The organism is Staphylococcus xylosus (assembly GCF_002732165.1).
Classification (GTDB): Bacteria; Bacillota; Bacilli; order Staphylococcales; family Staphylococcaceae; genus Staphylococcus; species Staphylococcus xylosus.
This window is the reverse complement of sequence record NZ_MRZO01000002.1, coordinates 230,687-346,029: the sequence shown is the minus strand read 5'-3', so window position 1 is coordinate 346,029 and position 115,343 is coordinate 230,687. Positions and strand designations below refer to the sequence as shown.

Here is a 115,343-nt window from a genome sequence, read left to right as displayed (position 1 = left end):
TTGTTTACATTTGCTGCATATATTGGAACCGTTATGTCTGGTGTTACAGGTGGTATCATTGCAACAATTGCTATTTTCTTACCGGCCTTTTTATTATTAGTTGGTGTTTTACCTTTTTGGGAGCACATACAATCAAATCGCTACGCAAAATCAATGCTAAAAGCTGTCAGTGCTGGCGTAGTAGGTATTTTAATCGCAGCTTTTTATGATCCTATATTCACATCATCAGTAAATAGCAATATGGATTTTGCCTTTGCTGCTACATTATTTGTATTATTGGCTTATTGCAAGGCACCATCTTGGTTAATTGTTATTTTAGGATTATTGATTGGTCTCATCTTTTATTAGTTATGAAGTGTGTTGTTTCAATATTTGAAAATGTATATCTCATGATTAACAGATTTCGATAATATATTTATTTGCTAATTCAATGAACATTCGTTACAATAATTTGAAATAGAATAGTTCTCTTATTAAGAGTGAGTGGAGGGACTTGGCCCTGTAAAACTCCAGCAACAGCTCAGACGAGCGATGTGCTAAATCCAACAGTTCTAATTTACGAGCTGACAGATGAGAAGATGTGCGGAAGCTCTTCTTATCTAAGAAGAGCTATTTTATTTGTAAAAAAATAAAAGGTGGTAATTTTATGAAATCATTGCACGAATTATTCTCAGAACTTGAATATTGGGAGAATCATGTACCTAATAACATGATGAGTAACATAGCTAAACTAGAGCATATCAAAAGTGTAAAACGTGAAATCTACGCTCGCATAGATATTCATGACTATAAAGCAATTATATTAGAAAAAGAATTATAGGTACGACTATTTTATCTCAAGCTATATTTCTTATCAAACTTACATCTTGATAACTGAACGTTATACAAATATAAAAAGGAGTGCCACAATGAAATCATTTTAACAAAGTATGATTTCTGTGTACTCCTTTTTTATATTTACTTTTACTAGCTATAAATTCTTCATACAATCATTCTATTTATGTTTAGTACCAAAGGGCACATATTTTATTTTTGTATCTTTAGGTATACCTTCATATTGGTTAAATAATGACTGATACCTTGTACTTGTTGGGGTCGGGTGATGCAAATAATGTTCAAAAGGTAATTTTTCCATCGTATAATATTCTTTTTTAGGATGTGCTTTTATCTCTTCTTTTAACTGTGTAATTCGTGTTTCATTTTTTTGATTAATATAGAAAAATGTTCCTAAATATAACGTCGCGCAACCAATTGCTAAAACACCCACAATCTGTTTCCATAGTTGACCAGTAATGTTCAACTGAGAAAATAATATCAATAGGATAATGACAAACAAAGCATAAACTGTATAAAAATTTCTTGGTCCTAACGGTGACACAATCACTAAAGGTGCACACACTAATAAAATAGTAGCCAGCAATAAATATAACGTATATTTAATTTCTTTCGGCTCAACTACTATATGAACTGCTAAAATGAATGCACTTAAAAACCATATACAAACTAATGTATTTACTAAATTAGTAATAAGAAGTATATGAAAATTTTGTAACGCAAATTGTTCATAAATAAAGAAGTAGTATATTGGCAAAATCAATAAACCCGTTATAACAAATACTTGCAACAGTTTAGAGCGTGTATATAACATAGCGTTTCTGAATAATAGCGCAATAACAACACCAATAATCATTAAGATTATCGTCATTTGATTAAAAACCACCCAATCTGGTAATACTGTTGTTAATGTTGTTGTCACTTTATCAATGATGCCGGTATCACTAGACACTTTTTGATAACTACTACCCTCAAAAAATATTTTGCGATAATTAGGATTCATAAACATCAAAATCGTCCCTAGCGATGAAATAACTAAACCTAATATAAATTTAGGATTTAATTTTCTATAAATTAATACATGTAATACGATCGCTAAAACTAAAATCATCGTATTGAATAACGTTGTATTTTCCATAAAAAATTGTCCTACAAAACAGATACAATAAAACAAAATATTAGTTATAGGACCTAAACTTTTCTGTTCAAACAAAATTTCCGAGATATACCATACTATAAACAGCACGCAGAAAGTTGCTGGAACATAATTATAAAACCCAGCAAACCAACCATAAGTTTGCTTATATATATCACTAGGTATCGTCAGCATCAAAATAAATGCACACAAATAATAATATAAAATCTTAGCTTCATTAACAAAACGTCCAATTATCCATATAATCGAAATACTAAAAATCGCATAAGATAACCATCTAAACCAATCAAGTCGAACGGCAATAATTTCTAACATATTACCCAAATAACGCCCATTCAAATTTGCAAAGCGTTCTTGTAGCATCTGAATACCATAGTTACTATACCAATCCCAATCGTCATGTGTTAATGGCGTAAGCATAGCCATAAAAATATAAAAAATCAGCAGTGCGGTTACTGTAAGATAGGTCTTATTCACCCTTAATAATTTCATCTTATTCCACCTCTTGTTCATTCAAATTGGATTGACGAACAATATAGAGTGGACGTTGTTTCACTTCATAATAAATTCTTCCAATATATTCTCCTATAACACCTAATGACGTAAGCTGTATCCCACCTAAAAACAAAACGGAGAAGATTGTTGTGAAATATCCTGGTGTAGACACACCGTAATTTAGCGTATAAATAAAATTAAATAAAATATAGAGAAAACTTAATCCGCAAATGAAAAGCCCTAAATAAATAATGGCACGCAATGGCTTATTATTAAATGAAATCAAACCATCGATACCATAGTTTAGCAATGAGCTAAATGACCATTTAGACTCCCCTTCTACTCGAGTCACATTCTGATATTCAATGACTTTCGGTTCAAAACCAATCCACGCAAATAAGCCTTTAGAAAATCTATTGTACTCTCCCATATTCACGATTTCTTTCACTGCCCGCTGGCTTAATAATCTGAAATCACCAACACCATCTTCTAGTGTGACATCAACCATTTTATTAATAATTGCATAATACAATTGTGACACTCGTTTACGTGCTATGTTTTCACCTGTTCTATCCCTTTTAGCGACAATTTGATCTTCGCCTTCTTTAAAGTATTTAATCATTTGTGGTATTAGTGTTGGTGGATGTTGTAAATCACCATCTAAAATAATTAAAGCTTCCGCGTCTACACTTGCCTTTAATCCTGCGTACATCGCAGACTCTTTACCGAAGTTTCTTGAAAATGATATGTATTTAACTGCATCGTCTTGTTGTGCTAATTGTTGAATAATAGCTAAAGTGTTATCCTTGCTTCCATCGTCTACAAAAAGCAATTCGTATTTATAATTATTGTAGCGGCTATCTTGTTGCATGATTTCTGTTAATTCAGCATATGTTTTTTCAATAACACTTGCCTCATTAAAACACGGAACTAAAATTCTAATCATAAAATAACGTACCCCTCATTGATTTTTATTAATATAAAAAATAACATATTGTATATTATACAACACATTAAAGAGATAATGTGGTTTTGTTAATATTATATTGTGTTTAATTTTTGGATATTCAAAAATTACATTCATTAGATGTAAATTAGAGTTATGTAATAGTTCTCTAATTTAATCATATATTGTATTGTTATTTAAATTTGAAGAGTGTATCATTTAATTATTAAATTTTTATTAAAAGGACAACTAAACTATGGAAGCTGTATATTTGAAACCTATTAGATTAAAAAATTATTTGAGACATGAAAAACCCCTACTGTCGGGAGTAGTCTATCATTTTTTAATTCAATACGTGCAAAGACAGTGACCAATTTTTATTAGTGAAATCTTTATCAGTACTTACTTGTATTGATATACATTTTAACAAGATAATAAAAAGACACTTTGGTTACCAAAGTGTCTTTTTTGTGCGAATTTTGATAAATTTTAAATTTACTTTTTAGAAAAGAGGCTTTTACTATGCAATCCAATAAACTTTGGACTAAACAGTTTATCAGTGTATCATTGATTAACTTTCTACTAACTTTAGTCTTTTACTTACTTATGGTTACTATTGCAACTTTTTCAATCAATCATTACCAAGCTTCAATGAGTCAATCAGGACTTGTCAGCGGTATTTTTATTATCGGCGGTGTTATCGGCCGACTTTTTGCTGGATATTTTATAAATAAGTTCGGACTTAAGCGCTTATTACTTGTCACCATTATTATTTGTTTAGCTATTATCAGTAGTTATTTTATTAATATTAACGTTCAGTTTCTTATATTAATACGTTTATTACATGGGATTCCTCATGGGATGGCATTAACAATCATCAGTTCAATTGCTACACAAATTATCCCAGAATCGCGAAAGTCTGAAGGTATTAGCTATTATAGTATGAGTACGACATTAGCGACTGCATTCGGTCCATTTCTTGGTATATTAATGATTCATTACATCTCATTTTCTATATTATTTAGTTTTTGTTTCGCCATAATGTTTATCGCTTTAATCATGAGTATTTTTGTTAAAGCCCCTAAAGTTACGGAAATCAAAACAGCTTCCGTTAATTTAGAAAAAGGTACATCGTTTCTTAAAAATATCATTGAGCCGAGAGTCATCCCTGTTGGTTTAATCATTTTACTATTAAGTTTTGCATATTCTGGAGTACTAACTTATCTAAATTTATATGCGAGTCAATTAAAATTAACAAGTGTAGCCAGTTTATTCTTTGTGGTTTACGCCATTGTGGTTTTACTAACGCGTCCAGTTGCAGGTAAACTCATGGATAATAAAGGAAACCACGTCGTTGTATATCCAGCAATCATTTTTTATGCAATTAGTATGTTTATGTTAAGCCAAGTTACAAGTGGATTTATATTACTATTAATCAGCGCAATTATGGGATTAGGTTTCGGAAATTTACAATCAGCAACACAAGTCTTAGCAGTGAAATCTGCACCAACTTCTCGTATAAGCATTGCCACATCAACTTATTTCATATTTTTTGATGCAGGCTTAGGTCTCTCTCCATACTTATTAGGTTATGTTACGCCTTTAACTGGTTATGGAAATATGTACGCTATTATGGGTGTTATCATAATAATTACTGGCTTCCTGTACTTCTGTTTAATTGGAAACAAAAAATTAAGTAGCTAGAAAGTAGAGTAGCACGTTGAAATCAAAATGTTCAATTTGATTTCAACGTGCTGCTTCTTTTTATTAATACATATTTAATTTAAAGTGACATGATTGTATAAGTAATATTTTCACTTTGCTAGTTCACTTGTTATCTTTATCTTTGTCACTTTTTCCGTCTTTGTTATCTTTCTTTAACTCTGCTTTATTTTGGTCTAGTTTTTCTTTATTTGCTTCAGGAGTATAGTCTACGCCTTTAGAATAATCGTTGCCCGCGTTCCACAATAGATACTCATTTATGCCATGATCTTTAAGCGCTTGTACTTGGGCCTCTACAGCTTTACTATCGTATTCCATATATTTACCTTCACCTAAATATCGTGCTGTAAAGTCTTGTAGCCATGGACGAGACTTCGGTTTCTTATCACCTAATTTATTTAACACAGCTGTTTCTTTATCTAAATAATGATCAATTGCTTCATAAGGTTCCTTATCTGGCGCTTCTAATCCAAAGTCACCTGGACTCCAATGTGACGGATAAATCATAGATGAGATAGCATCTGTATTTTCTGCTATTTTAGGGAAACTTTGACCAATACCGGGTGCTTCTTCAACCATAGCAGCATAACCAAATACATCAGCTGATACCTCGGCACCGTATGGTTTTAATTCTTTACGAGCAGTTTTTAAAAATTGTGAAATTGTGTCTACTCGTTGATCAACATCACTTAATTTACTGTTTTTATATTTCCCTTTATCATACGTTAAACTACTTTCTACATTTTCAAATGCTTCCGGGAATCTTACATAGTCATATTGAATATCTCTAAAACCTGCTTTTGCAGCTTCTTTAGACACATTAATATTATAATCCCATACCTCTTTAACGAAAGGATTGACAAATTTATCGCCACCATCACTTTCCCAAACTGAACCATCTGCTTGTTTGAACGACCATTCAGGATGACTTTCTGCTAAATTTTTATCTTTAAAAGTAACGATTCTTGCAATAGGGTAAATATCTTTCTCTTTCATTTTATTAAGTAACGGCTTGGCATCCACAATATCTAATGTATGTTTATCGATTTCTTTATTACCAGTGTTAAAGTTTATAGTAACGTTCCCTGAATCATCTTTAACATCAATAACCATTGCATTTAAATCACTTTCATCGATAAACTTTGTGAGTTCTTCAAATTTTTCCCCGTTTGTCGCATCGGCACTTACATAAATACCTCTTACTCCATCTTTTGGATATTTCACATCATCACTACTTTTAGTAGCATGATTACCTTTACTTTCTTTATTTGCTTGATTGTCTCCATTTTTCGTATCATTGTTTGAACACCCAGTGATTAACAATGCACTAGTTAAAACAGTCGGTATAATCCATTTCCCCTTCATTTAGCATAAGCTCCTTAACTATTATGTATATTGCACTATTTAATTCATTTACATTCCAAGTTTAACTAATGCTCTTTGTATTGTAAACGTCTTTTTAAAAACATTATTCATTAATCGATATTTATGATGGTACAAAACACTTATCTATATGTTTGATATAGCGTTGTTTTATAGGTGTCAGAACAGTGCCTTCACACAACCCGATGACTGACCCCTTGTCTAATTAGCGCATATGCTTTTCTCAAGTAAGTAATAGACATTTTAAATGATGTTAAATTTTTTACTTATGAAGATGAGTATAGTTGAGGGGAAACTTTTTTAAGGAGGATGAAGAAGGCAAAATTTAAAAATCGTTCCAGCTTATCCACAATTATAAAAAGGAGCGTACTTCCACTTACTAGCTATAAATGATATGGCAAAAGTTTTATTCTATACAGCAAACAAGCAAGTATTAATTCGTAATATGCAGAAATTATGGAGACAACCTAGCAAGCGTTTTAATTATCAAAATACAATGATTGCTATGATTAATGGGAATCCAGCAGGCGCTATATCTTGCTTGCCTTACAGTGAGCTTCAGCAACAAACATTTACTACTGTGTGGCAAATTGCAAAAATTCAAAAACTTGCAGTTGAAAATACTACAGCGCAACGTTTATATACTCAACAAGGATACGAAGTTATCGGGCAATCTGGGGTTAATCATGCGAAAGTTTATAAGATGCGTAAAATGATTAAGTGATTCTCTTATTTTCAACTATTATTACTTTTTAATCATTAAATAATATATATAAATAATACTAAGTACTATAAAACTCATAAAAACCAAGCACATCGATAATATTAAATTTTGCTCAATTACAAGTATTGAGCATATAATAATAAATGTGGCACAAGTCAGGCAACAAATAAAAAGTTTAACTAAACGATTAACTTTATGTTTTGGGACCTTATCTGCTTCAATTGAGGCAATAATGTTAATATTCTTTGTCCTAAAAATATATATTGAATACGAAAAGTTAATAATTAAGCATAACAAAATAAGAAGAATATTTATTTTCATAATTGCAACCTTCCAAAATCAATTTGTTGATTCAGAGATATAAGAATATTCACGTTTTACATCCCTAGAAATCAAATACATTTTCAAGTCTTGTTTGGTGTTTGCTGTAAAGTATAACTGCCGTTCAATTTTTAACTGATTACTGTTCACTATCGATTCCCTAAACTTCACAAAAATATTTGTCATTTATAATATCACCTCTATGTAAAACTATTAATATAACTCACCTTAAATCTATCATAATTATTTATGTTAATTATAATATTTTCGAATCTTTAATTTTTGAACCTTTTAATTTAAATAAAAATACATAGTTAGCGTTATATTTATTGATGTGATGCGCGTATTATTACCTTAGTTATTATAATTTTAAAGGGTTGCCATCGTGATAGTTAACAATGACAACCCTTTTTATAATTAATCATTTTTCACTTTTAGTCCACGGTAACGATTAAGTGCTGCACAAAACTCTTGTTTTCTTGGCAGTGCTAAGTTACCTGGATGCCCATTAAATGATGATATTACATCTAACCCTTGTTCTTGAATAATTGCGTATAATTTATCTGCTGCTTGAGATAACGTATCTTGTTCATTTAACAAATGACTTTGATAATAATTTATCATTGCTGCTAAACATTGGGTTTGACTTGTATCCACTAATTGTTCCAAACCGGAAATATCGATAAGCTCTTTGCCATACAAAATGGAATAGCGTCCCTTAACTTTAAAACGGTTGTCTTTCCCTTTTTTAGTAAAACTCGATTTTAGCGGTACTCTAGCAGGTAGATTGCCAAAATCACTATTATTTGTAGCATTTGTCGTATTAACCGGTGTTTCAGCAATCGCTTTTGCATTTTCAGTAACATCTTTCAAGACATATTCATCCATCATTAATACTTGATCAGCAACCTCAAAATAATCACCTGAGCCACCTACAATTAAAATAGTCGAAACATTATAATCTTTATACAGTGGTTCTACCTTACTCGCAAATGGTGTGATAGGTTCTTTTTCCGGGGCAATCAATCGTTGCATACGGCTATCCCTAATCATAAAATTTGTAGCTGAAGTATCTTCATCAATCAATAATAATGATGTACCTGCTTCCAATGCTTCCATAACATTCGTTGCTTGGGATGTACTACCACTGGCGTTTTCAGTAGAAAATTGTTGCGTACCTTTATTTCCCGGTAAATTATTTATAAATGGGCTAATATTTACCTTCTCAATATGGCGACCATCTTCAGCTCTAATCTTCATGGCATCATGACATGTAATAACGTATTCTCTACCATCTCCGTCAATATGATTATAGATACCATGCTCAAGCGCTTCAAGCACAGTCGATTTACCGTGAAAGCCTCCACCAACAATTAAGGTAATACCTTTAGATAGCCCCATGCCAGTGACTGTCTTTCCACTTGGCACAGCCATTTGTACTTCTACATTTTCAGGACTTGTAAAGGCAACTGCATTAGGTAAATGCTTATCTGACACACCACTTTTGCGTGGTAATATCGAACCATTTGCAATAAATGCAACAAGATCTCTACGTTCAAGTTCCTCACGAATGTAAGCTTGATCTAGCATTAACGTAACCTGTGTATCTAATTTTGTATGATCTATATTTTTATAGAGCAATGATTCATTTACGATGTCGGGCAGTATTTCTATTAATGTACTTGCCGCAGCTTTCCCTAAAATTTTTCTTCCTGCCGCAGGTAAACTAATTTCAAGTCTTACTTCGATGTCCTGTTTATTGATTACTACCGCTGTACGTTCTAAAATTTCTTGACCACATTGATCTATAGCAATGTTTGATGCAGCTTTACCATTTTGGTTATTTTGCTTCAATGAACTTATACTTTCATTAAAAGTTCGCGCTAAAAAGTCTGCTACAGCGATGACTTTATCTTTAGTATCTAATAAATTGTTAGGGATATTTGCTATATCTCTGTTCATAACTACCCTCATTTTGGATGGAGGGGCATACGGGTCTACTTGTATATGGTCTATCGCAAGTTGAAACTGTTTGAACTGATATGTTCCTTTTAGTCGTTTATAAGCACCATATTTCTGTCCATCTAAGGATTTTAATATTTGTGCTAACTCCGTTGCATTTTTCAATAAAAAACCTCCTAAAGTGGTTTGACGAATTTTGTATATCCAAAATATTTTCAAGATAAGTATAAGATAATGAAATTTATGTGTACAATAAAATTAATATCATACGACCTTACATACCCAAAAGTTTTTCATCATATCACAATACTAATTTGTTTCATTACTTATAAATTAGAGCCATAGGTTTAGCCCTTCTATATCCACTATAAAAAACACTTCCGCTTATTTCACCTTTTAAAATGAAATCATGCGAAAGTGCTATTATTTTAATTTACTAGCATATATTTACTCGCTTCTTGTGTTTCTAAAAGCGTTAAATCTTTTGTTGCATCCATAAGCGAATCGAGTGATTTTTCAAAATAAATTATTGTGGCTTGATATAAACCATTGCCACAATCCTGAAGTGTCGTTCTCACATTGTCTTCACCAATCAATGCGATTGCTTTTTTAGACTTCTGTATATGTGCTTCTAAAGCTTCTATTGATACAACATCACTTTTCTCAATACAAAAGTAAACCTCTTCTAGATTTGTTTTTTCTATTCTTTTCAAGTAATGTGTGTTCATTGGTTGTAATTTATATTTTTCATTTTCTACATTTTCAATCGTAGATTTAAGCATAATCAAGCTCCTTGTCTGTTGTTCGTTATTATTTATATTTTCACTATTTAAATCATATATGCCATAGTTACTTTTCTATTATTAAGTCATTTGTTTTAACATTTCGCAGTACATCAATTAAGAAGTCAATGTTCTTATTACTTTTCCTCCTCTAATTTTAAAAAGTACTCGTCTACTCGTCAGTCTTCTTTAAAATTTTACGTTACATTCAATTGTGTATTTATACACCTCAAAATACACACAATATTCAATATAGTATAAATTTATACATAAATAAAGCGAAAATGTATTATAACTAATAAATTAATTTTTGTTAAATGAAATCTATACGAATTAAAATTTTCTATTATCTTCATCAAATACATATTAATCTTCTTTTAATAATCATTTTTTCAATAAATCAATTACTCCCACAATATTCTCTCCACAAAAAAACTCCCACTATTGCAATTAGTGAGAGGATCTCGCTTATATATGAAATTTTATAATAATCCGTTCTTTATTAATCAATTGTTCTATATACTTTAGAATTCATTAGAATAAACAACCAAACAACGATACTGGCTATGGCTGAAATTGCTAAAACATTAAAAATTGAAATATCCATTGTATTTAATCCAGAAATAACAACATATGAAATTGGATCGAAACCAGTCATTGCAAGGAATATTAAGCTCATCACTCTGCCTGTCACCTTTTCGTCTGAAAATTCTTGAGCCATTGTAATAAATGGAATATAAACTATTGTATACGTAAATCCTATTAAGAATAATAATACTATTTGCCAAATTAAACCTGTCACTTGTGTAAATGCCAAGAATATTAAAAGCATAGCTAATAATGTAAATAATGTTATTTTCCCTCTAACTTTAGTTAAAGTGACGATACTAAGTAATACTGTTCCAGATAGCATACCTACACCTAAGCTCGATTGTAAGTAAGTTAAATTGATAGGTGTACCTCCAGAAGCTTCTACTAATATAGGAATACCTACACTTAAAGCTCCCAAACCAAAAAAGTTAGCAGTAACAAGAATAATAATTCCTGTAATTAAAAAACGGGATGATTTTACGTAACGGAACCCTTCAATAATATCTTTAATCGGCGTTTCATTAGAACGTTCTGGTACTTCCGTTTCTTTAATAAAGGAAGGAAAAACGAATATTGCTGATAAAAATACAAAGATTAGAGCAACGTAGAAACTTGTTGCGATTGAAAAACTTTCCATAATCATACCTGCAACAATTGGTCCAAGTATAAATGATATTTGAGTACCACCTTGGAAAAGAGAATTGGCTCTTTGAAGTTGTGCTTGTTTAACTACTTTAGGGATCAACGATGTACATGCAGGACCAAAAAATGCATCCAACATACCAAATAAAGCAGCTAAAATCATTAAAGGAATTAATGAAAGTTGATTATTAATAATAAGAAAATAGAGGATCACCATAACGGCAGCTTCTGCAATATTTGAATAATACATAATCGTTGTTTTCTTAAATTTGTCAGCCACCATACCACTAAATGTCATCATCAGTAGTCTAGGCACCGTAGCCGATACTAATATGTAACCTAATGCCATCGACGATTGTAATTCTTTAACAGCATACCATGTAATCGTTGTTAAAATTGTACTAAATCCAATCATGGCAAAAATACCAGCTGCTAACATGAGCATGTATGTACGATTGAATATAAGTTTGTTAGATGTTGTCAATTTTATTCCTCCTATATTGCAATTAGATGTTGTCCATTTCTTGATATGTAATTTAATAGATCTTGATGCTCATTTAAATTGCTCATGTATGCCTTATCTATTCTATTTTAAAAGACAAATACTATAATTACACGTTTTTTATTATTAAATTTATTTAGCATGTTATAATTATAACAAAAATTATCTATATTTTATAATTTGTATTAGAGTCTTTTATTCTTCGGAGAAAAGTTTAAAATAATAAAACAATTTAGTTATAAATATATCAACTTAAAATTTATATACACATTAATACTTCTTCTAAAGCTATATAATATAAGTTGTTAATTATTATTTTTATCCTTCTTTTAGTCTCAGCATTTTCATCAAAATAACTGTCTGTTTTTGGCATTTTTAACGAAGTATTTCATTAAATTTCAGGCTATTATAATGGTGAATTTATGTATTTGGAAGGAGTAATGAGAAATGCAACAAGAATCAATACAACTTAGTAAAAATTGAATAATAGAAAACTGCCCTAGTTGACTATCATTAGTTAATTAGGGCAGTTATTATTTATATAATTTAAAAGTTACTTAGACAAATTTCAGATTAAAGCTAAACTCGATGTGTCGATTGTTTAATCGATATGCCTCATTTAATTCTGGACCACAACTATTTGAACCTATTCCACTTTGTGCATAATCGATATATAAATAGGTTTGATCTTCAGGTTCTAGTGCATCTTTATGAGTTGTCTCTGTCAGCTGTTTTAATGAATAATGCGTTGTATTAAAACTAAATGTATTGTCACTTGTCACGATGACCTTGTTACATCCATCACTAATTTCAACAAATGTAGTTTCATTATGACTTCCTGTCTCTTGGGGTCTAATATGGACTTCACCATTGTCTGTAACAGTCGTTCCAAAATCATCTAAATAATTGGCTACGCCTTTGTCTTGATAACTACTGAAAGGACCTTTGCCATAATATTTCACTTGTTCAAATGCTTTAGGTAAGGTCAAACCTAAACCAAATCGTGGTAAATAAGGTCCCTTCATATCTCTTTCTAAATCATAAGTTACATTAAGTGTGCCATTACGTTGAACATGCCAAGTTACTGTCCCAAATAGTACGGGAGGCACTGCGTCATTGACCATCGCTATATTAAAAATAAGACTGACCTCTGTCTCATTTTCTACAATTTGATAATCGTGCACGCGTGTAGTGATATCTTTATAACCAGAATAAGCCCAATCATCTTTTATATTCGTATCATTATCAGTCGGAGCTCTCCAAATGTTATTTGTTGTGTTTTGGTTAATTACTATATGATTATGCTTGAGAACTGACTCAAGGCTTGCATTATCTTTATTAAAAACGTACGTTTCACTTTTACCTACTGAAACTTTGATTAATTTATCAGTTTCAGTTACTAGAATTTCAGTTTCATCAGATTGCTCATTCTGTTCTTTCAATGTTCGACGTTGATATACGATTTGATCATGTCCTAATTCAAAATTTTCATGACGAAATATATCGTCATATTTTAATTTATATCGTAATATAACATCACTGATATGTTGTATATTAATATAATCGCTCAAATCAATTGTTTGGGCAGTGTGTGGCAAGAAGTTTGACAGAGGTATTTCACTTATCGTTTTTTCCCCATTCAAATTTGTCACTGTAGCCTCTACAAACATATATTTCTCTGCAGGTATAAAATCCAATTGGTTACGTAGCACGATTTTAAATTCTTCTTGTGACACAAGCTTTAATGGTCTATGCTCTTGTTTGAATTCATAATAACCTTCATGGGGCACCCTATTTGGAAATACAATTCCATCGACACAAAAATTTCCGTCATGTAGTTTTTCTCCAAAATCTCCTCCATACATGAAAATAGGATTACCGTCTTTCATGCCAGTTTGAATGGCGTGATCGCACCATTCCCAAACAAATCCTCCGATAAAGCTATCGTATTGCTCAACTAGCGTTTGGTAAGCGTGTAAATCTCCAGGAGAATTACCCATTGCATGAGCATATTCACATAAGATGAACGGTTTATCCAAATCTGGGTTACTCAAATAAGTCTCCTCAATTTCTTCAGGAGAAGGATACATTCTACTAATCATATCTATATTAGATAAATCATAGTGTTGTTGCTTGTCTCGATACAATGTACCTTCGTAATGAATTGGTCTTGTATTGTCTAGTGATTTTGCACGTGCTGCACCTTTGACCATATTTTTACCAAATCCTGATTCATTCCCTAATGACCAAGATACGATAGAGCTATAATTTTTCAGTGGCATAATAGAAGCTTCAATGCGCTCTATAATAGCCGTTTCAAATTTACTGTCGTCAGCTAAAATATTAAAATCTTTATTATTGTCTTCCCCATATAATCTAACAACACCATGCGTCTCAATATCAGCCTCGCTCATTACGTAAAAGCCATATTGGTCTGTCATTTCGTAAAATAATGGAGATTTTGGGTAATGTGCCGTACGAATGGCGTTAAAGTTCCCTTGTTTCATTAATTCTAAGTCTTTTTTAAAATGGGATTCCGTCATAACGTAACCAGTTTCTGGATGGCTATCATGGTAATTTGTACCACGTAGTTTGATGGATTGACCATTAATATAAAATTGATTATTTTGAATAGCCACTTCACGTATTCCAACTTTTTGTGTAATCACTTCTTGATCCGTCAAAATGTATAGTGTGTATAAAATAGGGTTTTCTGTAGACCATAAATGAGGATTATGGACATCAAATTGATATTCATTCACTCCAGATATGCTTGCTACCTCTTCACCCTTAGGATTATATAATTGAAATTCTACTGATTTCAGATTGTGTGCTCGTTCAATTTTTACATCTATCTGTGCTGCATTTAAATCGTCACTTAGATTTGTTTCTACTTTAAAATCATCAACACGTTCAGTTGCACGTTTCAAGATATAAACGTCTCTAAAAATGCCAGAGTGTCGAAACATGTCCTGATCTTCAAGATAGGTACCATCAGAATATTTAAGTACAAGTACTTCGATATTATTCTCACCTTGTTGTACAAAATTGGAAATATCAAATTCAGAAATAGCATGTGAAATTTGACTATAACCTATAAATTCATTATTAATCCATACATAAAACGCACTATCTACACCTTCAAAGTTCAAATGATAATCGTATTGTTGATCATACTCATCGATAGTGAATTTTCGCGTGTAGTATCCACATGGATTATCTTTAGGTACATATGGTGGATTAAAAGGTATTGGATACTGGGTATTTAAATATTGTATTTGATCATAGCCATATAAATTCCAAACTGATGGGACCGTTAGTGTTTTGCTTTCTTGTTTATTTGAATGATTTAGATATGCTTCGAGTGACTCAAAGTATTGAAAATACCATTCTCCATTTAACAATGTCGCATTACGAGTATTATACCTTGTTTCAAAATGGTAATCCGCTTCCCCTTGTTGATATGGTATATAAAATGCACGTCTTGGCAATAAATTAACATGTTGAACCTCTAAATTTTCGTGAAACTGTTGCTTTAACATAGATAACAACCCCTTTATTTAATTCTTTCTCTAAATTCTCTTTGGCGTTTATACTGTAATGTCTTTTCAATATCCGTTAAAAAGTCACCTTTTAAATTAAAGGCTTTGTGATATAAAAATGCGGCTAAACAAATGAATACAAGTGGTGAAACTAAGATCATTATTCTTAACCCGTTAATTGTTATAGCTGATTGTGCTTCATTTGGCGTATAACCTAAAATAGATAAACCTAAGCCGACGATTAATGCTGCTACTGCTTGAGAAGTCTTTGTTAAGAAGGTATTTGTTGATGTAATAATACTTTCATTACGCTGACCGAATTTAACTTCTCCGTAATCAATAACATCTGCTAATGAAACAGTTGTGATGCCGACCATAAAGCCTGAACCAATTCGTAATATCCCCGCTCCTATAATAATTAAAGTCATACTATGTGGCGCAATATAGCCAGATATCAAAATAATTAACAATCCAGAGATAATGCATATTATAGAAGTATTAAATGCAGCGGTTCTACCTACCCATTTAATAAAGCGTGGTAATAATAGTAAACCAACCATTTCGCATAAAATCATAGAATTAAAAATTGCAAATAAATGTTCTGCGTTAACTACATATTTAAAGTAATAAATAATAGAGCCATTTAATGTTTGTAAACATAAGTTAAAAGTTAGAAGTACTCCCATAATTGCTAATAATTCTTTGTTTTTAAATAAAATACGACCGATATCTTTAAATTTAACTTTAATACCTATTAGTTTTTCCATTTCTTGGTCCTCCGGTACTTTAAAGACCGTTACACCAATAGTAAATATAAAAATCAAACTACAAATTATTGCGAATATAAAAATACCAGTAGAATCACTACCTCCGCCGAAAATATCACCAAGTTTATGTATAAAGAATAAACCAAATGTGCCGACAGTAAATGCAGCTAAACTAGCGAAAAATCTTGGAATAACTGATAATTCTTCACGTTCTCTTGGATCATGAGTTAAGTTAGGAAGCCATGACCAATATGGTATATCCATCATCGTATATGTCATTCCCCAGGAAATATAAATAATCGATATATAAATGTACATTGCTGTTTGTGGTAAATCAAAATTAGTAAACAATAATACTGTTACTACAGCATTAATTAATGTACCTATAACAAGCCATGTCTTAAATTTACCAAAGTTATTTCTTGTATTATCAACAATCATTCCCATAATTGGATCGTTAATTGCATCCCATATACGTGCAACAAATAACATAACTCCAACAAATGCAGGAGATAGCCCTACTATGTCTGTTATATAAAACATTAGAAATACACTAACGATATTAAATATGGCATCCTTACCGATGGCACCGAATCCAAATGCAAATTTTTGTTTTCCTGTTAAATGTCTATTCATTACATTCACCTCTAAGTTAGTTCTTATTAAAACGCTTACATATATTGATTTTATTCTATCAGTAGTAAGTTCTAGTTATGAATAGCATAATGATGACGATATATGGCAAAATGTTTCATTTTCAATTAATATAAATATAAGTTCAAATATGTTTTTTAATTAAGAGGGATAACATGCAGGTATTATGGAAGAAATTTCAAAAAAAATTGATCGATGCAAATTTAGCCGAATGCGGTATTGAAATAGGCGTACCGAATGTAGGTTATAATTATACTGTTTTTCAAAAATCCGTATTACATATCGTAACTCAAGGAGAAGGTACTTTTAGTTATGCTGGTGAAACTTATCATCTAACTGCTGGAGATATTTTTTTGCTTGAACGTGGGATGGAAGTAGAATATAAGCCTTCATTTTCAAATCCTTGGACTTATTATTGGGTAGGCATGAATGGCAAACAAATATTAAATTATTTGTCTCGATGTAGTATTGTTGATAGTCATGTCATATTAGGCCAAGATACGACAGATATTAAAAATATAATTCAACTCATTTGTAAACTCTCTCAGAGTATTGAGTCAAACAATTCCAATGACATTCTAATTATGCAATATTTGTATCAATTAGTTTATACATTACAAGACAAGTTCCCTAAAAATTTTTCTGTTCAAGTTGATATTGTGAATGAAGATATACAGCATGCCGTTGATTTTATCAATACAAATTATCAAAAGCATATAACTGTTGAAGATGTTGCTAAAAGCGTAAATATTACACGTAGTCATTTATATAAATTATTCAAAAAGAATTTAGGTTGTTCCCCTAAGGAATATTTAACCTATATAAGGATGTATCACGCTTCACAATTATTAATACAAACGAGTACACTTATAAGTGATATATCAAGACAAGTTGGTTATAAAGACCCACTGCTATTTTCTAAAAATTTTACAAAGCATTTTGAAATTAGTGCTTCTGAATATCGGCACCATTTTTCAATTAATAACAAGCAATGAGCACTCACTCAATAGTATAGGTCCACGAAATCAATGACTTCCATTGGGTTTCTGACCTATGCTAATTGCTATTTTATAATTAGTGACAATAACTTCTACTCCACTTCTTTACTCCTAGTTTAAAAATACACCGTATGTCTTATTCCATATTTTGTTTTAATACGGATATAACTCGTTTCATTTTTTCATCAATATACTTATCTTTATGTAAAATTAAATAGAAGAACCTTTCAATATCTAAATTAATAACTTCAAGTTGTTCCAAATCTTCAGATGTTAATGTGGATTTCGATACAATGGAAAAACCATTTCCTGCATGAACCATACTCTTTATTAAACTTGTATTATTAATGACTACTAAATAAGGATTTAATGATAACTGATTCAAACCATTTTCTTGATATACACGAGTTCCAGAACCTTGTTCTCGAATAAAGCATGTCTCTAAATTAGACGAGCTAGATTTCTTTTTAATTAATACAATTTCATCTTGGGCGATTGGTGTACTTATAATCGCATTGTTCTGTATCTTTTTTTCTACGATACCAACATCAACGATATTATTTTTAATTTGCTCAACAATCGTTTCTGAATTATCCAAATGTACATGAATATGTAATTCTGGATACATTTGGGCTAATTTAGTAAGTTGTCGTGACAAACGATATTCACCAAATGTAAAACTGCTTCCTAGTTTTAAATCTCCAGCGACTGCATTGTTTTGCATTTTTAAATCTTGTCGTAGTGCTTGTTCTAAATAATTTCTTTGCAACGCATATTGGTATAGTTTCTCTCCATCACTTGTTAATGTCATTTTTGAGTGTTTAAACTCAAATACTTTTACGTTATAGTCATTTTCAAGTCTCTTAATATCTCTACTTATGGATGGTTGCGATGTATACAAATTTTCTGCAGCTTTTGTAAAACTTTGCGCTTTTACAACTTCAGTTAACACTTTTAGTGGGTCCATGTCTTATCACCTTTCATTATTTTACCTTTATTATAACGAATTTGTTATGAACTATATACCAAATATTTATTTAACGTTATAAATTTGTGGTGCTACACTTTTGGTACAAGGAGGAGACGGTACATGACTACATTTAACAATAAACCCTTTATTTTTGGTATATTATTTACGTTTATCATTGCTGCAATAAGCTTAATTAGTTCAAAACTGCCACTATTAGACAAGGTCGGTGCTTTGACAATTGCAATTGTCATCGCAATACTATTTAGACATTTTAAAGGTTATCCTGAAAGCTATCGTCCAGGCATTACTTTCGCATCTAAACGACTATTAAAATTCGCTATTATATTGTATGGTTTAAAGCTTAATATTTTTGATGTTATAGGAGAAGGTAGTACATTACTACTTATCGATGGTGGTGTCATCATTGTAAGTATTGGATTAATGTTATTACTCAATCATTATATTAAAGGAGATAAAGCTATCACATTATTGCTAGGTATTGGTACTGGCGTCTGTGGAGCAGCTGCGATTGCTGCTGTATCTCCAATTTTAAAATCACGAGAAAAAGACACAGCCATCAGTATAGGTATCATCGCATTAATTGGTACTCTTTTTTCGCTAGCTTATACAGTAATATATACCCTATTCACAATATCACCAGAGGTTTATGGCGTTTGGTCTGGTGTGAGCCTACATGAAATTGCCCATGTTATTCTTGCAGCAGATTTCTCGGGTGACACAGCTTTACGAATTGGCTTATTAGGCAAATTAGGCCGCGTATTCTTGCTCATACCTTTAAGTATTGTACTTATATTGGTAATGAACATGAAATCACAGGCTAGAAATACTAACCAACGTATCGAAATGCCTTATTTTTTAATTGGATTTGTATTAATGGCGATATTTCATACTTATGTACCTATACCTCAATTTATAATGCAGATAATTGAGCCATTGACAACAATTTGCTTATTGATGGCAATGGTGGCATTGGGGTTAAATGTATCATTTAAAGATTTACAAGATCGAGCGTTTAAGCCTTTAATCGGTGTCATCATTGTATCTACGATATTATCAACTATCACTTTTATCATTGCTAACTCTATTTATGGCTAAGTGCTTATTGCAAAAGATGAAGGGAAAATTAAATATTACTAAGCAAATATCTATACGACAACTCTAATTATATTTAAAATAATATTTTAGTAAGATGCTTGCTAATTGAAATTAGTATGTACAAATCAACTTATAAAGAGGGTATAGATATGAAAACATTAGATGCATATTTTATCTTGTTCGATGAAGCTAGATATAGTGACGAAAGCTTTGATAAGTTAAATGATTTATTTAACGATGATATTGAATTTGTGTTAAACCAAAAATCTTTCAAAGGCAAAGACGCATGGAAACAATTTGTTAAAGCTGTGTACCAAACAAATAAAGATTTAAAACACATGCATAATGGTTGGGTAGAACAAGAAGATGGCACTTTCAAAACACATTGGGCTATATGTGGAAATAGATTTGAGACAGGTGTTTATACGCAAGAAGGTATAGATATTGCAAGATTAGATGATGAAGGAAAAATAATATATTTAGAGAATCAACCTGAAGATAAAGCACTATTCTCAAATTAACTCTCTGACTGACAAGTTGTAAGTATGCTATATAGCAAAGTGACGTGAAACCGTCGTTCCACTATACGCACATAAAACTAACAAGATGCTATTCTGAAGGATCTCACTCAAGACAACCCTCACGGTAACCTCACACAACCCTAAGTCTAACCTCTACTGTAAATACTATAATAATAAAACCATTCACTCTTGTAATTAACAAACAGAGAGAATGGTTTTAATTTTATATAATCAAACATTTAAGAAACAAAAATCGCTTTATTTTTCACATTATCTATCTCTAACTTTTACGCTAAAGAACTAAACATTAATTAAGCAGACTAAGCCCAATGATAAGTGATATCTAGTAGAGTAGTGGGATTCAAATATATCTTAATAGAAGTTTATTGATAGAGGTATGCTTGTGTTATTCATATGTTTCACGAGAAACTTTATAGATAGCAGTAAATAGACTCCAAATTTAATTTGTTTTTATTCAAACAAAAAGTGAAGAAATCTATTGAATATAACTTCTTCACTTTGTAATGATTTTAAATTTTACTTACTTATTTTTCATAAATTTCACTTCAGCAGTGGCTTGTTCTCTTATAACTTGTTGATTTTTATGTTTCCAACTTGGTATAAGAAACGCATCTATAATAACCCAGATAAAAGTTGGAATCCCAAAAGTCCACCAAGAAACTAATAACGTTAACGCGATTAAACCTATAGCAGATCCTGTTTTTCCAAAATAAAACCTGTGAGCTCCAAAACTACCTAGGAAAAACCATAGAAGATAAGCTATTCCAGCTGATTTCGAACGATTAGTAACTTGTTGTTCAATATAAGATTTTTCGTCTAAATTCATTACATAGTCCCCTATTCATTTAATTTTATTTCATATAAACATACTAACATAATAAGAATTATATTAGACTGCTATTTTCAATAAATAATCAAAAATTTATGTTACTTCAATAATCATTTTCCAACAATTTTACTAATATAATTGTTTCATATATTCACTATTAATTTTTGTTTTATAAATATCTGGCGTCTTTATAAAATCTGTTAACTTAATCATCTTGTTTCTCCCACAAAAATTCGATAAATTCTTTAGCAAGTTCTTTATTTTCGTGTAACTGGCTGTGTTGAGCTGATTTACCCTCGTACTTAGACTCTTTATAGCTTTCTGGACTATCACCAAGTAAATATTTTAATGATTTTGATGAACTATTAGATACACGCCCATCAGAATGAGTACCATCTTTCAAATCACCAAATATATTTAAAACGTCGATATTTTTACCATTATATACATCTTCAAGTTGTTGTAGTTCTTGATAAGGGGGATTCATACGGCTTGGTTTACCATTAGCATCCACACTAATTTCGTTCACCTTTTCATTCATATTTAATACACCATTATATGTCCCAGCAATATTCACTTGCTTATTCAATTGAGGTAACGATGAATCATTCCCATACGTCAGCATGTATTGAGCAAATGATAAATTACCCATAGAATGACCTACAAAATTAAACTTTTTAATGTCGTATTCACTTTGCAATTTCGTTAATACATTTTTAAACCATTTTGCATTTTCATCAAGATCACCTTGCTTATTATTTGCTAGCTCAATTTGTATGATAGGATTTGTTGTATCTGTTTTAAGTTTGCCTTGTAATTCAACATCTCCATTTTTAGATACAATCGCTGTAATCACATCTTTCGTAACACCATTTTGTTTAGCTTGCTTAACCATAAATTTTTCTGAATCCGCACTTCCACCGTAGCCATGTAGAAACAGTGTTGGTATTTGACTATTAACAAAATTTGAGTGTCCAGACTTTTCCATCGCAGATTGATTTTGAGTAAACATCTTTATAGTAATAACTGCCGCTATAATAACAATAACTATAATACATATGACCCAAATCCATAACTTCCTCACTACAATAACCTCTATTCTGTCATTTTGTTTTAAGTATAAAGTATGTTAATAAAGATTTCCTTATTATTTATTTGAATTTCCAAATTTAAAACGCTATAAAATGCCTTTTCCAAGCAATTTATAGCGTTTATTATATATAATACCTCTATAATTTTAAACTTAATCAATGAACCTTTTTTAGAATCCACGTTAGCTCGACTTATAGGATATAGGATGTTTCATCGCACTTAAAAACATGACGCCAATCACAAGTAGAGCACAAATAATATACATCCATTTAAATCCTAATAAATCAGATAGTGGTCCCATTATGACACTTCCCAAAGAAATGCCTAAATCTGCACATGCAATAAACAAACCCAATAACATGTTACGCCCTACTTTAGGTAAGACAAAGCTTAGATAAGACGTTAATGTTGGGTATACCAAAGCTTGTGTGATACCGATTAAGATTGCGCTCGCATAGAAAATTACGACGCCTACTTGCGGGCCAAACGCCACAACAAAAGATGCAATCATCAGTAGCGATAACACAGTTACCATAAATTTTGGATGCCATAATCCATCCGATGGTATATATTTCCTTAAATAAAATCTTGCTACAACCACTGCTATAGCTTGAATAGTTAGGAATATACCCGCACTCGCAAAGCCATAATTCACAGTGTACAACGGAATAAAAGTACTTACCGCACCGAATACAATCGATGCTACAATCATGATTAAACCACTATTAAACAACTCTTTATTTTTGAAAAACTGGGCAAATACCGTAATAGCATTAAATGATATTTTTTCAATTTTATGAGAGGTATCCGGTTCTTGTTCGGTAATTGTGACACGATAGCCAAAGAACGTAGTGGATAGCGCAATAAAAATAATAATAATCGCAAAAATAGATATATTGTCAGCGTGCCAAATACCAATAGCTATAAGAGGACCAATCAAATTGGGAATTGTCGAAAATAGTGAATACAACGAAACCCCTTCTGAACGGTGCTCTTCTGGTAAAGCATCAATAATTCCTAGTTGTAATGACATCGAGAAGAACGCTGTACAAACACCTTGCATCACACGTGCTAAGAAATATCCTTCTAATCCAGTAAAACCGTATAAAATTAATGCAATTGCATTAATAATTAAAATGATGCGTAATACTTTAATCGGGCCAACACGTGCAATAATTTGCCCTGCCCAAGGTCTAAATACCATAGCAGTTAACATATAAGCACCCATTACAATACCGATAACCGTATTTGTAGCTCCAATATCATGTCCTCGTAATGGTATAAAGACATTCAAAATAGCGTTAGCACTAAAAAACATTAATGTTAGTATATATAGTCTCAAAAAAGGCCATGCCATAGCACCTTTCATCGTCTCACTCCTTAGAATGATAGTTGTTTTTCAATTAGAGCTTTTGTATAAGCATTATCACTTAGATGTAAATCTTTGGTTGCAATTTGTTCTTTAATTTTACCGTTTTTAAAAATAATTAACTGCTCACATAAGTAAGTAGCAGCTTGAATATCATGTGTAATAAAGATATAACTTAACTGCCTTTTCGAGCGTAAATTTACTAACAAATCTAAAATTTGCGTTTGAATCGACATATCTAGAGAACTGATTGCTTCATCAAACAATATGTATTGGGGATTCATGCTTATCGCGCGGGCAATCGCTACACGTTGTGCTTCACCACCGGATAACATATTGGGATATTTGTCCATGTATACTTTCGATAATCCAACTTCTTCTAATAATGCTATCGCTCGTTTCTCCATAACTGCCTTAGGTTGATTGTCACACTGGCACATCACTTCTAATAATATTTCTTTCACAGATTGGAAAGGATGTAATGAAGATGTGTAATCTTGAAAAACCGCACTTATTTGATAATTTCTGACCTTTTTCTTATACACTGGCTGATCATTCAACGTTACTGAACCTTTGTTAGGCTTCTCAATACCTAATACCATCCTACTCAATGTTGATTTTCCACTACCACTCTCGCCGATAATTGCAATTGCTTTACCAACTGGACATTCAAAGGATACATCTTTAACAATAGGGGTCATACTACACCTAAATATTTGCGAACGCGAATATGACTTTTCAACATTCATAATCTTAAGCATCTGTTTTCCCCCTTAATACAGATTTAAAATAATCATTAACTTTTTTTCGTGTGGATAATAAATATTGAGTATAGGGTTGTTGTGGTTGGTATAGTACCGCTTCTCTAGCGCCTTCTTCAATAAGTTGTCCATTTCTCATCACGACTACTCGGTCTGCGATATGATTAATCACTGTTAAGTCATGTGAAATAAAGATCATGGCACAATCGAAATGCTGCTTAATATCTTTAAACGCCTGTAACACATCATACTGTGTAATAGTATCTAAAGCTGTCGTCGGTTCATCTGCAATAATTAGTTTGGGTTTTAATGCCAAAGCTAAAGCAATCATCATACGCTGTAACATTCCCCCAGATAACATATAGGGGTATGACTTTAATATCTGTTTGGGATTGCTTAATCCCATATAATCCATATATTCTATCAATGTTGCTTCGATTTCTTGAATCGATAGTTGCGTATGAACCTTCATAGTTTCAATCAGTTGCTTGCCCACTGTAGATGATGGATCGAATGCACGGCTGCCTTGTTGCATAACCATCGCAATATCTTTACCTCTATGCTTCTTTAACTGCATTTCTGACAAAGTAAGCATTTGTACATTATTAAATGTCACTTTTCCTTCAACACTTAAGCGCTTAGGATTCAAGCCTACTAAAGCTTTACACGTAACTGACTTGCCACTTCCACTTTCACCAATAATACCTAACACTTCACCTTTATCCACTGTAAAACTCACCCCGTTAACAATGGTCTGATTTGTCCAGCTATCTTTGATAAACAAATGTTTTACTGTTAATAACGTCATGATTGCACCAATCCTTTCTTCACAGAACGTAGTTTTTCCTTTGAAGATATCCTTGGATCAATCGCAATTTGTAATGCATCTGATAAAAAGTTAAATGCCATAACTATAATAACGATAGCAATACCCGGAGCAAACATCATTTCTGGATGAGTAAACATTACTTTTCTAGCTTCGTTGAGCATCATCCCCCACTCAGCAGTCGGCGCTTTAACACCTAACCCTAAAAATGAAAATCCAGATATTTGTAAAATCATAGAACACATAGAACTACTAGATATTATTGCAATATCACCTAGCGTCAACGGCATTATGTGTCTGCGAATAATTTTCAAATCACTTATGCCTATTGTCTTCGCAAATTTAACGTGATCTGATGCTGTATATTGCATCACACTTGTGCGAATCACACGGCAAAACCATGCCCAACGCGTTAAAATAAATGCCATAATAATATTTTCAGCACCCATACCAAATAATGCAATCAGTGCGAGTGTAACAACATAGCTAGGGAACGCTAACATCACATCACACATACGCATGATAATAGCATCAATATAACCCCGGAAATAACCAGAAACAAAACCTAATATGGCACCAATCAAAACAGAAATAAATAGCGCTACAAAAACATATAATAAGCTCGGTCTAATCGCATAAATTAGCCTCGTTAAAATATCCCGTCCTAAATGATCAGTTCCTAAGAAATGTTGTAAACTTATTCCACTATATTTGTTAGCTGTATCTATGTAATTAGGATCATAGATTGTTACAAAAGGAGCTACAAAACCTAACACAACATATAAGACAATAATGGTTAAAGCAATAACGGCACCTCTGTCTTGTAACAAACGTCTTAAAATAATCATCACGCTGCCTCCCTTAATCTTGGATTCAAGAGTGCATTGATTATATCTGCCAATGTATTAAATACTACAAATAGTATGGCGACAATTAATACATAAGCTTGTATGACAGGGAAGTCATGTTCTAATATGGCTTTCAAACTTAATTGCCCTAAACCTGGCCAAGCAAATATATACTCGATTACTACTAAACCACCCATAATCATTGGTATAGACATGCAGAATATTGATACGGCAACTTGTAATGCATTACGTAATACGTGCAACATTAGCGTTGTCGATTTCACCCCACTTGCTTTCAAATACAGTACATAGTCTTCATTCAACTGCTCAACAATTGAACGCCTAATATTTCTAAAGTAAATACCAGCATATGCAATAGTAATAACAATAACTGGCAATATGTAACTTTCAGGACCCGTCAGTCCAGAGGTTGGCAATAAATTTAAATTTACAGAAACATAAATGATTAACATCGAAGCAATCCAATAAGATGGTAAGCCCGTTAGAAAGAAAGCCACAGAACGTATTGCACGATCTGCAAACTTCCCTCTTGTTAAGGCAGTAACAACACCTAAAATAATTGATGTAATCATTACCATAATGCTGGAAATGACAGTCAGTTTTAAGGTGTTTAAAAATGCTGGTCCAATACGTTCTGCAACAGGATCGCCTGTAATATAACTCGTACCAAAATCTAACTGTAATGCTTGCAATAACCAATTCATATATTGAATTAATAACGGATCATTTAATCCGTACTTCTCATTTGTTTCTTCAATTAATTGGGGCGATACGTCCGGTGTGCCTTGCGCATGTAAAATTGTAACCGCCGGATTTTCATCTGTTATATAAGTTAGTAAGAATGTCATGAAACTCACTACAATCATCAATGGAACCATAATTATCATGCGCTTTAAAATAAATTTGAACACTATGAATGCACTCCTTTATTTAAATTGCATTTCATTAAACGGCAATTCATATTGCGACTGTGTAAATGATAATTTCTCTAAATCATTAGGTGCAACCACAGTCATTCTGCCATGTGATATAGGAATGAAAATACCTTCATCATCTATTTGTTGTAAAATTTCTTTATATGCAGCAGAACGTTGTTTACTATCTTGAATTTTAAATGATTCATCAATATTGTTGTACAGCTCATTTTTGTTAGCGATACCTGAAGTTGCACTTTCATATCCATTACTTGCTTTAAATGCGCTCATTGTACTTTGTGGGTCATACAATAATCCCCAAGTTTGATTAAACATTAAGTCATAGTCACCAGATGTACGACGTTCTGCAACTTTATCTGATGTATCACCATTAATTTGTAATTGAACACCCATTTTCTTGAATTCTGCTTGTAAAAACTCTGCTTGTTCTTTTTGACTCGAAGAGCCCTTGTCATAATACATAGTCATTGTTAATGCTTTGCCATCTTTTTTGCGGACTTTACTATCTCCTATTTGTTTCCATCCCGCTTCATCTAACAGTGCTTTCGCCTTTTTCATATCATATTTACGCGCAGGCATGTCAAAATTAATGTCTGTAACATTCTTAGAGAATAGTTGTGTTGCTGGCTTTTCTTCGCCATCCAATATCTCTTTAGATATTTTATCTCTATTTACCATATAACCAATCGCTTGCCTTACAGTTTTATCGCTCACTGGACTGTCTTTTTTACCAGAATTTGCCACTAACATTTTTGTATTCATAGGTTGGCTACGTTTAACTTGGTAATCACCAGAATCTTTCAACTGTTTTAAGGCGTCTTTGTCTAAGCTATCTGTACCTCTATCATCTGTGAAAGCAAAGTTTGTCTCACCTTTTTTCATTGATAAAAAGGCAGTCTCACCTGCAGGCATTACTTTTGCTTGTATTTTGTTTAACTTAGATTTTTCGCCCCAATAATCATTGTTTTTATTAAAATCTGCTGACTCGTCTTTTTTATGTTCACCCAGTTTAAATGGACCTGTGCCATCAAATGATTTCACGCCATTCTTGGTTCCATCATCCTTAAAATCCTTTGGTGATACAAATACATATGGTCGTGGCATTGCTAATTCTGCTAAAGTCGGTTGATACGGTTCTGTTAACTGAATTTCGACAGTATATTTGTCTTTAACACTGACATTATCAATTAATGTTGAAATCTTTAACCATGAATGCAATTTTTTATTTTGTTGAACTGCATCAATATTTTTCTTAACTGCCTCAGCGTCAAACTCAGTACCATCGTGGAATTTAACATCATCCCGCAAATGGAAAGTATACGTTTTACCATCATCAGATACATCCCAACTTTTAGCTAACAATGGCTTGATACCATCTTTAGTGTTACGTACAAGCGGCTCATAAATCATGCTTTCTGCAGACATAGATCCACCGTAGACATGTGGATTCATGTCTCCAATATCTTTCACTGTTGTATACGTTAACTGCTTATTCTCTTTCTTTTCCTCTATGCCTTTACCGTTTCCACATCCCGCTAAAATAATACCTGATGCAATTAATACTGCGCTCATCTTAGTAAGTTTATTCATCATTTTTCCTCTTTCTCATTTATAAATTGTAATATCATTTATATTCGTGTGAATCATACTTATGTAAAACAAAAAACTATTTAATATTCTTATATTACAAATCTTTATTACTAAATCTTACCTTTGGTATCTAAGAAAGCCCCTACCAAAGATTTATCATCTTTAAATAAGTTCATGTTGAATTGTGATGATAGTTGTTTGTGATGGTTATGCTTTTTATAGTCCTGACAATATTGCTCATAACGCTTCATAAATGAATCAATCATTGGTGTCTTAATACCTAATAGTTTCCCAATATGTTGAATAATTGAAGTACGATAATAATCCTCACTTGGCATACGTGGTATATGAATGACGCCTTGTTCATTTTCATAAAGTTGCTTAATCGGTACCGCCGAAAAATCAAAATAGCGGCCGTGCTGATCAGGCTCTGAAAACGGATCTATTAATATTGCTGTATATCTGACATATAATAAATATTCTTGATGGATTGCTGGTAATTTTTCAAAACTGCAGACGTCATCATCCGCTAATGTCTCAGGACGCACAGGATAGTTTTCTTTCACCATAAATTCCAAAAGATTGACTGACGGCACACTAAATTTCGCTAAAATGGTCATCATTTCTGTCCACATTAAGCGCATTTCATAAATGAGCGTCATCGTAATTGGACCTTCTGGAAATAACTTATATACATAAACAGGTACCTCTGTCCCTTCAAAAATGACTTTTAATGAAAAATCATTCATAAATAATGGGGGATGTACATACAAAGAACTATTGCGTGTTTCAGCATGTAGAGGTGTTGGCATATCAGTCAAAGCTATGTGAAATTGTTCGAAGACACCTTTTAAAAAAACAATTGTTTCCGAATAACCAAGATTAGAACCTATGTATAATTTGGACTTCACCCCAGTTGTGACAACATGATTAGGTTGCGCAACATCGTACAAACGTGTGTCGCCCAAATACGTAGAAAACGATATAACTTCAATATCTTTATTAAAATCCGCCATGTACTGTTCTACAATCATTTGCGAACCAAATGTAGGTGAAACTAACAAGATACGCTTTACTTTTTCTAATGTTGTTGTCGATAGTTGTGCCAATGTACTATGATATGCATCTGCAGTACACGCCATAATAATCGTGTCATAAATACCTTCAACATCTTGTATGTCGGCATATAAGTGATTAATTTGAAAGCGACCTGCCATTTGTTTATGGGCATCATTTTGTGTCGTTACTTCAAAGTAGTTATCGCGTTGATACGCTTGAAATAACTTTTTTGATTTCAACGAGGTTGAGGCACGGCCTACCATATTTATTTGCTTGTCTGTTGTTAGATGGCACAGATTGGCCAATTGAATTGCAACTGGCCCCGTACCTATAATTAATGTTTTAGACATCCGCTACACCAACCTTTATTGCTGTCTTTCGATATAAAGCAATATCAAAAATTTGATTAGGTTGTATACGTTTATCTACACATTGCCATTTATCTACGCTAGTTTCCTTAGAAGGATAATTAAACAATGATTTGATTCCATCACCAAATCGCATTGCAACAACAACATTTTCATTCGTTAAATCATAAAGTTGCTCTAATATGTCATATTTAATTGGAATTGTTGAACTAAATATAATATGTGTCACTTTTTTGATATCTGCTAATTGATTTACTGTCTGCTCTGTAATCTCAATATCTTCATTTGGCGCTAATACTTTAACAATTCTTTGCCCTAAATCAACTGCCGTTGGATCAATATCAATACCAATAACAGCAGCGCCAGTCTCCTTTGCCACTTGAATGAGCGTCATAGGATATGCACCAGAGCCAACTAACAATAATTTGTCATTTTCAGTTATATGACATTGCCCAAATTCTTCATTAATACAGTGCTCTATGTTATCAAAGTAGCCAGAAGTAGAAGTCTTACCGCCTAACAAACGTTGCGCTCGAATCACTTCTACTTGTTTAACACATTGGGCTGATATAAATTGGAGCCTCGTCGTGAGATGTTCTTTTACCACTTCATCTTCCCAATCTTCGTATAATCGTTTAAACACGGGATTTAATATAAACTGACTGTACTCATCCACTAATGTTTCTAATGCATCAACGGAGTCACTATTTTCTAAGACATTTTCATATAGTGTTTCAAAATTCAATAAATATTTATGTAATATAGCGCTAATCTCTTTCTCTAAATTTTTCATTTCAGTCTCCTATTCTATAAATGCTTTTCCTGTTGCGACAGTTGAGACTTGTCCTTTAATGGAAGTTTGGAACCCAGACTTTGGACATTTCCTAGATGTTACTAAAATGTTGCCGCCCGGCTGATGAACTATAAAATCCTCGCATGTACTGTTAGATTTATAATTTTTAAAAATACCTATCGATGCAGTACCAGAACCACAACTATTCTCCCAAACCAAATTTTGAATTTCTGGTATAAAAATAAGTGGTTTAAGAAACTGACGTTGTTCATCAAATAACATGATACCTATTGTTTTATACTTATTACTCCTTGTTTGCTGTCGGACAAATTGTTCAACCTGATGTTGCAATTCTGTAGTCACTTCAGTGACTGGAACAACAAAATGCACATATGACTCATAAACAATTTCTATTGCATGCCATTGTTGCTGATTAATATTAAGCTTTACCGGGGACACGTGCTGTGCTTGGGGCATACTGACTTCATAATGTTGATTGCTATGTACTTCACACTGAACCAACTCAGTACATCCCGAAACTTTTATTGCACATTGATGTTTTTGCAGTATGTTACTTTCTTGCAAATAATGTATGTATGACATTGTGGCATTACCACAAAATTCATTTCCGCTCATAACTAAATGACAATTTCTATTAAAATCCGTATTGGTGGATTCTATAAATCCAACTTGCTCACAACAAACATGACTCGTTGTCATCAATTGGTTAGCTATGTTTGCGTAATCTCTTGAATCATGTTGCGAATGCACTAGTATCGTCATATTCCCCGATGGATTATACTTTGAAAATTCTATAACCTTTCGACTCATACGACTCTCCTTCTATTTAAAAATATTTTATATAAATCTATTAATATTGATTAAAAAACTTTAGCTCATTGCAGCAGTCTAATCAAATCGTAATAGTTACGATTTGATTTATATCATATATTGGTCCTTTATAGTTGTCAATACAAATGATAATATTTTTCAATTAATAGTTATTAAAAAAACTTGAATTGTACTTTTATTTTAGAAAATATATATGGTTTTTTAAAATTTCATATAAAAAAATAAAGCCCCAATCATTCACTAATACATAAGAAGCACTGTGAATGACGAGGCTTTATCGAGTTTGTTTAGATTCAATCTATAATATTCTTAGTACATTAGATGCCTTACAATAGTCATAGATTTATTTGCTCTTAATTATACTTTTCCATATTTGCTAAAATAGTAGCTAATATTTAAAATTATCTTAAGTATAATAAAATATTCGCAACAAGAGAGTATATTTTTTAATGGAGTGATAAGTGTGGATCGTAATATTGAACAATTGAAAGATATCATTAATAATTCTCGTAGAATAACATTTTTTACAGGTGCTGGTGTCTCTGTAGCAAGCGGTGTGCCTGATTTCCGTTCTATGGGTGGCTTGTTCGATGAAATTTCAAAAGATGGTTACTCACCTGAGTACTTGTTAAGTACTAATTATCTACAAGATGATCCGGAGGGATTTGTCGATTTTTATCATAAACGTTTACTCCTTGCTGATAAACAACCCAATACCATTCATCAATGGATTGCGCAACTAGAAAAAGACCATCAATCTTTAGGTGTTATCACCCAAAATATCGATGGCCTTCATTCAGATGCGGGTAGCTTAAATGTAGATGAACTTCATGGGACTTTAAATCAATTCTATTGTGTTGATTGTTTCAATGAATATGACAAAACTTACGTCATGGAGCATCACTTGCGCCATTGTGAGTCATGTGGAAGCATCATTAGACCTGATATTGTACTTTATGGAGAAATGTTAAATCAAAATACTATTTTTAATGCTATTAATAAAATTGAAACAGCTGATACATTAATCGTTTTAGGTTCCTCACTCGTAGTTCAACCAGCGGCCGGTCTAATTTCAAACTTCAAAGGAGAAAATCTTATTATTATTAATAAAGATGTGACGCCTTATGATTATAGAGCAGATTTAGTCATCAATTACGATATGGTTTCAGTAATTTCAACGCTTCATAATTTAAACTAGCTCGCGCGGAGTCTAACTTAGCACTCTCAATAGACGTTTCTTAATAGTGTACAATTAACCAAAATCAATGGATGTCATACTTCATTGATCTTGGTTTTTATTTTATCTATCTTCACATAAGTTACATACCTGCTAATTAGAAAAAAGACTATAAACATTACTCTGAAAGTAAATATGTTTACAGTCTTAAAATTAATATAGCTATATAAATCGTATTTTTTATCGAATTAACGGTTCTCCAGATAACTCACTTTGGTTCAAATCTCTAAATTATTCTTCATTAACTAGTAATAAAAATAAATGTTGTTTCACTACCAGTTTTATTATTATTCAACTTTTCCAGTTGAAGGATTAAACTGCTTAATTGATTGTTTTCTTAGTTCATCTTTTTGCGCATCACTCATATCATAGTTATTGTTATATAGTGTTGCTTCCCAACTACCATACATTGGATTAGGGAAAATAATGTATTTCTTACCAAAGTCTTCTTTATGTTGTTGAACAAACTTTTCACGCTCTGCAGCATTAGGTTTTTTAGGGTCCCCGAAGTCTAATAAATTATCACCAAATAACATTACTAACTTATGATTTTTTTTTACTAATTGTCTTCTAGGTTCCTTACTCTTATCATTTTTATCTTTAAGCAAGATGTGATTATCTGTGGCTTGTGGAATACCTTGCTTTTTCAAGTTTTTTTGAGTTGCTTTAAAGTCTTTTTCTTTGTCTCTATCAGAAATGTAATAAATGTCTACACCTTTTTTATCGGCATATTTCAAAAAAGATTTAGCGCCATATACAGGTTTTGCTTTAGCGGCCTGTATCCATTCATGCCAACCTTCCGGATACGATGCATTATTTATAGACGCGTAACCTTGATAAGGTGAATTATCTAGAACTGTTTCATCTAAATCAAGTGCGATTGCAAGTTTATGTTTGCCTTTATTTTTTTCAAGCTCTTTGTCTAATTGTACTTTTGCACTATTATAACCTTGTAAGTAAAGTGCCTTAGCTTCTGCTGAATTTTGATACCATGAAACTGCCATAATATTTTCAGAGCCAAGATTTGTTTGATCTTGTTGTTCCATTACCGGTGCAGTTGATTCATTGGCATGCACAACAGTAGTATATGTAGTTAGTGGTGTTGCAATTGTAAATACAGTTGCAAGCGAAATCGATATGACAGATTTTGAAAATTTATTCAAATGCTCACCTCATTTAGTTAATATATTTCAAAGCATATAATAAATTTCAAAAAAAGTGAATACCTATTTCTATTCATATATTATAAAGTTTTATAGCATTGCTTTTGTCTTTCTTATTTATGTAGCTTATTTTCAGTTAATATTATACAAAAAACCCAAAAGTTAGATTTTTAGTCCAACTTTTGGGGTGTATTTTTATTTATTCTGTACTTTTCTCACTGGATAAATATTTTAGTGTCTCTATCTTTACTATTATTATTTCCACTATAAGCTTCAATATAACAACTTACTTTTTACTATCACTAGTGATATAAGCTAATGCGATAAAGTTATAATAGTTTACTAATATTTCTCCAATAACTTGCTATAAAAATCGTTAAGTGCTTTATTATCGCTTATTTTGAACATTTGGTTTGGACTTAAGTTTGGGTCTTTTCCATTATGATCTTTAGGTGCAAAACCAGATGACAGTGTAATGTCTTTTGAATCGTTAAATGCATATTCATACACTTGACCGTTATCTGCAAATAAATATTTAGTTACGGGTTTATTAATATCAGCGACTGCATTATACCCTTCAATATTTGATAAGTTTTTTGAATCTTTATCTATACCAGTTACCCCTTCATTTGATGTGTAAGTTACTGCGCCTGTCACAGTATGTAAATCAAAAGCTTTCGCCCCTGGTTTCCCCTTGTTGCTTACTTGAATTTCCCCATCTTCAGTACCTGCATACCAATCCCCATCGGACATACTACCGCTACCGAAATAACGATTTGATACTGCCTTATCATTGTTTTTTTCATGTTTTGAAAGCCACGACAAGACTTCTTTTTTAATTTCCTTTTTATCTTTGTCTGAGATAGACGCTTTAGATGAATTTTCTTGGTTAGCACTTTTAGTAGCTTTAGCTTTTTCACCTGACTGTTGAGGTTCTTCTGTTTCATTATTACAAGCAGCTAACGCCATACAAGATAAAACTATTATTGTTAAATATCTTATTGCTCGTTTCATTATCTATCAATCCTCAATTTCCTGGGAAATCAAGAGGCCTAAGCTAGACTATTATCCTCTAACTTAGGCATTGATTTAATTATTTATTGTCTTTTTGAATACCAAATTCATCAACTAATTCAACATTACGCTGTTCACCCTTACTAATGTCACCATTTAATTGATAAATTTTAACCTTCAATGTATTACCTTCAACTTCATAGACTGAGAAGTTTTGTGAAGAAGAGTCACGGTTATTTGAGTGACTATCTTTAAAGGCATCTGTTTCTTGAGGTTGCTTACCTAATTTAAATAGGCTGTTATAGTGTTCTAAATCTTTTTCAGTTAACCCACTTAATTCTGGTCTTACTTTTTTAATATGTTCTAAAGAACGGTCATAGATACTGTCATATTCTTTTGTTCCACCTGTATTGGGCAGCACATACACAGAACCTTTTGGATTATCATAATATGTGACGTTGTCTTGACCAACAAATTGTTTAGTGTCTTCTTTTTTAGCATTCACGAAACTGTTTTTTGTCGATGTATGTTCTAGTGGATGTGTACGTGATAATACATGATCATGACCTTGTAATACTAAATCTACATCTAACTCATCTATTTCTTTTGTTAACTCTTCTCTAATTTTCTTCACATCTTCGTCTGATAAAGCATGATAAGACTTAGAATACATTGGTTTGTGTAGATTTAAAACCACCCAGTTGGAGCCGTTATCACGTGCTTTTTTGATGTCTTTCTTAATCCATTCCATTTGTTTTTTGCCAATTGCTTTTTCATCTGGATTGTCTTTAGATTTTTTGTTGTCATTGGTATTTGCAACAACCATATGTGCACCGTTGTAATCAAATGAGTAGTAAGAGCCACCATTCACAGCGTCATTTTCTTTTGGTACGTTCACATGTTCATTAAATTTAGTTAATAGTTTTTCATCTTCTTCATTTAATGGGTATTCATCATGATTTCCTGCTGTAGCCACAACTGGTAATGACATGAATGACGGACGCGATTGTTTATATAAATCTTTCCATTCATCTTCAACTTCTGCTGTTTCAATAAAGTCACCTGTGTGTAAAGCAAAGCTAGGATCTCCAGCTGTTTGAATAGCATTTTTCAATGTATCTGCACCAAATGCAGCTTCATTTCTTACATTTTCATTCCAAAATGCATTTTGCGTATCTGTGTATTGTACGAAATTAAATGGATCGCCTTTTTTGCCTGCTGTTTTAAACTGTCCAACTTGGCTCTTTTTACCTTTATCACTTCCTACTTTATAGTAGTACTTCGTATTCGGTTTTAAACCTTTTGCTTGTGCTTTGTATGTATGCTCTGCTTCAGTTATTAAGTTTGTTTTTCCATGCTTGTCGCCACTCATCCATTCTGGTCCACCAGCATGTTTGTCTGTATAATAACCATTCACTTTTTCTTTACCGTCTTTACCTTTTACTGGTTCACCTTCATCATCTTTAGCAATATCTTTAAAAATGATGTTTCCTTGCTTATCTCTTTCAAGGTATTTTGAATCTACTTTTTGAGCGTCTGCATCAAATGTTTTGGCATTTTTAAAGTTTTTAGACTCTGAGACCCATACTTTGGAGTCATCAAATTTATCTGATGTATACCAACTAAAACCCATTTCTGACTGTGGATTACCGTTTATATTTGTAATAATTCGGTTAGGCTTGTTTTGCTTTTTGATCTCTTCAACTTTAGGCTTTTTGTCTAAAATTTTTATTTTATTATTGCTTTCTTGCTGTGCTGTTGGATTGGCATTATCGGCCGCTTTCTCTGAACTACTTGCTTGTGGTGTAGCAATAAGACTAAATAATAGGACAAAACTCGTTGCAGCGCGGAAAGTAATCGATTGATGCTTCTTCTGATTCATATAACTCCTCCTCTGATGATACATATCACTCTTTCCTCACAACTCTAACATTACTATTTTAAGCCTATATTAATTAAATATATTATTTGTAAATATTCAATTATAATTTGATTATTGTTATATTTCATATGATTCCTAGATTGAAAAAACATATTGTCTTTTAATAAAAACAATTGTTGTGTTACGGAGGTACAAAATAAAAAAGAGAACCAAATATAAATACTTGGTTCTCTAACTCTTTAGATTTCTATACCATTTTGTTGTATGACTTTTTTATACCAATCAAATGATTTCTTCTTTTTACGTTTTAAGGTGCCATTACCAGCATCGTCTTTGTCAACAAATATCATACCATAACGTTTACTCATTTCACCTGTGGATGCTGAGACTAAATCTATAATTCCCCAACTAATGTAGCCAAGCAATGGTACACCGTCTTGAATGCCATCATGCATCGCTTGAATATGTTGTTGCATATAATCAATACGATAGTCATCTTGGATACTGCCGTCTGCTTCTATGACATCTTTTGCTCCTAATCCATTTTCAACCACAAATAGTGGTTTCTCAAAGCGTTCATATATTTGATTCATCGTAATCCTTAAACCAAGCGGATCGACAACCCATCCCCAATCACTCATCTTTAAGTATGGGTTTTTAGCCGATACTATTATATTACCTTCATTTTGTTCTACTCTTGTAATATCAGCAATAGAGGTTCTAGATGCATAGTAGCTGAACGCTACAAAATCTACGGTTTGTTTCAAAACTTCTTTATCGTGTTCAGTGATATCAATTTGGATTCCTTTAGACTTAAATAGTGATTCCATATAGTAAGGATATTTCCCTTTAGACTGAACATCTACAAAGAACGTATTCGTTCTTTCGTCAATCATAGACTGCCAGACGTCTTCGGGATTACAGCTATACGGATAAAAACTACCGCCTGCAATCATACAACCTATCTGAGCATCGGGCGTGATACGGTGACAACTTTCCACAGCTTTAGCACTTGCAACTAACATATAATGTGCTGCTTGATATAACAATGCTTCCCTATTCTCATTTTCATCAAAATATAATCCACCACCTGAAAATGGGCTGTGTAACACAACATTAATTTCATTAAATGGAATCCAATAATCAACATATGCACCAAAATTTTCAAAACATGTTTCTGCAAATTTAATATATAAATCAATTGTTTCTCTATTCTTCCAACCATCATATTGCTCAACAATCCCCATAGGAATATCAAAATGTGCCAATGTTACGAGTAACGAGATATTATGCTCTTTACATGTTTTAAATAAGTCTGTGTAATAATCAATACCGGCTTGATTAGGTGTTGCTTCATCACCATTCGGATAAATTCTACTCCATGAAATAGAGGCTCTAAAGACTTTCAATCCCATTTCAGCAAGCATAGCAATATCTTCTTTATAATGATGATAAAAATCTATACCTGTATGGCTTGGATAGTATTCTTTATCACTTAATTGCGATGTTTTATATCCTAATTTAATATCTTGTCTGTTTGGTCCATGTGGTATTAAATCTATATTACTTAGACCTCTTCCACCAATATTCCACGCACCTTCTGTTTGATTTGCTGCAATAGCACCACCCCAAAGAAAATTTTCTGGAAAAGTTTTTATCGTCATTTTTTAACCACTCCTAATATTGATGTATGAGCACTAACGTCAACAGTATCGAAAGACGTAATAGAGTCATAATCATATGTATTTGTAATAACTACAATTGTTGTTGGGTCATAACCTGCTTCAATAATTTCAGTTAAGTCGAAGGATCCAATAACCTCACCACTATTCACATGATCGCCTTGTTCAACTTCAGATGTGAATGGTTTCCCCTCTAGCTTAACAGTATCAATACCTACATGAATTAATACTTCTACACCATCGTCACCTGTTATTCCAACAGCATGCTTCGTAGGGAAGACTGAGGTCACTGTTCCTGTTACTGGCGCATATATTTTATTACCTGTTGGTTCAATCGCTACACTCTTACCAATCACTTCTCTACTAAACACATCATCTTCAACACTTTCAATCGGCTTCACCTTACCTTCAACAGGCGCCTCTACAATCATGTCACCTTTCGACTCTGCATCTAATAAATCATCTTCTGCTTCTAGTATATCTTCAAATCCAAGCACTAAAGTTAAAATAAATGACAATACAATAGATAAAAACATTACAACAATTATCCATAGAATACTCATAGGGTTGTCTTGATCTATGAATTGCACACTTGTGAACAGACCAGGTGAAGCCATAGAATGACTCGCAAGACCTGCTAGTCCTGCAACTGCTCCTGCAACAAATCCTGTAATCATCGATGCAATCATAGGGCGTTTTAATCGAATGGCTACACCATATAATGCGGGCTCAGTAATGCCTGCAATAATCGCTGAAGAGGCTGCCGCTAATGATGTTTGTCGTAATTCTCTATTTTTAGTTTTAAATGCTACTGCAAGTGAAACACCACCAAGTGATAAATTGGCACCAATTTCAGATGGCATAACCATACCTTCTTTACCAGTCTCCGCAATAGTTTGAACAATCGTAGGTGTGAATACACGATGCATACCTGTCATAACTAATAACGGCCATAATGCACCTACAATAGCTACTGCTAAGAAACCTAATTGATCATGCACGAAGAAGACAAATTGCGATAATCCTGTACCTATTAAAATTCCAGCAGGTCCAACAATAATAATTGCAATTGGCGCTGCAACTAACAAAATCAACATAGGTTTTAAAAAGTTTTTCATAACGATAGGCGTAATGTGATCAATGATATCTTCAATATATTTCAATAGCCAAGTCATAACGATAGCAGGAATAATCGTATACGTATATTTCACAGACATGACTGGTACGTATGCAAATGTTGCTGCTTTACCTTCAGCGGCTTTCTCCATAATCTCCATAAATACTGGATGAACCATGACCCCAGCTACTGCTAATGCCAAGAACACATTACTGTTAAATTTCCTAGCTGCCGATACTGCAACAAGCATAGGTAAGAAGAAGAACGGTGCGTCACCAATCGTATTTAGTATATTAAACGTTGAACTTTCAGATGATAATACCCCAGTCATATTTAAAATCATTACTAACAATTTAATCATTGAACCACCGATAATAGCAGGTATTAAAGGTGACATCGTACCAATAATGGCATCTAAAATATTAATACCTATTTGCTTAGGTGTTAATTTTTTCTTCTCAACGGGTTCGTTACTCTTAGCACCACCGCTTACTCCCAATTTCATTAGATCAGCATACGTTCGTGAAACATTATTGCCGACAATAATTTGATATTGTCCTCCTTGTTTTCGCAAACCCATTACCCCATCTAGATTTTTTATAGCCTCATCATTGGCTTTACTTTCATCCTTTAATACAAATCTTAAACGTGTCATGCAATGTGTTAAATTTTTTACATTATCACTGCCGCCGATATTTTTTAAAATTTCATCAGCCATCCTTTGCTCATTTCCCATTTGAGTCACTCCCATCTTATTTAGGACAATAAAAAAAGAGACCTAAACCATAAATAGACACACTTATCCCCAGATAAAATCGTCTATTAATGGCTTAGGTCTCGCCTGCCGAACAGTTACAATCCTAAACAATTAATTGTTTATTTTGTTTTCTTAACATTAATCTACCACATAATTATTAATTGTCAACGCTTTCATTTCTAGATATTAATCTTTGTATATGAATCGTTAAGTATAAAGCTTCGTCTTGAGTCATTTCATACTGATACTTTTTATTTAAAAATGATTCAATCTTCTTCACACACTTAAACGCGTCTTTATACTTTTCCTTCACGATTTCATAGAGTTCCATTTCACTTGTATTAAGTGGACTATTAGCATTAATACGTTGCGCTAAAAACTTTAAATGTGTTACAAATCTAAAGTAAGTTAGACTTTCTTCATCGAATTCTAATCTAAAATGATATTTTACTAAACTTAAGATATTTCTCACCATTTCAGTCACTTGGTTGTAATCCGCCAAATTATTATGTTCTGCGTTGAGTAAGTGAATCGCTATGAACGCCGCTTCATCAACGGGTAATTTAACAGCTACACTTTCATCAATCCAGTCCAAAGCACGTATCCCAATCTCGTACTCAGTAGGATAGAATTTTTTTATTTCCCACAATAAGCCATTCTTTATCGTCATACCTTGTTGTTGACGCTCAATTGCAAAATTTATATGATCTGTGAGTGCGACATAAATGGTATCACTCAAGTCTTTATGATATTCAACTTTAGCAACCTCAATAATCTTCTCAACTGCTTGAACAACTTCGATTGGCACTTCAATTAATAACGTTTTGAAACGTTCTGATATCTCTTGACTGCTTAAATCAAAAATCTTATCAATCCTCGATTCTTCTACGATATCTCCTTCGTGTTTTTGAAATCCAATGCCTTTCCCCATAACGACACGCTCTTGATTATTTTGCGTGACACTAATCACATTGTTATTTATGATTTTATTTATTTTCATATAACACCCCTTATGGTAGTAAATACATTTTGCCATATGCGTACTGGAAATATCAATATAATACAATTTATGTGCTAAAAGTTTGTTGATTCAATCTGTCACTTCTATTTATATTGTACAAATCATTAAAATATTAAACTATGATACCAATATTATATAATGTTATAATTATACAAAAAGGAGTGAGCCTTATGTCTAATGGTGCAGAAGCGATTGTTTGGAAACAAAATAGAGTTGCTAAGCAAATGATTAAATTAGAAGCTACTTCACCCCTAAATGCTAAAACTTACGATGATTTAAATATTAAGCACACAAGAACCTTCAATAATTTAATCAAAAAAGAAGTCATCATTAAAACAGGAGATAAATATTACCTTGATACAGATGCATGGGTAAAATTCCGCAAGTCTTTTCAAAGATTATTTTTAATATAAGGATGCCTTTTAGACGGTTATCTATAAGGTATGTCTTAAGCATGAGTATTATGGTGCCGACTATTAAACATTGATATTGCTGTTGAAATTAAGTGACAATATTATTCTAGAACACCTTATTCATTTCTAATACACTTATAACAAAGAAAAGAGTTGTCACATAATCAAGTTTGATTATGCATCAACTCTTATTAAAAAAAAACTAAATTTCAAAAGCTATAAAAATAACTTATTAAATTACTAAATAGCTACTATTACAACACGTCCTACTCTAATTCTAAACTAATATTAAAGGATAGATTTCTATTTACAATAGATTTATCAGCACCTTGTTTGGTTCCTCTATTTTTATGAGATGCTTTATATTCCTGAGACTCTTGCCAATGTTTGTAAGCTGCTTCGTCTTGCCAAAACGTAATGATAACATAATGTTCATGTGTACTATGTGGCTTTAAAAACAATAGATTTTCAAATCCTTCAGTATGCCTTAGATGTTTATCTCTATTTAAGAACACATGCTCGAAGTCTGCCTCTAAACCAGGATTAGCATATAAATGGTTTAAAACTGCATAACCATATTGTGGCAAATCATTAATTTGTTCTAATATAGTATAGCGATATGTCACATTAAATCTATTAATAGTTACCTCATTATTATTTTTGTCTAAATAAATACGATGTATTTCATTTTTCAACAAATGAATCACTCCTTTTTATTGGATGATATGTCATAATTGCTTAAATTTATCCATAACATAATCTCTACTATTTTTATGATTCACGATAGTCTGTGGATAATCTTTTCCAATTTCAATATGATAAATTTCTTGTAACTTGTCTTTATATTTAGTTGGATCATGAATGTATTTACTGCTCACATCATTAAATATTTCTAGCTGTGTTTTAATAAAATACCCTTGCGCATCAAAGCGCTCACTTTGACGTATAGGATTAAACATTCTGAAATAAGGCACTGCATCTGTTCCGGTAGATGCCGACCACTGCCATCCATGTACATTAGATGCATTATCATAATCTATCAAATACTGTCTAAAGTACTCCTCACCCCAAGTCCAATCAATAAATAAATTTTTCGTTAAAAATTGTGATACGACCATTCGTAAGCGATTATGCATATAGCCTGTACGATTCAGCTTCTTCATTGCGGCATCAACGATTGGGTAGCCAGTTTGACCTTTTTTCCATACTTCAAAATGTGTTTTATTATACGACCATTGCATGTTTCGATACTTTTCAGAAAAAGATTTAGTTGCCGTTTCTGGATACTGTGTCATTAACACATAATAAAATTCACGGAATATAACCTCTCTTATAAAAGCTTCATAATTTTTTTCATCGCTCTCATAATCTTCAAGTAAATCATTTATAATTTCACGAATATCGAGTAGTCCATATGCTAAATATTTACCTAATCCACTTACAAAATCCTGCGACACATCGTCAGTCAATTTATCATAATCAGCTATGTCACCATTTAAAAAATCAGCCCAAGCTTTACGCGCTAACTTTTCTATATCTTTATCATTTTCAAATTTTAAGTCACTTTGATTTGAACCCTTTTCCGCAATTTGAGACAACTGCTTAAATTGATAACTTTTTTTAGGGGTGTATACTAAATCCTGACGATTTGCTTTATAAAAACTAGTAAATACTTTATAAGGCTGTTGCTGTTTATTAAAAGTCTTTGTTGGCTCAAAATAATGATTCACGCGCTGTCCAATTACTGTAATTTGGTGATTTTCAAAAGCCTTTTTTACATGAGGATAGTCATATATTTCTTTGTGATAACTCATAATATCTTTTGCTACTAATACGTGAGATAACGCCAATGTTTCGGCTAATTCACCTAGCTTTTCATATGTGACAATATGAGGTTGTATATCATGCTTATCTAAAGCATTTGCAAATCCTTTTACAACTTTATGGTAATAGTCACGTTTTACTTCTGATGCGTCAGTTAAATCTTCTAAAGGTAAGATCAAATACAATTTATTTATCTCATTTTGATGCTTCACTATATATTGAAAAAGTGGATTATCTTTCGTTCTAAAAACTCTGTTAAGTATGACTCCTAAATGCATTTTATTGCCTCCCAGCTTGTTTCATACAAATTCACTTTATAATTGTCCTTTAACTTAAGATTGTGTTTTCAATCATATACCCGTTTTAACTTTTGTATAATTCACTAAAAAATAAAATAAATTTTAAGACCTTACATATTATAGGCAACTTCAGGGTATATTATTATCAGAGGTGATTAAATTATGAATAACGAACAATTACAAAATGAAATTGAAAATATATTAAATACATCAAAAATAGGTGTCCTATCTACTGCACATAACAATACACCTAATAGTAGATACATGGTATTTTATAATGATGGACACACACTTTATACTAAGACAAGCATTGAGTCTAAAAAAATTGCTGAATTTAAAGATAATCCCAAAGCTCATGTACTTATAGGTTACGATGAAACGAATAATCGTAGTTTTCTAGAAATTGATGCTAATGTTGAAATACTGAAAGATCAAGAGACTATTGATTGGATTTGGAACAAACAAGATAAGTCCTTTTTTGACTCTAAGGATGATCCAAACTTGTGTGTAATTAAAGTAATACCAAAATCCATAAAAATTATGAACGATAAAAAATTAGATACACCACAAACCATTACGTTCGATTAGTTAAAAAGGCGCTTAAAATCACATTATTAAAAAGTGATTTTAAGCGTTTTTTATATACCATTATTAATATCTTCTAACATAGCATCAACTGTAATTTTAGCACTCGTCAGTACAATTGGCACTCCTGCTCCTGGATGAACACTAGCTCCAGCAAAATATAAATTTTTGTAATCTCTGCTCACATTAGGCGGTCTGTAATAGTTACTTTGCGCTAAAGTAGGCATTAAACCAAAGGCTGCTCCAAATTTAGCATTATAATCTCCTTCAAAATCCTTAGGCGTATAAATAATTTCTGTCACAACTTGCTTTTTCAAATCTTCTAACGCTTTAATCGTAGAAAGCTTATTGTAAATAATATCTTTCACTTGTGTGATTGTTGACTCATCAGACCAATCCGTATCACCTGTTTTCAATTCTGAAACGGGCATCAGCACATAAATACCTGTTTGACCTTCTGGCGCTAACGACTGATCTTCTACACTAGGAGCGTAGACATATATTGATGGATCTTGGGATATTTCCCCGGAAAATATTTCATTGATATTATTATCAAAATCCTTTGAAAATATAACATTATGTAACAAGATATCTTCAGATAAATCTTTATCAACCCCTATGTACATTAAAAAGGCTGAGCAAGAATAGTCCATATTATCAATTTTCTGTGTCGTATACTTCTTAGGATGATGTTCATTTTTAATTAAGGATGAAGTAGCATATGGAAAATCAGCAGTACAAATTATTTTGTCATACTTTTCTATATGTCCGTTTACTTTTAGTCCCTCCGCACGCTTATACCTACTATCAATGATAATTTCTTCAACGTTTGCATTGGTATAAATTTGAGTACCTAATTCTTCATTTAGCGTTTGAAGCGCTCTGACAAAGCTATACATACCACCTTTTATAAAGTGAACACCAAACATTAACTCTATCATGGGTATAATTGAATACAATGACGGGCTTCGTTTAGGGTCGATACCTATATATAATGTTTGAAACGCTAAAATCTTTTGGATTTTTTCATTATCAACATATTTTTCAATTAAATTATCTGCTTTATCAAATGTTTTGAGTTTCATACCTTGATATATAGTAAAAGGATTATAAAAATCCGTAGGTTTCCTAAACGTACGTTCTAGAAAATATTTTCGTGCTATTTCATATCTTTCGTATATATCTGTTAAAAAGGACATAAAACCATGTGTAGAGTTAGGTTCAATACCTTCAAGCATATCTCTTAATTGAGCAAGATCTGTAGGAACGCGAATTTGATCTGTTTCACTAAAATAAACATCATATATATGTGATAATTGTTTAATTTCCAAGTAATCATTCATATTTTTTTGAGCGTAATTAAAAACATCTCGATAAATCTCAGGCATCATTACGATGGTTGGTCCCATATCAAATGTAAAGCCATCTTGCTTGATCTGATTCATCCTGCCACCTATTTGTTGGTTCTTTTCATATAAATCAACTTGGTGACCGTTTGCTGCTAATCTTGAAGCTGCAGCTAAACCTGAAACACCGCCGCCTATAACTGCAATCTTCATAATGTTTCACTCCTATTATATTTCGCACTAAGTTCACGATAAATTTTCATTTTTTTCAATTTGCTGACATATACTTTCTTATGCAACGTATAGTTTGCCTTCCTTACTTCCACAAGTATTTCATGATAAGCTATCGCAGCTAATTCGATAATGTAACGTACCTCTTCGTCAAAATAATTAATACCGTTTAATGCAATGTCATATAACCTAACTGCCTCTGTAGCGTAACTTTCCCATAGTTCTATATAATTTGGCGTAACTCCTTCATAATATATAGAATGTAGATTAACTCGATATTGAGCTAATTTTTCTACACTTAGATAAATTCTCCCATTTTGAAAATCTTCGCCGACATCTCTTAAAATATTAGTTATTTGCATTGCCTTGCCTAAAGCAATCGCAGCTTCTTCAGCTTGCTCGAAATTATTTTCATTTGATGAAGTTAATATAGGAGTTAACAATTCACCGACAGTACCTGCCACACCATAGCAATACTCATATAAATCTGAATCAGTTTGCATTTCTTTTAAAACTAAATCTTCCTTCACATATTGAATTAAAGATTCAAAAGGTTTTTTAGGTATTGAATATGTATTCAATGTATTACTTAAAGCATTCATAATAGCTGCATCACTTTGATACGCTTGAATATAATCACAATCGCTATAAATCACATCTAAATCTCTAGCTATGCCGTCTAATTGCTCAAGGTCTTTGTATTTATCAATACTGTCATCTATAATTCTGCAAACTGCATAAATAGCCCAAATTGCTTTTTTTCTTTTTAGATCCAAAAAATCAAAGGCATATGAGAACGTTTTTGAATGTTCTTTCATTATATTGTGACAATGGTTATAATCTCTCTCTAATTGATTCATTTATTGGCCTCCTCAGTAAGCCCTAGAACTTCTTGACATTTGTATAAAAAACTAAGCTATAAATCTATTCTACGGCCTTTCCAATATATACGTTTGAATACATTGATATCTAACCATGATTTAAAAAATATCACGACAAAGCATATGAAGAGCAGTGGATGACATAAACTCGCAACGATATTAAAATTTCCTGTTCTTCGAATAAATATATGAAATTGTATCGCATATATAAAATATAGAGTAATAGCTAATAATATATATAATGAGCCTAAATTAATTGAAAAAATTATCGCTAAAACTGTTGTAAGTGAACCAAATAGCCACAAAAATACAAACGTAAGCGTAGACTTTTTAGTTACTTGAGAGCCAAGTGCAAAGTGTTTACTCCAACCCTCTAATAGCGCTTTATATCCTTGAGAATACATTCTAAAATTCACTACACCTTGGCCTTCATGCAAACTAACTGGCAAACCTTGCTTATTATATGCTTTACTTATTGCAAAGCCTTCAATGATTTGATTTTTAGCTTTCAAATGTCCTTGTGTCAATTTATAATCTTGCTTATTTGTCACAAGGACTGGTCCAAACGCGCCTTGCTCATTATTTGCTGATTTCGTGATTGAAAATTGATTCATACCTACGATTGTCATTAAATTAAAAATCGCCGATATATTTTCATATAGCTTTTTTATCTTGTGATAAGGTTGTATTGATAACAAACCTTTACCACCTTGTAAATCATATTGATTGGCTATATTTTGGATACTATCATCACAAGCAAACTGAACATCAGCATCAACAAACATCAATAAATCATGCGTTGCATATTTGCTACCTTGCCAACAAGCATGTGACTTACCTTGCCATGTAGTATCATTTTCAACAGTATATACGCTCGCACCATAATATCTAGCGACAACTTGTGTCTTATCAGTTGAACCATCATCCATAACAATTACTTCTATTTCTTGTTCTTTACTTATACTGTTAAGTAATTTAGGTAAGTTCTCCGCTTCATTTCTAGCAGGTACAATAACACTGACGGCTGTCTGACCTCTTCCTTTTCCGGAGTTATTTATAATCGCTCGACGCGCATACATACACATTCCACTTATTAGTGATAGTATCGTAAATACTATTGCTATTATATAAAGTATCATTCAGCCTCAACTACTTTCTCCATTAATAATAGCTTCTGCTACTTGCATACCACTCAAAGTGACCATAGGCATACCAGCGCCAGGATTTACAGAACCACCTACAAAGTACAAATTTTTGAAGTACTGACTTTTTTTAGGAAATTTAAAACCTTTATTTTTCTTCTTATTGGATACTACGCCATATATAGCTCCTTTATTAGAATTGTATGTATTTTCAATGTCATGTGGTGTCCATACGTCTTCATATACAATGTGCTTTCTCAAATCTTTCAAACCCATGGACTCTAATTTATCCAATATACGTTCTCGGAATTGCAGATATTCTGCTTCACTAAATGACTTGCTCTGAATGTATGGTATGTGTGGCAATATTTTTATATTCTCGTGTCCCTCTGGCGCCTGTGTCTTATCTGTTTTATTTGTATTCACTACATAAATAGTCGGATCTTCAGGCAAAACATACTGGTGAAAAACTTGATCATAATTAACTTTAGAATTACTTGAGAAGAAAAAGTTATGATGTTGAAGCTCTGGATAACTTTTGTCCACACCAAGATGCATGACATAACCTGAACTAGCTGGCTCAAATTTACGTTCCAATTTGTTTATTTGATTTGCATCAAAATTCAATAAATATTTATAAACAGGGATTACTTCCATATTAGATATAATGTAATCTGCATATATTTCCTCATTACTTTGTATTGTTATCCCTGTCACCTTATTTTGACTATTATAATTGATACGTTTTACAGGGGTGTTAAAATGTATGCTCACACCTAATTTTCTCGCTAATTGTTCCATCGCTTCCGCTAACTTATGAATGCCACCATCTACGTACCACAAACCTTCCTCATGTTGCATTTGAGGTAATAAACTCAATACAGCCGGAGCATCATAAGATGAGGAGCCGACATATTTTATGAAATAACCTAGCATTTCTCTTAAATATGGGTTATCCACCCTTTTATTAATGGCTTGTTGCATTGTATGAAAATAATCGAATTGCTTTAAAGCTGAAAACGGACCATGATAACGAATAATTGCAAACATCGTATCTAATCCCTTATCAAAGTAGCTTTTTTCAGCAACTTGATGTATCTTTTGTGCGTAACTAAAAAACGAAGAAAGTTGCTCTATATCTTTATTTGTTAACGATTCATTATTTGTTAACATATCTTCCATGGATTCATATAAATCTAAAATTTGGCCATCTGGATAAACGTTTCTAATCTGTAAACTTAACTTACGAATGCTAACATAATCTTCTAGCCTTTCATCACATCGTTGAAATAAGCGTTGAAATACTTTAGGCATGGTTAAAATTGATGGACCGAGATCAAATCCATAGTCATCTATGTCTAACCTATTTACCTTTCCACCGATATGCTTATTTTGTTCATATAAATCCACTTGATAGCCTGCATGAGCCATACAAATTGCGCTAGCAATCCCTCCCAAGCCACCTCCTATGACAACCACTTTCTTATTTCCCATTTAATCACCTTTTCTTTTTTGTAATTTATTATAAATACGTATTAACTTAGGGCGATTATAGCGCTGAACAATCATACAAGGCACATTAGCTATAATGACATATATATAATTAATTATTTTAACACTTTTTGACGCTTTAAAAAACGCAATAACAGGAAATATGGATAGCAGATGAACCACCTCTGCACGTCTAGTTTCTAATATAAATCGCTGTATATCATTCATATTTTTAGATAAATCGAAAGTCGCTTTACTACTGATATTAGGGTTAAGATTTTGACCGTCTGGCAAATGATCTTTCCAATATTGCACTTTAACTAATTGTTGCCATAATTGACCCTCTTGTTCAAAATTCCAACTTCGAAAATACTTATTATCTTTTTCTAAGAACTTATAACTAATACGAGTACCAAGTTGAGCAATAATCATTTGAACTATAAACCAATATAGCGCAATATATATAATCTTTTTCATCAATTTAATTCTCAGATTTCTCTGTATAGCTTGGGTTATCTTTATTTAAATACCAATTACCAGCTGTTAAATAAGTAGCAAAAGCGCTCCAAAGCATATATGGAACTAGTAAAATGCCAGCAACTTTTTTTACATTGAAAAATTTTACAGTTGTTGTAACTACTGCGCCCAGTAATACAACACTCTCTATCAACGCACTAAAGCGTAATTTATATTTGAAGTATAATATCGACCATAGATAATTCAGGCTTAATTGCGTGTAATAAGCACCTTTCAAAGCCTTACTAGTAGATTTATTAGTCACTAATGCATAAGCTACGCCCATCGTTGTATAAAGTATTGGCCACACAATTGGAAAGACATAGCCGGGTGGTGAAAAAGGTGGTTTAACATTATTTTTATAATCTTTTCTCGCGTTTTTCACTGCAAATTTCCCTATAAATTTACCGCCTGTAATTGGTGTTATAACTTTTATAATTGTTTTAATTATCTCGTTTGCTTTCATAGTTGATCCCCTCTTTTTTTGTAAAAGTAACTAGCTATTATATCTAATAGCTATAGTTCGGCATTAGACATGTTATTTTTTCTAGCTAAATACTTCTTCAATCCATATAATTTTAAGACAATAGCACCTGAAATAACAATTGGTAAAATAAATTTCTTCATATTTAATTGTTTTCCTTTGTTTGTTCTTTGAGTACTTATTTTAAATTTAAAAAGATTCATTACACTTTTATGAACTTTTGCTTGGGTATACTTATATACCCACCAAGGTAACGTCGGTTCATATTCTTGTAACGCTATGATACATGCGTCACTATTAGGTAATCTTCTAAACTCTAATCTCGCATTACCACCATCTGAATCTAAAGCGAAATCTCCACCAACAATTCGATATAAAATTCTCTCGTTATTAGAAGCTTTAAAATCTTTACTTAATAATAATAAGTCCTTATTTAAACACGGCACACTAATCGTAAAGTTATCTTCGTTAAAATCACTATTAACGACATTTAATGTAATTCTATTTAAAAAATTTGCATATGATTCTGCCAATTGAATCATATTTACATCTTTAGGTAAGACTACCCTTGATATTGCTCTAACATCTTTAATATCGCCCTTACGTGATGACTTCCCTTTCTTTTGTGTCTTAGTTTCTTCTTCCAAGGCATTACGCACACTTTCCTTATAATCAATCTTGCCTATAGAAATGTCTTTCACAATATTTTCATCATTTCTAATCATATCATGAATTAAGCTATCCATTAGTGGATAAACCATTTCTTTTGGGACACCTGAAATAAGTTTCACCCAATATTTACTTAGCCAAATGGGAATAATAGGCAAATCTATCGTAGGTAATCGTTTATCTAGTACCTCTGCAGTTTGCTTGAATAGATCTTTATAAGTCATATGACTAGGTCCACCAATATCTATCGATTCGTTCTCATTTGGATTACGCTCTACAATTTTATATAAACCGTCAATCACGTCGTCTATTGCAACTGGCAATGTTGTATTATAAGCCCATTTTGGCAGTAACAGGCCAGGTAATCTATCCACTAATTTTTTTAATATAGGGTAAGAACTTCCTTTAGAGCCTATAATCAAACCCGCTCTTAAAGTACTTACTGGTACACCATATGATCCTAAAATCTGTTCGCACTCTAAACGGCTTCTTAAATGTGGTGATAATTCACTTGTATTAGGTATCAAACCACTCATAAATACAATATGCTGAACTTTGTTATAACTAGCGGCTTTAGCAAAATTATCAGCTAATAATGCATCCATATCTTCAAAGCTCGCCTGCGTCAACTTAGCTGAAGGCATCATAGAATGGACAAGATATATAGCGATATCAATGTCCTCCATTACTTCTGTTATTTCATTTAAATCAAACAAGTCAGCTGCTTTCCAAGTAACATTGTGTTCATTTGATTTATTTTCTATATTTCTAGAAATAGCTATAATTTCATAGTTATCTTTTAATTTATTCATTAAGTGACTACCGATATATCCCGAAGCGCCTGTTAATAATATTTTTTTCATATATTTAGCCTCCAAATAGAAAAAGATGAGCAGGCAAACTTTACCTCAGCTCATCTTTTACGTAACGAGCTCACTTGCTCATTATCTTAATTGACAAGAGCTCCAAGTCTCTTACTAAGTATTATACCCTTCTTAAAATTTTTTAACCCTTTATTAGCAAAAATTATGAAATAATTCTACGAATCATCACAATTGTCTAAAAAAAGGGGATAGTCTTACTTGCTTTAATGATGTCACTAGTATAAAAAAACTCTTTCCCCTTTCCTGTATAAGCTGGAATTAGTATCATATTTGCTTTAGCGCTATATAACCATTCTGGATTTAAACCAGAATTCAATATATCTTGATATTCTTGAAAAGTATTTTCCCAATTTAAGTTTATTTTCATTAATTTACCTCCTGAAAAAGCTCCCATTCGATTGTCATCAATTTCTACACTCACTTACCTATTTCCACTTCATAAAAAATTCAAAACTGAAATGAACAATTTTTCAGAAAAGGTTTTTCAAAACCTAAATAAATGTAATAATGGAAACAATTCATTTTCAAGGAGTAATACGTATGGAAGCGTCAAAAAATTATAATATAATAACATTTGTTTTGTTTATTTCTGGTATCTTAATTATGTTTAATCTATATACCGCAATACCTATAACAGAGCATTTAGCTAATGATTTTGGTATATCTCAGTCAGTTGCAGCAATGAATGGTGTGGTTTTTTCAGTCACTTATTCCATTAGCTGTTTATTTTATGGTACTATTTCAGAAAAATTTGGAAGAATACGTGTCATTTTACTTTCACTGATTGGTCTAATTATAGTTTGCTTTTTGATTGGATTTGTAACTTCTTTTAATACGTTATTGATTTTACGAGGCCTCCAAGGAATATTTGCAGCTGCATTTTCTCCCATAGCTATTACTTACACTACCGAAACTTATCCACTTAAAAAGAGGTTAACAGCAGTAAGTTTTATTAGTACAAGTTTTATGTTATCTGGTATTTTAGGTCAAAATTTTTCGGAAATATTAATCAGCCAATTCGATTGGCACATTATTTTCTTTATACTTTCTTCACTATACATCTGCTTAGCTATTATCATCTTTAGAAATGTCCCAGAAAGCCCTGTAAAAAATTCAGACGTTCAAATCCTTAAATACTTTAGCAATTTTAAAGACTTTGCTAAAAATCGAAAAGTATTAATCTGCTACTTTATTTCTCTAACATTACTTACAACATTCATTTCTATGTATGCAGTAATAAATAAATTCATACTATCGGATTCTATACACGGAGATAATCACACAGCATTTCTAGTAAAATTATTCGGTGTTTTTGGTATGCTAAGTTCATTAATGTCGGGACGTATTAGTAGTAGGTATGGTGTCAAATTTGTTTTAAATATTGCTTTAGGCGTTTGTGGTGTGACATTAATATTAATGCCTTTTGCACATAATATTCTACTAATAACATTTTTAAGTATATGTTTTGTTGCTGGAATTGCGTTTGCAGTCCCTTTAGTTATCGCAAAAGTAAATATGGTAGTGTATGGAAATAGAGGTTTCTTCTTGTCTGTTAACACATTTATTCTATTTTTAGGTACAGCAGTTGCTCCAATCCTATCAATTTACCTTACTTCTCTAAATAATTTTACAAGTATGTTTGTAATCATATCATCTATTGCATTCTTAGCATTCCTTGCTTCATTATTCTTGCCAAGCGATGAACAAACAACTTATTGATGCACTTTTCATTGTTCTATAGTTTGAACTAATAAATCAATTCAAATTTAGTATTAGACGTTTACATTAATTACAATTATTCTTGCAGTAGTTTCAAAATTTTTGAGGAGTGATCATGTTATGAATTATTCACCAAAACAAGGCACACGTAGCCATGGTTTACCACACGATCCTTTTAAAAGCAGTACCGTTCCTAGACCAATTGGATGGATTTCAACAATATCAAAGGATGGTAAAGATAATTTAGCACCTTATAGCCAGTACCAAAATTTAACATGGGATCCGCCTATGGTAATGTTTGCAGCTAATCAATCTGTTTTAGGAGAACACGAGCGTAAAGATACAGTTAAAAATGCAGAAGAAACAGGATGGTTTGTTTGGAACATGGCAACTTATGATTTAAGAGAAGCAGTAAACTTATCTGCTAAGGCATTGCCACCAGAAGAAGATGAATTTGAATTTGCAGGTGTAGAAAAAGAGAAATGCATTGAAGCGCCTGGTCACAGAGTCAAAGCATCTCCTGTACATTTTGAGTGTGAATATGTCCAAACAGTGCGTATCCCTACTGGCGATCCAGTATCAACTGTAGATATGGTAATAGGACGTGTAACACAAGTTCATATTGATGACAAAGTTATTCTAGATAATGGGAAACTTGATATACAATCTATTAGACCTATTGCACGCTTAGGTTATTATGACTATACAGTTGTCGATCAAATTTTTGAAATGAAAGCACCATCTGCATCAAAAGAAGAGTTAGCTGGTTTAGAAGGAAGAAGTTTTGATAACAAATCATAATTATTTCTTTATAAATTCCATTAATTACCCATAAAAATGCCTACTTAATTTTATAAGTTAAGTAGGCTAAATTTATATTAATTTCGAATCTAATATTTATTAATTAGTAGTACCTTGAATTAATTATTAGCGTTAAAACATTAGACTTGAGCTTGCTCTAATACGCCATCTTCCATATGATAAACCTTATCACAATATGACGTAAGTCTTTCATCATGTGTAACTACTATACAGGTTTTGTTTTTTCTTAATGTCTGTTCCTTTAAAATCTTCATAACTTCCATAGCATTCTGGGTGTCTAAAGAGGCCGTCGGTTCATCTGCTAAAATGATTGAAGGTTGCGTATATAAAGCTTTGGCAATTGCCACACGCTGCTTTTGTCCTCCAGATATCTCACTTGGAAGCTTATTTTCAATTGATTCCAGATTAAGCTGTGACATGAGTTGATTATACTCATCTTCACTTAGCACATTTTTCTTTTGTTTCTTTAGTAATTTAAATTGTTGTTTTACAGTTAAAAAAGGCACGAGATTAGTGGCTTGCAGTATGAATCCAATTTCTTGCATTCTTGTGTGTGCTAGTGCTTTCTGAGACATACCCGACACTTCGCTCCCATTAATTATAATATCACCCGAACTTGGCGTTTGGAGCGCCCCCGCCATAGTTAAAAACGTGCTTTTTCCAGAACCAGAAGGGCCAATAATAGCAATGAGTTCTTTTTGATTAAATTTGAGTGAGGTAGGTTTTACGGCTTCTATTTTTTGATTTCCGTCTTGGAAATATTTAGTAACATTTTTAAATTCTAACATTTAATTACACTCCTTATTTACCCTATCGCTTTAAGTGGATCCACTTTTCTTATCGTTAATATAGAGAACAGACTACCTAATAGTGAAACAACAATCAGTACAATACCGTATATCGTTAGAGTTGCTATGCTAAATTTAATAGGCACTGCACTTGGTAAAAATAACCCTGTTATTAATGTCAGTATTAATCCAACAATTGTACCTATTAAAGCAATAATAAACGTTTGTGATATTACTACCTTTGCTAAATAACCATTTGTAAACCCTTGAGCTTTTAATACACCAAATAAATTTGTCTTTTGCAGTGTAATCACGTATAAAAATATACCTATAACTGTTGCTGAAATAACAAATAGAAATGAAATCATAAAATTGAGGGTTAAGTTTTGTGCTTTATAGCCAGGTAAATTCTCAACAAAATTTTCAATTTCAATAGCTTCTAAATTGCTATCTAAATTCTTTTTATTCCATTCTTTATCTTTAACAACTACAGCGTTCGTCATGCCTTCTTTTAAGGATGGATTAATTTTTTCTATTGTACTATTACTCGAGAAAATCACAGGAGAAGCGTTATATTTTGCACTCTCACTAAATCCTACTATTTTCAGTTTTTCATCAGACTGTGATAATGACAATTTATCACCAACTTTGAAGCCTTTTTCTTTAAGCGTTTCATCAGCAATAACTTCATTATCAGAATTAAATTTCTTTCCTTCAATCATGTTGGGTACTAAAAAAGAATCATCTTTAACGCCAAATAGCAATGCATTCTCTTCGCTATCACCGTTAGAAACAATAACACCCGTCTGCTTTAAACTTGTTTGTTGCTTATAAGTGTTTTCTACTTTATCTAAATTAAAAGCTGATTGCTCAACCGTTTGATTTGCATCTTTATTTAACACAATTGCATCAGCGCCCCATTTATCAATACCCTCTCTGTTCATATTCATCAATCCACTGGCTAAACCAGATAATAAGAACAGCAAATAACTTATCATTATCAGAACGCCAACGATTAAACTAAATTTCAATTTATTACGTTTAATTTCATTCCATGCTAAAAACATAAATACCCTCCTTATATTTAGTGCAATAATATGATTAATTGATTTTCTGTTTATGTATATAAAATTTCTTAACATCTAGTTTAACAATTACTTCCTATATTTCATAGTAATTGTGAGAAAAGGAAGAATCTAAAATACTAAGCCATAAATTATATTATTTATTAATATATTAAAATGACATTTTACACCGTTGTAGCTCTTACTTATTGTGATTGAAACAGTATTTATAAGGTGATTAAAAAATCAACTAAACTAATACTTTTTGATAATTACATATAATCTTTCTGACTCCTACTCCTTTTTATGCCCTAAGTGTCAATATCAATCAAAAAATTGTATTTGTATTTACACATAGGAATTAAATATTGTGTTTCAAGAAATTTAGAACAATTCTTTTTATTTTATATTAAAATTAGTATGTAATTAAATATAAATGAGGAGGATTTTATGAAATTGAAAAACAAAATTATTTTACCACTAACATCACTTACAACCACTTCTATTTTATTTGTAGCACTAAGTACCGTTTCCCAAGCTTCAGCAGACGAAAGAGAAGTTAATCAATCGACTAATGAGCAAGGTCTAGATAGTTTTCAAAAAGTTAACATAAAGACACAAAATCAAAATAATAAGCCTGAAAACCTGAGCAATCCATCTAATTCTGAACAACAATCTCCTGACTCCGACTCTAAAAATGTGAACTTATCATCTAATTCAAATACACAGAATCCAAGCAATGACTCAAAGAACGAAGATAATCCATCTAATTCTGAACAACAATCTCCTAATACCGACTCAAAAAATGTAAAACAATCATCTAATTTAAATATACAAGACTCTGCGGATGAAGATAATGCTTCTAATTTAGAACAAAGAGCTACTAACAAAGACGCTGAAATGACGAATGAATTATCTAATACGGATGTATCTCAAAACAACAATGCTTCTAAAAATGAAAATCAATCTTCTAATTTAAAAGAACAAGATTCAAATGTTGAGTCTCAAAAACTAAATAATGCTTCTGAGGAGGAACAATCAAACTCAAACGAGGCTAATGATAAGCAAATTGACGTTTCTGAGGATGCACAACAAGACGCTAACAATACGTCTGAAAAACAAACCGATGCTTCTAAGGATGCTCAATCTGATTCGAACGAGGCGGACGATAAACAAAATGACGCTTCTAAGGATGCTCAATCTGATTCGAACGAGGCGGACGATAAACAAAACGATGCTTCTAAGGATGCTCAATCTGATTCGAACGAGGCGGATGATAAACAAAGCGATGCTTCTAAAGATGCTCAATCTGATTCGAACGAGGCGGACGATAAACAAAACGATGCTTCTAAGGATGAGCAACAAGATGCTAACAATACGTCTGAAAATAAAAATGAAGTTGCTAAAGAAGATAATTATACACCTACAATTCCAAAAGGTAATCAAGGCGTAGTTAAGAAAAATAAATATCCTATAATTCTAGCTCACGGTTTTTCTGGATATCCAGATGAATCTAAACCCGCAGTCTTACCTCCGTATTGGGGTGGAAATAAAGTTGATTTAGACAAAGAATTAAATAAACAAGGATACGATGTTAGAGAAGGCGGAATGAGTCCGTTTGGAAGTAATTATGATCGCGCACTTGAGTTGTATTATTATATTAAAGGCGGAACTGTAGACTATGGCGCTTATCATTCTAAAAAATATGGCCATGCTAGATACGGTAAAACTTATAAAGGCATTTATCCTGAGTGGGCTCCTGGTAAGAAAGTTCATTTAGTTGGTCATAGTTTTGGCGGCCAAACGATCCAAGTATTAGAGGATATGCTAAGAAATGGCGTTCCTGAAGAAATTGAATACCAGAAAAAACATGGTGGAGATATACCTGAAATATTTGCAGGGGGCAATGATAATATGGTTTCCTCTGTTACAACCATCGCCACACCTCATAACGGTACATTTATATCGGACAAGTTAGGTAATAAACCAATTGCTAGAAAATTATTCTACAAAATTCTAAAATACACTAGCAATAAATACACTAAAGCCGACTATGGTCTCGAACCTTGGGGAATAAAACAAAGAGATGATGAATCATTTATTCAATATTTAAAACGAGTTAAAGACAACAAAGTTTGGAAAACTGAAGATACAAGTTTTACAGACGGCTCAATTGAAGGATCGAAAAAAATTAATGATCGATTAACTTTAAGTAAAGACGTTGCTTATACATCTATTACTGCTGAAGATACCCATAAAACTTTTAATAATCGCCAACGTGGTAACTTCAAGATGTTTGCTCCATTTAAGTTATTAGCTAACTTAGTTGGCAGACAAAATCCTGAAAGTTGGAGAGAAGGAGATGGCCCTGTGCCATTAAAATCAGGTCTGTATCCTTTTAATAAACCTCACAAAGATACAACGTTTGATAGTAAACCAGAATTAGGATTATGGGGGGTTATGCCTACACTAAAAAATTGGGACCATATGGATCTAGTAGGTTGGGATTTAACTGATACTAGAATTAAGCCTAAAATGGTGTTAGGTCTCTACGAACAGTTAGCAAACTATTTAGCTGAAGTTGAAAAAGTACAAGAATCTTCAAAATAACTTTTACTTATATTGATTAAAACAGAATTAAAGCTCACTAGTTAAATAAGCTTTAATTGTATAGGTACTAAAACCAATGCATTGTAAGTAAAATTAAAACACTTTCGTTGAATTCATAATATTAAATGAATTTATACGAAAGTGTTTTTTATAAATAGAATTGCTTATTCAATAAATATTAAGAAAGATTATATACATCATAAACATTCAAAGAAAAAGCACAACTATAAGTACGTCCTGTAATAAAGCCAATATTGAATAATTTATTAAATGCGAAATGGACTGTTAATAACTAACAGCCCACTTTTACAAGCGCAATATTAAACAAAAATTCGAATCTGCTAAATTGTATTTTTCAAAGTATTATACATTTCTGCTGTGTATTCATCTAATGCTTCTTTGGACATTTTCAAGCGTTCTTTAGCAGAACCATAACCAATTTCAATTTTTTCTTGAACGAGTCCTTCAAATATTTCATTGATAAAATCAACCGGATTTGCACCAGAAGTATGGATTCCTTTTCCACCTAAATCAGTATTAACTGCAGGAGGTATTACTTCAAAAACACTTGTATTTGTCTCAGATAATTGGTGTCTCAAACTAACGGTAAATGAATGTACTGCAGCTTTTGTTGCTGAGTAAATCGGTGCTATTGCCATGGGTGCAAAAGCTAAACCTGAAGAAACGTTAATTATATTTGAATTAGTTGTTTTATCAGCAAAATACTGACTAAACAAAATTGACAGTTGTACGGTCGCTTCAAAATTAGATTTTATTTCAATATTTAAGTTCTCCCAATCTACTGCAGCATCTTTTTTCAAAATATTGAATCGGTTTTGGATCCCGGCATTATTTACCAGTACATTTATATCTGGATGATTTTCAGTTACCCAATTATATAAATTCAAACGTTCTTCTGAACTAGATATATCACATACCTTTGTGATAACATCTGGAAATTCCGCTTCAATACTTTGCAGTTTTTCAGTATTACGCCCACAAATAATAATTTTATTATTGTTTGCGTAAAACTTTTTGGTGAACTGAAGTCCTATTCCAGAGGCGCCCCCAGTTATTAATATTGTATTATTTGTTATATCCATTTTTGACCCCCTATAAGTCTACTCAGTGTAATTGCTTTTATCACCTCCGTCTAGTAATAAAACTTATTTTAAATTTCGCAAAAAGTATATTGATTAAATAATACAGACTAATTTATATGTTGAAACATAGCATTTTTGATATGATTAATGAATAGTTTTAAGGAGGGTTGATTGTATGTTCATCGCACAAGCTGATTTCACAACAAATATAGAAAATAGAGCCATTTTAGACAACAAGGCATTACATGCTAAAGATGATTTTCGAGGATATGACGGTTTAATAGATGTTGAAATTTGGAAAAACGAAAAGAACTCTACCATTTCATATGCTATAGTATCTAAATGGTTAGAGAAAAAATATTTTCAAGCATGGCTGTCTCGTCCATCACATATTGAAGAGCATAAGCAAATGCGTAAAGCAGAAAAGGAAAATACTTCTTCAATACATATTGAAAAACAAATTAAACAATTCGAACTATTAGATATATAAAATATAATAAAAGACGCTTCGATTAGAAAGAAGCGTCTTTACTATTTTAAAATTTATCCATAATGATAAGAAGCCTTTTGCACATATTACAAAGTATTACCGTACATACTAAAGTTTTGAATTATGTCTTTCTCAAAGCCTTCCATTTAGGAATTGAGCTTCTCCGTTAAAGAAACTCCAATCTTCATCTGTGTTCTCAATCAAACTAAACATGATGTCTTCTTTACGTATCCCCATGTTTTCATGAAGTTTATTTGTAACTTCACTATAGAACCTTTGTTTTTGTTGCTGAGTCCTTGGCCTTGTAATAATTGTGAACACAATGACATCCTTTGTGCGTTCTACGCCTAAACCAGTATCCAAAATTTGCATCTCATAATCTTCATGTTGGTTAACTATTTGGTATCTGTCGCCTTTGGGTGCCTTAAATGTATCTAGCATAACTTCATAAGAGATATTTAATATTTGCTTTATTTCTTCTTTTTCTCGTCCTTTTATTAAATCAATTTTCATTAATGGCATGTCGACTCATCCTCCTATTTATATATGTTCTGTTATACCCGATTATAAGACGTACATTTATAAATAATAGATTTAATCGTTTCTACCATCGCTGCTTTACTAGGTTTTAGAATTTGTTGTGGATTAAACAATGACTTATTAAAGTGTATGATATAGTTTTTTGAATATATCTGGATTCTTTTTTATTTAAGTATTGCTAAATAATCTTCTCTTATCGCTTTTTCTAGTATAAGTCGAGCTAGTTTACGTCCCCTATTAATATTACAGTTACAAAATTTATGTTAAAAGATCATTCAAAAGTCGGTTAATTTAAAATTTATTATCTCTTATAAGTATAGGGTGAAACTATTAATTAATAGTTTATATGTATTAGCTTTTATAGCACCTGAGTGTTAACTTATCTCAAAAGAAACTTTATACACCAACAGGAGGGATTCAAATGAATTATTCACCAAAACAGGGAACACGTAGCCATGGTTTACCACACGATCCATTTAAGAGTAGCACAGTACCACGTCCTATAGGTTGGATATCAACAACATCAAAAAATGGAGATGATAATTTAGCACCCTATAGCCAATATCAAAATTTAACTTGGGATCCACCTATGGTTATGTTTGCTGCGAATCAATCGGTTTTGGATAATCATGATCGCAAAGACACAGTGAAGAATGCAGAAGAAACAGGGTGGTTTGTTTGGAATATGGCGACTTATGATTTAAGAGAGGCAGTAAACTTATCTGCTAAGGCTTTACCACCAGATGAAGATGAATTTGAATTTGCGGGAGTTACCAAAGAGCAGTGCATTGAAGCTCCAGGACCACGAGTTAAAGAGTCACCTGTTCAGTTCGAATGTGAATATGTCCAAACCATAAGAATACCTACAGGAGACCCAGTATCAACTGTTGATTTAGTTATTGGAAGAGTTACCCAAGTCCACATCAAAGATGAGGTTATTTTAGAAAATGGAAAATTAGATATTAAATCAATTAGACCTATTGCTCGGTTAGGTTACTACGATTACACAGTAGTAGATGAAATATTTGAAATGAAAGCTCCCGCAGCTACAACAGAAGAATTAGCAGGTCTTGAGGGAAGAAATTTCGATAATAAATCTTAATAGTAATGAGCTTTACCATCATAGTTAAGGGGCTGGTGGGAGTGACCAAAACAGTTAGCGAAAATAAAGTAACAACGAGTAACCGATTAAATGCAGTGAAATTTTTTGTATATAGTTTCATAGGGATTGTCATATTTTTTGTACCGATAACTATTAATAATAACTCTTCTATTTTATTAGATCATTTTGTCACATGGTTAAGTGGAACATCTCCAATTTTAATAAAAACATTTATAATGGTTATAATTATTGTGGGAGCTATTAGCCCATTTATTAAGGGAACATGGAAGCATAGTACAGTTGAAATTATTTTTACTTTATTCAAAATACTAGGAGTTTTCATTGGTTTTTTATTAATTTTCAATATAGGACCAAGTTGGTTACTTAGTGAGCAAACTGGAGCATATGTTTTCAACTATCTTGTTATTCCTGTAGGGGTAACAGTACCTGTTGGGGGTGCTGTTTTAGCGTTATTAGTAGGCTATGGTTTGTTAGAATTTGTAGGTGTTTATGCGCAAAAAGTAATGTATCCTATATGGAAAACTCCTGGACGCTCAGCAGTCAATGCTTTAGCATCTTTCGTAGCTAGTTTTGCTGTAGGATTACTTATAACGAATAAAGAATATAAAGAAGGAAAGTTTACTAAGAAGCAATCTGTCATTATAGCGACTGGTTTTTCTACAGTTACTGTGGCATTTATGATAGTTATTGCTAAAACTTTAGGATTAATGAATATATGGAACTTGTATTTTTGGTCTACTTTATTTGTTACTGCAGCAGTAACAGCTTGTACAGTGAGAATTTGGCCTATTAATAAAATTAATAACACATATTACGATGAGCCTTTTATAGAAGAAGATACAAGTAAATTAAAAGGGAAAGAAAAACTACTTTTTGCATGGAAAAAAGCAATGGAAACTGTTGACTCATCACCTAATGTAATTAAAAATATTTGGTTGAACTTTAAAGAAAGTTTAATAATGACTGCGAATATATTACCTACAATATTATCGATAGGATTACTCTGCTTGCTACTCGCAGAATATACAATAATATTTGATTATTTAGCATATGTTTTTTATCCATTAACTTGGGCGCTTCAAATACCCGATTCCTTTTTAGCTGCAAAAGGTGCAGCCATTGGAATAACGGAAATGTTTTTACCTTCATTAGTTGTAGTCGAGACGCCATTGATCACTAAATTTATAATTGCTGTTACCTCAGTATCTACAATTATATTTTTTTCAGCTAGTGTACCTAGTATTCTTTCTACAGATATACCAATACGTATAAGAGATTTAGTTGTTATATGGCTTGAGAGAACCATTTTGAGCTTACTTATAGCAACCCCTATTGCGTATATTTTCTTATAAGTAAAATGGGTTCAGATAAATATTTATAAATATATGACTAATTTTTGGCTTTACTAACTACCGTTATTAAATCGCGCCATCTATTTATTAGATGACGCTTTTTGTTTTGGAACTATATATTTGAAATTTTTAGAGATTAAAGAATGGCCTTTTCGCAAGCCTTTATTTAATCAACAAGCACTTTTTAATTTTCCCATGATCATGTCGTCCATTCCATAAAGTATTCATATTCTTGAGTTTCTTCATCAATATTTTTAGATTTAATTTCAAAGTGATGCTTTAGATAAAAACGGGTTGCTCTCACATTCTTCTCAAATACATATAACTTCAATCTGTTATAGTCATTTTTTAGTTTTTCCAGAAATAACTTTCCTATACCTTTATTTCGGTAACTATCTTTAATAAAAATCCCCGCAATATCATTCTCATATAACCCAACAAACCCTATAATTTCTTTTTCAACGTAATATACGTAAATAGTTGAATCTGGTAACATCACTTTTACGTTATCAAGATTATTAATCCAATAACCACGATTTATAAAATGATGTGCTTCTAAATTAGAGTCCAACCAAATATTTGAAATAGTATCTATTTCTTCAGAACTTGGCGACTTCAACTGCTTTATCATTATAACAATCCCCCCTTATATTATTTATGTGACTACTAAACCTTATAACTAAATTACAATACGAAGTTAGACGCAGGACATGAGTGATAACCATGCATATTTTATTTTTTCTTAGTTCTGTTCTTGTAAATTCCCATAACTTTCATATCACTCTTCGTATCGAGTGAAGCAGTGTGTTCAATCTAAGGTTGTCACAATAAGATAATCTCAATTAAATCATTATTTTGTCTTACTTATACCTTCAGCAACACGAATACCACTAAATATACAGCCACCTAAAAATGTACCTTCTAATGCACGATAGCCATGCACGCCACCACCACCAAAGCCTGACGCTTCTCCAGCAGCATAAAGACCTTCAATTAACTGGTTCTGTTGATTAAATGCTTGACCATTCAAATTGGTTTGAATGCCACCTAAAGTTTTTCGACTAATCAAATGCAATTTAACAGCAATTAATTTATTTTTATCTAATATCTTATGTGGTTTCGCAGTTCGAATAAATCTGTCTCCTAAAAACTTACGTGCATTATGAATTGAAGCAACTTGAGCATCCTTCATAAATTTATTATTTATCTGTAAGTCCCTACTTTCTATTGCTGCTTTAATCTGATGATAATCTAACAAATCTTCTGTAGTTAATTGATTCATTTTTTCTACTAATGTCTCCAAATTGTCTGCTGTAACAAAATCTTCACCTTTTTCTAAAAAGGCATTCACAGGACCCGTGACATTGCTTTTCAAACGCTCTTTTATTAAAAGTTTAATATCCTTATTTGTTATATCTGGGTTTTGCTCAGACCCTGATAAAGCGAATTCTTTTTTAATAATTTCTTCAGTTAATACAAACCAAGAGTAATCATAGCCAGTCTTAGTTATAGTTTCTAATGAGTGTAAAGTGTCAAACCCTGGGAAATCAGGTGCAGGCATGCGATTACCTTTCGCATCTAGCCAAATTGAAGACGGGCCAGGGATAATACGAATACCGTGTTTAGTCCAGATTGGAGAATGGTTATGAATGCCTTCAGTATAATGCCACATACGGTCTTTATTAACAATATTCACACCTAAAGCTTCAGATAGTTCTATCATTTTACCATCTGTAGAATCTGGTACACCTTGAATCATATATTTAGGTGGCGTACCTAAATACTTCGGCCAATTTTTTTTGATCATATCATGATTAGCCCCTATACCGCCTGTAGAAATAACTAAATCATTAACATCATAAACAAATGTATCTATAATTTCACGAGAAGAAGGCTCACCTCGATTAACATCACTTGGTTCAAGAATATTACCAGAAATCCCTCTAATTTGGTTATTTTGAATATCAATATGTGTTACTTGGTGACGTGATAAAAATTTAAATTGACCTTCTTTTTCCTTTTTTAATACATAGTCAATAAATGGATTGATTAATCCAGGACCTGTGCCCCACGTAATGTGAAAGCGAGGAACAGAATTACCATGACCACTAGACATTGAACCACCACGTTCAGCCCAACCTAACATCGGTGTTAATTTTATACCCATTGATTTTAAATAGGCTTCCTTCTCAAAAGTAGCAAAATGCACATAAGCCTCTGCCCATTTTTTTGACCAATAGTCTTCGGTCTCAAGCCGGTCAAATTGAGCAGTCCCTAACCAATCATTAAGTGCAAGTTCATATGAATCTTTCACACCTAAACGACGTTGAATTTTAGAATTTACTAAAAATAACCCTCCAAAAGACCAATATGCCTGACCACCTATAGCTTGACGTAGCTCTTGATCTAGCATAGTAACCTTGTACCCTTTTTTTAATAATTCAGTCGCTGCTACTAAGCCGCTCAACCCAGAACCTATAATAAAAATATTTTTCTTCATTTGCATCGCCTCCAGGAATTTTCTTCATTCTATATCAATAATTATTCAACAGTTTTCGCACACATTATGTGCCTAAATTAGGCATTGTGCAAGTCCAAATATGTAAAAATTTTGTTTTAAAAAAATCATTGTTACAGCATATTCAAGTCATATTGCAAAACACATTTATTCCCTGGGAAATGCTTTAGGCCTCCCAGTCCTTACAATTTGTATTTATCTAAGTATATTAAACTTTGATTGGTTACCGCCGTTTATTTTATTAATTATACTGATGCTTTTAATGAAGGTAATATAAAGAAACCGCTCATATCTTTGTAAAACGAGCGGTTTCTTTATGTTATTTTTTTATTTTCATTCTTTTAAATCCTTTTATAATCAACGGATAGAACAGTGCTAAAATAGTCATTAATGATAAAACGATACTTATGGGTGAGCCCAAAAATATATCTGCTACATTATTATTACTCACTATCAAACTTTTACGGAAATTCTGCTCCATATCTGAACCTATGATTGCTGCCAAAATCAAAGGTGCAAGTGGAAAATCTAATAATTTCATAATTAATCCAAGAATACCGAAAATAATTAAAATATAGAAATCAGTTATACTATAACCTAATGTATATGTACCGATAAACGCTAGTACTAAAATAAGTGGATATAAGACTTTGGGTGGTGTACGTAGTATTTTTAGTAACAAGCCTATTAAAGCAATATTTAAAATAACCAAGAATATATTACCGATAAACATACTATTTACGAGTGTCCATATTGTTTCAGGCTCATTTGCAAATAATAAAGGTCCTGGTTGTAAACCTAACATAACGACCGCACCTAAAATCACAGCCGTTGTCCCTGACCCTGGCACACCCATCGTTAATAACGGGATTAAAGAGCCTACTGAAGCAGCGTTATTAGAAGATTCCGGTGCAGCTACACCCTCTATTTGGCCTTTCCCAAAATTCTTACCATTTTTAGATATTTGTTTTTCGGTTGAATAGCTTAACATTGCCGCAATAGAACCCCCAGCGCCTGGTAAAACACCGATTAGAAATCCAATAGGACTTTGTCGCAACATAGCACCTCTCGTTCGTTTCCAATCTTCTTTTGTTAATTTCATCGATCCTACATCAGCTTTAGGTGGTTTCAACGCGTGTAAATACAAATAATTATATAATACTTCTGCTACTGCATATACCCCTATGATAACGACTAAGAAATTGATACCTTCACTTAAATGAGGAATATCAAAAGTAAAACGATAAATACTTGTTTGTAAATCAACACCTACCGTACTAATAATTAAACCTATACTTGTGGCAATAAATCCTTTGACCATCTTTCCAGATGATAACGTTACAATAGCTGAAAGTGTAAATAAGAATAATAAAAAATATTCTTGTGGACCGAATTTTAAAGCAAAATCAGAGAGCGGCTTTGCTAAAATGATAAAACCAATAACTGCGATAATGCCACCAATTAATGAAGCGATAGCTGAAATCGTTAGTGCTTTACCCGCCTCCCCATTTTTGGTCATTGGGTAACCATCAAATGTAGCTGCAATAGCTGAGCCATCACCTGGCGTATTTAATAAAATCGAACTTCTTGAGCCACCATACATGGCGCCATAATAAATTGAGACCATTAAAATCAATGCGCTCACTGGTTCCATACCAAATGTCACAGGTATGAGTACGGCAACCGCAGTCGCAGGCCCTAATCCAGGTAACATACCTACCACTGTACCTAAAAACCCACCGATAAGTACCCATAAAAGGTTCATCGGATGAAACGCAGTTGATAAGCCTTCTAAAAAACTACCTGCATCAATCCCCATTTAAATCACCCTCCTTAAGGTAAACTGACATTCAATAATTGTGCGAATGTGTACCATGCAATGCCAGAAAAAATAACCGTGACTAAAATATTTTGCAGCCATCTTTTATAACCGTTAATTAAGAACATAATGGCACCTAAGAATATTATTGTTGAAATTAAAAAACCGAGGCGTTCAAATATTAAAGCATATATTATTGTAAGCGTAATGGTTAACACAATACGTATAAACGTTTTTCTCTCTAATAATTGAGAAAATGCCGTAAATGTTTCGTGACGTTTTTTAAATTCTTGAAAGAAATACACAATGCTCATTATTAGAAGTAATAAACCAACTAAAATTGGAAAATACATCGGGCTATTTGGATTGCCAATATTTGATTTAGGTATATTTAAAGTCAACACTAAATAAATAAGACCAAATAATATTAATAATACTGGAAAGACAAGTCGCGACATTCATATCCCCCCTTATTTCATTCCTGAATCTTTGACTAATTCTTTATATTTCTTACGTTGATCTTTTAAAAATTTCTCGCTTTCTTGACTATCTTTGTAGTAGTTTTCCCAATCATTATTTTTCCTTATTTCTTGCCATCTATCAGATTTCACTACATCCTTCATCGTTTCATCCCAATAGGCAATTTGTTCTGGCGTCATATCTTTCGGCCCCATCACACCACGCCAATGTGGAAAGACGACATCAATGCCCTGTTCTTTCCATGTAGGCACATCTTCAATACCTTCAACTGGTTTATCAGAAGTTACTGCCAACATTTTTAACTTTCCAGTCTGGTGTTGTTCTTTTACTTCAGAGACAGAAGTAGAGGCAACATCTACATGTCCACCTAATAAAGCTGTTTGTAAATCTCCTCCGCTTTTATATACAAGGAAATCTATTTTATCTACATCAACACCATACGCCTTAGCTGCCTGTACAAAAGCTAAGTGATCATTGTTTCCTAAGCCTGGTGCAACACCGATAGTTAAGGATTCTGGATTTTCTTTTAATTTTTCCATTACTTTTTTACCAGAATCTAAGTTCGATTGATTAGATGCAGTTAAACTAATCCACTCAGTCGCTAAAATTGCAATAGGTGTAAAGTCATCCGTACCTAAATCACTTAATCCTAATTCATTGTTAGATAATAATAAACTTGAGTTGATAGAAATCGTATTAGGTGAACGTGATTTTAAATATTGCCACCCTATTTCTCCACCGCCTCCAGGTTTATTAATCACATTGACGTTTTGTTTGGTCAGTTCTTCATCAATCATGATCTTTTGTATCGCACGCGCTGTAGTATCCCAGCCACCTCCCGGAGAAGCTGGTGCAACAATTTCTACCATTTCATCAGGAAATTGCTTGTTTGATGCACTTGATTTATTGTCATTATCACAACTTGCTAATACAATTGAAAAAATGATGATTAACACACCCCATCTTTTCATCGGAACCCCCCTTTATTGAAAACGCTTACAAAATTTAGCGTCATACCCTACTTAAAGATGTTAAACGGAACATAATAAAGCATTCAATACAGTGATTTTTGACTGAAAATTCTGATATTTATAGCGATCAAATATCCGCTATATATGGCTACTGTAATGAGATTATACTGTAACATTCTTACATCCACATTATTCCATACTGCGTTGAAACATCTAGAGCAACCAAGGGCAACTGGTTCCTAAAGAATTCAATGTGCATGCTTGTTGCTAATAGATATTTATTTTCAACACCTAGCCAACCAAACTACTATCAAGCGTAACAAAATTTGTATTTTTATACAATAAACAGAATGATGATCAATTATCTACTTTGTTCATTTGTACATACTCCGCAGCTGATTTTCCAGCTCTTTTACCAAAAACTGAGCCAGACATTAAACCAGATCCTCCAGGGTAATTATGATAAAACAATCCCCCTACCATTTCTCCTGCTACAAATAATCCAGCTATTGCATTGTTTTGTTCATCTAAAGCTTCAGCTTTAGTATTTGTAGAGATACCGCCGAATGCAAAAGTAATACCACATGTGATAGGAAACGCATAATAAGGGGCTTGATCAAATTTTAAAGCCCAATTCGTCTTTTCTGGAGTAATCCCTTTTGTAGATTTACCATCTTTCACACTTGGGTTATAGTCTCCATCCTGAACGCTAGCGTTATACTCATTAATCATTTCAACAAAATCATTAGGATTGATGTCCATTTTTTCAGCCAGTTCTTCTAATGTGTCCGCAACAATCTTAGTCGCTTCTTTCAAATGATATTCTTTTCTCAACATAGGGCTGACTTGAGAATCAAAAATTTGAAAAGCTTTTTGACCAGGCTGTTTCAAAGTCTCTTTTCCATATTTGGCATAAGTATAATTTCTAAAATCAGCACCTTCATCTACAAATCTTTCTCCATTTTTATTAATGATTAGGCCCAACGGATAAGATGATTTTTTATAAATATCACCAGGTTTTGAAAAATCGCCCACCTTAGGCGCATTATAATCTGTAGTATGTGCATGACAACCATCATATTGGCCTGTTTTATTAGCTCCAATTTCTGTCGCTATTTCTATTCCGTCACCTGTGTTATATTCAGTACCTCTAACGATTGCTTTTTCCCATTGTTCACCTAAGTTTTTAACCCTTTTATCTTTACTCGCTTCAAAACTACCACATGCTAATATGATAGCCTCAGTATCTACACTCACCCTTTGCTTATTATTATCCAAGTAAGTTACAGCTGATACTTTATTATGATTCATTTCAATTTTATTAACTTCAGCACTATATATAATATCAATACCTAGTTCTTGGGCTCTATTAAATAAAGATTTCATTAATCCAATCCCTTTATCCACTGTCTTAATAGGTAAGCCACCCCAAAAATTTTTATTTCCATTAATTTCAAAGTACTGATTTTCATTTAATTGAAACTCTACGCCTTGTTTTTTCATCCATAAAATAGTTTCAAATGACTCATTTGATAAAAATTGGGCTAATTCTGGATTACTCTCACCATTAGTTACTTTTAAAATATCTTCATAAAAATCTTCAGTATTATAATCAGGCATTTGTATTTCTGATAAATCACTTTCGGATAGTGCTGTGACAACTTCTTTGATCCCTTGTAAATCATTGTAAGCAAACCTTATTGCTCCATCAGTAAATATTGAATTTCCTCCTCTTTTTTCTTTGGGAGCTTTTTCTAATACAAGCACTTCACTACCATTCTCTTTTGCTGATATTGCTGAACTTAATGCAGCATTTCCTGTTCCAACTACAATCACATCATATTTCTTCAAAAATATCCCTCCATAAAAAAGTAATTTCAAAGTATTTCTCTTAAGATTACTTAATGAGATATAAGAAGTAAAATATATAAATTCTATTTATCATCATAGAATTTTTCTATGATATTACGTTTTTCTTAATTATTATCATTATAATACGCTTTAATATGTTTAATAAACTTTTGCATTAGGGGGTAATCCTCTTCTTCTCTATATAATAACCAAGTATCTCTATAAATTATTTCATTCTCTTTATTTTTAATAGGTACAACATTTAAGTTTTTATATTCTCTAACACCAATATTTGGAGCAATTGCGTAACCCATACCTTTTTCTACTAACTTTAAACAAGACTCCAAGTTATCAATTAACATCGCTTCATTCGGAGGCTCATTGTAGGATTCTTTCCACCAGCTATCAATAGTATTTTGTAATCTTGTATCAGTCTCAAAAGCTATTCTAGACTTTGAAGGTAAATTGTCTAAATCAATCTCATCTTTGCTAATTATACATATTGGTTCTTTATTTAATAGCGTTTTATAGCCCTTCCAAGATACATCCCCTCTCACTATTGCAAGCGAAACTTCGTTAGATTCTATTAATTTATAGATAGACTGACTCCAAGATGTAACAATTTTAAATTGAACTTTTTGAAAATCGTCCGTAAAACTACTAAGTAGTTCAGGCAGATCATATCTGGCTAAATTCTGAGAGACACCGAGTCTAATGACTCCCTCATCCTCATTATCTATACTGTGGAGATAATCTTTCATCTTATTAAATCCATTTAATGTTTTCTTAGCATAATCAACTAGATGACTACCCTGAGCAGTAAATCGAATACCTTTCTTGCTACGAATGAGTAATGGCACGCCAAGTTCCTGTTCAAGTGTATTAATTTTGTAACTTAACGAAGGCTGAGATATATATAACTTTGTCGCAGCACTCGTAATATTTCTTTCATCATCTAGTATTTTTATTACCTCTAAATCTCTAAAATTCATAGCTATTTCCCCTTTAACCGATTTAAACACAAAATATTTTTATCATATTTTATAAAGTATCTATATTAGAATCTATTATGACACTGTACTAAACTTATTACATAAATCTTTAGCATTATCATTTTTATACATGCTATAGCATGAAGCATTGAGACTTTTATAACTATAACTGTGGCTAAATAAACACCTAGTTCAAGAGAAGTGCCTATTAACAACAAACCTGTATCTAAAATGACTCAAGATGAAATTAAAAAAGCTCAATCGACAATTAGGATTAAATGACTTAAAACGTAAATTGCCAAAAGAAATATCTGATGGATAAAAAAGGTTTGCTATCGCAAAAACGCTTTGCACCATCCCTTCTATAATGATATCAGATTAACCTATGGCTTCACTTGGTATTGCTATGGAAATACAATAAGAATAATCTAAGAATAAAACTTGTATCATAGTCACTAGTGATGAAAGACTAACTACTTATTATAATGAAATTCATCATATAAACGATGACATACTTAATTTGAAATGACTTAATAGAATATTTTTAAACTGTAATTAGCGTGCATCATTCAATATAACTAATGATTATCAGAAAATATATCAACGAGACAATCAAGCTCATAATAATTAAATAAGATACACCAATTCATTGAATGAATTGATGTGTCTTATATTTTTATTTCAACTACATATTCCAAAAATCGTTTGATGGTAATGGAAAATATTGCTTTTTACTATTAAATATATTTGGGTTTAGAAATAATTTTATACATTGAATTTCGAAAATGGTAATTTATCAATCTTAATATAAGTATAGGTTTAAACATAAGTCGCATATCAGAAATACAATATAGCACCTGAATAAATAAAGTATTTTGAATCTTTGTTTTAAAAAATATATTAATAGTTCACAACGTTTTATCAATTTCATTTATGATACGCTTCTGCTTATTGGTTGCTGATGTGAGCATCGATTCCATTAAAAGATTTATTATTTGCATCTTGATAATCCTTTAGCTTTTCTAATTCTGCTTTGATCTCACGTTGTCACGTTTCGCTAAAACCCAATCATAGAATGACCTTTACCGTTTTTGATAACCATTTCATTGCTTGCTGATACATACTGTATATTTTTACGGTACCATTTAATTCATTTTTGCAATCGTATTTATTGATAAAACTATTTTTATAAAACACTTTAAAATAGTTGAGTTATTTTATTTTTTTATATAATAAAGATATTCGTAGATATAATCTAAAGTTATATAATACCTATTCCTTTGAATTACTAGTACATTAAATAATGGATTAATAACATTAAAAAGCATTATATATAAGATGAAGATTTGTATAAAGATAACAAATAATCCGTTTCCTATTCCTAATAACTCATTAAAATGCAGCTTTTCATTTGAGTTATTGAAATAATATGCCAATAAGAAACCACTAGGAATCCAAAATATATATATAAATAACTTGCCAAATCTTTTTTTGTGCAATTCTGTATTTTGATTGATTTCATTTAATTCTTTTTCAATTTCTTCTTTCAATATGCGTAAATCTCTCTCAGTAGTTATATTATGTACTTTAAAAACTTCAAATATTATTTCATTAAATTTATGATTATCTATATGATTTTTTTTATTAATTTTGGCTTTCCTATAAATACAAATACTACTTAGTATAGTCATAAGTAAACATATAATATAGATTACTATTGAATGATGACCTGTATAAAAATTTATAATATTCAATATAACGGATATTAATAACATAGCAATCAGAAAAATTTCTAAGGCATCTAAATTATATCTGTATTTGTATTTTTGATATATATCTTTGGATACATAAAACAACTTATCACTCAAAACATTACCCCCCTGTGGTATTATAGATTACTATTTGTTTCTAAGTACTTCCGTAAATCATCAACACTTCCAAAATATTTTATATTTATTTCTGATTTATTTTCATAATATAAATCTTCTATATTTAACAATAATGCTTTAAACTGGGTAAATTCGTTGATAGCCCATTTTAACCCTTCCTATTTTAATATCTTATGTAATATTGTGTTCTGCATAAATTCATAATAGCATCGACATTATTAAACGAAGTGTCCTCTTTTCTATCAATAAATTCACTATCTTTAATTTTCGGAAAAAACCCTTCAACTTCTGTCCCTTATATAACAACTGAATTTGTCCATAAGTTCATAATATGACTAGCTAAATCTGGATCATATTTTATTCTTTCAGTCGTAATTTGCCACTCGTTTTCTTCTATATAATTATACCAATGAGGACAATAATGAAATTCATATGAATATAGATGTTTTTCATTTTGTAACCTAAAATTATTTAGAAAAGATATCTCAACACATTTTTTAGGACATACCTGAGCTTTTTACAAAAAGATCTAATAATTGTTCTTTTCTAGGACTGATATTTTGTTATTTATCAATACAATTATGTCTATATCGAATGTTTCCCATTTAAATATTCCTTCAGCATAAGAACCATGGATATACATAACAATATACTTAGACTTAACAATTTCTTTGATTTCTTAATTAAGATAATTAATAATGATTCATACTCATTTCAATATATCACTCCAATATAACTAGAAAACTTCAAATAATATTATTAAAATTGAATGTAATTAAGATGTAGATATTTTGAATTTATTAAATAGAATATTTTTCACTCCAAATTCTACGTGTTTTAAAAAACGCCACCTACTTATGATAACTTTCTGCTTATCGTTTGTTGATACCGATTTTATAGATATGTATTTATTATGGCATTTTTCAGTTTTAAACATTAATGGTCTACTATTGAATTAGCCAAATTACTAAGATTTCTATAAATTCTTACTTTGATAATAATTTAGTCTATCTTTCAGAATTTTCACATCAGATTTTAAATCTAATTCATGCATTTTCCTATGACAATTAGGGTCTAAAGCAACAGCATTATCGATGCTATCTTTCCCGCCGTTAGCTAACCAGTCTACATGGTGGCATTCTAGATAGGATCGCCCATTTCGATCCTTAAACGGAGCTGGTTCGTTACATAAATCACAATAGCCATTAGATCTATTTTTAACATGTGCAGTCACATGGATATTTCTGGCATATACTTTAGTAACAGCTTCCTTTCTTCCCACTTGTTTCGCCTGCGTAGCACGTTCATAGACATCATTATCACTGAGTTTATTTATTAGATTCTCCTGTTTTCTATATTTCTCATCCGAAATATTTCCTGGGATATAATATTCACTATTATTAAAAGTTAGTGGAAAGATGCAAACTGTTCTGTCATTTTGTTCTGTAGTGTAAGGTTTATTAAACAATCTGACTTCTCCTCGAAATATATGTTCTCCCGAAATAAATGATTCAAACAGATATACTTTAATACTTAAATCTTCAGAATGATTTAAAGTCTTATTTTGACCATGATCAATATCTTGGTCCCCTTTTTGACCCATACCGGTGTAATATAATGTTTCATTTCCTTCATTATCTATCACTGAATGATCTCTATAAACATCATTTGTATGATCCGAGAATAATACTAGTGTATTAGTTAAATGAGAACGCCGCATTCCTCCCTGCTGTGAACATTTGAATACATCACTGATCGTATTATTGTCATACTTTTTATCAATTATTAGATTATCAATTGGTTCTGTTATCTTTTTATGCCATCTCTTTACTTGTTCTATATCAAAGAACTCTTCATTCTGCTCTTTAACTATTGGTATTCCAGCTTCCTTCCATTTTCGAAAGGTATCATTATTTATTTTTAACGATTGCTGTAGATCTTTTTTCTTTAATAATTTACTCATAATATTTTCCCACCTTTATCTATATCTATTACTTAAACATTACCATATTGTCAGGTTATTATTAGTTTTCCTTTTTTCATAAAAAAAGGAAATAACTAAATCAATAGTTATTTCCACTCAAAAATATAGATTTCAGCTATATAATGTAAAAACTGATAGTATTTCATTATTTATACTTAAAAACTCACTTAATATTATGCTATCATTTTTAGAAGTTAAATAAACAACATATATTGAAAACATAGCTAGTGAAATCTTATTCAATAAAGTTTCTGAAAAAATCGTATCACTTGTGATACGATTCTGCTTATTGGTTTATGATTAAGCATAACCTATATAATAATGAATAGTATAAACGAAATTCATCTTGAAATTAAAAAGATCTCATTGTAAAATGAAATGATTTACTCAAACAGCTTACAATGAGATCATATAAAAATTAATTATTAACTTTAACACCAAAGAATCAAAGACCTATACAACTAATTATAAATCGTTGTATTTAGTATTATTATTTTTACTTTTGTCTATTGGATACTTTTCAGCATTTTTCACTAATTTCTTACTTATAATTTCATTAATATCAAATTCTAAGTTATCTGCTAGCATATAACTATAGATTAATACATCTGCTAATTCTTCTGCTAATCTCTCTCTATTATTATTCACTACCTCTTCAGATGATTTCCACTGAAATAACTCAAGTAGTTCAGCTGCTTCTAAACTAATAGATAAAGATAAATCTTTTTCATTATGAAATTGTCTCCAGTTACGCTCATCTCTAAATTTATTAATCACTTTTAGTATATTTTTTGTTTCATCCATTTATATCACCTTTAAATGCTTTTTTTAGTGCCTCTCTTAATTGTTCATCTACTGCATAAATATATAAACCATTTACTCCACGTGTCAACAAGACATTTAATTCATTTTTTAGTAACATTTCTGAGAAATACTGCTTTGAACCATCTTCTAAGGTTCTCCGACGTGTAGCTTTTTTATTAGCACTACTTTTTTCATCAAAAACAATCTGACCATCTCTATATTTTACAGAAGGCCCAATTATTACTCCAGCAAAGTTTAAGTCTAAACCTTGAATTGTGTATGTAGAGCCTATTTCATCTATTGATTGTTCCTGTTCAACCCATGGTAATTTTGATTGGTTTCTCCTTACTTCAAGCTGGTAGTTCCATGGCATTGACCAATTACCAACCCTCACTCTCCAATAATCTTCATTTTCATGAGGTTTCTTCTTATATGGCCAATCAAATGTAGCAAGCATTCTAGATATACCACTATTAGTATTTTGGGCCTTGTCTTTTATAGATTGCTCTAACTCATTTGGAGCATCAAAAATCTTAATTTCATATCCTTTATTGTCATAAGGAATATTGTTTATTACTTGCTTATCAATCAAATTTCTTATCCAATCAATTGTTGCCTCGTCACTATTAATACGCATTTGATTTTTTAATATAATATGATTATTCTTATTTTTTGCTGATTCAAAATGGTAATTCAACTTATCTAATTCCCATATTTGTTCAGTTGTAAGTACTTGTTTTAAATCAAAAACAACAACTACAACTTTAGCTCTTTCTAATAAATCATTTAAATGATTATTACCTCGATAACTCTGTTTACCTTGAGTTAAAAGTAAATGTGCTTCATCTACAATTACAACGTCTACTTTTTCGTTTGATGAATGATTATTAATGAAACTAGTGGGTTTACTAACAATATTATTAGACTTAGTAGAAATACCTAATTTAGTCACTATTTGATTATAAATTGATACATGCTCATTGTGATTTACTAATAAATGAATATCTAAATTTTTATCAAAATCTAAATTGTTCTTTCCTATTTCATAGAGTAACGTACTCATCAAAACAGTTTTTCCTGATCCAGCTTCTCCCTCAACAATTATCAATTGGCCCTTTTCATTTAAAATAACAGCTTCTTTGACTTTATCTAATATCTCTTCTTTTGCGTTTATTTGCTCTTGGGTCAGTTTATGAAATGGAGAGGCTTTAAATATTGCTGAATCTTTGATAATACTTTCAATTGGAAACAAGGATTTATTTTTCTTGTTTAATGACTTCCAAATATCAGAAAATATTTCATCTAGCTTATCAGAAGTAAAGTATTCATTTTGTTGATTTGTTCTACTATTATGAACCCTAGAAATATTATCTACACTTAATAAATACTGCATTAATCTATTTTCAATATCTAAGGTCAATGACTTATTAAATAATTCATGACCTATCACATACATTGATGAACTATTTGATTCAGAAAAGTCTTCCCAAAATGCTTTCGTTTTACTATCTACATTAAGATGCTGTCTAGTTCTATTTCTAATATCTGCAGTTTCTCCAACATAAATCTCAAAATTATTTTCACCTTTTTCGTTGTTTATTATGTACACAGTGGGATACCTTAATAAATATCTCCCATCTACCGAAGTTTTCCATTTTTTGACTGAATTATTAAGGCTTTCCAATGAATATTTCATATTTTCTATCTTTAACAAGTTTCCCATTTACATCACCTATTGAATTATCTTCTATCGATTACTATTTTATCAATTTTGTGATGACTTTATATAGTTTTTAAGTATTTATTATAAAAAACCAAAATCTTCATGGTTATCTAAAAATTATTCCATACAAATTCTATCTCGTCTAAAATTCACTTACTTATATTTCCTTTTTTGGAAATTTTACTTTATTCAATCGTAGATTTCCGTTTTATTACCTTTGCCGCAAAATTTTGTTAAAATATATATAATAAATACGTTATTTTGGAGGTAATATTTTGAAAAAACAAATTGAAGTTGTTGGTGCTGTTATTTTTTCTGATAATAAAGTTCTTTGTGCGCAAAGAAATGAAAATATGAGTTTACCTCTTATGTGGGAATTCCCCGGTGGTAAAGTTGAAAAAGATGAATCTGAGATTGATGCATTAAAACGTGAAATAAACGAAGAAATGTTATGTGATCTAGAGGTTGGGGAAAAAATTACTTCAACTTCTTATAAATATGATTTTGGAATTGTTAATCTTCATACATATAAATGTAAATTAAAAGAAAAAATGCCTAAGTTAACTGAACATAAAAGTATTAAATGGTTAAATATTAATGAATTAGAAATATTAGAATGGGCACCGGCAGACATACCAGCTGTAAAAATTATTGTAGATGGGGAATGATATTGAATAATTTATTAGAAGACTTTAATCAGTCGCTGCATAAGGGATTTATCGATCGTACAATCTCTCATAAAGGTAATTTCATGCCTAAGTTATTAATTAATAATAAAGATGAGAATGTACTTTCAACAATTATTAATGAACTATATAAATGCAATTCATTTACTATTTCTGTAGCTTTTATTACTGAAAGTGGATTAGCTAGTTTAAAATCTCATCTCTATGATTTAGATCAAAAAGGTGTTCATGGAAAGATTATTACTTCTAATTATTTAGGTTTTAACACACCTAAGATGTATAAAGAGTTATTAAAACTTAAAAACGTTGATGTTAGATTAACTGATGTTAATGGATTTCACGCTAAGGGTTATGTTTTTGATCATGAAAATTATGCTTCTATCATAGTAGGAAGCTCTAATTTAACTTCTAACGCATTAAAGGTAAACTATGAACACAATATATTACTTTCAACACAAAAGAATGGTGACCTTGTTTATAATATAAAAACTCAATTTGATGAATTATGGTATAAAAGTACACCTCTTTCAGATACTTGGATACGAGATTATGAACTTATATATAATGATAGATCTTTAAAAAATGCACTATACAACATAGAGAAACAAAGTGTTATTCAAAATCACATTGAACAAGCTGTAAAAATCGAACCGAACATTATGCAAAAAGAAGCTTTACATTCTTTAGATCAACTTAGAAAGAGTGGGAAGGATAAGTCATTAATTATATCTGCAACTGGTACAGGTAAGACAATCTTGTGTGCATTAGATGTGAGAAATTTTAATCCAAATAAATTTTTATTTGTCGTACATAATGAAGAAATTCTACAGAAAGCAATTGAAGAATTCAAAAAAGTACTACCTTTTTCTAAAGATGAAGAATTTGGATTATTAACAGGTAAGCATAAAGAAACTGATGCTAAATATTTATTTGCTACAATTCAAACTTTAGCTAAAGATTATATTTTTAATCAGTTTGATCAATGTCATTTTGATTATATTGTATATGATGAAGCACATCGTTCTGCAGCAAAATCATATCAGAAAGTTTTCAATTATTTCACACCTGATTTCGTTCTTGGAATGACAGCTACTCCCGAAAGAACAGATAACTTAAATATATTTGAAATGTTTGATTACAATATTGCTTATGAAATTAGATTACAAAAAGCACTCGAAAGTGAATTGTTATGTCCCTTCCATTATTTTGGTGTTACAGATTATATTCATAACGGAAAATCAACGGATGATTTTAGTAGCTTAACTAATTTAACTTCAAATGAAAGAGTCAAACATATATTAGAAAAAACACAATATTATGGGTATTCTGGTGAGAAATTAAAAGGAATCATATTTGTTAGCAGAAAAGACGAGGCTAAAAATTTAGCTAATAAATTAACATTACATAATGTGCCTTCAGTTGCATTAACAGGTGAAGACAATACAGAAAAGAGACAAAAAGCGATAGAGCAACTTAAATCTGGAGAGATCAATTATATTGTAACTGTTAATTTATTTAATGAGGGTATAGATATTGCACCTGTAAATCAAATTGTAATGTTAAGAGAAACTGAATCAAGTATTATCTTTATTCAACAGCTTGGTAGAGGGCTAAGAAAAAGTAAAAACAAAGAATATGTAACGGTTATAGACTTTATAGGTAACTACGAGAAAAACTATCTTATCCCAATAGCATTATCAGGGGACCAATCTCAAAATAAAGATAACTATAGAAGGTTTTTAACAAGTAATACAGCATTAATGGGTGTTTCAACAATCAACTTTGAAGAAGTCGCTAAGAAGAAAATATATGATTCACTTAAACAAGTTAAATTAAGTGCTGCTTCTCACATCAAAGAAGCATATAACGAAGTTGCAGAAAGAATCGGTAGAATACCTTTACTTATGGACTTTATTAGACAGAACTCCATAGAACCAAGTGTTATATATTCAAAAGACAGTTCGTATAAAAACTATAATGATTTTCTTGTTAAAAGTAAAAAAATAGAAGAACACTTAAATAGAAATGAAAACCGCAATTTAACATTTTTATCACGAGAAATTGCACCTGGTTTAAAAAATGTAGATCATACTATTTTAAAAGCAATAATTGAAAGGCCACATAAGTTAAATGAGCTATTAACAGTTGCTCAAATTGTAGATCCAAACGTTACCTTAGAAGATGTTCAAACTACTTTAAAAATATTAGACTATAGTTTTTTTAGCAACACTATTAATAAAACATATGGCAAACCAATTATCACCATTTCAAATGATGAAGTAACGTTAACAAAATCTTTTGCTACATCACTTAAAAAAACAGTCTTTCAGATATATGTCGAAGATGTAATAGAATTAGCAGAATATAACAATAAAACACATCAAAATAACCAAAATGGATTAATTATTTATAACAAATATACAAGAAAAGACTTCGTTAAATTACTAAATTGGAAATCAGATGAATCCGGAGTCATCAATGGATATAAATTCGGTAATAATACTTTACCAATTTTCATAACATATCATAAAGATGATAACATCAGTGACAACACCAAATACGAAGACGAATTTTTAAGTCCTGATGAGCTCAAATGGTTTACAAAATCAAATAGAAAATTAGATTCACCAGAAGTACAAAAAATATTAGCGCATCAAAAGAATAATGTAGATATGTATATCTTTGTGAAAAAAGAAGATGTTTTAGATGGTAAAGAATTTTATTTCCTCGGAAAAGCACACTACTTAGAAGGCACTGCAGAACAATCAAAAATGCCAAACGAAAACAAAGATAACATTGTAACAATGATATTGTCTATGGAAACACCTGTAAAAGATGAGATTTATAGATATATATTGGAGAATTAGAAACATAAGAGCAGAAATTCAATTTATAATTAAAATTGAATTTCTGCTCTTATTTCTTTTGCTTTTTCTCATAACGATAAACAGTATTACTTTCAATTATGATGCTCTTCTGCTTATCGGTTGTTGATACGGATTGTTATGTTGAATTTATATTTTATTATTGAAAAAGTTATAAAAAATATTGTTTTTAGCTTAAAAGCCAATCATATCTACTCATTTTAAATATATTCTATAAAAGTCAATGTCCCTATGTTACTTTATATTTGAATTAAATTCATTCTTTTTTATAATGTTTTAACCAACTATAAAGCCATTTAAGCACAATCCCATATTCTAACATGTAACTATAAATATCTTTAATGTTTGAAAAAGATGTAACTTCTAAACTCTTATACAAAACTTCAAATTTTTGTTTTGCATTAGTACTTACTTTTTCATTTTTTGAATCAGTTAAAATTATACTTACTAGTAATAAAACCTCTTCATCCGCTATTACACCTTCATTAAACACAAATTCATAAAATATATTTTCCATTTTATTGATGCTTATTCTCCTATGATTATTTAAATAGAATTCGAATAAGTTTTCTAGATTTAATTTATATTTATCTTTTAAATATAAAAAATTAAAAGTATCGTACTCTTCAATAATATTGCTATATACATCAATACTAAATGGTAATCCATTATGAATCTCTTTCCAAGCTCTTTCCCATAAACTTATGCCTATAAAACTTGAAATTGCTCTCGCTGATAATATTTGGATTTCATATAAAAGATTATATGCTGTTGAATTAGTTATATTTAAAAAAGCAGGTAATGGCCAATTATGTAAATCTTTGTATGTCAATTTACCATGAGCTATTTCATTTCTTAACTTTATTACTTTTTTTATTAGTTCTTCTGTTTTCTTATCAAGTAGGCCATAGTCTTCTAGAAATTTCATAAGTTTTTTTCTAATGGGTAAGTTATGCTGTTTTCTTAATTTATTATTTTCATTAGCTAATATTTCTAAAATATGAAAATAAGATAAAAAAGCTTCATCATAAAGTTCGTCAGATTCAACAAGTTCCAATAAGTATAAAGATTTTCTCCACCTATCTAAAAGTGTAATAATTAAGTACTTATCATCATCGTTATTTATCTTTTCAAATATTCTGTTCAAATCATCATAATAATTATTATCTTGAAACTTAAAATAAAAGTTATTTTTATAATTTTCTTGAATTTTATTTATATTAATTTCAGAAGAACTTATTTCATATATCGTAAATAAATGTCCTGTTAGAAACGTTAAAATATTGTTTAGTACAATAGTGTCTGTTCTAGCATACCTTTTAACCTCAATTATTCCATCAATTTCATTTATTTCTTTTTTTGTATTAATTACTAGCTGATTATTCTCTGTGTATATATGATGGGAACTATAAATAAAATTAACCTTTAGATCTTCTATATGCTCTAAACTATATAAGTCTATATAAGCGATCTTATTTTTCTTCACAAATTTCCTCCTATAATTTTCACAAAAACATAACTACAATTTCTGTAAACCTCTTATATTATGATACGTCCAAAATACCTTTACTAAGTTGCTGAAAAAAACCACTTCACTTATGATACGCTTCTACGTATCAGTTAATGATGCATTTTTTTATTACTAATTAATATCAAAATTTCAATAAAAGTTAGATTATTAAAGAAAATTATTTAATTCTAACTCTGTTATAGTAGATATCTATAAATTTAAATTCTCATCATTATTTGAATTAGAAATAACTTTAAAATCTCCATCAATTATGGGATCTATCTTTCTGAGAATCGAAATATTTCTCCAAGCTACAAAATGTTTTTTTAAATTTAAAATTTTCATCAAAATAAAAATTTTTTTCTAATTCAAAGACCTCTGATTCTAATTTATAAAAACTATTTTATAATGATCCTATTTTGATACATACAAACTCTTCATCTTCAATAATAAATTTTGAAGTTATAGTAAAAGTATTTTTCAACCTATATGACCCTTTAATTTTTAAAGTACTAATACAAATCATTTTTAAAGCTAGGATAATTATATGTATGATAAACTGCTACTAATATATCATCATTTTTTTCATTTTCTAAAATTTCACTCATTTTACATTTCCCCTAGCAAATAATTCAAAAGTAAAATCATAAATAGTGTCTTATTTTATTGATGCGGAATAGTAAAACCCAAATTTTAATTGAGCGTCAACTAAAGATCCTTTCGCATAATAACCATTTTTTTCCTTTCCTACACACCCAATTAATGGATTTGAAAGTAAATTTAACATATTATCTACTTCTTCTTTAGTTAAATCTTCATCATTAAACTCATCTATGTTTTTTATAAGCATATAAATTTCACGTATAGTTAATATACCCTTTGTAAACTCGTCATCACTATTTTCTATTAAAGTTTGTATAATCGATTTAAATAATACATTATATCTACGCATTCTATTATAAGTACTATCCAAAACACTTATATCTACTTCTCCTACTTGATTAAATAATTTTTTATATTCAATTGCTTGTAAAGGATATACTTGATGTCTTTTCACTAATAATTCAAGATTATCTATATCCAATAATAAAACTTGATTGTTTTCAGCAAATCTTTTCAATCTTCCATTAAAATTTTTGCCTACTATTACTATAAAATCTGCATCATGCTTCTTCTTATGTTCTTTAAGCGCATCAAAATTCACTAAGTTTTCAGTAATTTTACCTTCCTTATTTGTCTTTGCCTCGATAGCTACCTTATACGTATAATCTGGAACTGTTCTAGCAGTTAATAAAATATCTGTAGTACCTGATTGCGCTAACAGTTTAGTTTTAAAACCTAGTTCAATAAATGTTTTTTCTAATAATTTTTCAAAATCGTGCGGACTAGAAGAATTAGTTGAAGCTAAGCGAACTTCTTTTAATAAATTTTGATAACTCTCTTCATTATTTTTTAATAAACCAATTTCTTTATTTGAAGAGTTATTAATACTCATTTTACCTTTTAACACTGATAATAATAACTTCCCTCTATTTGATAATTTTAACTTTTTACCTTTATCATTCAAAATCAATTTAGCATTTTTTAAATGGGCTAGTCTTTCTCTAATTCTATCAAGTCTTTCAGAATTCATATTAAACTCAGTTACACCTCTAGCAATTAATTCTTTAGGCTCTTGAGGGGATTCTTCTAACACGAAAAGTATTTCAAAAATATATTTATATTCTTTGTTTATAAAAAATAATAGATACAAATCTGGACAGTCAGAATTTAAAAGTTTAATGCCATAATCTGAAGTTTCGTAAACTTTTTCTCCAATTCTATCTATAATTTTTAAATTAGTTAGAAATGTTAAAAAACTATTTACAGATGATTCCTTGCACTTGAACTTAATATTAATATATTTACTTAATGATTCTGTATCTTTAGCATTTAAAGTAAATTCTATTATGCTTAATATCAGTTCAGTTGCTTTTGATCTACCTCCTGGAATATAACCTAATCCATCTTTTCTATCAATGTTGTTTACGTTCCAACCTAACTCCTCAATCCATTCTGATAATTTAATTAACTTTTCATTTTCAGTTATATCTTGAACATATTCAGATATATTAAAAGATTTCAAAGGTGGATATTTTTCTATAAAATTTCGTCCCTCTTGGTTAATAACATATAATTTTTTATAACTCATTGAATTAATTAAACCTAAATCATTTAACCACGCTAATCGCTCATGAATCTGTCCGTTGTGTTTCCAAGACATATTATAATTTTCATTTGCATAGTTTAAGACTTCTTTAGTAGTTTTAGGTTCTTTTATAAAAAACAATAACTCAGATATATATTTCACATGTAATTGCAAAAATTTAGCTAAATTTTCTCTAAAACTTTCTTCTTCAAAATTTATTAAACTCTCTGAGAGATAATATTTATTTTCATTATCTTTTTTTATAAATTGATATCTTAATAGTATTTCTATGTAATGTTTTAATGTATGTTCTGTTTCGCTACCATCAATTTTTACAACAGTTTCTAATTCTGAGTTAGTAATTATTTTATGAAAAATAGTTTTAATTGTATCTACATACCCAAATTTAGATTGTGATCTAGGTAAACGGGGTAATGCATTAAATTTATGCTTCCATTTGTCAATTTGGTTCATTTTTTATCTCCTGAATATGTATTAATTTATTGTCTATCTGTTCTTTTACACTAAAATTATATAAAATCCGCATCACTTATGATACGCTTCCCCACGCATAATTTTAAATGCACGGTAGATTTGTTCTATCAATATGATACGCATCATTTGGTGTGGGAAGGTCATTTTGCTGAAGGATAATGCATAATCACTACGGTCTAGCACGCCTTTATGTAAACCGTTGGATCCACCAATAATAAAGGTGAAGTCACTTTGTCCTCTAGTCATTCGTCCTTCTATTTCTTTAGCTAATCCTTCAGACGTCAACATATTGCCTTTGATTTCAAGCGTTATGACAGTTGACTGAGGTTTTACTTTTGCTAATAAGCGTTGGCCTTCTTTCTCCTTCACTTGTTCAACTTCTTTGTCGCTCATATTTTCAGGTGCTTTTTCGTCAGGAACTTCTATAACTTCAATTTTAGAGTATGCCCCTAAACGTTTTTCATATTCTGCGATTGCTTGTTTCCAGTATTTTTCTTTTAATTTACCTACTGTTAGTATTGTAATCTTCATAATTGTCCTCCAAATTTATAATAAACAATAGTTATTAGAGTTATCCACAAGTTGTACACTTATTCACACTATTCCCTCTTATTATAACAGGAATGTATAACATTATTTAATAATGTTTACGTTTTCTAAACAAAAATAAGCTAATAACATGTTAATTTGTGGATAACCCTGTGTATAATGTGGGTATTTCTATGTTAATTGTGCACATCTCTGGATAACTATGGATAAAACCGTGGATAAGTTGATGGATGTCTTACATACTTATTCACAAATTTTACGTTTTCTTTATAATTTTCACCTATAAAAACCTTTTATTAGCTAAGTTATCCACTGTTTATACTTATGCTTTAACTGTATATTGATTTTCAATTAAGACACAGGGATGTATGACCAGTAAAATTTAGTAACACTATTCTTACACATAATAAAAAACCAATACCTCAAATTGTGATATTGGTTAAGTTATGACAACACAAATCAGACTAATGGTTTATCAATATTCACTAGTACTCCTCAATTAATTTGCGAGTTTATTTTTATTTATAGATTGCATCATTCCTACGTAATAATGCATTAAAAAGCGCTAAGTCTCAAACATCATATTAAATCTAGGCTAATTTATGAAGTCTCTGAATTTTTTCAATTTAATGCCGCTATAAAAGTAAGTTTACGTTGGCTTATTTCCAATGCTTTACAATCCGCTAAATTTTTCAGTTACACTCGCTTCCTCTTTTGGATTACATTAGCCATTGGCTAATGCATTAAGAAGCCTGAGTCTCACATTAATTCACTATTATTGATAATCTGTTAATGCGCAGTAGATGACTGGTTTCTAAATGCGCCTTGTATAATGCTTTTTAAAGCACTACTTCTTTATTTATAAAGATTAGTAGCGCTTATGCAATTGCTTGAGCAATTGCGTTCTAACAAAAAACTCATCCTTGCGAGGGCGGGACAACGAAATTTAGCATTCGCCTATACCAATGCATTCAAAGCCGCTTAACTATCCAATTGAGCTTGCTTTCAATTTAGGATTACATTAGCCATTGGCTAATGCATTAAGAAGCCCCAACCCCTTCAATCAAGGGGCAAGGGCTTCTATAGCGTATATATTGGGGTTGCATTGGCTTTATCAGTATCGCACAACAATACTTCTTTTTCTGTATCGATGTCGTGTTCATTTAGAACTTGTCCTACACTCATGCGGGCTAAATCTTTCATGTTGTTATCTTGAGATAAGTGAGATAGGTAAATGCGTTTTGTGCTACCTGTGATGACGTCTGTCATTGCGTGTGCTGCGTCTTCATTGGAAACGTGTCCCATGTCGCTCAAGATACGTTGTTTTGTCTTCCACGGATAACCACACATGCGTAACATATCTACATCGTGGTTACTTTCAAAGACGAATGCGTCGCTGCCTTGAATCATACCTTTCATGCGATCTGAAACGTAACCTGTATCAGTTAAAATCGTAAACTTCTTATAGTTGTTATGGAATATATAAAATTGTGGATCGATGGCATCATGTGAAACGTTAAATGATTCGATATCGAAGCCAGCTAATGATTTCGTTTCGTATGGATTAAAGATGAATTTTTGGTCCATTGGAATTTTACTGTCTTTCTTTTCGATGGCTGACCATGTTTTTTCGTTCGCATAAATAGGTAGGTTGTATTTACGTGCTAATACGCCTAATCCTTTAATATGGTCTGAATGTTCGTGAGTAACTAAAATGCCGTTTAAGTCTTTAATCTGTTTATCAATTTGTCCAAAAAGTTCTTCCATTTTCTTCCCAGTCAAACCTGCGTCGACTAAGATACTGCCTTTATCATTTTCCACATAAGTGGCGTTTCCTGTACTACCACTCGCTAATACACTCATACGTATCAAGCGATTCACCCTTTCTAATCTGTAAACACTGTTTAGTAATATATTGTTATAGGGCAGACTACGGTTTATGTGCCGTCAATATACCCTCTGTCTAAAAATTTTCATTGCTCGTGCTGTTAGGAGCACTGCGCATAGCTAATGTAACCTCATGCATATGACTGCAATCACAGAATTTTAAAAATCCTGTCGCATAAAATTATTTTCTCTTTTTCGCTTCAACTTCTCGCGAATTTTACGCTTTCATTATACTACAGCGCTTTATTTTTTGCTTTTGTATAACGCTCATCAACAGTATTTAATTTTAACATACTTTTGCTATCACTTATGTAGATATGTTTATTTTAAATACAATCATCTTCTAGAAATCTCATAATTAATGATCAAAAAAGTAAATCAGCACACCTTCCTAAAGATGTGCTGATTTGTGTATTATTCTTCAATTACTTTCGGGCTATCGGATACGGCTTCAACATAGTAAGTTTTAATCTTTTCTCCGTGTTTTACTTTGATCTCCCAATTTGCTTCGAGTACTTGCACATTGGGTTCTTTCACAACCGTGTAGTAACCAAGTCTTGCGTTAGTGACTTCATCGTTGCGTTTAAGGTAACGGTTAAAGTAAAGGGCTTCTATTGCGCTTCTCGCCGTATTCACTTGTTTTTTCTCGTTGTTAGCACCTTCTGATGGTGTGATAGACTTCATTGCTGTTTGTTTATAGCTTGAAGCTTTACCATCATTATTTATATTAAATTCTAATCTCGCTTTGTTGTTATTCATTATTGGATAATCATCGTAAGTTTGTTCAAACGTTACATTTTTGTTGTCTATGTTACTCATCTCATAGTCTTTACCTTTATACACCTTATCTTTGACATATGTCTTTAAGTCGGTGTATTGGTCATTGCTGACATCGATAGGACTACTGATGTCACCTTTAGCCATGGCACCTGATTGTTCACTCGATATATCAGAATGTGCCTTAGCATAGGATGAAAAATCAAATGAACGCGCAGTTAACAACTGCATTTTTAAATTTCTAACACTTGGGAGGTTATCTGGAATTTTAATTTCTTCTTGTTTAAAATCCACAGCATTTTCAACTTCGCTATCATTGATATGTGATTTATTCACCTTATCGATGTAGATAATAACTAAGCCAATATTTACTAGAATAAAGACGAAAATAAATAATGTTTTTGTACGTTTCCAGTTCATTTATTCTAGCCCCCCATCACTGTATGCACGCCATTCACCATCATATTGTACATACCATTGTGGTTTGAATTCACTATTGCGTTGGATTTCAATATCGGTATTGTCTGGTTTATTGTTCATATTGTAGCCGATAGTCATGTTTGTTACTTCTTCAAAGTTAATCTCTGGATTATTTGCTAACTCTGCGCGTACAGTCTCAGCACCAGGTAGTTTAACCTCATCTTCACCACTATCAATCGTTACATTTGCTTTCAATAGCGCTCGTGCATAACTAAATACACCTTTATCGCCCCATGATACTTTAATGTTGTTAAGATCATCGTTATTAAATGTTGGGCGACCGTTTAAGAACATTTGATATGTCAGTTCACCAGTCTTGTTATCCACATTGAATAACCTAAAATCATCTGTAAAGCCACCGTGGTTATTTATATAATCATAAGTACTTGGTATGCTTTCTTTCATATTAGTAGAACGATTTTCATCTTCTGAGAGATTAGTATAGCGATATTTTTCGCTATCATCACTATAATTGGCAACGCCCGTATTATTATTATATGTTGCGTTACCACTTTTCGAACTACGCACAACAACAGAATCATTAAATAGTATTGCATTCATCGTATCTACACTAATGCGATTATAAATGGTGTGGTATGATTTCAACCCTTTAGGGGCTTTTGGTGCGAAAATATGTGTAGCCTTATCAATCGTATCTTTATTCGTAATAATCTCTGTGTAAGGCTGCATATTTTTCTGTTGCTGCTTCATTACCTTTTCAAATTGGCTTAATTTAGCAGATGTTGTCATACGCACAACGTTATGGCGATCTTTACTAATCGCATAGAGCTTCACTGTACCATCTTTATCATTGTCGACGATTAAGCGATCGAATTTAAAATTGTTTGGCACTTTGGCGTTAATATTCAAGGCTTGACCTAAATAAGTTGCTAGTGGCATGTCATACGTAAAATCCAATATTAAAAAATCATCACTAAGATCTGGAATAATTAAATTATGGTTACTGTGCATTTGCTCTGAACGTAATACACGATGGTTCTTTAATGGTTTCAATGTTGCTTCTATATTACTTTTCGTCGCTTCCATACCTTGAGAATCTTCACCTTTAGAGTGAATTAACTGATAGGGTGTGACCACCTTATCCATTCCTTGATCCAATGGTTTACCTATCGTCTTAGCTTCTGTTTCTTTATCATTATCTTGCTTATCCACATTGGCTAAATCAGGAGAGAAATTCCAGGTCATATATGTTAAAACAGCACTCATTAATACAAGAAGGATCAGGATTATGGATTTGATTAACTCTTTACTCCGCATCCCAATCACCATCTTCTAAGACTTCACATGGAAGTGTAATAAAGATTGACGTTCCTTGTCCTTCTACACTGTTCGCCCATATACGGCCATTGTGAGCTTCTACAATTTCTTTAGATATAGCTAATCCTAGACCTGTACCACCCATCTTACGCGTACGTGCTTTATCTACACGATAGAAGCGGTCAAAGATTTTATCCACTTTATTGATTGGAATACCAATACCATTATCTTTCACACGAATCGTCATACGATTGTATAACGCGTTCTGTTTCACGTGAAACTCAACACGTTTATCACCACGTGAATATTTCATCGCATTGGTAATAACGTTATCAAACACTTGTGTCATCTTATCTGGATCAATTTCAGTAAAGATGGTTTGTTTTGGAATTTCACGGATAAATGTCGTATCTTTCGCAGACATCTCGTGACGGTTAATGATTTTATTGATAAACATATTAAAGTCGACGATTTCTTTAGTAATTTGGTCAGATTCATTGTCCATCTTAGATAATTGTAGTAAATCGTTTACAAGACGAATCATACGTTCTGTTTCTTCACGTGTAACGGATAGGAATTGTGGTGCTAGGTGGTCATCTTTCCACGCGCCACCTTCTAATGCTTCGATATAACTGTTCATCGAAGTCAATGGTGTACGTAATTCGTGAGACACGTTAGCCACGAATTCACGACGTTCTCGTTCAACTTGTTGTTGTTCAGTTACATCATGTAGCACGGCGATATAACCTGTGACAAAGCCGGTTTCTTGAACAATCGTACTAAAGTTAACTCGAACGATAATGCCTTCCGTCTCATTGATGTCTAACAAGAAGCTATCGTTATTCTCTTGAATTTCGTCTAATGAGAAATCTTCTTCAAGATTTAATACGTTAAGCATATAATCGCCAATAATTTCTTCTTTCATTGTCCCCATCATCGTTAATGCCATGTCATTAACAATACGTATACGTCCGCGGCGATCTGTTGCGATAATACCGTCACTCATGTGTGTAATAACGGAATCAAGACGCCGTTTCTCACTTTCAGTATTTGCTTGTGCTTCTTGTACACGTTTAGATAGGTTATTAAAGGCGAGTGCGAGCTCACCAATTTCATCGTTACCATAAATTTTCACACGTTGCGTATAGTTACCTTTAGACATTTCTACGGTCTGATTCCGCATGTCTGTAATTGGTTTCGTAATTGTACGTGCAATAAAGAATCCGAGGATTACCGTAATTAACAATGAAATCCCTGTACCAACAATAAAGATTTGATTGATATTACTTAGTTGGTTATATACATCATTGATATCTGCTTCGATATAAACGTCACCGATCGTACCATCGTTAGATGTTTTAACAGGTAAGTTATATACCCAGACACGCTGTTTACCATTACCGTAGTCTTTTAATACGGTATGGCTATTGATTTCACCTAGAGACAGTGCTTTTTGAATAGAATTATCATTAGCTTTTTGATTTATTAGACTACGCGTAGACTGCTTTGAAGTAGCCATGATAATCTGATCTTTATCAATAAAGCGAATTTCTTCTATTTCTTGTCTATTAGCATACTCATTCAATAAGTTTTGAACTTCTTTTTGAGCATTTACCGAATTATCTTCGTCGTAGACCTTTTCGATATTAATTTCTATTTGCTTCGCGTATTGCGAAATATTATTTTTAAATGTTTGTGTTAATTCTTTTTCAAGACTATTCGTAAAATATAAACCGATAATTTGCATACCGATTATAATCAGCAATACATAGACGATAACAAGTTTCGTGTGTAAGGATTGAAAGTGTTTGAGCCATTTCATCTAACATAGCCTCTAATCATGTTGTTGGAGGAAATATCCAACACCACGGCGTGTCACAATATATTCTGGATGAGATGGATCATCCTCAATTTTTTCACGTAAGCGTCGAATTGTAACGTCTACAGTACGCACATCACCAAAATAGTCATAGCCCCAAACGGTTTGTAATAAATGTTCGCGTGTCATGACTTGACCCATATGTTTAGATAAATAATGGAATAATTCGAATTCACGGTGTGTTAATTCGATGTCACCGCCACGTTTTTTAATAGAATAAGCATCTGGATAGATCACGATATCTTTAATAGTAATTTCATTAGATTCGTCGTTAGTTTCTTGTGCTGGTTGTGAATAATGACGACGTAAATTTGCTTTCACACGTGCGATTAATTCACGTGTGCTGAATGGTTTCGTCACATAGTCATCAGCACCAAGCTCAAGACCTAATACTTTGTCTATTTCTGAATCTTTTGCAGTTAACATAATGATTGGCATTTCATATTTTTTACGTACTTCACGGCAGACTTCCATGCCATCACGACCAGGTAACATGATATCTAACAACACGATATCTGGTTCTTCATCATATATTAAGTCTACTGCATCATTTCCATCATAGGCACAAAATACCTCGTACCCTTCTTTTTTTAAATTAAATTCTAAAATGTCAGCAATTGGTTTTTCATCATCGACTACAACAACTTTTCTAGCCATATTTTATAAACCTCATTTCTATATTGTAGTACATTTACATTAAATTCTACGCACATCTCTATAATATAATTTACCATTTATGGCACTTCAATTCTATTTTTCTAAATAAAAAATTAAAATTGTATATTGTAAAATTATAACATTATTGCTATAAAATGGGTACTTTTCGAGTCATGAATAGATATATCTAGTCTAAACAATATTACGTTTACGTTCGAATTAATTGCTTACACAATCTACTTACGAAATAAAAAACTACTTTTTTCTATATTAAATATTTATTAATTCTTTTTAACCTGACGTAACTACAAAAACATTATGCTTGTTAAACTAGTCATTTATACTGAGGTCATATCATGTAGTAATTAAAAAATTATATACAAAAAATGCCCATCCTATTGGATGGGCATTATACGGTCTCGACGGGAATCGAACCCGCGATCTCCTGCGTGACAGGCAGGCGTGTTAACCGCTACACTACGAGACCTAAAAAAATGGTGACTCCTACGGGACTCGAACCCGTGTTACCGCCGTGAAAGGGCGGTGTCTTAACCGCTTGACCAAGGAGCCTCTCTTAAGCACAAAATAAATTATACCAACTCTTTTACAGTATGACAAGCTCTTTTTTAAATTAAATTAGTATAATTTTCTATTTTAATTGTATAATGTGCAGCTTTTTTACCTATACCTGCAAAAAACTATAAAAATGTGATCAACTCCCGACAAAATCATGCTTAAAATTCAAAAATCACTCCTAAAATACTAATAACAATGTATCGAACTTTAATATTAAATCTATTTATTAAATTTGAAATATTTTATGTTTTATATGTATTTTGATAAAATAATTAAATAATACATATGAGGAGGCACTCAATTGGCAAAAGTACTATTTATTAACCCAGGTTCTGCCGGACATGTAAATCCAACAGTAGCCGTTTGTAAAACATTAGTAGAGAAAGGTGAAGAAGTTGTATATTACGCAACTGATAAATTCACAGATAGGCTTCAGGATATTGGCGTAGAAATACGTACATTTAATTCAGACGACATGATGGCTCATTTTTCAACTTATGGACGTGATAACCTTTTTAATGTCATGAACGGATTATTGAATACCACAGATTTGTTCTTACCAAAAATATTAAAAGAGACTAAAGATGAACATTACGATTATATGATTTATGATTCTATGTTTGGATGCGGCTATATGCTGGCTCAAAAATTAGGTATCCCTGCTATTTCTTCTATTACAACGTTTGCGCATACTAAAGATTCTTTTGATCAATTCACAAATCAATTGAACATAAATTTGAGTACTGAAGCAAAAGATGACGCAGACAAAGCGTTTACTACTTTAAAGACACATCTAGAACAAACTTATGATATTTCAATTCCTTCAAGATTTGAAGTGATGAATAATCCAGGTGACTTAAATATTTCATACGTTACGCGAAACTTCCAAATCCACCCTGATACATTTGATAGTAATCGCTATTTCTTTGCTGGGCCATCTGTCATCTTGCCACAACCATCGAATTTCATGTCAGAAATTGATCAGTCTAAGCCTATCATCTATATTTCTTTAGGTACTGTTTTCAATGAAAATATACCATTTTTCAATAAGTGTTTTAAGGCATTAGCTGATATTGATGCCACAGTTGTTGTTTCTATTGGAGAAACGAATCGTATAGAGGATTTTGATGAGGCACCTTCCAACTTTGTCATAAAGTCGTTTGTACCTCAAATTGAATTACTTCAATACACTTCATTGTTCTTAACACACGCAGGTATGAATAGTGCTAATGAAGCAATTATGATGGGTGTCCCTATGTTAGCTTTTCCTCAAAATGCAGACCAACCCGTTGTAGCTCAACAAATAGAAAATTTAAATATCGGACAGCAGTTAAATTCCGAAACTTTTACAGTAGAACAATTGAAACAAACCGTGTTAATGATGCTTGATCATTTAGATGAATATCAAGACAATATAGCTATGATCAAAGACCCTTCACATAGTGAACAATATGGCTATGAGTTAGCCGTTAATAAAATTCTAGAATTTCGTGACACACATTGCATGATACAAAAATAAATATACAAAAAAACCTTGTAGCCAAAATCATTTTTAGAAAAATGAACGACTACAAGGTTTTCTTTTTAATAAAATTTAAATGGTACTAATTGCTTACCATAACGAGCTTAATAAGTTTGTTTGATTACGGTCTGGTCCTACTGAGAAGATAGAAATCTTAACATCACTTAACTCAGATATACGTTCTAAGTATCTACGTGCATTATCAGGTAATTCATCTAATGACTTACAACCAGTTACATCTTCTGTCCAACCAGGCAATGTTTCAAAGATTGCCTTACAACGTTGTAAGTCTTTCAAGTTTGCTGGATATTCAGTGATTTCTTTACCGTCTAACTCATAGGCAGTACAGATTTTAACTTCTTTTAGACCTGTTAACACATCAATAGAGTTGATTGATAGGTCTGTAATACCACTCGCACGGCGAGAGTGACGTAATACAACTGAATCGAACCAACCTACACGGCGAGGACGACCTGTAGTTGTACCGTATTCACGGCCTATTTCACGGATATGGTGCCCGTCATCATCAAATAGTTCAGTTGGGAAAGGACCATCGCCTACACGTGATGTATATGCCTTACATACACCAATGACTTTAGATACGAATGTTGGACCTACACCGCCACCAACAGTAACGTTACCGGCAACTGGGTTACTTGAAGTAACGAATGGGTAAGTACCATGATCGATATCTAGCATTACACCTTGTGCACCTTCGAATAATACTTTTTCTTCTGCAACAAATGCATCATCTAAAACTTTTGCAGTGTCAGTAACGAATGGAGCTAAACGTTGGCCCGCTGCATAATAAGCTTCAAAGATTTCATCAAATGATGGACATGGTTTACCAAACATGCCTTCGAAGTACGCACCTTTGTATTCAATATTATCTTTTAATAATCTTTCGAATGTTTCTTTGTCTAATAAATCGGCAACACGTATACCAATACGTTGTGCTTTATCTACGTAAGCAGGGCCAATACCTTTTTTCGTTGTACCAATTTTATTATCTCCACGACGTTCTTCTTCATATTCATCTTGTTTAATATGGTAAGGTAAAATAACTTGTGCTCTATTTGAAATACGTAAGTTATCTGTCGAAATACCTCTTTCATTTAAAGCGTCTAATTCTTTTAATAGTGCCACTGGATCTACAACGACACCGTTACCAATAACTGCTAATTTTTCATTATAAAAAATACCAGATGGTACTAAGTGTAATTTATATGTTTCTCCGCCAAATTTAATAGTGTGACCAGCATTATTACCACCTGAAAAACGTGCAATAACGTCTGCTTGTTCTGCTAAGAAATCTGTGATTTTACCTTTACCTTCGTCTCCCCATTGTGTCCCAACTACTACTATTGATGACATGTGAGCACCTCCAAGTTTTCTCGATTAACCATTACGTATTTTACCAATACACAGGATAGATTGCAAACCAAAAATCGAACATTGATTGCCAATGATTCTCTGTAATTATTAAAAAACATCAATTAACCCGTATGTACCTTAAAACTAGTAATACCATAGTTTTATTAAACTATTTTCTAAAATAAAGACACATACTTACTTGAAAATCTATGAACCAATAACAATTAAAAACCGTACAACAAAACAAAATTATGTTTCATTGTACGGAAAATATTTTTTATAATTTTTTATCCCATCTCAGCATGTGCATAGTCTATATCTGTAAATTTGTTGTATTGTTTCATAAAATGCAGCTTCACTGTTCCTGTAGGACCATTACGTTGCTTCGCGATAATAATTTCAATTTCCCCATTTTCATCATTGGTTTGAGGTTCGAAATTAGTGTCATCATCGTCTTCTTCATCTTCGCCACGATTATAATAATCATCACGATATAAGAAAGCGACGATATCTGCATCTTGCTCGATAGAACCTGATTCACGAATATCACTCATCATCGGTCGTTTATCTTGACGTTGTTCAACGCCACGTGATAACTGACTCAGTGCAATAACAGGGCATTCTAACTCTCTAGCAATAGCCTTTAATGTACGTGAAATCTCAGAAACTTCTTGTTGTCTGTTATCTGAAAAGCGTGAGCCACTACCTGAAATTAATTGTAAGTAATCAATAACAACCATATCTAAGCCGTGCTCTTGTTTTAAACGACGGCACTTAGAACGAATGTCTGTAATACGAATACCAGGTGTATCGTCGATAAATATCTTAGTACGTGATAGTTTACCAACCGCAATAGTAAATCGATTCCAGTCTTCTTCAGTCATCATACCTGTTCTCAGGCGGTTTGAGTCCACATTTCCTGAACTACAAATCATACGTGTTGCAAGTTGATCTGCACCCATCTCTAGCGAGAATATGCCTACTGAAAAATGATCTTCGTGTGTTGCAACTTTTTGTGCAATATTAAGTGCGAAGGCAGTCTTACCTACCGAAGGACGTGCTGCCAAAATGATTAAATCATTGCGGTTAAACCCTGCTGTCATCTGGTCTAAGTCTCGATATCCTGTAGGTATACCTGGAGTTTGACCACTGTTTTGATCTAATACTTCTGCATTCTCATATACTTCACCAAGTACATCTCGAATGTCCTTAAATCCATCACTTTCACGTGAGGATGATAATTCTAATATACGACGTTCAGCGTCGTTAAGTATCGTATCTAGTTCCAGCTCATCATTATAACCATCATTTGCAATACTATCTGCCGCTTGTATTAATTTACGCTTAGTTGCATGCTTAAAAACAATCTCGGTATAGTATTGGATATTACGTGTTGTCGGCACATTACTTGATAATTCTGCAAGATACTGAGGACCACCCGCTTCATTCAATCGACCTTCTTGTGCCAATTGATCCATAATGGTTACAACATCAATATCTTTATTATCTTCATTGAGGTTCATCATCGCTCTAAAGATGTGTTGATGTGCACCTCTATAAAATGACTCAGGAAGTAGTACTTCCTGAGTTGTGTTGATTAATTCTGGATCTATGATAATGGCACCTAAGACAGACTGTTCAGCCTCATTACTGTGTGGCATTTGATTTTGTTCATACATTCCATCCATTGTGATTACACCTCATATCTCAATCCACTATTATTGTTCAACTGTGTGTACACGAATAGTACCTTCAACTTCTTTATCTAGTTTCACTGGTACGTTAGTGTAACCTAATGCATGGATACCATTTGGTAAGTCCATTTTACGTTTATCAATTTTAATGTTGTGTTGTTCTTGTAACGCTTGTGTGATTTGTTTTGTGCTTACTGAACCAAATAATTTACCGCCTTCGCCTGTTTTAGCAGACACTTCGACTTCAATTTCACTTAATTGTGCTTTTAATTGTTTAGCATCTTCAATTTCTTGTTGACGCTCTGCTTCAGCAGCTTTATTTTTTTGTTCTAATTGTTTTAAATTACCAGGTGTTGCTTCTATAGCGTAATTTTTCTTTAATAAAAAGTTATTTGCATAGCCTACTGGTACATCTTTAACTTCGCCTTTTTTACCTTTACCTTTTACATCTTGTGTGAATATTACTTTCATGCATTTTCACTCCTACTCGTTTGTTCTGTTATAGCTTGTTGTAATTTTTCTATTGCTTCATCCACGGTTACATCATTTAACTGTGTAGCTGCATTAGTTAAATGACCACCACCGCCAAGCGCTTCCATCGTTAACTGTACATTGACAGCACCAAGTGAGCGGGCAGACATACCTATTACATTTTCTTCTCTTCTTGCAATTACATATGAAGCCTCTACACCATCTAAACTTAACAGTTCATCGGCAGCTTGTGCAACTGTAATAGGATGATAAATTTTATCGTTCGAACCGTGTGCTATGGCGACGCCATTTTCTTGCAGTTTCACTGTTTGAATCAATTCTGTACGATTGATATACGTATCAATATCATCTTTCAAGAAATGCTGTGTCAGTATTGTATCTGCACCGTGCGCACGTAAATAACTTGCTGCATCAAAGGTTCTAGAACTGTTCGTAACGTAAAGTTACGTGTGTCTATAATAATACCAGCAAACATGACTGTCGATTCTAAGCGTGTTAAACGTTGTTCTGTCGGTTGATACTCAAGTAACTCTGTGACAAGTTCTGCTGTTGAACTTGCATATGGTTCCATATAAACAAGTAACGGACTCGAAATAAAGCTTTCACCACGTCTATGATGGTCAATAACCACTTTACGGTTAGCTTTATTTAAAATATTCTCATCGATGACCATTTCAGGTTTATGCGTATCAACTATGACTAATGTTGTCTTAGATGTCATAATGTCCCATGCTTCATCCGACGTGATAAAACGGTCTTTTAATTCTGGTTTTTCATTTATTGCATCCATGACACGTCGTAATGTTGGATCAATGTCAGAATCATTTAAGACGATATAAGCGTCTAAGTTATTCATCATTGCAAAACGTGAAACGCCAATTGCGCCACCGATTGCATCTAAATCAGGGCGTTTATGTCCCATGATGATAACTTTGTCACCTTCCATCAGAATATCTTTAAGCGCATGTGATATAACACGTGCTCTAACACGTGTACGTTTTTCCATTGGGTCTGTCTTACCGCCATAGAAACGTACATTTCCGTTTATATTCTTGATAGCAACCTGGTCGCCACCACGTCCTAGTGCTAAGTCTAGACCTGATTGTGATAGTTCCCCTAAATCTATTAAATCTTCTGAGCCTTCACCGACACCAATACTTAAGGTTAATTGTGCACGGTAACCGACGCTTTTTTCACGCAACTGACTTAAAATACTAAAGTTTGTTGCTTCTATATTGTTTAATATATCTTGATTTAAATAAGCAACGAATTGATCAGAGCTATAGCGTTTAAAATAAATATTATGCTCGCTAGCCCATCTACTAATCACACGTGTAACCATTGAGTTAATCTCTGATTTTTGTGTGTCGTTCATATTTTGCGTAATCTCGTCATAATTATCTAAGAACAATGTAGCAATAATCGGCTTAGAATCTTCATATAATTTATTTATTTGTACTTCTTCAGTAATGTCAAAGAAATACAATACATGTTCTTTTTCAGAATAACGTACGCGGTAATGGTACTCATTTTCAGAAATCTCAACTTCTTGTGTTTTTTCTAACTGTTTTAAGATATTAGGATATACTTCATTAACTGGATCGGAAATTACATTACGCGTTAAGCGTTCCGACATAAATTTGTTCATCCACTCTATGTTCTCATTTTCATCTAAGATAATCATACCGATTGGCAAATTTTTAATTGCGATATTATTGCCTGCCGAAATATGGCCACTTAGATTATCAACATAGCTATCTAGTTTCTGTAAAGCTCGTCTTACCATTATTGCTGTCCCTACAATAATAATCACTAATACAACTGTCGCTATGCCTGCAATGAGTTGGTTAAAAATAAACCAAACTACTACAAGTGCAATTGCTGTGAGCGCCATAATAATAAATGGTAAAACTAACGCTTTTTTAGTGGATTGACGGTTCATTCTTCCACCTCAAATCATTTTTTAATGATACTTTTTAAGTTAATACACAAATCTATAACACCCAGGAGACTTACAATATGTGTTAATGGCATTAAAGCTGTCCCTATCACCATTAGTAACACAGAAAGTGCGGTTGGCATTGATTTTGCCTTTCCGAAAAAGTGAATAACACTTAACCCCTGAATATACATACATAATGATAACACAATTTCAAAGTTTAAAACGATACTTTGGAAAGTCCCTGGTTGGCTCGCAAACATAACACAAATCAAGACAATAATATACATCCATAATAGTGAACGCTTCATTTGCCAAGCATATAATGGTTTAAATATTGGTGTAGCGATTTTGAACTTACGTAAAATTGGAAAAGTAATAATTAAATTGATTAAAATAAGTAGAAATACTGTGATAATGACATAACTTGGTAACTGAACTGACATTTGGCGGAAGCCTTCTTCAAGCATTTGCTTATATTCTGCACTTCCCGCAATTCCAGAAACAACGTTATGCATGTAATCTTTCACTGGTTTCATCAAAACTGTAGAACTTGGTATTTTATCAAACGTTTGTAGTCCCATAAACGCAATTAACGAGAACATACTAATATATGTAGTTGTGATATAAAGTATGCGTTCTTTAGATGTACGTTCTTTTAATAATTGGCCGATAACAAAACTCACTAAGAGTATGATGACCATGGTGCTCAACACAAATATATTACCTAATAATGTTGTTAATACCACTGTAATGACTGCTGTTAAACCAAATGATTCAATAGACTTATGCCATAAGATAATGCCTGGAATTGTTGCAAAGATACCTAACACCAGGCCTAACGGAGGTAATATATGTAAAGCTAAAGCCACTACGATTAGAGTTAGTATACTAAGCACAGTTACTTTAGGATATATTTTTGAAAACAAATTCGCCACTCCCATACTATTTTTGACTATAACTATTATTTTAACCTCTTTAAAACTTTTATACAATTATTGGCAATCCAAATACAGAAGTTAACGATATACTATAATTTCCTATTTATAAACGTATAAATGATTGAATTAATCAGCACTTCACAATATTCCCTTTCTAACGCTACTACTTTAGCGTCACTTTACGTCATCACATCTTCAATGATTGTATAAAAAAAGATGTACTATACGTCAGTCTCCCCTATCGAAAGTAGTCGTATAGTTACATCCTAAAAACGCATATAATAGCGTTGTTAAATCATTTTCTTTTAATTTTATATACTTTTAAGAAGTGATATAAATTAGGAGCCCAATCATTAAAATTCAGTAAAAAACCGTCATGACCTACGTTATCTGGAACAAAGAAATGTTTGTGATATTTAAAACGATTTCCCACGGCACAAACTAAATCATCTGGATATAACAAATCATCTGTGAAGCCCATCGTCATTACTTTAGTGTCCAGGTTACTAAATACTTCATCTACATCATTACGTCCTCTATCTACATCATGACTATCTAAGACGTCTAGGAGTGTTAAATAGCATAAAGAATCAAAATGATTCATAAATTTATTACCTTGATGTTTTTGATAAGTCACCACTTGATTTGGGGAGAAGCGTTTATCATAACTTTTAGACGAACGGTATGTTAAAAACCCTAACTGTCTTGCAATGCTCATGCCCTCTTTATTGTCTAAATGAATCGCCTGTCTTGCTATTTCATTAAACGCACGACTGTAGGACGACGTTTTATCTGTAGCTGCGAGAATCACTGCTTTTTCAACATTAAATTTACGATTATATAATAATTCTATTGCTTGCATGCCGCCTAACGAACCACCGATTAATATATTAATCCTTTCGAAACCTAATGTTTCAATACCTAATTCTATGGCACGCACAATATCTCTTAACGTTAGTGACTTAGGAAAGTTTGCATCTGTTAATGCAGAACTTGAACCATAAGGACTTCCAATAACATTAAATGTCAAAAATTGATAATCATTTACAGGCATATAACCGCCGTCAATAATTCCTCTCCACCATCCAGGGTTTTCATTTGTACCATACGTTAAGTGATTACCTGTTAGAGCATGACAAACCACTACAAGTGGTTGGCCTTTTAACCCTACATGTTCATAACGTAACTTTAAGTTTGAGATGAATTCACCTGACTCTGTTGTGAATGGCCCTAGTTCTAATGTATCAACCGTATAATTCGTCATGTTTTACCTCCTACTTAGTAAAAAAACTCCTCACTCATAAAATAAGTAAGAAGTTAAAAGTACTTATCATTCGAGTGTATCGATGGTATTAGCACCGTACTTTATAAGCCGGTTGCTGAAGCGTCCACGGGCCAAGTCCCTCAGCTTCTCGAAATAAGATTTGATTTTAATTGTATTAAAGATAAACTCATAAATTGAGATAAAATTAAAATGATAATATAATCTGAAATATCTTAATTTTCTAATTATTTATAGTTTAACGGATAATATAACTTACTTCAATAGGATTGTCTAAAATACCCAACGTAACACCGCCATAATAATAATGCCACTAAGTATAGTAATTGTTAAACTACGTGATATCACAGCAATGACAATAGTCGGGAGCATCGTAATTAGAAATGGCACGTTGATGGTATAACCCATCACTCCTTCTTGTTGCTCTATTAACCCATCGATAATTAGAGCAGTAAATAATGTAATCGGTATAAATGAAAGCCATTTAATCACACGTTCAGATAACTTTATTTTAGTTATCAAAATAAATGGAATAATGCGTGTTAGCCACGTTACCACACCACATAACACGATGATTGTTAGCATATGTATCGTCGTTGTCATCGTTCCATCACCACCCCAATTAGTGCTGCAATAGTTGAAGCTAATATGATAGCTAAATATGAAGGCATAAACAAACTTAAACTAAGCATCATTACAATCACACATATAATCAATACAAAATATGTATTGATTTTTGAACGTCTAAGCGAATCAAATTGCGAGACAGCTAAGAATATAAACATAGCAGTAATCGCAAAATCTAATCCCAATGCTTCTGGTTGATGTATGTATTTACCAAAGACTGCACCAATAATACATGCAAATGTCCAAAAAACATATGCTGTTATATTTAATCCGTGCAACCAACGATCATTAATCTTTTCACCTTTCAAATGTGGCGTAATGGCTACACCAAATGTTTCATCAGTTACTAATGTAGAAAGACCAATTCTATTTAATAAACTGTAATTTTTATAACTTGGCGCAAGCGTCATACTTAATAAAAACATCCTTGAATTCACAATAAATGTCGTCAATATAATTGCAGATATGGGCGTGCCTGAAATAACAAGTGCACAAATAATAAACTGTGCCGCACCCGCATACACTAGCAAGCAAAGTAAAATAATTTCCAACATACTAAAGCCTGAAGCTACTGCAACAATTCCAAAAGACAGACCAACACCAGCATAACCTAACAAAGTAGGAATACACTCTTTTACACCTTGTTTAAAAGTTACGTGTGCCTCATTTCCCATTTCCCCACCCTCTCATCTCAAAAGCTAAAAACAGTAAATTCATTCTAATACAACAATAGAAAGACAATCAATGTTTTTAGACGACGGTTTGTGTGACGTTAGACTTACGGTAGTCTTGTATTATTGTTACAACAGCACTTATACCATTCCATAATTTTGTGTTATATGTTAGACACCCCTTGAAGAACTCAATATTTTCAATCAGATTAACTACTTTAATAGTTAAGATTTTATGTGTTTCTTATAGTTAAATCACACTACTTTCACCCTCCCCTACCCTCTCCATATATATAAAAAAGTGCGTAGCTAATACTTTAACTACGCACTTTTTAACTATTTACATTTATTTAATAGGATGGATGACTGTTTTACCACCCATATATGGAACTAATGCTTCTGGTATTGTTACAGAACCATCTTCATTTTGGTAATTTTCAACTATTGCAGCAAACGTACGTCCTACTGCTAAGCCACTACCATTAAGCGTATGTGCTAATTCTGGTTTAGCATTTTTATCACGTTTAAAACGAATATTTGAACGACGTGCTTGGAAATCAGTAATATTTGAACAAGAACTTATTTCTTTATATTCATTATAGCTTGGCAACCAAACTTCTAAATCATAAGTTTTACTTGAACCAAAACCAATATCACCTGTACATAAAATAACACGGCGATACGGTAAGCCTAATTCTTCTAAAATTGCTTCTGCATGCTCAGTCATCTCATCTAAAGCCTGCCATGAATCTTCTGGCTTTTCAAAACGAACCATTTCCACTTTATCGAATTGATGTAAACGGATAAGACCTCTCGTATCACGACCAGCTGATCCCGCTTCACTACGATAGCACGCTGATTGGGCAGTGAATTTAGCTGGCAATTCATCTGGTCCGATAATTTCGTTACGGTAATAATTTGTCAGTGGTACCTCTGCAGTTGGTATAGTATATAGTCCTTCTTTTTCAACTTTAAACAAGTCTTCTTCAAACTTAGGTAATTGACCAGTACCATACATTGAATCAGCGTTAACTAATTGTGGTACCATCATTTCTGTATAACCATGTTGCGTTGTATGTTTTGTAATCATATAGTTCATCAATGCTCTTTCTAATTGTGCACCTTCGCCTGTTAAGAAGACGAATCTAGCTCCAGATACTTTAGCTGCACGTTCAAAATTAACCATTTTTAATTCTTCTACTAAATCCCAATGCGCTTTTTCTTCAAAATCAAAAGTTCTTGGTGTCCCCCAACGTTTAACTTCTACGTTATCTTCGTCTGTAGCTCCTTCAGGCACATCATCATGAATAATATTTGGAATACGTGATAATTTATCATTAAGATTCACATCAACTTGATTAAGTGTGTCATCTAAAACTTTAATTTCATCACCAAGTTTACGCATTGCTGCGATTGCATCATCAGCATCTTCTTTATTGCGTTTCTTCTGAGCAATTTCACCACTAACTTTATTACGTTCAGCTTTCATTTCTTCAGCTTTACTAATTAACTGACGACGCTGTTCATCTAATTCTAGCACTTCATCTACTACTGTATCTTCCATACCGCGCTTAGCTACTTTTTCTTTAACGAAATCAGGGTCATTACGAAATAACTTAATATCTAACATAACTTCATCCATCCTTTCAATTTTAAAAATTTGGGATAAACACGCAAAAAAGACCACATCCCTCTACAAGGGACGTGGTCTACGTGTTGCCACCCTATTTAACAGTCTAAAATAATTAGACTGCACTCTCACAAAAATAACGGTTAAATCCGGTTGTTCACTTATAGTAGGTAGATTCACATTAACTTTGGCTACCTGTTCACACTCCACACAGGCTCTCTGAAACCGAAAAATTAATACTACTTATCCTACGAACAATAATTTATTAAGTTAAATTAAATATAGCAAATAACATCATTTTTTTCAAGAGTGATAGTATTTATGTCGCTTATATCTCGTCCATATAAGCAACATCGCGTAAATATTGTGATACTGCTTCAATATCTTTATGAAATTGTCTATCTTCTGTGATAGATGGCACAATATGACGTAGTTCTTGATACTTTTCATACGTCTTAGGTGATAACTTATCAATGTCTTTATATTCTACGGCTTGCAGAGCAATGATTGTTTCAATAGCCAATACACGACGAGCATTTTCGATCATTTGATAACCATGTCTTGAAGCTATAGTCCCCATGGAAACATGATCTTCTTGATTAGCAGAAGACGGTATAGAATCCACACTTGCTGGATGCGCGAGTGTTTTATTTTCTGAAACAAGACTTGCTGCAGCATACTGCATAATCATTGCACCACTTTGTAATCCAGGTTGAGGACTTAAAAAGGCAGGTAGCCCATTATTTAATTGAGGATTTACCAAGCGCTCTAGGCGTCGCTCTGAAACGTTCGCTAATTCACTTACACCTAGTTTTAAAAAGTCTAAGGCAAACGCTATAGGTTGACCATGGAAATTCCCTCCTGAGATAACAAGTGTTTCATCATCTTCATCAAATATAAGTGGGTTATCATTTGCAGCATTCATTTCAAACTCTAATTTTTCCTTTACATAATTGAATACTTGGAAGCTAGCACCATGAATTTGAGGTATACAGCGCAAAGTATATGCATCTTGTACACGTATTTCACCTTGAGTAGTGGTCAATTCTGAACCTTCCAACCAATCTAACATTCTCGCCGCAACATCTATTTGTTCTTGGAAATTACGAACTTTATGTACCTTTTCATTATAGGCATCTGTAATACCATTTAAAGCTTGATGTGTAAGGGAGGCAATCCATTCCGCCTGATAACCTAAGTCTTCCGCTTCAATATAATTAATAACACCTTGAGCAGTCATGGCTTGTGTACCATTAATCAACGCGAGACCTTCTTTGGCTTGTAACTCTAATGCTTTGTGGTTTAACTGATTTAAGACATACCGGCTGTCTACTTCTTCACCTTTATAAAAGACATTTCCTTCTCCTATTAGGGCCAAAGCCAAGTGCGATAGTGGCGCTAAATCACCAGAAGCACCTAATGAACCTTGTTGAGGAATAACAGGTATAATTCTTTGATTGATGTAATAAACCAGTTGTTTTACTAAATCTATGGTTGCACCAGAATGCCCTTTTAATAATGTATTCAATCTTAACACCATCATCACTAATGCCACTTCTTCTGAAAATGGTTTACCTATACCACATGCATGTGAACGAATTAAATTGACTTGTAATTGGTTGTATTCTCCTTCGTCTATACGTACATCACTAAATAAACCAAAGCCGGTTGTAATTCCATAAATTGTTTCTTTATTCTCTATAATATCTTCTACTGTTTGGCGACTCTTTTTCACACGTTCAAACGCATCCTCCGTAACTTCTACTTTATCTTCTCTATTTAAAAACTGTTTAATATCATTAATTGTTAACGTTTCTCCATTAAGTTGTAATGTCATTTCCCCATCTCCTTGTTTAATAATTTTCTCTAATTATTTTGAGTATACGCTTACATTTTTACCCAAACAATAGCTTAACCAATATCCGTAACATGGTATTAAATTACTGTTTTAATGGGATAAAGCTATAATAAAAATAAGTTTATTAAAATTAATAATTTCTTAACGCTTTTAACTATTGACTAATAGGACAACCAGGTATAATATTTCTTATTGTATTTATAATTCCTATTACGAAAACAAAGGAAAAGTAACTGAAATACAAATAATTCTGCAATTGTTATAATCACTAATAAAAGCAGAACCGTTATAATATGTTATCCAGTTAATTTTCTTTATTAAAATACAGAAATTTACACACATTTAGTAATTTAAGAAGGGGGTTTCAATATGGAAACTTTATCATCTGTAAGCATCCCAAAACGTAAAGATGAAACACATAAAGGCGATTATGGAAGAATTCTTTTAATTGGTGGTAATGCGAACTTAGGTGGTGCAATCATGCTTGCAGCACGAGCATGTGTATACAGTGGTAGTGGTTTAATAACAGTAGCAACGCATCCTACAAATCATGCTGCTTTGCATTCACGCTGTCCTGAGGCAATGGTAATCGATATAAACGATACAAAAATGTTAACAAAAATGATTGAAAACACAGATTGTATTTTAATCGGTCCAGGATTAGGTTGTGATTTTAAAGGTAATAATGCTATTACTTTCCTACTTCAAAATATACAACCTCATCAAACTCTAATTGTAGATGGTGATGCTATTACGATTTTCAGTAAATTGAAACCTGAGATTCCAACTTGTAAAGTCATATTTACACCACATCAAAAAGAATGGGAACGTTTAAGTGGTATTCCAATAGAGGAACAAACGTATGAGCGTAATCGTGAAGCGGTAGATCGTATTGGTGCAACAATTATACTGAAGATGCACGGTACAGAACTTTACTTTAAAGATAAAGATTACAAACTACCTATTGGTACACCAGCGATGGCCACTGGAGGCATGGGTGATACTTTATCTGGTATGATAACTAGCTTTGTTGGACAATTTAATGATATTGAAGAAGCTGTTACAAGTGCGACATATACGCACAGTTTTATTGGTGAACAATTAGCTGAAAAAATGTATGTCGTTCCACCTTCTAGACTCATTAGTGAAATTCCAATTGCTATGAAATCATTAGAAAATAAATAATATAAAAAGACCTACCTCATATGAGGTAGGTCTTTTAGTTAGAATTATTATTCTTCTTCGTTATTTTCATCAGTTCCATGATCCGCGTTATCTATATCTTCATTAACACGATCCATGAAGTCTTGTCTTATTTCTTGTCGCTCATCATTGCTTGACGTATTTTCCTCGTCTTCAACTTCTGTGTGTATTGCATCTCCAGGCGCACCATCTTCTACAACCACTTCACTGTTTTGTGAACCTTGCAAATCAGTTTGTGATGCATTGGCATTGTTTACATCAGCTGCTATAGCTTCAGTTGATTCATCATCTTCAGTAATCTCATCTTCTTCATTTACTTTAGCTACTGTTGATACAAATTGATTTTCACCTAATTTAATCAATCTTACACCTTGTGCAGCACGGCCATTTTGCGAGATATCTTCTACATCAATACGGATAATGACACCTGAGTTTGTTACAACCATCAGGTCTTCTTCTCCAGTTACTGAAGTAATACATACAATGTTACCGTTACGCTCAGTAATTGTAGCTGTTTTTATACCTTTACCGCCACGGTTTGATAATCTATAATCACCAACTGGTGTACGCTTACCGTATCCATTTTCAGTAACGACTAGAATTTCTTCATCGCTTTCAGCATTTGTAACATCTAAACCGATAACTTTATCATCTTCTCTAAGTGTAATACCTTTAACTCCTGCTGCTGTACGACCAAGCGGACGCAATGTCGTTTCGTTAAAGCGTATTAATGATGCATGAGACGTACCAATCAGAATGTCTTGCTCTCCATCAGTGAGACGAACAGCAATCAGTTCATCATCATTTTTGAAGCTGATGGCAATCTTACCGTTTTTATTAATATGAGAGAAGTTGCTTAATGCCGAACGCTTCACTCTACCTTTGCGTGTTGCAAATACTAAGTAATCATCTTCACTTTCTAAGTCTTTAACGGCAATCATAGTACTGATTGATTCGTCATTATCCAGTTCAATCGCGTTGACTACTGGAATACCTTTAGACTGACGTGATAGTTCAGGCACTTCATAACCTTTAAGTTTGTAAACGCGTCCTTTATTAGTGAAGAACAAGACGTTGTCATGTGTACTTAACGTTACGAGTTGACTAACAAAGTCTTCCTCAAGTGTATTCATACCTTGTACACCGCGCCCACCACGATGTTGTGCTCTATATGTTGAAACTGGTAAACGTTTAATATAGTTATTGTGACTTAGTGTAATCACGATTTGTTCTTCAGGTATCAAGTCTTCATCTTCAATATCGTCTAGTCCGCCAAGCTGAATTTCAGATCTGCGTTCATCACCATAGCGTTCACGTATATCAATTAATTCATTGCGGACGATTTGTAATAACTTTTCTTCATCAGCAAGAATCTCTTTTAATTCCTCAATATAGGCAATTAATTCAATATATTCAGCTTCAATCTTATCTCGCTCTAAACCTGTTAAACGTCTTAAACGCATATCTAAGATAGCTTGCGCTTGACGTTCAGATAATTTAAATTGTTCTTGTAAGCTAGCCATCGCTACTTTATCAGTTTCTGATTCACGAATTACTCGAATAATTTCATCGATGTGATCTAATGCAATTCTTAGTCCTTCTAAAATATGCGCGCGATCTAATGCTTTCTTCAAGTTATATTCTGTACGTCTACGCACTACTACTTTTTGATGCTCTAAGTATTCTTCTAAAGCTTCTTTTAGTGAAATTAATTTAGGTCTGCCGTTAACTAAAGCAATCATATTCACACCAAATGATGTTTGTAATGGTGTTTGTTTATATAAATTATTTAGTACGACACTTGCATTTGCATCTTTACGAATATCAATAACAACACGTACACCTGTACGTAAACTTGTTTCGTCACGTAAATCTGTAATACCTTCAATTTTTTTATCACGTGCTAATTCAGCAATTTTTTCGATCATACGTGCTTTATTCACTTGATATGGGACTTCAGTTACAACGATACGTTGACGTCCGCCACCACGTTCTTCAATTTCTGCACGAGAACGCATTTGAATAGATCCACGACCTGTTTCAAATGCACGACGAATACCGCTCTTTCCAAGTATAATTCCAGCCGTTGGGAAGTCAGGCCCTTGAACATCTTCCATCAATTCTGCAACAGTAATGTCCGGATTATGACTCAAACTCAATACACCATTGATAACTTCTGTTAAATTATGTGGTGGAATGTTTGTAGCCATACCTACTGCGATACCAGAAGCACCATTAACTAGTAAGTTTGGAAATCTTGATGGTAAGACTGCCGGCTCTCTCTCATTACCATCATAGTTATCTATAAAATCAATCGTATCTTTGTTTATATCTCTGAGCATTTCTAGTGTTATCTTAGACATACGTGCTTCTGTATAACGCATCGCAGCTGCGCCATCGCCATCCATTGAACCAAAGTTACCTTGTCCATCAATTAAAGGATATCGATAGCTGAAGTCTTGTGCCATTCTTACCATTGCTTCATAAATAGATGAGTCACCATGTGGGTGATATTTACCCATTACGTCCCCAACAATACGTGCAGACTTCTTGTATGACTTATCTGGTGTCATACCTTGTTCATGCAAACCATACAATATACGTCGATGTACTGGTTTCAAACCATCTCTAACATCTGGTAAAGCACGTGATACAATAACGCTCATCGCATAATCTAAAAATGATTCACGCATCTCACTCGTTATATTTCGTTCATTAATTCTTGATTCAGGTAATTCAGCCATCAAGATATCCTCCTTCAAAAATTCAGTTCATACAATTAGAAATCTAGGTTGGCATAGACTGCGTTATCTTCAATAAACTGTCTACGATTCTCAACAACGTCTCCCATAAGCATTTCAAAAACTTGATCTGCCTCTATCGCATCATCTAATGATACTTGTAACATAGCTCTATTTTCTGGGTTCATTGTTGTTTCCCACAATTGGTCTGCGTTCATTTCACCAAGACCTTTATAACGTGCAATTGACCATTTCGGCGTAGGATCTAACTCAGATTTCAGTTTTTCCAACTCACGTTCATTAAACACGTAATACTTTTGTTTACCTTGTGTCAATTTGAATAAAGGCGGTTGAGCAATATATACATAGCCTGCTTCTATTAACGGTCTCATAAAGCGATAGAAGAATGTTAATAACAACGTTCTGATATGCGCACCATCGACGTCAGCATCAGTCATAAGTACAATTTTGTGGTAACGAGCTTTACTTAAATCAAATTCTCCACCAATACCTGTACCAAATGCTGTAATCATAGAACGGATTTCATTATTATTTAATATTCTATCTAAGCGAGCTTTTTCAACGTTTAATATCTTACCACGCAATGGCAAAATCGCTTGTGTTTCCGAGTCTCTGCCTGATTTTGTAGACCCTCCGGCAGAGTCACCCTCTACGATAAAGATTTCACTTCTGGAAGGATCTTTACTAGAACAATCTGCAAGTTTACCAGGTAAGCTTGAGATTTCTAAAGCAGATTTACGACGTGTCACTTCACGTGCTTTTTTCGCAGCAAGACGCGCGTGAGAAGCCATAATACCTTTTTCAACAACTATGCGTCCTACTTGCGGGTTCTCTAATAAGAAACGCTCGAACAACTCAGAGAATAATTTATCAACAACTTGACGTACCTCAGAGTTACCTAATTTTGTTTTCGTTTGTCCTTCAAATTGTGGATCGCCATGTTTGATTGAAACAATAGCTGTTAAACCTTCACGTGTATCTTCACCTGAAAGTCTCTCTTTATCATCTTTGATAATTTTACTACTTATACCATAGCTATTTAATACACGAGAAAGTGCTCGTTTAAAGCCTTCTTCATGTGTACCACCTTCATAAGTGTGTATGTTATTCGCATAAGTCAATAAGTTAGTTGCAAAGCCTTTGTTGTATTGTAATGCTATTTCAACCTCAATATCATCCTTTGTTTGATGGACATATATAGGTTCTTCATGTAATGGCTCTTTGTTTTCATTTAACATCTCAACGTAAGACTTAATACCACCTTCGTAGTGATAAGTGTCTTCTCTGACTTCTTCACCACGTTCATCTCTCAAAGTAATTGAAATGCCTTTATTTAAGAAAGCAAGTTCTCTTGTACGTTGTTGTAATATCTCATAGTGATATACAGTCGTCTCTGTAAAAATCTCAGGGTCCGCTTTAAAACGAATCACTGTACCAGTATTATCATCTTCTGTTTCTTCAACTACTTTCAAGTCGAATTGAGGAACGCCCTTTTTATAAGCTTGATGATAAACTTGACGATCTTTATATACATAAACTTCCAAGTCTTCAGATAAGGCGTTAACTACAGAAGAACCTACACCATGTAGACCACCAGAAACTTTGTATCCGCCGCCGCCGAATTTACCACCGGCATGAAGTACTGTTAAAATAACTTCAACTGCTGGACGTCCCATTTTTTCTTGTATACCTACTGGAATACCACGTCCATTATCTGTTACTTTAATCCAATTATCTTTTTCGATAACAACTTCGATTTGGTTAGCATACCCTGCAAGTGCTTCATCAATACTATTATCGACAATTTCCCATACAAGATGGTGTAAACCTTTTTCTGAAGTTGATCCTATATACATACCAGGTCTTTTACGTACCGCTTCTAGACCTTCTAATACTTGTATCTGTCCAGCACCATAATCTTCCGTGTTGTTCACATCTGACAATGCTTCCACCTTCACTTTCTGTTACTTTATAATTTCGCCTTGGTTAATGCGATAAAGTTTAGCGTTTTTCATAATTTCATGTTCTATACCATCTACGGATGTCGTCGTTACAAAAGTCTGCACTTTATGTTGAATAGTGCTCAATAAATGAGATTGACGCGAATCATCTAATTCACTTAATACATCATCTAGCAATAATATTGGATACTCACCGACTTCAATGTTCATCAACTCAATTTCAGCGAGTTTTATTGATAGTGCGGTTGTTCGCTGTTGACCTTGCGAA

At 32.3% G+C, this 115,343-nt stretch carries 93 protein-coding genes, 2 tRNA genes, 1 pseudogene, 2 riboswitches and 1 other annotated feature (2 of these 99 running past the window's edge); of the genes and pseudogenes, 20 read left to right on the top strand and 76 right to left on the bottom strand.

All coding sequences use genetic code 11. The features are described 5' to 3' along the window. Both chrA and BTM19_RS13045 read left to right on the top strand, forming a co-directional pair. A protein-coding gene (chrA, locus tag BTM19_RS04845; protein WP_029378602.1) for a chromate efflux transporter crosses the window boundary here: on the top strand, window positions 1–348 show its final stretch. It extends 807 nt beyond the left edge of the window; only the last 348 of its 1,155 coding nucleotides appear in the window; its start codon lies off the left edge, out of view; its stop codon occupies window positions 346–348. Window positions 349–467: 119 nt separating this feature from the next. Further along, window positions 468–577, top strand: a riboswitch (SAM riboswitch). A gap of 69 nt (window positions 578–646) precedes the next feature. Next, complete coding sequence (locus tag BTM19_RS13045; RefSeq protein WP_167330402.1) at window positions 647–820, top strand: hypothetical protein; 174 nt, start codon at window positions 647–649, stop codon at window positions 818–820. Between the two features lie 174 nt (window positions 821–994). Here the strand turns inward: BTM19_RS13045 and BTM19_RS04840 are convergent, their stop codons facing one another. Both BTM19_RS04840 and BTM19_RS04835 read right to left on the bottom strand, forming a co-directional pair. Continuing rightward, window positions 995–2,482, bottom strand: coding sequence for a DUF6056 family protein (locus tag BTM19_RS04840; RefSeq protein ID WP_029378603.1), 1,488 nt, complete (start codon window positions 2,480–2,482; stop codon window positions 995–997). A gap of 1 nt (window position 2,483) precedes the next feature. Then, window positions 2,484–3,431: a glycosyltransferase family 2 protein gene (locus BTM19_RS04835; RefSeq protein ID WP_029378604.1), complete on the bottom strand. Its 948-nt coding sequence runs from the start codon at window positions 3,429–3,431 to the stop codon at window positions 2,484–2,486. A gap of 522 nt (window positions 3,432–3,953) precedes the next feature. Here BTM19_RS04835 and BTM19_RS04830 point away from each other — a divergent pair. Then, the gene (locus tag BTM19_RS04830) at window positions 3,954–5,135 is read left to right on the top strand and encodes an MFS transporter (protein WP_038679280.1); all 1,182 of its coding nucleotides are present in this window, start codon (window positions 3,954–3,956) and stop codon (window positions 5,133–5,135) included. Window positions 5,136–5,258: 123 nt separating this feature from the next. Here the strand turns inward: BTM19_RS04830 and BTM19_RS04825 are convergent, their stop codons facing one another. Further along, entirely contained in the window at window positions 5,259–6,518 is a 1,260-nt protein-coding gene (locus BTM19_RS04825) for a putative glycoside hydrolase (RefSeq protein WP_029378606.1), read from the bottom strand. Between the two features lie 412 nt (window positions 6,519–6,930). Between BTM19_RS04825 and BTM19_RS04820 the strand changes: the two genes are divergently transcribed. Further along, window positions 6,931–7,260 carry a hypothetical protein gene (locus BTM19_RS04820; RefSeq protein WP_029378607.1) on the top strand — a complete coding sequence of 110 codons (330 nt, stop codon included), beginning with the start codon at window positions 6,931–6,933 and terminating at the stop codon, window positions 7,258–7,260. 339 nt (window positions 7,261–7,599) lie between these two features. On the opposite strand, the gene BTM19_RS12950 is transcribed toward BTM19_RS04820, so the two are convergent. From BTM19_RS12950 to melB, 6 genes are all read right to left on the bottom strand, one after another. Next, window positions 7,600–7,767 carry a hypothetical protein gene (locus BTM19_RS12950; protein WP_156035522.1) on the bottom strand — a complete coding sequence of 56 codons (168 nt, stop codon included), beginning with the start codon at window positions 7,765–7,767 and terminating at the stop codon, window positions 7,600–7,602. 231 nt (window positions 7,768–7,998) lie between these two features. Continuing rightward, window positions 7,999–9,708 (bottom strand): ABC-ATPase domain-containing protein, encoded by a 1,710-nt coding sequence (locus BTM19_RS04815; RefSeq protein WP_038679283.1) that lies wholly within the window; start codon window positions 9,706–9,708, stop codon window positions 7,999–8,001. A 263-nt stretch (window positions 9,709–9,971) separates the two neighbouring features. Further along, window positions 9,972–10,325: a hypothetical protein gene (locus BTM19_RS04810; RefSeq protein ID WP_029378609.1), complete on the bottom strand. Its 354-nt coding sequence runs from the start codon at window positions 10,323–10,325 to the stop codon at window positions 9,972–9,974. Between the two features lie 502 nt (window positions 10,326–10,827). Next, a complete protein-coding gene (locus BTM19_RS04805; protein WP_029378610.1) occupies window positions 10,828–12,042 on the bottom strand; it encodes an MFS transporter in 1,215 nt (404 codons plus the stop codon). A 575-nt stretch (window positions 12,043–12,617) separates the two neighbouring features. Beyond that, window positions 12,618–15,602: a glycoside hydrolase family 2 TIM barrel-domain containing protein gene (locus BTM19_RS04800; RefSeq protein ID WP_058625618.1), complete on the bottom strand. Its 2,985-nt coding sequence runs from the start codon at window positions 15,600–15,602 to the stop codon at window positions 12,618–12,620. A gap of 14 nt (window positions 15,603–15,616) precedes the next feature. Further along, window positions 15,617–17,005: a melibiose:sodium transporter MelB gene (gene melB / locus BTM19_RS04795; protein ID WP_029378612.1), complete on the bottom strand. Its 1,389-nt coding sequence runs from the start codon at window positions 17,003–17,005 to the stop codon at window positions 15,617–15,619. A gap of 173 nt (window positions 17,006–17,178) precedes the next feature. Here melB and BTM19_RS04790 point away from each other — a divergent pair, with 173 nt between their 5' ends. Beyond that, a complete protein-coding gene (locus BTM19_RS04790) occupies window positions 17,179–18,018 on the top strand; it encodes an AraC family transcriptional regulator (RefSeq protein ID WP_099265761.1) in 840 nt (279 codons plus the stop codon). A gap of 139 nt (window positions 18,019–18,157) precedes the next feature. Here BTM19_RS04790 and BTM19_RS04785 read toward each other — a convergent pair whose 3' ends face one another. Continuing rightward, complete coding sequence (locus BTM19_RS04785) at window positions 18,158–18,988, bottom strand: LysR family transcriptional regulator (protein WP_058625619.1); 831 nt, start codon at window positions 18,986–18,988, stop codon at window positions 18,158–18,160. A 123-nt stretch (window positions 18,989–19,111) separates the two neighbouring features. Here BTM19_RS04785 and BTM19_RS04780 point away from each other — a divergent pair, with 123 nt between their 5' ends. Together BTM19_RS04780 and BTM19_RS04775 are read left to right on the top strand one after the other, a co-directional pair. Then, entirely contained in the window at window positions 19,112–20,107 is a 996-nt protein-coding gene (locus BTM19_RS04780) for a YeiH family protein (protein WP_099265760.1), read from the top strand. Window positions 20,108–20,256: 149 nt separating this feature from the next. Continuing rightward, on the top strand, window positions 20,257–20,628 hold the full coding sequence (locus BTM19_RS04775) for a nuclear transport factor 2 family protein (RefSeq protein ID WP_029378616.1): 372 nt from the start codon (window positions 20,257–20,259) through the stop codon (window positions 20,626–20,628). Between the two features lie 541 nt (window positions 20,629–21,169). On the opposite strand, the gene BTM19_RS04770 is transcribed toward BTM19_RS04775, so the two are convergent. From BTM19_RS04770 to cntK, 11 genes are all read right to left on the bottom strand, one after another. Further along, window positions 21,170–21,475, bottom strand: a complete 306-nt coding sequence (locus tag BTM19_RS04770; protein ID WP_029378617.1) for a TM2 domain-containing protein — start codon at window positions 21,473–21,475, stop codon at window positions 21,170–21,172. A gap of 208 nt (window positions 21,476–21,683) precedes the next feature. Continuing rightward, complete coding sequence (locus BTM19_RS04765; RefSeq protein ID WP_172606475.1) at window positions 21,684–22,490, bottom strand: alpha/beta hydrolase; 807 nt, start codon at window positions 22,488–22,490, stop codon at window positions 21,684–21,686. Window positions 22,491–22,751: 261 nt separating this feature from the next. Continuing rightward, entirely contained in the window at window positions 22,752–23,939 is a 1,188-nt protein-coding gene (cntE, locus tag BTM19_RS04760) for a staphylopine family metallophore export MFS transporter CntE (protein WP_029378619.1), read from the bottom strand. 11 nt (window positions 23,940–23,950) lie between these two features. Next, a complete protein-coding gene (locus BTM19_RS04755; protein WP_038679287.1) occupies window positions 23,951–24,700 on the bottom strand; it encodes an ABC transporter ATP-binding protein in 750 nt (249 codons plus the stop codon). Next, window positions 24,693–25,508 (bottom strand): staphylopine uptake ABC transporter ATP-binding protein CntD, encoded by an 816-nt coding sequence (gene cntD, locus BTM19_RS04750; protein ID WP_029378621.1) that lies wholly within the window; start codon window positions 25,506–25,508, stop codon window positions 24,693–24,695. The genes BTM19_RS04755 and cntD overlap by 8 nt, the downstream gene beginning before the upstream one ends. Further along, the gene (gene cntC / locus BTM19_RS04745; protein WP_029378622.1) at window positions 25,505–26,374 is read right to left on the bottom strand and encodes a staphylopine uptake ABC transporter permease subunit CntC; all 870 of its coding nucleotides are present in this window, start codon (window positions 26,372–26,374) and stop codon (window positions 25,505–25,507) included. The genes cntD and cntC overlap by 4 nt, the downstream gene beginning before the upstream one ends. Further along, on the bottom strand, window positions 26,374–27,306 hold the full coding sequence (gene opp1B / locus BTM19_RS04740; RefSeq protein ID WP_029378623.1) for a nickel/cobalt ABC transporter permease: 933 nt from the start codon (window positions 27,304–27,306) through the stop codon (window positions 26,374–26,376). Before opp1B ends, cntC begins: the two co-directional genes overlap by 1 nt. A 15-nt stretch (window positions 27,307–27,321) precedes the next feature. After that, the gene (gene cntA, locus BTM19_RS04735) at window positions 27,322–28,920 is read right to left on the bottom strand and encodes a staphylopine-dependent metal ABC transporter substrate-binding lipoprotein CntA (RefSeq protein ID WP_029378624.1); all 1,599 of its coding nucleotides are present in this window, start codon (window positions 28,918–28,920) and stop codon (window positions 27,322–27,324) included. A 110-nt stretch (window positions 28,921–29,030) separates the two neighbouring features. Beyond that, window positions 29,031–30,329 carry a staphylopine biosynthesis dehydrogenase gene (gene cntM, locus BTM19_RS04730; protein WP_099265759.1) on the bottom strand — a complete coding sequence of 433 codons (1,299 nt, stop codon included), beginning with the start codon at window positions 30,327–30,329 and terminating at the stop codon, window positions 29,031–29,033. Beyond that, a complete protein-coding gene (cntL, locus tag BTM19_RS04725; protein ID WP_038679289.1) occupies window positions 30,322–31,140 on the bottom strand; it encodes a staphylopine biosynthesis enzyme CntL in 819 nt (272 codons plus the stop codon). Before cntL ends, cntM begins: the two co-directional genes overlap by 8 nt. Window positions 31,141–31,149: 9 nt before the next feature. After that, on the bottom strand, window positions 31,150–31,971 hold the full coding sequence (gene cntK / locus BTM19_RS04720) for a histidine racemase CntK (protein ID WP_099265758.1): 822 nt from the start codon (window positions 31,969–31,971) through the stop codon (window positions 31,150–31,152). A 484-nt stretch (window positions 31,972–32,455) separates the two neighbouring features. On the opposite strand from cntK, the gene BTM19_RS04715 reads away from it, so the two are divergent. After that, the gene (locus BTM19_RS04715) at window positions 32,456–33,190 is read left to right on the top strand and encodes an NAD-dependent protein deacylase (protein ID WP_099265757.1); all 735 of its coding nucleotides are present in this window, start codon (window positions 32,456–32,458) and stop codon (window positions 33,188–33,190) included. Window positions 33,191–33,516: 326 nt separating this feature from the next. Here the strand turns inward: BTM19_RS04715 and BTM19_RS04710 are convergent, their stop codons facing one another. The 6 genes from BTM19_RS04710 to licT all read right to left on the bottom strand — a co-directional run bounded on the left by BTM19_RS04710 (window position 33,517) and on the right by licT (window position 41,844). Further along, on the bottom strand, window positions 33,517–34,392 hold the full coding sequence (locus BTM19_RS04710; protein WP_099265756.1) for a 5'-nucleotidase, lipoprotein e(P4) family: 876 nt from the start codon (window positions 34,390–34,392) through the stop codon (window positions 33,517–33,519). A gap of 342 nt (window positions 34,393–34,734) precedes the next feature. After that, complete coding sequence (locus BTM19_RS04705; RefSeq protein WP_038679298.1) at window positions 34,735–35,406, bottom strand: hypothetical protein; 672 nt, start codon at window positions 35,404–35,406, stop codon at window positions 34,735–34,737. 79 nt (window positions 35,407–35,485) lie between these two features. Continuing rightward, entirely contained in the window at window positions 35,486–37,288 is a 1,803-nt protein-coding gene (locus BTM19_RS04700) for a purple acid phosphatase family protein (protein ID WP_099265755.1), read from the bottom strand. 239 nt (window positions 37,289–37,527) lie between these two features. Continuing rightward, window positions 37,528–38,952: a 6-phospho-beta-glucosidase gene (gene ascB, locus BTM19_RS04695; protein WP_099265754.1), complete on the bottom strand. Its 1,425-nt coding sequence runs from the start codon at window positions 38,950–38,952 to the stop codon at window positions 37,528–37,530. Continuing rightward, the gene (ascF, locus tag BTM19_RS04690; protein WP_099265753.1) at window positions 38,949–40,823 is read right to left on the bottom strand and encodes a PTS cellobiose/arbutin/salicin transporter subunit IIBC; all 1,875 of its coding nucleotides are present in this window, start codon (window positions 40,821–40,823) and stop codon (window positions 38,949–38,951) included. The genes ascB and ascF overlap by 4 nt, the downstream gene beginning before the upstream one ends. Before the next feature lie 178 nt (window positions 40,824–41,001). Beyond that, window positions 41,002–41,844, bottom strand: coding sequence for a BglG family transcription antiterminator LicT (licT, locus tag BTM19_RS04685; RefSeq protein ID WP_029378634.1), 843 nt, complete (start codon window positions 41,842–41,844; stop codon window positions 41,002–41,004). 191 nt (window positions 41,845–42,035) lie between these two features. On the opposite strand from licT, the gene BTM19_RS04680 reads away from it, so the two are divergent. Next, a complete protein-coding gene (locus tag BTM19_RS04680; protein WP_029378635.1) occupies window positions 42,036–42,278 on the top strand; it encodes a hypothetical protein in 243 nt (80 codons plus the stop codon). A gap of 266 nt (window positions 42,279–42,544) precedes the next feature. Here the strand turns inward: BTM19_RS04680 and BTM19_RS04675 are convergent, their stop codons facing one another. Together BTM19_RS04675 and BTM19_RS04670 are read right to left on the bottom strand one after the other, a co-directional pair. Next, window positions 42,545–42,985: an antibiotic biosynthesis monooxygenase family protein gene (locus tag BTM19_RS04675; RefSeq protein WP_225489395.1), complete on the bottom strand. Its 441-nt coding sequence runs from the start codon at window positions 42,983–42,985 to the stop codon at window positions 42,545–42,547. A 21-nt stretch (window positions 42,986–43,006) separates the two neighbouring features. Continuing rightward, entirely contained in the window at window positions 43,007–44,380 is a 1,374-nt protein-coding gene (locus BTM19_RS04670; RefSeq protein WP_058625630.1) for a cryptochrome/photolyase family protein, read from the bottom strand. A gap of 183 nt (window positions 44,381–44,563) precedes the next feature. On the opposite strand from BTM19_RS04670, the gene BTM19_RS04665 reads away from it, so the two are divergent. After that, window positions 44,564–44,989, top strand: coding sequence for a pyridoxamine 5'-phosphate oxidase family protein (locus BTM19_RS04665; protein ID WP_016911010.1), 426 nt, complete (start codon window positions 44,564–44,566; stop codon window positions 44,987–44,989). A gap of 50 nt (window positions 44,990–45,039) precedes the next feature. Here the strand turns inward: BTM19_RS04665 and BTM19_RS04660 are convergent, their stop codons facing one another. The 8 genes from BTM19_RS04660 to BTM19_RS04625 all read right to left on the bottom strand — a co-directional run bounded on the left by BTM19_RS04660 (window position 45,040) and on the right by BTM19_RS04625 (window position 52,997). Then, a complete protein-coding gene (locus BTM19_RS04660; RefSeq protein ID WP_029378638.1) occupies window positions 45,040–46,545 on the bottom strand; it encodes a phytoene desaturase family protein in 1,506 nt (501 codons plus the stop codon). Then, on the bottom strand, window positions 46,542–47,423 hold the full coding sequence (locus tag BTM19_RS04655; protein WP_029378639.1) for a phytoene/squalene synthase family protein: 882 nt from the start codon (window positions 47,421–47,423) through the stop codon (window positions 46,542–46,544). Before BTM19_RS04655 ends, BTM19_RS04660 begins: the two co-directional genes overlap by 4 nt. Window positions 47,424–47,479: 56 nt before the next feature. Continuing rightward, window positions 47,480–48,523, bottom strand: a complete 1,044-nt coding sequence (locus tag BTM19_RS04650) for a glycosyltransferase family 2 protein (protein ID WP_099265752.1) — start codon at window positions 48,521–48,523, stop codon at window positions 47,480–47,482. 66 nt (window positions 48,524–48,589) lie between these two features. Further along, window positions 48,590–50,080, bottom strand: a complete 1,491-nt coding sequence (locus BTM19_RS04645; protein ID WP_029378641.1) for a phytoene desaturase family protein — start codon at window positions 50,078–50,080, stop codon at window positions 48,590–48,592. Further along, window positions 50,081–50,554: a glycosyl-4,4'-diaponeurosporenoate acyltransferase CrtO family protein gene (locus tag BTM19_RS04640; RefSeq protein WP_037557239.1), complete on the bottom strand. Its 474-nt coding sequence runs from the start codon at window positions 50,552–50,554 to the stop codon at window positions 50,081–50,083. Between the two features lie 4 nt (window positions 50,555–50,558). Continuing rightward, complete coding sequence (locus BTM19_RS04635; RefSeq protein WP_038679310.1) at window positions 50,559–51,059, bottom strand: TspO/MBR family protein; 501 nt, start codon at window positions 51,057–51,059, stop codon at window positions 50,559–50,561. 50 nt (window positions 51,060–51,109) lie between these two features. Beyond that, on the bottom strand, window positions 51,110–52,609 hold the full coding sequence (locus BTM19_RS04630; RefSeq protein ID WP_029378644.1) for an NAD-dependent epimerase/dehydratase family protein: 1,500 nt from the start codon (window positions 52,607–52,609) through the stop codon (window positions 51,110–51,112). A 196-nt stretch (window positions 52,610–52,805) separates the two neighbouring features. Next, window positions 52,806–52,997: a hypothetical protein gene (locus tag BTM19_RS04625; RefSeq protein WP_029378645.1), complete on the bottom strand. Its 192-nt coding sequence runs from the start codon at window positions 52,995–52,997 to the stop codon at window positions 52,806–52,808. A gap of 173 nt (window positions 52,998–53,170) precedes the next feature. Between BTM19_RS04625 and BTM19_RS04620 the strand changes: the two genes are divergently transcribed. Then, window positions 53,171–54,349: an MFS transporter gene (locus BTM19_RS04620; protein ID WP_029378646.1), complete on the top strand. Its 1,179-nt coding sequence runs from the start codon at window positions 53,171–53,173 to the stop codon at window positions 54,347–54,349. A 120-nt stretch (window positions 54,350–54,469) separates the two neighbouring features. After that, window positions 54,470–55,150, top strand: coding sequence for a flavin reductase family protein (locus tag BTM19_RS04615; RefSeq protein WP_099265751.1), 681 nt, complete (start codon window positions 54,470–54,472; stop codon window positions 55,148–55,150). Between the two features lie 140 nt (window positions 55,151–55,290). Here BTM19_RS04615 and BTM19_RS04610 read toward each other — a convergent pair whose 3' ends face one another. Both BTM19_RS04610 and BTM19_RS04605 read right to left on the bottom strand, forming a co-directional pair. Continuing rightward, window positions 55,291–55,959, bottom strand: coding sequence for an ABC transporter ATP-binding protein (locus BTM19_RS04610; RefSeq protein WP_029378648.1), 669 nt, complete (start codon window positions 55,957–55,959; stop codon window positions 55,291–55,293). A 17-nt stretch (window positions 55,960–55,976) separates the two neighbouring features. Next, entirely contained in the window at window positions 55,977–57,026 is a 1,050-nt protein-coding gene (locus BTM19_RS04605) for an ABC transporter permease (RefSeq protein WP_029378649.1), read from the bottom strand. A 447-nt stretch (window positions 57,027–57,473) separates the two neighbouring features. Here BTM19_RS04605 and BTM19_RS04600 point away from each other — a divergent pair, with 447 nt between their 5' ends. Continuing rightward, entirely contained in the window at window positions 57,474–59,633 is a 2,160-nt protein-coding gene (locus tag BTM19_RS04600; protein WP_099265750.1) for a lipase-like domain-containing protein, read from the top strand. 341 nt (window positions 59,634–59,974) lie between these two features. Here the strand turns inward: BTM19_RS04600 and BTM19_RS04595 are convergent, their stop codons facing one another. Next, window positions 59,975–60,736 carry an SDR family oxidoreductase gene (locus tag BTM19_RS04595; RefSeq protein ID WP_047171645.1) on the bottom strand — a complete coding sequence of 254 codons (762 nt, stop codon included), beginning with the start codon at window positions 60,734–60,736 and terminating at the stop codon, window positions 59,975–59,977. Window positions 60,737–60,911: 175 nt separating this feature from the next. On the opposite strand from BTM19_RS04595, the gene BTM19_RS04590 reads away from it, so the two are divergent. After that, window positions 60,912–61,226 (top strand): antibiotic biosynthesis monooxygenase family protein, encoded by a 315-nt coding sequence (locus tag BTM19_RS04590; protein ID WP_029378652.1) that lies wholly within the window; start codon window positions 60,912–60,914, stop codon window positions 61,224–61,226. A gap of 132 nt (window positions 61,227–61,358) precedes the next feature. Here the strand turns inward: BTM19_RS04590 and BTM19_RS04585 are convergent, their stop codons facing one another. Next, complete coding sequence (locus BTM19_RS04585) at window positions 61,359–61,748, bottom strand: tautomerase family protein (RefSeq protein WP_029378653.1); 390 nt, start codon at window positions 61,746–61,748, stop codon at window positions 61,359–61,361. 439 nt (window positions 61,749–62,187) lie between these two features. Here BTM19_RS04585 and BTM19_RS04580 point away from each other — a divergent pair, with 439 nt between their 5' ends. Further along, on the top strand, window positions 62,188–62,868 hold the full coding sequence (locus BTM19_RS04580) for a flavin reductase family protein (RefSeq protein WP_038679322.1): 681 nt from the start codon (window positions 62,188–62,190) through the stop codon (window positions 62,866–62,868). Between the two features lie 41 nt (window positions 62,869–62,909). Next, a complete protein-coding gene (locus tag BTM19_RS04575; RefSeq protein ID WP_069796380.1) occupies window positions 62,910–64,241 on the top strand; it encodes a YjiH family protein in 1,332 nt (443 codons plus the stop codon). 199 nt (window positions 64,242–64,440) lie between these two features. Here the strand turns inward: BTM19_RS04575 and BTM19_RS04570 are convergent, their stop codons facing one another. The 12 genes from BTM19_RS04570 to BTM19_RS04515 form a co-directional block, all read right to left on the bottom strand. Continuing rightward, window positions 64,441–64,872, bottom strand: coding sequence for a GNAT family N-acetyltransferase (locus BTM19_RS04570; RefSeq protein WP_038679324.1), 432 nt, complete (start codon window positions 64,870–64,872; stop codon window positions 64,441–64,443). A 219-nt stretch (window positions 64,873–65,091) separates the two neighbouring features. Continuing rightward, complete coding sequence (locus tag BTM19_RS04565; protein WP_099265749.1) at window positions 65,092–66,741, bottom strand: FAD-binding dehydrogenase; 1,650 nt, start codon at window positions 66,739–66,741, stop codon at window positions 65,092–65,094. Between the two features lie 337 nt (window positions 66,742–67,078). Continuing rightward, window positions 67,079–68,578, bottom strand: a complete 1,500-nt coding sequence (locus tag BTM19_RS04555; protein WP_029378665.1) for a tripartite tricarboxylate transporter permease — start codon at window positions 68,576–68,578, stop codon at window positions 67,079–67,081. A 14-nt stretch (window positions 68,579–68,592) separates the two neighbouring features. Further along, complete coding sequence (locus tag BTM19_RS04550; protein ID WP_029378666.1) at window positions 68,593–69,036, bottom strand: tripartite tricarboxylate transporter TctB family protein; 444 nt, start codon at window positions 69,034–69,036, stop codon at window positions 68,593–68,595. 12 nt (window positions 69,037–69,048) lie between these two features. Next, on the bottom strand, window positions 69,049–70,029 hold the full coding sequence (locus BTM19_RS04545; protein ID WP_058625638.1) for a tripartite tricarboxylate transporter substrate binding protein: 981 nt from the start codon (window positions 70,027–70,029) through the stop codon (window positions 69,049–69,051). Window positions 70,030–70,386: 357 nt separating this feature from the next. Continuing rightward, a complete protein-coding gene (tcuA, locus tag BTM19_RS04540) occupies window positions 70,387–71,880 on the bottom strand; it encodes an FAD-dependent tricarballylate dehydrogenase TcuA (protein ID WP_038679330.1) in 1,494 nt (497 codons plus the stop codon). A gap of 125 nt (window positions 71,881–72,005) precedes the next feature. Beyond that, window positions 72,006–72,872 carry a LysR family transcriptional regulator gene (locus tag BTM19_RS04535; RefSeq protein ID WP_038679333.1) on the bottom strand — a complete coding sequence of 289 codons (867 nt, stop codon included), beginning with the start codon at window positions 72,870–72,872 and terminating at the stop codon, window positions 72,006–72,008. Window positions 72,873–74,089: 1,217 nt separating this feature from the next. Then, window positions 74,090–74,740 carry a hypothetical protein gene (locus BTM19_RS04530; protein WP_099265748.1) on the bottom strand — a complete coding sequence of 217 codons (651 nt, stop codon included), beginning with the start codon at window positions 74,738–74,740 and terminating at the stop codon, window positions 74,090–74,092. Window positions 74,741–75,290: 550 nt separating this feature from the next. After that, window positions 75,291–75,428, bottom strand: coding sequence for a hypothetical protein (locus tag BTM19_RS13210; protein ID WP_353423776.1), 138 nt, complete (start codon window positions 75,426–75,428; stop codon window positions 75,291–75,293). A 309-nt stretch (window positions 75,429–75,737) separates the two neighbouring features. Further along, the gene (locus BTM19_RS04525) at window positions 75,738–76,481 is read right to left on the bottom strand and encodes an HNH endonuclease (RefSeq protein WP_228064961.1); all 744 of its coding nucleotides are present in this window, start codon (window positions 76,479–76,481) and stop codon (window positions 75,738–75,740) included. A 729-nt stretch (window positions 76,482–77,210) separates the two neighbouring features. Further along, entirely contained in the window at window positions 77,211–77,549 is a 339-nt protein-coding gene (locus BTM19_RS04520) for a nucleotide pyrophosphohydrolase (RefSeq protein WP_058626080.1), read from the bottom strand. Further along, window positions 77,542–79,272 carry a DUF2075 domain-containing protein gene (locus BTM19_RS04515; RefSeq protein ID WP_099265747.1) on the bottom strand — a complete coding sequence of 577 codons (1,731 nt, stop codon included), beginning with the start codon at window positions 79,270–79,272 and terminating at the stop codon, window positions 77,542–77,544. Before BTM19_RS04515 ends, BTM19_RS04520 begins: the two co-directional genes overlap by 8 nt. A 275-nt stretch (window positions 79,273–79,547) precedes the next feature. On the opposite strand from BTM19_RS04515, the gene BTM19_RS04510 reads away from it, so the two are divergent. Continuing rightward, window positions 79,548–79,940 (top strand): (deoxy)nucleoside triphosphate pyrophosphohydrolase, encoded by a 393-nt coding sequence (locus BTM19_RS04510; RefSeq protein WP_058625728.1) that lies wholly within the window; start codon window positions 79,548–79,550, stop codon window positions 79,938–79,940. A 2-nt stretch (window positions 79,941–79,942) separates the two neighbouring features. Continuing rightward, on the top strand, window positions 79,943–82,825 hold the full coding sequence (locus tag BTM19_RS04505; protein WP_099265746.1) for a DEAD/DEAH box helicase: 2,883 nt from the start codon (window positions 79,943–79,945) through the stop codon (window positions 82,823–82,825). Window positions 82,826–83,099: 274 nt separating this feature from the next. Here BTM19_RS04505 and BTM19_RS04500 read toward each other — a convergent pair whose 3' ends face one another. The 10 genes from BTM19_RS04500 to BTM19_RS04455 form a co-directional block, all read right to left on the bottom strand. After that, window positions 83,100–84,329, bottom strand: coding sequence for a HEPN domain-containing protein (locus BTM19_RS04500; protein ID WP_099265745.1), 1,230 nt, complete (start codon window positions 84,327–84,329; stop codon window positions 83,100–83,102). Between the two features lie 682 nt (window positions 84,330–85,011). Then, complete coding sequence (locus tag BTM19_RS04495) at window positions 85,012–87,015, bottom strand: restriction endonuclease (protein ID WP_099265744.1); 2,004 nt, start codon at window positions 87,013–87,015, stop codon at window positions 85,012–85,014. A 72-nt stretch (window positions 87,016–87,087) separates the two neighbouring features. Continuing rightward, the gene (gene rlmH, locus BTM19_RS04490; RefSeq protein ID WP_099265743.1) at window positions 87,088–87,567 is read right to left on the bottom strand and encodes a 23S rRNA (pseudouridine(1915)-N(3))-methyltransferase RlmH; all 480 of its coding nucleotides are present in this window, start codon (window positions 87,565–87,567) and stop codon (window positions 87,088–87,090) included. A gap of 1,098 nt (window positions 87,568–88,665) precedes the next feature. Further along, window positions 88,666–89,466, bottom strand: coding sequence for an MBL fold metallo-hydrolase (locus BTM19_RS04485; protein WP_029378689.1), 801 nt, complete (start codon window positions 89,464–89,466; stop codon window positions 88,666–88,668). A gap of 420 nt (window positions 89,467–89,886) precedes the next feature. Continuing rightward, window positions 89,887–90,669 carry a two-component system regulatory protein YycI gene (locus BTM19_RS04480; RefSeq protein ID WP_029378690.1) on the bottom strand — a complete coding sequence of 261 codons (783 nt, stop codon included), beginning with the start codon at window positions 90,667–90,669 and terminating at the stop codon, window positions 89,887–89,889. Further along, window positions 90,670–92,007, bottom strand: a complete 1,338-nt coding sequence (gene yycH, locus BTM19_RS04475) for a two-component system activity regulator YycH (RefSeq protein WP_069794190.1) — start codon at window positions 92,005–92,007, stop codon at window positions 90,670–90,672. It abuts the gene before it with no gap. Beyond that, on the bottom strand, window positions 91,997–93,829 hold the full coding sequence (gene walK, locus BTM19_RS04470) for a cell wall metabolism sensor histidine kinase WalK (protein ID WP_038679457.1): 1,833 nt from the start codon (window positions 93,827–93,829) through the stop codon (window positions 91,997–91,999). Before walK ends, yycH begins: the two co-directional genes overlap by 11 nt. 12 nt (window positions 93,830–93,841) lie before the next feature. Next, window positions 93,842–94,543 (bottom strand): response regulator YycF, encoded by a 702-nt coding sequence (gene yycF, locus BTM19_RS04465; protein ID WP_029378693.1) that lies wholly within the window; start codon window positions 94,541–94,543, stop codon window positions 93,842–93,844. 414 nt (window positions 94,544–94,957) lie between these two features. Beyond that, a tRNA-Asp gene (locus BTM19_RS04460) sits at window positions 94,958–95,030 on the bottom strand. 8 nt (window positions 95,031–95,038) lie between these two features. After that, window positions 95,039–95,113: transfer RNA gene (locus BTM19_RS04455), tRNA-Glu, on the bottom strand. Between the two features lie 307 nt (window positions 95,114–95,420). Here BTM19_RS04455 and BTM19_RS04450 point away from each other — a divergent pair. After that, window positions 95,421–96,638 (top strand): macrolide family glycosyltransferase, encoded by a 1,218-nt coding sequence (locus tag BTM19_RS04450; protein WP_099265742.1) that lies wholly within the window; start codon window positions 95,421–95,423, stop codon window positions 96,636–96,638. A 93-nt stretch (window positions 96,639–96,731) separates the two neighbouring features. On the opposite strand, the gene BTM19_RS04445 is transcribed toward BTM19_RS04450, so the two are convergent. From BTM19_RS04445 to hutH, 10 genes and pseudogenes are all read right to left on the bottom strand, one after another. After that, entirely contained in the window at window positions 96,732–98,015 is a 1,284-nt protein-coding gene (locus BTM19_RS04445; protein WP_099265741.1) for an adenylosuccinate synthase, read from the bottom strand. A gap of 287 nt (window positions 98,016–98,302) precedes the next feature. After that, window positions 98,303–99,703, bottom strand: coding sequence for a replicative DNA helicase (dnaB, locus tag BTM19_RS04440; protein WP_029378696.1), 1,401 nt, complete (start codon window positions 99,701–99,703; stop codon window positions 98,303–98,305). Window positions 99,704–99,733: 30 nt separating this feature from the next. Then, window positions 99,734–100,180, bottom strand: a complete 447-nt coding sequence (gene rplI / locus BTM19_RS04435) for a 50S ribosomal protein L9 (protein ID WP_017723688.1) — start codon at window positions 100,178–100,180, stop codon at window positions 99,734–99,736. Next, window positions 100,177–102,143 (bottom strand): annotated as a pseudogene (locus tag BTM19_RS04430) (DHH family phosphoesterase). The gene rplI and the pseudogene BTM19_RS04430 overlap by 4 nt, the downstream one beginning before the upstream one ends. A gap of 14 nt (window positions 102,144–102,157) precedes the next feature. Then, window positions 102,158–103,084 carry a DUF2232 domain-containing protein gene (locus tag BTM19_RS04425; protein ID WP_171031829.1) on the bottom strand — a complete coding sequence of 309 codons (927 nt, stop codon included), beginning with the start codon at window positions 103,082–103,084 and terminating at the stop codon, window positions 102,158–102,160. Between the two features lie 292 nt (window positions 103,085–103,376). Continuing rightward, a complete protein-coding gene (gene metX, locus BTM19_RS04420; protein WP_029378699.1) occupies window positions 103,377–104,345 on the bottom strand; it encodes a homoserine O-acetyltransferase MetX in 969 nt (322 codons plus the stop codon). Window positions 104,346–104,405: 60 nt separating this feature from the next. Then, window positions 104,406–104,505: riboswitch (SAM riboswitch) on the bottom strand. A 131-nt stretch (window positions 104,506–104,636) separates the two neighbouring features. Next, window positions 104,637–104,966 carry an AzlD domain-containing protein gene (locus tag BTM19_RS04415; RefSeq protein WP_029378700.1) on the bottom strand — a complete coding sequence of 110 codons (330 nt, stop codon included), beginning with the start codon at window positions 104,964–104,966 and terminating at the stop codon, window positions 104,637–104,639. Next, entirely contained in the window at window positions 104,963–105,664 is a 702-nt protein-coding gene (locus BTM19_RS04410; RefSeq protein ID WP_038679461.1) for an AzlC family ABC transporter permease, read from the bottom strand. The genes BTM19_RS04415 and BTM19_RS04410 overlap by 4 nt, the downstream gene beginning before the upstream one ends. A 343-nt stretch (window positions 105,665–106,007) precedes the next feature. Further along, complete coding sequence (serS, locus tag BTM19_RS04405) at window positions 106,008–107,291, bottom strand: serine--tRNA ligase (protein WP_038679462.1); 1,284 nt, start codon at window positions 107,289–107,291, stop codon at window positions 106,008–106,010. 65 nt (window positions 107,292–107,356) lie between these two features. Continuing rightward, window positions 107,357–107,557: a binding site (T-box leader), on the bottom strand. Between the two features lie 62 nt (window positions 107,558–107,619). Then, window positions 107,620–109,128 (bottom strand): histidine ammonia-lyase, encoded by a 1,509-nt coding sequence (gene hutH, locus BTM19_RS04400; protein WP_038679466.1) that lies wholly within the window; start codon window positions 109,126–109,128, stop codon window positions 107,620–107,622. A gap of 390 nt (window positions 109,129–109,518) precedes the next feature. Between hutH and BTM19_RS04395 the strand changes: the two genes are divergently transcribed. Further along, window positions 109,519–110,334 (top strand): NAD(P)H-hydrate dehydratase, encoded by an 816-nt coding sequence (locus BTM19_RS04395; RefSeq protein ID WP_029378704.1) that lies wholly within the window; start codon window positions 109,519–109,521, stop codon window positions 110,332–110,334. A gap of 47 nt (window positions 110,335–110,381) precedes the next feature. On the opposite strand, the gene gyrA is transcribed toward BTM19_RS04395, so the two are convergent. The 3 genes in view from gyrA to recF are tightly spaced (at most 35 nt apart) and all read right to left on the bottom strand, a layout consistent with a single transcriptional unit that may run on beyond the window. After that, complete coding sequence (gyrA, locus tag BTM19_RS04390) at window positions 110,382–113,096, bottom strand: DNA gyrase subunit A (protein WP_029378705.1); 2,715 nt, start codon at window positions 113,094–113,096, stop codon at window positions 110,382–110,384. A 35-nt stretch (window positions 113,097–113,131) separates the two neighbouring features. Further along, window positions 113,132–115,066, bottom strand: coding sequence for a DNA topoisomerase (ATP-hydrolyzing) subunit B (gyrB, locus tag BTM19_RS04385; RefSeq protein ID WP_029378706.1), 1,935 nt, complete (start codon window positions 115,064–115,066; stop codon window positions 113,132–113,134). Between the two features lie 12 nt (window positions 115,067–115,078). Further along, window positions 115,079–115,343 carry the 3' portion of a DNA replication/repair protein RecF gene (recF, locus tag BTM19_RS04380; protein WP_029378707.1) on the bottom strand. The gene runs 851 nt beyond the window's last position, so 265 of the gene's 1,116 nt are visible here — the last part of the coding sequence; the start codon falls outside the window, past its right edge — the gene reads right to left on this strand; its stop codon occupies window positions 115,079–115,081.

Excerpts from the sequence above, each read along its gene's own strand:
- ascF (WP_099265753.1), bottom strand. The coding sequence starts at position 40,823 with ATGGGAAATGAGCAAAGGATGGCTGATGAAATTTTAAAAAATATCGGC.
- BTM19_RS04635 (WP_038679310.1), bottom strand. The coding sequence starts at position 51,059 with ATGAAAGCAAACGAGATAATTAAAACAATTATAAAAGTTATAACACCA.
- ascB (WP_099265754.1), bottom strand. The coding sequence starts at position 38,952 with ATGACGATAAAAACTTTTCCAGAAAATTTTCTTTGGGGTGGTGCTATT.
- cntA (WP_029378624.1), bottom strand. The coding sequence starts at position 28,920 with ATGAATAAACTTACTAAGATGAGCGCAGTATTAATTGCATCAGGTATT.
- BTM19_RS04605 (WP_029378649.1), bottom strand. The coding sequence starts at position 57,026 with ATGTTTTTAGCATGGAATGAAATTAAACGTAATAAATTGAAATTTAGT.
- walK (WP_038679457.1), bottom strand. The coding sequence starts at position 93,829 with ATGAAATGGCTCAAACACTTTCAATCCTTACACACGAAACTTGTTATC.
- BTM19_RS04610 (WP_029378648.1), bottom strand. The coding sequence starts at position 55,959 with ATGTTAGAATTTAAAAATGTTACTAAATATTTCCAAGACGGAAATCAA.
- yycH (WP_069794190.1), bottom strand. The coding sequence starts at position 92,007 with ATGCGGAGTAAAGAGTTAATCAAATCCATAATCCTGATCCTTCTTGTA.
- BTM19_RS04775 (WP_029378616.1), top strand. The coding sequence starts at position 20,257 with ATGAAAACATTAGATGCATATTTTATCTTGTTCGATGAAGCTAGATAT.
- BTM19_RS04585 (WP_029378653.1), bottom strand. The coding sequence starts at position 61,748 with ATGCCATTAATGAAAATTGATTTAATAAAAGGACGAGAAAAAGAAGAA.
- cntM (WP_099265759.1), bottom strand. The coding sequence starts at position 30,329 with ATGTCTAAAACATTAATTATAGGTACGGGGCCAGTTGCAATTCAATTG.
- BTM19_RS04595 (WP_047171645.1), bottom strand. The coding sequence starts at position 60,736 with ATGGATATAACAAATAATACAATATTAATAACTGGGGGCGCCTCTGGA.
- BTM19_RS04550 (WP_029378666.1), bottom strand. The coding sequence starts at position 69,036 with ATGTCGCGACTTGTCTTTCCAGTATTATTAATATTATTTGGTCTTATT.
- BTM19_RS04600 (WP_099265750.1), top strand. The coding sequence starts at position 57,474 with ATGAAATTGAAAAACAAAATTATTTTACCACTAACATCACTTACAACC.
- BTM19_RS04830 (WP_038679280.1), top strand. The coding sequence starts at position 3,954 with ATGCAATCCAATAAACTTTGGACTAAACAGTTTATCAGTGTATCATTG.
- BTM19_RS04415 (WP_029378700.1), bottom strand. The coding sequence starts at position 104,966 with ATGACAACGACGATACATATGCTAACAATCATCGTGTTATGTGGTGTG.
- BTM19_RS04820 (WP_029378607.1), top strand. The coding sequence starts at position 6,931 with ATGGCAAAAGTTTTATTCTATACAGCAAACAAGCAAGTATTAATTCGT.
- BTM19_RS04650 (WP_099265752.1), bottom strand. The coding sequence starts at position 48,523 with ATGTATGCGCGTCGAGCGATTATAAATAACTCCGGAAAAGGAAGAGGT.
- BTM19_RS04645 (WP_029378641.1), bottom strand. The coding sequence starts at position 50,080 with ATGGGAAATAAGAAAGTGGTTGTCATAGGAGGTGGCTTGGGAGGGATT.
- BTM19_RS04680 (WP_029378635.1), top strand. The coding sequence starts at position 42,036 with ATGTCTAATGGTGCAGAAGCGATTGTTTGGAAACAAAATAGAGTTGCT.
- BTM19_RS04425 (WP_171031829.1), bottom strand. The coding sequence starts at position 103,084 with ATGGGAGTGGCGAATTTGTTTTCAAAAATATATCCTAAAGTAACTGTG.
- BTM19_RS04785 (WP_058625619.1), bottom strand. The coding sequence starts at position 18,988 with ATGGACCCACTAAAAGTGTTAACTGAAGTTGTAAAAGCGCAAAGTTTT.
- BTM19_RS04800 (WP_058625618.1), bottom strand. The coding sequence starts at position 15,602 with ATGTTAAAGCAACAGTTTCACGAAAATTTAGAGGTTCAACATGTTAAT.
- BTM19_RS04700 (WP_099265755.1), bottom strand. The coding sequence starts at position 37,288 with ATGAATCAGAAGAAGCATCAATCGATTACTTTCCGCGCTGCAACGAGT.
- melB (WP_029378612.1), bottom strand. The coding sequence starts at position 17,005 with ATGAATAGACATTTAACAGGAAAACAAAAATTTGCATTTGGATTCGGT.
- BTM19_RS04790 (WP_099265761.1), top strand. The coding sequence starts at position 17,179 with ATGCAGGTATTATGGAAGAAATTTCAAAAAAAATTGATCGATGCAAAT.
- BTM19_RS04445 (WP_099265741.1), bottom strand. The coding sequence starts at position 98,015 with ATGTCATCAATAGTAGTAGTTGGGACACAATGGGGAGACGAAGGTAAA.
- BTM19_RS04705 (WP_038679298.1), bottom strand. The coding sequence starts at position 35,406 with ATGAAACGAGCAATAAGATATTTAACAATAATAGTTTTATCTTGTATG.
- BTM19_RS04525 (WP_228064961.1), bottom strand. The coding sequence starts at position 76,481 with ATGCGGCGTTCTCATTTAACTAATACACTAGTATTATTCTCGGATCAT.
- BTM19_RS04840 (WP_029378603.1), bottom strand. The coding sequence starts at position 2,482 with ATGAAATTATTAAGGGTGAATAAGACCTATCTTACAGTAACCGCACTG.
- BTM19_RS04670 (WP_058625630.1), bottom strand. The coding sequence starts at position 44,380 with ATGCATTTAGGAGTCATACTTAACAGAGTTTTTAGAACGAAAGATAAT.
- BTM19_RS04665 (WP_016911010.1), top strand. The coding sequence starts at position 44,564 with ATGAATAACGAACAATTACAAAATGAAATTGAAAATATATTAAATACA.
- BTM19_RS04780 (WP_099265760.1), top strand. The coding sequence starts at position 19,112 with ATGACTACATTTAACAATAAACCCTTTATTTTTGGTATATTATTTACG.
- BTM19_RS04545 (WP_058625638.1), bottom strand. The coding sequence starts at position 70,029 with ATGAAAAGATGGGGTGTGTTAATCATCATTTTTTCAATTGTATTAGCA.
- BTM19_RS04555 (WP_029378665.1), bottom strand. The coding sequence starts at position 68,578 with ATGGGGATTGATGCAGGTAGTTTTTTAGAAGGCTTATCAACTGCGTTT.
- cntE (WP_029378619.1), bottom strand. The coding sequence starts at position 23,939 with ATGAAAGGTGCTATGGCATGGCCTTTTTTGAGACTATATATACTAACA.
- cntL (WP_038679289.1), bottom strand. The coding sequence starts at position 31,140 with ATGAAAAATTTAGAGAAAGAGATTAGCGCTATATTACATAAATATTTA.
- dnaB (WP_029378696.1), bottom strand. The coding sequence starts at position 99,703 with ATGGATGGAATGTATGAACAAAATCAAATGCCACACAGTAATGAGGCT.
- BTM19_RS04520 (WP_058626080.1), bottom strand. The coding sequence starts at position 77,549 with ATGGATGAAACAAAAAATATACTAAAAGTGATTAATAAATTTAGAGAT.
- BTM19_RS04755 (WP_038679287.1), bottom strand. The coding sequence starts at position 24,700 with ATGCTTAAGATTATGAATGTTGAAAAGTCATATTCGCGTTCGCAAATA.
- licT (WP_029378634.1), bottom strand. The coding sequence starts at position 41,844 with ATGAAAATAAATAAAATCATAAATAACAATGTGATTAGTGTCACGCAA.
- BTM19_RS04480 (WP_029378690.1), bottom strand. The coding sequence starts at position 90,669 with ATGAACTGGAAACGTACAAAAACATTATTTATTTTCGTCTTTATTCTA.
- BTM19_RS04835 (WP_029378604.1), bottom strand. The coding sequence starts at position 3,431 with ATGATTAGAATTTTAGTTCCGTGTTTTAATGAGGCAAGTGTTATTGAA.
- BTM19_RS04565 (WP_099265749.1), bottom strand. The coding sequence starts at position 66,741 with ATGAAGAAAAATATTTTTATTATAGGTTCTGGGTTGAGCGGCTTAGTA.
- BTM19_RS04495 (WP_099265744.1), bottom strand. The coding sequence starts at position 87,015 with ATGAACCAAATTGACAAATGGAAGCATAAATTTAATGCATTACCCCGT.
- hutH (WP_038679466.1), bottom strand. The coding sequence starts at position 109,128 with ATGACATTACAACTTAATGGAGAAACGTTAACAATTAATGATATTAAA.
- BTM19_RS04590 (WP_029378652.1), top strand. The coding sequence starts at position 60,912 with ATGTTCATCGCACAAGCTGATTTCACAACAAATATAGAAAATAGAGCC.
- cntC (WP_029378622.1), bottom strand. The coding sequence starts at position 26,374 with ATGATTATTTTAAGACGTTTGTTACAAGACAGAGGTGCCGTTATTGCT.
- BTM19_RS04395 (WP_029378704.1), top strand. The coding sequence starts at position 109,519 with ATGGAAACTTTATCATCTGTAAGCATCCCAAAACGTAAAGATGAAACA.
- rplI (WP_017723688.1), bottom strand. The coding sequence starts at position 100,180 with ATGAAAGTAATATTCACACAAGATGTAAAAGGTAAAGGTAAAAAAGGC.
- BTM19_RS04620 (WP_029378646.1), top strand. The coding sequence starts at position 53,171 with ATGGAAGCGTCAAAAAATTATAATATAATAACATTTGTTTTGTTTATT.
- BTM19_RS04580 (WP_038679322.1), top strand. The coding sequence starts at position 62,188 with ATGAATTATTCACCAAAACAGGGAACACGTAGCCATGGTTTACCACAC.
- BTM19_RS04640 (WP_037557239.1), bottom strand. The coding sequence starts at position 50,554 with ATGAAAAAGATTATATATATTGCGCTATATTGGTTTATAGTTCAAATG.
- BTM19_RS04625 (WP_029378645.1), bottom strand. The coding sequence starts at position 52,997 with ATGAAAATAAACTTAAATTGGGAAAATACTTTTCAAGAATATCAAGAT.
- yycF (WP_029378693.1), bottom strand. The coding sequence starts at position 94,543 with ATGGCTAGAAAAGTTGTTGTAGTCGATGATGAAAAACCAATTGCTGAC.
- BTM19_RS04765 (WP_172606475.1), bottom strand. The coding sequence starts at position 22,490 with ATGTTTACTCAAAATCAATCTGCGATGGAAAAGTCTGGACACTCAAAT.
- serS (WP_038679462.1), bottom strand. The coding sequence starts at position 107,291 with ATGTTAGATATTAAGTTATTTCGTAATGACCCTGATTTCGTTAAAGAA.
- cntD (WP_029378621.1), bottom strand. The coding sequence starts at position 25,508 with ATGACGTTATTAACAGTAAAACATTTGTTTATCAAAGATAGCTGGACA.
- BTM19_RS04410 (WP_038679461.1), bottom strand. The coding sequence starts at position 105,664 with ATGGGAAATGAGGCACACGTAACTTTTAAACAAGGTGTAAAAGAGTGT.
- BTM19_RS12950 (WP_156035522.1), bottom strand. The coding sequence starts at position 7,767 with ATGACAAATATTTTTGTGAAGTTTAGGGAATCGATAGTGAACAGTAAT.
- BTM19_RS04655 (WP_029378639.1), bottom strand. The coding sequence starts at position 47,423 with ATGAATCAATTAGAGAGAGATTATAACCATTGTCACAATATAATGAAA.
- BTM19_RS04535 (WP_038679333.1), bottom strand. The coding sequence starts at position 72,872 with ATGAATTTTAGAGATTTAGAGGTAATAAAAATACTAGATGATGAAAGA.
- BTM19_RS04770 (WP_029378617.1), bottom strand. The coding sequence starts at position 21,475 with ATGAATTTAGACGAAAAATCTTATATTGAACAACAAGTTACTAATCGT.
- BTM19_RS04660 (WP_029378638.1), bottom strand. The coding sequence starts at position 46,545 with ATGAAGATTGCAGTTATAGGCGGCGGTGTTTCAGGTTTAGCTGCAGCT.
- cntK (WP_099265758.1), bottom strand. The coding sequence starts at position 31,971 with ATGAGTCGAAAGGTTATAGAATTTTCAAAGTATAATCCATCGGGGAAT.
- gyrA (WP_029378705.1), bottom strand. The coding sequence starts at position 113,096 with ATGGCTGAATTACCTGAATCAAGAATTAATGAACGAAATATAACGAGT.
- BTM19_RS13045 (WP_167330402.1), top strand. The coding sequence starts at position 647 with ATGAAATCATTGCACGAATTATTCTCAGAACTTGAATATTGGGAGAAT.
- BTM19_RS04570 (WP_038679324.1), bottom strand. The coding sequence starts at position 64,872 with ATGATAAAGCAGTTGAAGTCGCCAAGTTCTGAAGAAATAGATACTATT.
- BTM19_RS04630 (WP_029378644.1), bottom strand. The coding sequence starts at position 52,609 with ATGAAAAAAATATTATTAACAGGCGCTTCGGGATATATCGGTAGTCAC.
- BTM19_RS04825 (WP_029378606.1), bottom strand. The coding sequence starts at position 6,518 with ATGAAGGGGAAATGGATTATACCGACTGTTTTAACTAGTGCATTGTTA.
- metX (WP_029378699.1), bottom strand. The coding sequence starts at position 104,345 with ATGACGAATTATACGGTTGATACATTAGAACTAGGGCCATTCACAACA.
- rlmH (WP_099265743.1), bottom strand. The coding sequence starts at position 87,567 with ATGAAGATTACAATACTAACAGTAGGTAAATTAAAAGAAAAATACTGG.
- BTM19_RS04615 (WP_099265751.1), top strand. The coding sequence starts at position 54,470 with ATGAATTATTCACCAAAACAAGGCACACGTAGCCATGGTTTACCACAC.
- BTM19_RS04810 (WP_029378609.1), bottom strand. The coding sequence starts at position 10,325 with ATGCTTAAATCTACGATTGAAAATGTAGAAAATGAAAAATATAAATTA.
- BTM19_RS04515 (WP_099265747.1), bottom strand. The coding sequence starts at position 79,272 with ATGGGAAACTTGTTAAAGATAGAAAATATGAAATATTCATTGGAAAGC.